This is a genomic window from Acinetobacter sp. NyZ410 (assembly GCF_022828975.1).
GTDB classification, from domain to species: Bacteria; Pseudomonadota; Gammaproteobacteria; order Pseudomonadales; family Moraxellaceae; genus Acinetobacter; species Acinetobacter guillouiae.
In genome coordinates this window covers 2883576-2998918 of record NZ_CP094620.1, presented here as the reverse complement: position 1 = coordinate 2998918, position 115343 = coordinate 2883576, and the positions used below count along the sequence as shown (strand labels likewise).

Below are 115343 nucleotides of genomic sequence, written 5' to 3'. Positions count from 1 at the left end.
AATGTTTAAGTAGTTTGCATCGAATTGCAGATAATTCTCATCTGCTTGGTAAGTAATATTTTCACAGAATCGAACGCGATAATCGCTGTCATCTTCAGGAGGCGTGCATTTTAATTGTAATTGATTGAGTAAAATTCTTTGATCTGCTAACCAACAGATCAAACTGTGAATCAACATAATATAAGTGGCATAGCAGAACATACGCTTAGTTTGTAATTTATCTGTAATGACAATGTATGCATAATTTTCATCAATAATCAGTTTGCTGGTGAAGTCATCCAAGACAAAATTAAAATATTGCAAAATTTGTTCAATCGCTGTCTGTAGGGTATCCGCTTGCATGACCATTTTAGACAATAATTTATAACAACCGCGTCGCATCTGATGCGAGTCCATGCCAAAGAACTCATCATTCATATGGTCTGCTATTTTAGTCCAAAGTTTTGCATAAGCTGAAACAGCAATACTTGATTTGGTTGCATGAAATATTTCCAGCGGTATCTCTGCATCATGCAAAATCTGCTGTATATCATAGCCCTTGTCTTGGGCACTGCTCAGCGCCTCATGTACCAGTGCAATTGAAATTGTGCCTTTGCTTTCACTGAATTGTTGATTGTTCACAGTGTATTCCATTATCTTGTGAGACGTGTTTTGTGACTAAAGTTTTCCAAAAAGATGTTTAAATTGTCCAAATACATCATACAGGATGCAACTTTTGGAAATTGTACTCAAGCTTGACTATGTTTACTCTGCATCTTAAGTCGAAAGTGGGTTTAATTCATCATTTAAACTGCTCAATTCAAACAATGAACTAGGAAAATAAAATGAAAATTGAAGGAAAAGTTTTTGTTGTGACTGGTGGTGCATCTGGATTAGGTGCAGCGACAGCCACACATTTGATTGGTCAAGGTGCGAAAGTGATCATGGTGGATATGAATCACCAGCTTGGCGAAGAAATGCAGAAGCGCTTAGGTGAAAAGTCCAAATTTGTTCAACTTGATGTGACCGATGAAGTTGCTGTTGAACAATTCTTTAAAAATGTGGAGCAGGATTATGCTCAATTAAATGGCTTAATTAATTGTGCAGGGATTGGCCCATCTGCCAAAGTACTAGGTAAAAATGGCATCCATGCTTTAGACGCATTTCAAAAAGTATTGAATATTAATGTCGCAGGAACATTTAACATGCTGCGTTTTGCCGCAGATGTCATTTCTCGTTATGCGTTACCAGCAGGTGAAGAAGATCGTGGTGTGATTATTAACACTGCTTCAGTGGCTGCGTTTGATGGCCAAATTGGTCAATCCGCTTATGCTGCATCTAAAGGTGCTGTTGTTGCAATGACATTACCTTTGGCGCGAGAACTTGCGCAACATGCCATCCGTGTGATGACCATTGCACCAGGGATTATGGAAACCCCGATGTTGAAATCATTACCACAAAATGTTCAAGATGCGTTGGGTGAAATGGTGCCTTTTCCTAAACGCCTTGCGAAGCCTGAAGAGTTTGCACAGCTTGTTGGTCATATTTGTGAAAATAGCTATTTAAATGGTGAAACAATTCGATTAGACGGCGCAATCCGTATGCAGCCAAAGTAATCTGGTCTAATCCGCCTGCTTATTTCTAACTTTGCTTTAACGTAAGCAATAGCAAACTTTTAAAAAATTGAATATTGCCTGACATGATCTAAACCATCATGTTAGGCAGACTTTAGCCTAAATTTATACAAACAACGAGATTTTGATTGGTCGCTGATCATGATTGCAGTGATTTAAAATTTAAAAGTGCTGAGAGGGATGCTCAAATGATTCTCAATGATGAACAAAAAATGGTTCAGGAAATGATGCGAAATTATTCGCAGAATAAACTTAAACCCACAGCTGCTGAACGTGATAAAACTGCAAAATTTCCTCATCAAGAACTCAAAGAGTTGGGTGAACTGGGTGCATTAGGCATGACCGTGTCTGATCAATGGGGTGGCGCAGATTTGGACTATATTTCCTTGGTGACGGCAATTGAAGAAATTGCCGCAGGAGATGGTGCAATTTCAACCATTGTCAGCGTACAAAATTCTTTGCCTTGTGGAATTATCCAAAAATATGGGACAGACCAACAAAAACAAGATTACTTAATGCCATTGGCAACAGGTCAATGGCTTGGCTGTTTCTGTTTAACGGAACCACAGGCGGGTTCAGACGCAGGTGCTTTGCTATGTAAAGCAGAACGTGATGGCGATTCGTGGGTAATTAATGGAACCAAACAATTCATTACTTCTGGACAGCATGCGCAAGTGGCGATTGTATTTGCAATTACGGATAAATCCGCAGCAAAGAAAGGCATTTCTTGTTTTATCGTTCCAACCAATACAGAAGGTTATATCGTTTCTCGAATTGAAGATAAAATGGGACAACATTGCTCAGATACCGCAACAATTGTTTTTGAGAATTGTCGGATTCCTGCTGAGAACATATTAGGAAATGAGGGTGAAGGATATAAAATCGCCTTGTCGAATTTAGAGTCAGGTCGCATTGGTATTGCCGCTCAATGTGTGGGAATGGCACGAGCAGCATTGGATGCTGCGGTTGAATATGCCAATCAGCGTAAAGCTTTTGGAGTGGAGTTGGTACAACATCAGGCTGTGGCATTTCGCTTAGCCGATATGGCCACTCAAATCGAAGCAGCACGGCAGTTGATTTACCATGCCGCAAGTTTAAAAGATGCAGGTTTAGCTTGTCTAAAAGAAGCATCAATGGCGAAGTTATTTGCATCTGAAATTGCTGAAAAAGTCTGTTCAGATGCGATACAAATTCATGGTGGTTATGGCTATGTCGCTGATTTTCCAGTAGAGCGAATCTATCGAGATGTTCGAGTCAGCCAGATTTATGAAGGCGCTTCCGATATTCAACGTTTAGTTATCGCAAGAGCGGTGATTCAGTAAGTTCAATTGTAGATTAGCGCATCAAAATTCTATCTCAAGACCAGCTTCGCACTGGTCTTTTTTATTTTAAAGCCTTCCACCATGACAGCAAAAGCAGATGTTCAAAAACCGCAATACAATTGAGGTATTTGGAAATTGTGTGTGATTTCTAATCATGGTTATCTATAAGTATAGGAACACATGTTGAATGATTCAACATTTTTAGAAAAGCTAGAAAGCAAAATATGGAACCGCACATCGAGATGATTTGTGCTGAAAATACAAGGATATTGCCATGAAAACATTGGAACAAGCCTACCAAGAATTCGATTATGAAAAACTAATCAATGAGCAACTGGTTGGCAACCCACAGTCAATCAATGCCTATATCGAGTGCTGCGAGCGTTTTGTCGGTTTAAACAAAGTGGCTTTGATCTGGGAAGGCAAAAACGGTGAGTCTTCACAATGGACCTTTGAGCAACTGGCACAAGCATCAGGAAAATTAGCCAATTATTTACACTCGCTAGGCTTAAAAACAGGCGATTGTATTGCTGGCTTATTACCACGGACTCCAGAATTATTGATCACTATATTGGCAACTTGGCGTATCGGAGCAATTTATCAGCCCTTATTTACCGCCTTTGAATCAAAAGCGATTGAGCATCGCGTAGCAACAGCCAATACCCAACTGATCATCACCAACACTGAACAACGTCCAAAATTAAACGGGATTGAACTTCCACATATTCTGACTGTTCATCCACAAGATTTTGCAGTAACAAAGGATGCAGATTTTTGGCAAGAGCTAGCAGGTCAATCAGCTGAATGTGCACCGGTCATGTTGAGTTTTACTGATGATTTTTTAATGATGTTTACCTCTGGAACAACAGGTTTGGCAAAATCGGTTCCAGTACCATTAAAAGCGATTTTGGCCTTTAAAGAATATATGCGTCACGCCGTTGATTTACGTGAAGATGATTCATTTTGGAACCTTGCGGATCCAGGTTGGGCATATGGTCTATATTATGGTATTGCTGGCCCATTGGGATTGGGACACAGTATTATCATGGATGAATGTGCATTTAGTGTCGACCATGCTTTGGAAATTATTCAAAAATACCAAGTCAGTAATCTTACTGGTTCACCAACAGCATTTCGTATGTTCTTTGGCTTTAAAGAAAAATTTAATGCTTCAATCAAAGCGCATTTACGTGCAGTCAGCAGTGCGGGTGAACCTTTAACACCTGAAGTAATTCATTGGTTTAATCATGACTTAAATGTCAATATTTATGACCAATATGGACAAACAGAATTAGGTATGGTGATTGGTAACCATCATGCTTTAGCACATGCAATAAAAGTCGGCTCAGCAGGTTTTGCTAATCCTGGTCATCGTTTTGCAGTGTTAAATCAAGACAACCAAGAAGTTGAACGAGGTGAGATTGGAACGCTAGCAATTGACTTCTCTCAATCGCCACTCACATGGTTTAAAGGTTATGGTGGAAATAATCGTAAATCCTTCGTTGGTCATTATTACTTAACTGGGGATACGGTTCGTTTGAATGAATTAGGTGGGGTTGATTTTATTGGTCGTGCAGACGATGTCATTACAACTTCAGGTTATCGTGTTGGGCCATTTGATGTAGAAAGTACACTTTTGGAATGTGTTGAAGTTTTAGAATCGGCCGTTATTGGTAAACCTGATCCAGAAAGAACAGAGATCGTAAAAGCTTTTGTTGTGCTCAAGCCCCAGTTCACGGGTTGTCACCAATTGAATACTAAATTACAAGAGTATGTACGTTCTCGATTATCTAAGCATTCTTACCCACGTGAAATTGAGTTTGTTGAAAGCTTACCCAAAACATCTAGTGGCAAAATTCAACGTAATTTATTGAAGCAACAAGAAGTGGCTAAATTACAGCAAATGCAATTGCAGGCTTAATATCTTTTAAAGTTCCATGCTTTGCACCCGAAAGGGTGCTTTTTTATGATCAGCATAAGATCTCGTATTTCTAAGGTCTTTATAACAATTTTAGTCCACTTTACCTGTGATTTTTTTTGTCTAAATAATAAATGGATCAAATAGAATGATTCAAATTCACGATATTGTCATTAATAAAAATTAATCTGCTTTAAATTTCAACAAACGTTAAAAATTATGCAAAATTTAAAACCACATACACTTTGTTTAAGCCTTGCACTATTGGGCTGTTCATTTCCAAGCTATGCACAATTGATGTTTAGCCAATATATCGATGGTACAGGAAGTAGAAAAGGATTAGAAATTTATAATCCAGATGCATCAACCGTCAACCTTGCTGATTATCAAATTCAGCTATATAGCAATGGTAAAACAACTCCTACAACTGTTGATTTACAAGGAACACTTGCGACCAAAGCCAAATTTATTGTGGGCAGTACTGAATTGCAGGTAGAAATTGGTAATAAATTAAATCAAGTTGCAAATGCTTTGTCATTTAATGGCGATGATGCTTTGGTCCTTGTGTATAAAGGAACAGCTGTAGATCGTTTTGGGCGGATTGGGGAAAGACCTGCAAGTGGCGGTTGGGGGACCACAATCACCAGTGCTGGAAATAGCCTAAGCAGAATAAAAAATAAAAATGATGTCAGCGCTGTAGATCCAAATAGTGCCTTTGATTTGGACAGTGAGTGGAGCAAATGGTCAGATCGTAATGCATTCAGTAGCTATTTAGGTACTGGTACAACGACTCCGCCAATCACTGCAATCAGTTGTAGTACTGCTGATACTGCAATTGCAGATTTACAATCTGCGGCACAAAACCAACAATATGTGGTTCGAGGTGTCATTACTGCGGATTATCGCTATCAAAATGGTTTTTCAGGTTTTTATATTCAAACTCCTGACAGTAAAGCTAAAGCAAATTTAAGCAATGCGATCTTTGTCTATCTCCCTGCTGCAAGCACAATCACTGGCGGTAAAGTGGGTGAAGAAGTGATTCTGAAAGGGCGTTTAACCAATTATGAAAATCAATTGCAAATTGATCAATTGAGCAGCAATATTCAAACCTGTAATAATCAAGCCGCAAGTCTGGTAAGTTCTACTCCGATTCAACTGCCATTTTCAAGTTTAACCGATGCTACAGGCAATGCACCTAAGCGCTATCAAGGCATGTTGGTGAAAATTCCTCAAACCTTAACGGTTAGCGAGAATTATGATTATGGTCGATATGGTCAATTGTCTTTAAGTTTGGGACGTTTATATATCCCAACCAATTTATATCCTGCGAAATCCAATGAAGCGGTTGCTTTAGCAAAACAAAATCTATTGTCTAAGATTATCTTGGATGATGGTTATAACAATCAAAACAGAACACCATGGTTGCCACAAACATTTAATGCGGCAAACACTTTACGTACAGGCTATCAGCTTAAAAATGTTGAAGGGATTTTGGAATACCGTTTTAATGCTTGGCGTATTCAACCGATTCAAAACAAAGCTTTGCCTGAGGTTGTCAAAGACAGCAATTTGCGGAATTCAACCGTCTTGGCAAAAGAGACTAAACAGGTTCGTGTTGCCGCATTTAACGTCCTAAATTATGACAATTCGCCGCTGATTGGTGTTAAACCAGATCGTGGTGCAAACACCGAGACAGAATTTAATCGTCAACATGCCAAAATAGTCAGTGCGATTAAAACCATTGATGCAGATGTTTATGGCTTAATGGAAATTGCCAACAATGGTTATGGCGAAAAAAGTGCTGTGAATTACTTAACCAAAGCTTTAGGTGCAGATTGGAAATATGTCATCCCACCGAATATGGATAAGTTAGGTACTGATGTGATTGCAGTTGCGATTATTTATAATAGCAAACGTGTAAAACCTGTTGGTAATCCTGTGGTATATGATGATTTGACACAGAAAAACCGAGTCACGATGGCACAAAGCTTCCAAGCGGTAACGGGAGGAAAAACCTTTACTGTTGTACCAAATCATTTAAAGTCTAAAGGTAGTTGTCCTGACGATAAAACTTCACCAGAAGCAAACCAAGGTGATGGTCAAGGCTGTTGGAATCCGACTCGTGTTACTGCAGTACAAAAATTGATTCAGTGGATTGCAACCAACCCGACCAAAGCTGAAAAACCAAATTATTTATTGGTCGGGGATATGAACAGTTATGCCAAAGAAGATCCAATCTTGGCATTTGAAAAAGCCAACTACAAAATATTGCTAAATGATGAAAAAGTAGGGCAAGGTAAATCTGCATATAGCTATGTCTTTGGTGTGGCCAGTGATGCAACCGGGAATGGTGGTGCGGGTAATTTAGATCACGCAATTGCAGATGCAAACTTATACCCAATGGTTAAACGTACTTTTGCATGGCATATCAATGCTGATGAACCAACAGCATTAGACTACAATGAAGAATATAAGACTGAAGAACAAATTGCTTCTTTCTATGCGCCAGATGCTTTCCGTTCTTCTGATCACGATCCGGTTATTGTTGATTTAGATTTAAATGAATCAAGTGGTACTACAGGTGGGCATAAGAGCAGTGGGGGCAGTACGGGACTGTGGTCTTTATTTGGACTGATGTTGCTTACAGCGAGCTCAGTATTAGCGCGTTCTAAAAAGAAATCCTAATACGCTGATATCTTTTTAAAGAGAAACTAGATCACTAGTTTCTCTTTTTTTATGCTTTTATAAAACTATAGAACATAAAAAATTGCACCAACTGATTTAAGACTGAATCTCTTCATAGATCAAGCGAATGAGTGGTCGAAATTCTATTTCATCCATCCAAATCATTCAGTTTTATCTTTCAACGGTACTATGGCTCGGATCACGGTAAAACCCTGCTGAGAATGGATTTCAAAACTACCTCCAATTCTTTTTACTCGCACTTGCATACTCTGCAAACCCACATGCAAACCAGCTTGAACCTGATCAACTTCAAAGCCAATGCCATTGTCTTGAATGGTTAAAACGAGTTGTTGTCGTTCATCTTCAACCAACGAAACTTCGACATCAGTTGCATGGCTATGTTTTACAATATTGGTTAAGGCTTCTTCTGCGACACGAGAAAAGGTTAAACAAATCAATGCAAGCGGTTTATGTTTCCATTTTTCTGCAAAAATCCAAGTCGATTCAATCTCCATTTCTTCGAAAATTTGTATAAAACGATGACGCAATGGCGCAACCCACATCACTGGGCTTTCTGGTATTTTTGCCCCAGCACTGCTTCCTGAGTCAATCACTTGGCGTAAGTCATTTCTTAACAGTTTAAACATAGAGATCACTTGCTGTTTTTCAATATGTTCACTGTGATCCAGTATAATCATCGAGCGAACAATTGAACCACCTAGTCCATCATGTAATTCATGAGACAGATTTAGACGCTCTTGCAACCGCATATTATCAATTTCGAGTTGGTACTTTTTATCTAAAGATTGTTCTAAGTCAAACGTGACTTTTTCAATAGTTTCTTCAAGGGTCTGATTAAATTTTTCAATACGTCCAACATTTTGTGAAATACGATAAGCCAAGATAAACGAAATTGCTAAGCTGGTAATTGGTGCGGCCAATGGCGTCCAATAGAGCGTCTGATCCAGATGATGGATCATGCTATAAAAATCATGAACAATAATAAGTAAATAAATGAGGAAAATAAACGCAAGCAGGAGAATGTCCATCTTTCTACGTTTAAAAGCAATCCACTGGAAAAACAAGCAGTTAAAAATAAATACCATGCCAGAATAGAAAAAGACAGAGGATAAGCTACGTTCTAGATAATTGATCGGTGTCAACAGCAATGCCGCAATCGCGATTGTAGAGGTCAATAAAAGTAAACGTTCTAAATACGGATAATGGCGATTGGCAAAACGCCAAGCAAATAAACAGAGGCAATAGGTATATCCAACTAAAAACACCAGATTTAGACGTGCTGTTAAGATACTGTCGGTAAAAGGAATAGGAATGGTCGAAATAATATTATAGGCAAACAATACCCATAAAAATGAAGTTAAACCAAACCACCCAAAGGCTTTTTCTTGGCGTCGAAATAGCCAAATGGTAAAACCTGTAGTTCCCACCACAAAGGTAATAATAATATTGATAAAAAATAAAGTTCGCCGTTCAAAAACCAACTGATCCTGTTGATTGGCGATATCTTCGGCCTGACCAAATTTAATTTTTCCTAGGCCTGAATGTTGTGATGCAACCCCTACAACACGGACTAAAATTTCATTTTGTTGGTTTTGAATAGATGTAGCAGGAAGTACCCAATACCTTGGCATATTCCAACTTCTTGACAATGGCTCTACTAAGGATTTGTCTTTCCATAACAGTTCATTATTGCTATAGACAGCTCCTGCAATATTGATCCGTTCAATCAGTAAGGCGACAGGTTGATTTTCCTGATCACACTGATATTGCCATTTGATTTTATACCAAGCAGTGCCTGTGTAGTTTTTCCAGCGCGTTTCCCAGTCATCTGGCAAGGTGACTGTTTTCCATCCCTGTTGGGGAACCTGTTCAAGATTTGCAAGCGCTTGAGCAACTTGTATGCTTTGGATTTGAAAGTGGCAGGCTGCATCTGTTGTATTGGACTGACCTGTTAAGGCTGCACCAGCAAAAGCAAAATGCTGGGTCAAACTTAGCATAAGACCGAACAACCCGATTAATTTTAGAATTAGTCGAGTAATCCTAAGTTGCGTGCTGTATCGATGGCTTTGGCTCTGTTGCATACCGCAAGTTTCCGATAAATATGTTTAATATGAGATTCAACGGTATAACGGGATAAATTGAGTTGATCTGCAATTTCCTTATTGCTTAAGCCTTGAGAAACCAGTTCTAAAATTCCCAATTCTCTTTTGGATAATACACTGTCCTGATCAGTGACTTTCTGACAGGGTGCAGTTTTATTTGAATTATTTTTTTCATTAAAGTGTAGTTGTTTTAAAATTTTTTGAGCAATAAATGGATCAATCGGCGCTCCACCACGTAAGACACTTTTGATCGAAAGAGAAACTTCTAAGTCATCTCTTTCTTTGAGCACATAGCCTGTTGCACCTGCACTTAGTGCATTGAGGATCGCATCTTCAGTGCTCCATGCAGAGATCACTAAAATCATGATGGTTGGATCATAGTTTTTTAAAATTTCAATAAACTCAATTCCATTACCATCAGGCAAGCCCAAATCAACCAATGCAAAAGAGGCTGAGTGTATACTGAGTTGTTCTTTGGCTTGAGCTAAACTTTGGGCAAAACGTAAATCTGAAATTGAGTATCCTAGATTAATTAATATGTCAGTCAGTCTTTTTTGTATAAGCGGCTCATCTTCTACGATGATAACTGGAACAGGTAAACTTAACTCATTGTTCATGATGTAAAAAACTCGCCCATGTCTATTGGACTTAGTTTTTCAGATATTGATGGCTTTATCTATACCTGATAATAGGTATTTTTAGTATTTAATTCAGTGATTAGGAATGAATATTCAGTTTATTACAATCGCGTTTTAACGCACTTACTGAGTATCAAAAGATGCCTAAAGTCAATTTATTGAGACCAAGTTAACTTTTTGAGATAAGGTTATTGAGACAAGTTAAGTAAATATTCAAATTTTAGTAGATAAAAATCACAATTTAACAGCAAAATATCGGTTATATTCGCTGAATAATGGATTATTTTTATAATGGATGTAGCTTACGATGATTAAATTCCTTAGAAATTTGGCAGTGATACAATGCATTGCGATTACCATTTTGGCTATTGTTCTTTACCTGTATTAAACGCTGATCATCACTGCCTTAAGAAAAATAAAGCTGTTTATTTTACCGCACTAAATTGAGCAACCAAGCTACGACTTGCTTCATTCATCCCTATAATTTCAACCTGAATGTTATTTTGCAGAAACTTGTTTTGTACCTGATTGAGCATACTGACAGAGGTAATATCCCAAATATGGGCATGGGTTAAATCGATAATGACATGATCAACAGATTCATTAAAATCAAAAAACTGAAAGAATTTTTCTGAACTGCTAAAGAAAATTTGCCCAAAAATTTCATATTTACGGGTCGTGCTGTTCAATAGATGAGATTGGACACGGACTGCATTTTCTAATTTATTGACCAAGAAAAGTGCAGATAAAAGTACACCAATCAACACGCCTAAAGCTAAGTTATGTGTCATCAGTACAATGACCACCACCGCAAGCATCACGCTATTGCTTTGTTTGGGATGTTTTGAAAAATTTTTGACTGAGTCCCAGTTGAATGTAGTAAAAGCCACCATAATCATAATTGCTACCAGTGCAGCTATTGGAATATAAGACAGCCATTCTTTTAAAAAGACCACTAAACACAGTAAAAAAACACCTGCAACCAAGGTTGATAAGCGAGTTCGTGCACCAGAAGACACATTGATAATCGATTGCCCAATCATGGCACAACCTGCCATACCCCCCATAAACCCACTGACCATATTGGCGATGCCTTGCCCACGGCATTCTTTATGACGATCGCCTTCCGTTTGGGTCACTTCATTAACAATCGTGGTGGTCATCATGGTTTCGAGTAAACCTACGGTGGCCAAGGTGATGGCATAAGGAAAAATAATTTTTAAGGTATCCAAGTTAAGTGGAATGTCTGGAATTAAAAACAGTGGTAAAGTGTCTGGAAATTTTCCTAAATCACTGACTGTACGCATATCCGCACCCAAAAATAAGGCTGCTAAACTCAATACAATAATGCACACCAAAGGTGAGGGAATGAGTTGACCAATTTTGGGAATGTAGGGGAAAAGATAAACCACCCCTAAGCCAAAGGCGACAAATAGATAAGCCGTCAAATCCATACGTTGTAATTCAGGAATCTGTGCCACAAAGATGAGAATAGCCAACGCATTAACAAAACCATAGACGACAGACTGTGAAACAAAGCGCATCAGTTTTGCAACTTTAAAATAGCCAGCAAGAATCTGAAGAATTCCAGTCAAAATTGTGGTGGCAAATAAATACTGTAAACCATGATCTTTGACGAGAGTAACCATCAGCAACGCCATTGCGCCTGTGGCTGCGGAAATCATTGCGGTACGTCCACCGAAGAAAGCAATGCTCACAGCAATACAAAATGATGCATACAGACCGACTTGTGGATCTACGCCTGCAATTGCAGAAAAAGCGATTGATTCAGGAATAAGTGCCAAGCCTACGACCATTCCAGCAAGTACATCTGTACGAATATTGGAAAACCATTCCGCTTTTTTTAGACTAATCACTATAAACCTTTCATCATTCTTTAAAGATGCGTATGTTAAAACATCTCTTAGTGAAAAAGCAGTTAACTTTGACTTGAAAAAGTCTTCATTTTGTTGAATATTCAAGTTATAGCTGATTTTATAAATTTATGCTTTTTGCAATTTTATGTTTTACGACTTGAAATTGTGATCTGAGCCATTTACAACTTAAACAGTCATATAACAAGGATTAGATATGAAATTATATTATTCACCAGGTGCATGTTCTTTAGCTGCCCATATTTTACTCAACGAAATTAATGTTGATTTTGATCTAGAACGTGTTGATTTAAAAACGCATAAAACAGAAAAGGGCGCAGATTATTACGAAATCAATCCAAAAGGCTATGTACCCGCATTAGAAATCAATCCAGGTTTACTTTTGACTGAAAATGTTGCAGTACTGCCTTTTATTGCACAACATGATCCTAAACAGGATTTGATCCCACCATCAGGTTTGGGACGTGCTAAAGTTTTAGAATGGTTGGGTTATTTAAACTCAGAGTTGCATGATGAATATGCCGTCTTCTTTGACCCAGCAATCACTGAAGATGAAAAAGTACGTGGCTATGCAACCATAGATAAAATGTTGAAATATATAGATGACTATCTTGCAGAGTCTGAATACGATTATTTGGTCAATGACCGCTTTGGTCCTGCTGATGCGTATTTGTTTGTACTGACAAATTGGTCGAATTCAATTCATCATGATCTAACGCCATTTACCAATATTGTGGCATTACGCAATAAAGTCGCTGAACGTCAATCTGTACAGATTGCAATGCGTGATGAAGGTTTAATTCCTTAAGTATGCTTGAATCGATATACAAAGCACCTACGGGTGCTTTTTTATTGAATTGATTAACGTGAAATGGGCAGAAACAGGGAAAGGTGTTTATTGTTGATTTTTAGTCAATAATGTTTTGCTTATTTTTGCGTTTTTTGCGATAAAAATAAGTTCTATAGTTGCGCCATAAATCAAGCGTATTGGCAAAATATAGGTAAACAATGAGTAATATCTTAATCGTAAATGGTGCGAAACAGTTTGCACATTCAAATGGTGAATTAAACGATACCCTAACTGCTTTGGGTGAAGAGGTGCTTAGCGATTTGGGACACCGTGTAAAAGTGACACGTACCGATGCAAATTACGATGCTCAAGAAGAAGTAGAGAAATATCTCTGGGCGGATGTTGTGATCTATCAAATGCCAGGTTGGTGGATGGGTGCACCGTGGACCATGAAAAAATATATTGATGATGTTTTTACCACTGGTCATGGCAGTTTATATGCCAACGATGGTCGTAGCCGTTCTGATGCCGCCAAGAAATATGGCTCAGGTGGGTTGATTCAGGGGAAAAAGTATATGTTGTCGTTAACTTGGAATGCACCCTTGCAAGCTTTTGATGATCCTGAGCAATTTTTCCATGGTGTTGGTGTAGATGGTGTGTATTTACCTTTTCATAAAGCCAATCAATTCTTAGGAATGCAAAGTTTAGAAACATTTATTGTCAATGATGTGATTAAGGCACCACAAATTGCGCAATATGAACAGGCATATCGCCAACATTTACAGCAGCTTTTTGCTTAAGCAAATTGGAATTTTGAGTATCTCATTTAAAAAATTTAAGGAGTCTAAAATGTTGACCATTGTCGCTGAAATCCGTGCATATCCAAATGGATTACACAAAGATAAAATTATCCAAGCATTTAAGAAAATTACCCCGACAGTATTACAAGAGCAAGGCTGTCATGGTTATCAGCTATTGGTTGATGCTGGTGTTGATGTAAGTTATCAAAGCAAGGATTCTGATTTGATCGTGATGCTTGAAAAATGGGAAAATATTGAGCATCTCAATGCACACTTACAAACTGAGCATATGCAAGCGTATCAACTTGAAGTAAAAGAGCATGTTGCTGATGTTAAAATCCGTATTTTAGAACATGGATTTTAAAGTTAATTCACTATTATGAGGTTCATTCTCGCTTTGGGAGAAGGCTAAGGGGGGGGGATTCTTTTATGTTGAATTATTGTTTTTAAAAAATAATTTATAAAGACATCTATCATTGAACATAACGCCCAAAGTTGATTTGCTCAAGTTTGAGCAAAGGTGCTTTCTTTAATTTTGACCAGGATATTTTTGGTGTATTTTTGCGATCAAGTTCTTGCGTACTTGTGACATTTTTGATTTTCCCTGTTAAAAAATTAGTACTTTCAGTTCGACTGTCACCTGATGGTATATCGAAATAATGTAAATCATAGCCGATCAGATCGAATGATGGGCTTTGATAGCGGAAAGTATAAATATTATTAAAGACCTCCCATGAATTACAACGAAACGAGTAATTTAATGTGATCTTAAGTTGTCCATTCTGGATGATTGGTGAATTGTCTACAATCAATGGATCGATAAGGCAAGGGCGTTCATTGTTGCTTTCTCTAGGGAGTGAAGAATTACTGGTGATAAGGCGGTAAGTTTGAGCGTCTTTAAATAGAACTAATAATTTTCGCTCATTTTGGTTAAGTAGAAGATTTGCTGGCTTTTTATGATTGAATTTATTTTTAACAATATTTACGGGATCCGTATTTTCAATAATCAGCACCATATCTGCTTGTTGATCACCATTTAAGTCACCTTGAACTTTACTTAGTATTTTCCAATCTTTAGGCATGAAAGCTTGAACATCAGCTCCAGTATCGGTTTCTGCCCAAACTAAGCTTGAGCAGACTGTTAATGTAAAAAATAGAAGTAATAGATTGTTATTTTTTATGGTTTTCTTCCAATTCACTGAATCGTAAATTTGTTGTTAAATTTACGCCTATTTTTAGGCATCTCTCCAAGCGATCACTTTTGATTACCTTGTCTTAGCTAATTTTTTATGGCAAATATCGAGTCCTCTTCGATACCTTTATTCTCAGAATAATATGGCATATTTATGAATCGTTGGTAGATACGAAACGTGTTTTATTCAAACTCGCCGTAGTCTTTAAAATTGATCTGCTCAAGTTTAAGTGAATAACTGTTCTTTAATTTGGACCAAGAAACTTGCTTAGCTTGATCCTGATTTTCAAACTCACCACCACCTGTAGTGTTTTTAATTTTACCTGTTAGAAAATTGATACTTTTCGCACTGGTTTCACCAGATGCACGATGGAAGTAATCTGTATCGTAACCAATCAGCTTAAAAGACTGGTTTTGATAACGGAAAGTAAAAGCATTGTTATAGACAGACCATGAACCACAACTGAGCCAATAATGTAAATTAATTTTAACTAATCCATTTTTGATGGTGAGTGGATCGCCTTCACTTAGAGGGTCAGCAAGACAAGGTGATTCTTTATCTCCCTCAGTAGGAAGCGAGTAATTACTTGCAACAAGACGATAGCCTTGAGGGGCTTTAAATAAAATTAATAACTTTCGATTGTTTAAATTCAGCTGAGGATTACCTAATCCCTCATTTGTCACAATATTTTTTGGATCCGTATTTTTAATAATTAAAGCAAGATCTGTAAGCTTATCACCATTTAAGTCACCTTGTACTTTACTCAACACTTTCCAGTTTTTAGGGATAAATGATTGATAGTCAGCTTTGGGGTTGGTGTCTGCCCAAATCAAAGTTGAGCATGTTGTTAATGCACAAAATAAAATTAATTCAGTTTTGTTTTTCATTATTTTTCTCCAATAAATTGAACGCTAAAGTTATGAATCAATTCTTCACTATCCCAAGGAATATTCTCCAAAGTATAGCTTGTCGAAGTTCTCAGTGTTTTCCAAACAATTTTGGATGGCGTTTCAACTTGTGCAAAGATATTTGGCGTTGTGGTCACTTTGGCTTTGTTGCTTAGAAAGTTAAGGCTGGTTTCTTTTAGTTTGCCACTAATTTTATCTAAATCATAAACATCAAATCCAATGAGATGGAATTGATTGTTCTTTAGTTTAAACCCATAGGTATATATCAAGCCATACGTATTGCTACAGGATGACATGGTATTGAATAACACATCTAAGCGTTGATTTTTTATCGTCAATGAGGAGTCATCTAGAGCATCTTCGATACAGAGTTCTTCTGAACGATAGGTCCAGTTAGGAATTTGTCGACTTAGCTTAAGTTGTAATTGTTGACCTTTTTGAAAAAGCACTAAAAGCTTTCGATTGTGCTGATTTTCATTTTTAGGTTGGATGATGAGGGCAATATGCTTTTTACCATCTTGATTCAAATCACCTTCTGCTTGAGCAAGAATTTCCCAATTGTTTGGGACAAATTTTTGTAATGAGGTAGAAGGCTGATTTGCAAAGCTTAGCGATGAATAAGCGCTCAGGAGCAGGGCGGTATTTATTATTTTATTCATGATCTTTCTCAATGAATTTATCAAGATATTTTGAGCCTAAAAGGACTTCGGAAAATCCTTTTAGGCAATTCAAACGATTATTTAAAGAAATAACCTGTTTCTGGTGAACTCGCATTTGCCATTCGTTTACGTGGCATACGACCCGCCAAATAGGCTTCACGTCCAGCTTCAACCGCTTTTTTCATTGCTGACGCCATTAAAATTGGATGATGTGCAGCGGCAATCGCGGTATTCATCAATACGCCATCGCAACCTAATTCCATTGCAATTGCGGCATCGCTTGCAGTACCTACACCAGCATCAACCAAAACTGGCACTTTGGCATTTTCTTTAATAATTGAAATAGTATGCGGATTTAAAATGCCTAGGCCAGAACCAATTAAGCTACCTAAAGGCATGATCGCAACACAACCCATGCTTTCAAGTTCTTGAGCCACAATAGGGTCATCCGATGTATACACCATCACTTCAAAACCATCTTCAATCAATGTGCGAGCAGCATCAAGTGTCGCTGTTACATTTGGATAAAGGGTTTTCTCATCACCTAATACTTCCAATTTGACCAGGTTATGGCCATCTAAAAGTTCACGTGCAAGCATACAGGTACGTACTGCGCTATTGGCGTCAAAACAACCCGCTGTGTTCGGTAAGATGGTGTATTTTTCAGGTGGAAGGATTGACAGTAAGTTGGGCTGATCTGGATTTTGCCCAATGTTTACTCGGCGAATCGCTACTGTCACAATTTCAGCGCCACTGGCTTGAATTGCTAAATCAGTTTCTTGCATGTCTTTGTATTTACCCGTACCCACGAGAAGACGAGATTGAAAAGTACGAGAACCGATAATAAGAGGGGAGTTTTCAGTAGGAAAATCTAGCATGGGAGAGCTCCAAATTAGCCGCCACCGACAGCGTGAATGATTTCAATACGGTCTTTTTCAGCAATAGGGGTAAGTTCAAGTTTACTTTTGGAAATGATCATTTCATTCATTTCTACGGCAAAGCGTTTACCTTCGAGTGAAAGTTCCTGAACCAGTTGTAAAAGATTTTGGCAAGCGGTTTCTTGAGGCTCACCATTTAAGAAAATTTGCATATACATTCCATTCGATTGCGCAAATTGTGATGTCTAAAATCAAAATAATTTTATTTAGCGTATTTCAATGCATTCCATGCAAGGGCCAGCCAACCTGCAATCATCAGTGCTCCACCAATGGGTGTAATTGCACCTAAACCTCGTGGTAAACCCAGTGCCATGACATAAAGCGAACCGCAGAAAAATAAAATACCAATTTGGATGAGTAAGAAGCTGGCTTTGATTGGAAGTTGTGGGATGACTTTACTGAGAATAGCCAGTGCCAATAGGCCCAGTGCATGGTAGAAAAAATAATCAGTTGCTGTTTGCCACCATGCCAACTGAGCTTCAGTTGCGTGAGCTTTTAAACCATGTGCGCCAAATGCACCTAAGATTACTGCAAGCGCTAAATTCAGTGCTGAAATTGCAATCCACATAAGCCAGTCATCTGCATAAATTTGCGCATAACATTAACACAATTTCGAAGCGGGATTAAAGGCAAAATCTATTAAGAATAAAGATTTGACAAAAATATCATGCAAAATAAAAGGGCATGTCGCCCTTTTATTGAAAATATAAATTATTGGTCTGGTATGCAGACAGTTTTGGAGATTTAGTTGGATGACATGGCAACTTTAATTTTGTCCATGGCATTTTTTTCTAACTGACGAATACGCTCAGCAGATACATTGTACTCTGCAGCCAGTTCATGCAAGGTCGATTTATCATCATCTAACCAACGGCGCTGTAAGATGTTGCGTGAGCGATCATCTAACTGTTCCATGGCATTATGCAAAGCTGAAGTACTTTGTTCTTCGTAATCTTCTTCTTCGACTAAACGAGCAGGATCATAGCGGTTATCTTCGAGATAAAGCGCTGGTGCAACATGAGTTGAACCTTCGTCATCGTCATCACCTTGAGCTTCAAAAGCAGCATCATAAGCGGTTAAACGACCTTCCATTTCCAAGACTTGTTCTGCTGTTACATTTAAGTCGTTGGCAATTGATTGTGCTTCTTCAAGTGTAAGTTTTTTACTTGATTTTTTTAGGCTACGTAAATTAAAAAACAATTTACGTTGCGCTTTAGTGGTCGCAATTTTGACAATACGCCAATTGCGAATCACATATTCATGAATTTCAGCCTTAATCCAGTGCACAGCAAAAGACACCAAACGCACGCCCATATTGGGGTCAAAGCGTTTAACTGCTTTCATTAAACCGAGATTACCTTCTTGAATTAAATCACCTTGTGGCAAACCATAGCCCGCATAACTGCGCGCAATATGCACCACAAAACGTAAGTGAGACATCACTAACATTTTCGCAGCATCTAAATCTTGATCGTAAAAATAGCGATCAGCTAACTCTTTTTCTTGTTCAGCTGTCAAGATTGGAATCTGATTTACGGTGCTGATATAAGCACCTAAGTTAACACCTGGTGCAGATAAGGACAGGGGCATCAACTGATTGCTGCTGTCACTCATGGGTTCTCCTTATAGGAATTTCGTTGTATAGCTAATGCATTCATCTTAATTCGAATATTGTACATAAGTAAGGAAATTTGGGTATCGAAATGTAAAAATATATGCAAATTTGCAAAAAATAATTTGAATTGAAAATAATTAAGATTCAATTAAGTAATGAAATTCATGCTCTGATCTTTTAGTCAATTGGCAAGAAATCTTGTTGATCTCGCAATAACGCGTAATATCAATTTCACTGTGCGGATCAGAGGACATTAAAAGAAATATTTGATGAGGCAATGCTCTTTTTAATTCACGCTTTAACATTAATAGAGGCATTGGACAGGGTTTACCCATACAATTTATTTCAATTGCTGTCTGACCTAAAGGTTCATTCATTTTTTGGCAAGGTAACAACAGGGTTATGGAACGCATATTTTACCAAGTTTATTGAAACACCCCAACAAAAATTGGAAGATTCTTCAACAAATAAAAAATAATCGTGAAGCTGTTTAAAAAACACGCTTGATATCGAAAATAATTATCAAAAAAAATTCTATTAATTGTCATAAACCCATGTTAAGCTCGTTGCGTATTTAGGATTTATCAGAAACAATTCTTGTTTTGAAACCCTATTACAAGATGGATGTAACCGGGATTTTGTTAATAGTTTTACAGAATGATTACAAGCTTTGAAATTAGAAAATATTTTAAAACTTTGTTTGCTCTGCTGTTTGCAACACCGGGTGGTCCCTTTTTCTTAATAACTGAGGATTAACTTATGACAGCTCGTGAACAAGGCGTAGTTAAATGGTTCAACGACACTAAAGGCTTCGGCTTTATCCAACGCGCAGGCGGTGATGACGTATTCGTTCATTTCCGTGCTATTCAAGGTGACGGTCATCGTTCACTTCGTGACGGTCAACGCGTTGAATTCAGTGTTGTGCAAGGTCAAAAAGGTTTTCAAGCTGAAGAAGTTCAGCCTTTAGACTAATCTTAAATTTTTAAAATTTAAGTGGCGCTCCAATTTCTTATAAATTGGGGCGTTTTTTGTTTATAATGGGCGCAATTAAAAGTGTCTACAGTTAGAGCTCGTATTTATGTCATCAGGTTTCGAAACCCTTAATTTACATCCGCAACTTAAACAAGCGATTGATGCTTTAGGGTTTAAAGAAATGACCCCAATTCAGCAAAAAGTATTGAAATATACTTTAGCAGGTCATGATGCAATTGGTCGTGCTCAAACCGGCACAGGTAAAACAGCGGCATTTTTAGTCAGTATTATTAATGATTTGCTCACAAACCCAATTAAAGAACAACGTTTCCGTGGTGAACCACGTGCATTGATTCTTGCGCCAACACGTGAACTTGCAATTCAAATTGAAAATGATGCAAAAGATTTAGTCAAATATACCAATCTAAATGTCGTGACTTTGGTTGGCGGCGTTGATTTTGATAAGCAAAGAAAACAACTGGATCAAGGTTTTGTTGATATTTTAGTGGCAACTCCTGGTCGTTTAATTGATTTCACAGAACAAAAAGAAGTTTGGTTAGATCAAATTGAATTTTTGGTGATTGATGAAGCTGACCGTTTATTAGACATGGGCTTTATCCCATCAGTTAAACGGATTGTGCGTTTTTCGCCACGTAAAGAGCAACGTCAAACCTTAATGTTCTCGGCAACATTTAGCTATGATGTTCTCAATCTTGCCCAACAATGGTTATGTGAGCCAGTTACAGTAGAAATCGAACCAGAAAAGAAAACCAACGCTGATGTTGAACAACGTGTATATGTGGTCGAAAAGAAAGATAAATATCGCTTATTGCGCGAAATTTTGGCAGATGAACCCATTGAAAAAGTGATGATCTTTGCCAATCGCCGTGATCAAGTACGTAAACTTTATGATCATTTAAAAGCAGATGGTTATAAGGTGGTGATGCTATCAGGTGAAATAGCGCAAGATAAACGTTTGAAAATGTTAGATCAATTTAAAAATGGTCAGCATAATATTATGATCGCAACGGATGTTGCTGGCCGTGGTATTCATGTAGATGGCGTATCTCATGTGGTGAATTTCACTTTGCCTGAACAGTCAGATGATTATGTACATCGTATTGGTCGTACAGGTCGTGCAGGTACACAGGGTGTAAGTATTAGTTTCTTGTCTGAAGATGATGCATTTAATTTACCAACTATTGAGAAAGCGATTGGGCAAAAATTGCCTTTAACGCGACTAGATGGTTATTGTTAAGTTTTTTGTTTCTTTATCGAATTGTGTTTAAAAAAACCCACTTATTTAAAGTGGGTTTTTTATTGGCTATTTTAGTTTAGACGGCTAAACGGATTAACTTGCTTTACAGCTAAAGGTCAGTGTAGTTTGATAGTCAGTATCTTTTTCAATACCGTAGTTTTTGCCCATTACTGAACCTAATACGCCTGCTGCTGCAGTGATCATTTTTCCAGTCTGTTCATCGACGACACCTTTTAAACTGCCATGGTATTCAGTTTTTTCATCCACTAAGACTGGTGCACCTTTTTTACCGCAAGCCTTGTTTGCTGCAGTAATGGCATTATTTTTTGCGGTAATTTGGTCTTTACCTAAGCCAGTGACTTCATACTGGTTATCTGCTTTTTGAATCGCTAAAGTTTGTGTTGGATTTGATGCACACGCAGTGAAGAGTAACGCTGAACTAGCAAGTAAAGTGATCGTTGTTAATTTATTCATATTGATTCTCAAATTCCTGTACTAAAAATTAAAAAGATACTGCTTTTAAATTAGTTATAATTTGAGCATAGAATGTGGGCTAAATATTGAGAAACATGTATAAATTTTGCAGTTTTTTTTAAGTTTATTGATGATTTGGCTTTATTTTCGAAGCCAAAGGGTATTGAAGGCATTTTTTGCGAGCAATCATGCTCATTGATAACCTAACAATAAGTTGTATGCAATATTGACAGATGCCAAGTAAATTTTGTCGGAGATAGCTTAATGATTTTAGATTATGCTAATCTTGAAACAAGTGAAATTAACCAGATAATAGATAGGTCAATGTCAGATTTAAACTTCAAAGCAGTACATGACAATATTCATCAACGTCAATCGATTGGTCATTTGGTTGAACCTGCACCTTCACACGCACAACTGAATATTGCATTTAAAGCCGCTTTAACAGCACCTGATCATCATCGTTTAAAACCCACACAATTTATTGTCGTGGATGTTGAGCAACGTGAAGCATTTGGTGCATTACTGGCACAATCTATTGCTGACTTAGGTGAATTAGATCCAGCCCAAGTTGAACGGGTAAAACTTCATCCTTTTAGAGCGCCTATTTTGGTGCTTGCCGTGACTAAATTTCAGGATCACCCTAAAGTGCCTTTTTTTGAACAAACGCTGAGTTCAGGGGCTGCAATTGAAAACTTTTTATTGTCGATGCAGGCACAAGGTTTCGCAACTATGTGGCGGAGTGGGGCTGTGGTCGAATCTAAATTATTAAAATCAGCACTGGGTTTAGCTGAACGAGATTTAATTTCTGGCATTATTTATGTTGGTACAGCGGCAAAAACGATTGCCCCGCGTGCAGAGATTGAAACAACACAATATGTTCATTTTTGGCAAGCTTGAGTCAAAAAGTTATTGATATTTTCAGATTGAAAAAATCATTGGGTTATTAGGATAAGCATTTTAGGATAACAATAAATGTCGGATTTACAATTTAAAGATTTAGTTGAACCTATTGTATTGGGCCAGAAAACAGCGTTGCGTTTGACTGTACTGGGTGGTGGTAGTTTTGGTACAGCAATGGCAAATACAGCAGTACGTAATGGTTGTGACACCATGATTTGGATTCGCGATGAAAGTATCGCAGCTGAAATTAATGCGACTCATGTCAATAAACGCTATTTACCTGATTTTCAATTGGAGGCGGGTTTACGTGCTGAGTCAAATTTAGAAGATGCAGTGCGTGATCGCGATATTATTCTGGTGGCAATTCCAAGCCATTCTTTTCGTGATGTTCTACGTCAAATTAAACCTTTTATTAGCGCACAAGCCGTTGTTTCATTAACCAAAGGGATTGAAGCAAAAACCTTTAGCTTTATGAGTGACATCATTCGGGAAGAGCTTCCTGAAGTTCCTTATGGTGTTCTTTCAGGACCTAATTTAGCCAAAGAAATTGTTGCAGGACAACCTGCAGGTACCGTAATTGCCAGTGATAGTGAATTAGTACGTTATGCCGTACAACAAGCACTGCACAGTGCCTTGTTTCGAGTATTTGGCAGTGACGATGTACATGGTGTCGAGCTGGGTGGCGCACTTAAAAATATTTATGCTGTTGCAATGGGAATGGCCGCTGCTTATAAAGTTGGGGAAAATACCAAGAGTATGATTTTAACCCGTGCCTTGGCTGAAATGAGTCGCTTTGCAGTTAAGTTGGGGGCAAATCCTTTAACGTTCTTAGGTTTGTCTGGTGTGGGTGATCTTTTCGCAACCTGTAACAGCCCGTTGAGCCGAAATTATCAAGTTGGTTTTGCCTTGGGTTCTGGAAAGACACTGGAACAAGCAACCTCTGAATTGGGACAAACCGCTGAAGGGATCAACACCATTGTACAAGTCAATGCACGTGCAAAGGAGTTGGATGTCTATATGCCAATTACCACTGCATTGTATGAAGTTATTTTTGAAGGTGCGCCACCACTGAATAGTGCCGTTTCTTTGATGAAGAATGGGCATCGTAGTGATGTAGAGTTTGTGCTTCCGCATAACGAAGTTTAATCGTGTGTTGTTGGCACAATATTCAAAACTTTAGAGATGGATTTGTAACAAAGCCTCGTTATAATCAGTGCAGTATTAAAAAGGAAATCTTATGCAACTGACTTTGGTGCGTCATGGTGAAGCAGCTCCACCCGTCAATGGGGTGGACAGTAAACGGCCTTTAACACAACGTGGGCATTTACAAGCACAACAAACGGCTAATTTTTTAAAAGAAATCGTGCAGCCGGATGTATTTGTTGTCAGCACTTTATTAAGAGCACAAGAAACATTGGCGCACATACAAACGTACTTCCCGAATATATCTGTATTGGTCTGTGACAAAATAAAGCCAGATGATGATGCAAAATTAGCAATCGAATGGTTGTCACAATTGCCATTTGAACGTATTGTGGTGGTATGTCATATGAATGTTGTGGCACATATTGCAGAACAACTGACACATGAGCATTTTAATCCTTTTGCCTTGGCAGAGGCTCGTATTTATGAGCAAACTGTGATTGCAAATGGTCTATCTACACAAGATAAAGCCTTTATTCCAACTGTATAAAAGCATTGTTAAAAGAACTTAACGGCAGAAAACGATAAATGTTGTACTTATGGATGCCTGAAGCCAATGGGGTTTGGCAGTGGTCTCGAGGAAGTGATTGGACTAAATCTTCGAGCCTAGAACAATTAATACAAGATATTAAACTTTACCAAGGTGAAGAAGCTGTGGTTTTCTTCCCAAGTCGTGAAGTGCAAATTCTTCAACAGAAATTCAGTAAAACTCAATATAAACAATTGGGTGTAGATGGTGTCAAATATTTATTAGAAGAATATGTGATTTTGCCGATTGATCAGATGAAAGTGTTTTCACACTTTCAACAACCCGATCAGGTTTCAATATTGGGGATTCATCAATATGCTGTCACCACAATGCAGCATTCCTTGTCATTGATTCCGTTAAAAATTGTCTCTTTATTACCTGACTTTTTGATGCTGCCTGTACCAGAAGTCGGACAGACGATTTTGGCCAATGTCAACGGACAGTTATTGGTTCGAGAAGGCGAGTTCCTTGGTAATTCGATTGATGATCTGAATGTATATTTGGATTTCGCTGATCGAGAGAAAAGCTATTTATATAGCGGATTGACAGATGAGCAAGCGGTTAGCTTATTTGTGATTGCTACAGCGGATCAGCGTGAGCCTTTTGATTATCAATTTAGTGAAATCAAAAAACCGAAACTACATCCTTATAATGTATTGCCAAAAGCCAAGCAAGCCAATCAAGGCGTTTCTCGTTATTGGCAAGCCTGTGCAGTTTTGGTGGTTGTTTTGATCATTGCGCAATTGAGTTACGATGCTTTGCGTTGGATTAAACTGAAGAAAGTTGCGGATCAAACTGCTTTGATTGCAGTGGATCAGTACAAAAAATGGTTTCCAAATGAGCAACGGATTACAGAAGAGTCTGTAGAACGTCAGTTTAAAAATAAATTGGCTTTAAGTCAGAGTGCAAATACCCAAGCTTTACAATTACTCAGTCGTGTTGGGCCAATTTTAATGCAGCATCAGATTATTGCCAGTCGTGTAAATTATGATACAGCAGTGTTAAATATGGATCTGGTGGCGAAAAATGCTGAAGGCTTACAAACCTTGGTGACACAACTGAATCAACAAGGCTTTAAAGCAGAATTAGGCAATGTTCAGACGCAAGGTGCATCTGTCGTTGGTTTGGTGAAGATACAATAATGAAAACAATGGAAAATGTGCAAAATCGACTGGATGTATGGTCTGAGAAAATCGCAGAGAATTTAGAAAAAATATCTCCACGTGAACGTGTCATGGTTATTTTCACCACGATTTTTGTCATTGTGGCAATTGTGGGTGCGGCGTTGTGGTACACCCATAAAGCTGCCGAAAAACAGCAAGCACGTTTAAATCAGATGAAAGATCTTGTGGTGTGGATGCAGAGTAATGTAGTGACCATGAAGCCTGCAGATGATTTGGCCTTAACCACTGCAGATAAAATTCAGCGTGTGGCACAACAACAAGGGCTTTCGGTTGCCTCGCAGCAAGTGGGTGAGCAATTTCAGATTATTGCACAACATCAAAACTATGCCGTTTTAGCTAACTTTTTAACCCAAATTGCCCAAATGGGTGTGAGTTTGGAAAAGATGGAGTTAGCCAAAGAAGGTGGGCAGATTAAATTAACAGCGACGGTACAGTAGTAGTGAAAATAAACACAGTTCAAGCATAGCCTTTTCAACATACTGTGCCTATAATATGGCAACTTAAAAAGCAGTAGACTTTTGTAGCTATGATGTATTCACTTGCTCGCCCTTTGTTGTTTTCTTTAGCACCAGAGCGTGCACATGAACTCACATTATCCATGCTTAAATCTGCCCATAAAATGGGGGCGATTCGTCAAACTGTTGCTGCCAAACCAGTCACTTGCATGGGAATTGAGTTTCCAAATCCAGTTGGTTTAGCAGCAGGACTGGATAAAAATGGCGCTTATATCGATGCCTTAGCGGGTTTAGGATTTGGTTTTATTGAAATCGGAACCATTACTCCTAAGCCACAAGAGGGCAATCCCAAGCCACGCCTTTTCCGTATTCCTCAAGCCAAAGCAATTATTAACCGTATGGGGTTTAATAATGATGGTGTGGATCAATTGGTTGAGAATGTTAAAGCCGCAAAATTTAAAGGCATTCTTGGTATCAATATTGGTAAAAATGCCACCACACCAGTTGAAGATGCAGTTTCCGATTATTTAGTTTGTCTTGAAAAAGTTTATAACTACGCATCTTATATTACTGTTAATATCTCATCTCCAAACACCAAGAATTTACGTTCTTTACAAAGTGGCCATGCGCTCACTGAACTTTTGGAAACACTCAAAAAAACGTCAGTTAGAGTTGGCAGAAGAATTGCAACACTATGTTCCTTTAGTGTTGAAAGTTGCACCAGATCTAGAAGCTTCAGATATTGAATTTATTGCATCACAATTGTTGCAGTTTAAAATTGATGGATTGATCGTGACCAATACAACATTATCCCGTGAGGGGGTTGAAGGTTTGCCATTTGGTGATGAAGCGGGTGGTTTATCAGGTGCGCCCGTATTTGAAAAGAGCACGGCATGTTTGGCGGCTTTTTCAAAAATTTTACAAGGTAAAATTCCTTTGATTGGTGTTGGTGGAATTTTATCTGGTGAACAAGCTGTTGCAAAACAACAAGCTGGTGCAAGCTTAGTCCAAATTTATAGTGGTATGATCTATACAGGTCCTACACTCATTAAAGACTGTGTTGACGCTATGATTTAAAATATGAATACCTTAGACATTATTATTCTGATTCTATTGCTCATTGGAGGGCTAAACGGTTTGCGACAAGGATTCGTGAAAGCCTTTGCGAACTTGATAGGATGGATTTTTGCACTGATTGTCGGTGCTAAATATGCCAATATCATCGCACCTTCAATGTCTGCACTCAGTCAGGATCCTGTGGTGCAGAAAATTGCTGCATTTGCTTTTATTGTCTTGGTGATTATTGTTTTAACATGGATTGTCACAGCCTTACTCAATCAGATTTTAAAAACTTTAAAACTCGGTCCGTTAAATCGTTTAGCTGGAAGTGCTTTAGGGACCTTGAAAGGTCTGTTCATCGTCCTCATTACTATGCAAGGTTTAGGGCCGTGGGTTGAAAGTTCTCCAACGTGGAAACAATCCAAATTCATTCAGACGCTGTTACCATTTGCACCTTTGGCATCTGAAATCTCTAAAGATGCTGCAAATGAAGCATTACATCATATACATTCAGAAGATCGTTCCGATGATACTTCTGTAACTAAGGCTGATCGATCATCGGATACTCAAAGCGATGAAAAATCAGCACATTCGACAAAGAATCCGTTTTATTAGTCCTAGCTGGTCTGCGAGGTAGTTATGTGTGGAGTCGTTGGTATAGCAGGTAAAGCACCTGTAAACCAAATGTTATTTGATGCGTTGACGATGTTACAACATCGTGGGCAAGATGCGGCTGGGATTGTGACTTGTCATAATGGACGTCTTTTTCTAAGAAAAGATAATGGTATGGTACGTGATGTATTTCATACTCGCCACATGCGCGCATTACTCGGTAACTATGGTATTGGTCACGTACGTTATCCAACTGCTGGTTCTTCAAGTAGTGCAGAAGCGCAGCCTTTCTATGTAAACTCACCTTATGGGATTACATTGGCGCATAATGGTAACTTAACCAATGCGGCTGATATTCACGATGACTTATTCAAAACTGACTTACGTCATATGAATACGGACTCAGACTCAGAAGTATTGCTAAACGTTTTTGCTCATGAATTGCAAAAATGTGCATCATTAACGCCAATGCCTGAAGATATTTTTCATACAGTTAAACGTGTGCATGAGCGTTGTAAAGGTGCTTATGGCGTCGTTGCAATGATCACAGGGCATGGTATCGTAGGTTTTCGTGATCCGAATGGTATTCGTCCACTGATCTATGGTTCGCGTTTAACTGAAAATGGTGAAACAGAATATATTATCGCTTCTGAATCTGTTGCGATAACCGCGTTAGGTTTTAAAGTAGAACGTGATATTGAGCCTGGTGAAGCGATCTTTATCAATTCAAAAGGTGAGTTCTTTTCACAACAGTGTGCGGCAAATTCGCGTTACCGCCCATGTATTTTTGAATATGTCTATTTTGCGCGTCCAGATGCAACCATCGATGGTATTTCGGTATATAAAGCACGCTTGAAAATGGGTGAAACCCTTGCGAAGAAAATTCTTCGTGAATGGGGGGATATGCATGACATCGACGTGGTGATTCCAATTCCAGATACGAGCCGTACTTCTGCTTTAGAATTGGCGAATATGTTGGGTGTGAAATTCCGTGAAGGTTTCATGAAAAACCGTTATATCGGTCGTACCTTTATTATGCCGGGTCAGCAACAACGTACCAAATCTGTTCGTCAAAAACTCAACCCTGTAGAGCTTGAGTTTAAAGGCAAGAACGTTTTGTTGGTTGATGATTCGATTGTACGTGGTACCACTTGTAATGAAATCATTCAAATGGCACGTGATGCGGGTGCGAAAAAAGTCTATTTTGCCTCTGCTGCACCGATGGTGAAATATCCAAATGTGTATGGTATTGATATGCCAGCAAAAGCAGAGTTGATTGCTTCACATCGTAGTGTTGAAGAAATTCAGGAGATTATTGGCGCTGATCGTTTAATCTTCCAAGACTTGGATGATTTAAAAGCGGCAGTAAGAACCAGTAAAGTACCTGTTATTCAAGATTTTGATTGTTCAGTATTCGACGGTGTTTATGTCACAGGCGATATTGATGAGCAATATTTAACTGATCTTGAGCAAAGTCGTAGTGATACTGCGAAAAAAGAAAAAGATGGTTATATTGATGTCAATATCGATGCAGCATCTGTGGATTTAAGCGGTATCAAAGAAGAAATGTAAGCAACTTTGATTTACATTGAGAAAAAGCGGGAAGTTCCCGCTTTTTTCATTTATAGTATTTTGCAATGTAATGAGGAATTTTACATTGAAAGATGTCAGTCATTATTTGATAAAAAACAAGAATATGTTGTGGTCTGCAAGTATTTGCTTACTTGCGGTCATTTTGACCATTTTTATTCTAAATACTGTTTTAGGGTTGCTGGTTCACTATGTGGACCCAGATCAAGAGATCTGGTGGAATATTCTCAGTCCTTACTGTGTTGGTTTGATCATCGTCATCATTGGTTGGTCAATCGCATATGAATTTTATGTGTTCCGTACAGGTGGTCACTCACTTGCAAAGCAATTAAAAGCCCGCCGTTTAAGTCAAATTGAAAGTACTCCAGAAGAAAGTGTAGCATTAAAGCTTGCAGATAAATTTGCAGAGACTTTTGAGATTGATGCACCTACATTGTATGTATTGCCAGATGAAGTCGGAGTCAATGCTTTAACTGCTGGGTTTCATCCAAGAGATACGGTGATTATTCTGACCTGGGGTGCATTACAGAATCTGGATGAATTAGAGCTTTATGGTTTATTGGGGCATGAGTTCAATCAAATTCTATCCGGTGAAGCACGCGAAAATACCCGACTTAAAATTTTATATAGTGGTTTAATTACCTTTAGCCAGTTGGGAAGTAAAATTGCGAAACAGGGTTTTAATCGTTATAACGCCAAGGGAAATCAGCATAAATTTGAAACCAGTTTTGTCGCAGTTGGTGGGGTGATTTGGCTGCTCGGCAGTATGGGGATTTTAATTAATCGTTTGATTAAATATTTTACTTTGGGTGGTCGTACTTTTTATAACGATTATAAAACTAAAAAATTGTTGCTTAACAATGCCAATGTACAAACCTTATTGCGTATCTATGTGCATCATGCAGGTTCTCAAATTTATAGTGAGTTTTCCGAAGCCATTGCGCATATGTGTTTTGCCAATTCCTTAAGTCCGCAAAGTTGGTTAAATATCCATCCAAGTATTGAAGACCGTATTTATGAGTTAAATCCAACACTGTTACAGGATCTACAGCTGGAAAATTTAAAAAAATTACGTAGTCAGCCTTTATTTAGTTTGTTGCGTCCTTTGGAAGAATCAACAGGGGATGTTTATAACCCGTGGGTATCTCCACAGCCTTTACCTTTATTACGCTTATCTCCAATTAGTTTTGCTTTAAACGATGCGATTAAACCTTTAAATCCAGAAGTACGCCGTCAAATTGAACGTTCTGACTTGATTCAGCGTGCTATGCAAACTGCAACGGGTTCTCGTGAGGTGATGGTCGCAATCTTAATGATTCGACAGTATCGCGAGTTTATTCCGTCTGATGCGGAGGTAAGTCGTGCCATTATTGACTCACTTTTAAATTTAGATGGTCGGGTACATATTCAAATTTTCCATGATGCCTGTGAAAACCTTGGTAATATGCCTGCGACCAGTGCACGTCAATTCGTCACCAAGTTAGCGAAAATTATTCAAGAAGATGGCGAGATTGGTTTGTTGGATGCATTGCTGATTGAGCGTGTAAAGGCTGAATTGCATTTGCTGCCGATGCACACACCGTCATCCTTGGAAACGGTGAAGCCGCAAATTGTGCGCTTGATTGATGCCTTGCTGCATGTACAGCAAATTAACAGTGCCAATCAGCTTGATGTACGGTATGAGATTTTAGAACGGGTTTTGTCTAAGGATGAGTTAGAGCTGTTTGAAGAAATCTCAGATGAACCTATTGATTTGGGTGAAATCTTAAATGATATTGCAGGGTTGTTATTACGTGATCGCCTCAGCATTTTAGGTGTGGCTGAAATTTGTTTGTGGAATGATCGAATTATTACCCAAGATGAATTAGATGTACTGCAATTGCTGTATTGGCGACTAGGCTTTGCCACAGATGATATCGTAGATCAAATGCAGAAAAAGAACAGTGTGATGATTATTTAATAAGGGTAAAATGAGTTGTGGAAAAAGTAATCTTAGTAATGATAATAAAAGAATTAGCAGGGAAATACTAACACCACTTGATCTTAAGCGGTGTTAGAAAAAACGCTGAATTAACTCGCCATCGCATCGACAGAAAGCTCAGCCACTGTTGGCTTGGCTTTTTCTGCTTTTAGACCTAGCTTATTAAACAATTGTTTGTCTTTGCCTTCACCAGCATTTGGTGTGGTTAATAATTTTTCACCACTAAATAGCGAGTTTGCACCTGCCATAAAGGCTAAAGCTTGGTCTGAGTCAGTGAGCGATTCACGGCCAGCAGAGAGGCGGATATAGCTGTGTGGCATGATAATACGCGCAACCGCAATCGTGCGAATCCATTCTGTGACATCAAGTTTTTCAACATCAGCAAGTGGTGTGCCTTCAATTGGAACAAGCATATTAATTGGTACAGATTCAGGATGAACAGGCAGGGTTGCTAATTCATGTAATAAACCAATACGATCATTACGATTTTCACCCAATCCAACAATACCGCCACTACAGACTTTCATCCCAGCATTACGGACATGATCCAAGGTGTCTAAGCGATCATCAAAAGTACGGGTGCTGATGATATGTGAATAGTATTCACGAGATGTATCTAAGTTATGATTATAATAATCTAGGCCTGCTGCATGTAAACGTTCAGCTTGTGATTGGTTGAGCATACCCAGTGTCATACAGGTTTCTAAACCTAATGCTTTAACTTCGCGCACCATTTCGAGGACATAAGGCATATCACGCTCATGTGGGTTTCGCCATGCTGCACCCATACAAAAACGCGAAGAACCTGATTCAATGGCTTCTTTTGCTTCACTGATTACTTTATCAACTGCAATACGTTTTTCAGCTTCTAATTTTGAATCATAGCGTGCAGATTGCGAACAATATTTGCAATCTTCAGGGCACTTACCAGTTTTAATTGAAAGTAAAGTACTGACTTGAATGGTATTGGCATCAAAGTGTTCACGATGAGTTTGCTGTGCTTTGAAAACTAAGTCTAAAAAAGGCTGTTCATATAAAGCTTGAATTTCTTCACGAGCCCAGTCATTACGTACTGTCATTAATTAAATCCATGATAATCATTATCTATCCCTGTATATAATACATAATTCATACCAATTCCATAGGGCAAAAAAGTCCAAATACGATGGTATCTTACGATTAAAAAGATCAAGAGTATAGAAAACTAAAATTATAAATATAGTTGCAAAGTTAACCACATTCCTTGTGATTTACTCACAAAATTTCAACTTTAATTTTTATTAACTTCGGTGTATTGGTGATTAAAATATTCAAAAATTACGAACTTTGCAACGATCTGAAAATTATCACTCGGCACAATTTAAGGGCATCAATGGGCTGAAATTTGGTGTTGTTTAGCATTTTGCTCGGTAATAGCCCAATCAATATGGACTTGCACAACTTCATCATGTAAGGCTCTATTTTGGGTCAATGCTGCAATAATTTGGGCTGAATACGGTGCATTACCTAAGCCAATTGCAATATTGCGCATAAAGCTTTGAAAGCCTGTACGTCGGATGGGGCTACCCTCAGTACAATTGAGGAAGGTTTGTTCATCCCATTGCCATAAATCCAATAAGTTAATATCGTCTAGGCCATGACGTGGGTTAAAGTCTTCAATCGAAGCTTTTTTGGCAAAACTGTTCCAAGGACAAATCAGTTGACAGTCATCACAGCCAAAAACACGGTTACCAATACCACGTCTTAACTCTTCAGGAATGATTCCCTTATATTCGATGGTTAAATAGGCGATACATCTGCGCGCATCCAGCATATACGGCTCAACAATCGCTTGAGTTGGGCAAATGTCGATACAGGCTGAGCATGAACCACAATGATGCGTTGCTGGTTCATCAAAGGGCAAATCAAGCGAAGTAAATAATTCACCTAAAACAAAAAAAGAACCCGATTTTTTATGAATCAATAAAGTATGTTTACCAGTCCATCCCATACCCGCACTTTCTGCCAATGATTTTTCAAACACCGGCGCTGAGTCGGCAAAGGGGCGGGATTCAAACGGACCAACTTTTTCTTTAATGAGGGTTGCCAAGGTTTTTAGCCGACCACGCATGATTTTATGATAGTCACGTCCACGTGCATAACGGGCAATAATTGCTGCATTGGGCTCATCTGGTACATAACGCGGTTTTGGTGTTTCCACCAAATAATTCATTCGCACACAGATGATACTTTTTGTGCCTGGAACCAGTAGTGTTGGATCCGCTCTTTTTTCTAAATTTTCTTCTAAAAACTTCATATCGCCATGGTATCCGCGTTTTAAATATTCTTTAAATCGTGGTAATTCAGCTTGAGCATCAGGACGAGCAATGACACAATCAGCAAAGCCCAGTTGCAAAGCCTGTTGTTTGATCCAAGATTTTAGTTCTTGAAGATCAAGCTGTTGCAAGGGAATGGATTGCGAAGTTAAAGTTGCCGACATAATGAATCAATGCGCTATAAAATAGTGAGAAGAAAAGGACAGAATGATGCATCAGCAAGTTTATCACAGCCGTGAAATACAAGCATGGGAAGCGCGTTGGTTTGCTCAGCAAAATAGCGTTTTTGGTTTAATGCAACAGGTGGCTTGGTCGATTGCGCAACGCTTAAATATTTTGTTTCAACAAGCTTCTCCCTCAATTACCACTGTTGCACTGTGGTGCGGTGCAGGAAATAATGCTGGTGATGGCTATTGTGTTGCTCATTATTTGCATCAATACGGTTATCAAGTCGAAATATTTGCAACTGACGCAGGGCATTCTCAGCAGTTAAAGGCGGCAATTGAATTAGTACAGACAGATAAAATAAAAATGCATCCATATTTTAATATCCAAAAGCGCTTTGATTGTCATATTGATGCACTGTTTGGTATTGGTTTAAACCGTGATTTGGACGATCCATTGCAAGCGATTATTCAACACTATAATGCCCAATCAGGTTTAAAAGTAGCCATCGATATTCCAAGTGGTTTAAATGCCAATACTGGACAGCCATTACCTGTTGCGGTAAAAGCAGATCAAACATTGACTGTTTTAGGCCTGAAAGCGGGCTTGTTTACGGGGCAGGGTCGAGAATATGCGGGTCAAATTGAGCTCATTTCAATTGTTCCAATAGACCCAGAATTAAAAGCGGTCGCACAGTTGTCGCCCACCCAGATTCAATTGCCACAACGCCAAGCGTTCGGCCATAAAGGCAGTTATGGGCATGTTTTGGTGGTCGGTGGGCATGCAGAGATGGGCGGTGCAGTCATGTTAGCTGCTGAATCTGCATTTAGTGCGGGCGCAGGAAAAGTCACGATTGTATGTCATGCCAAACATCACACAGCAATTCTGGCACGCTCTCCTAACATCATGCTAAGAGATATCAATGCTTTAACTGATGTGGATATTCAAAATTTATTAAGCCATGTGGATGCTGTCAGTTTTGGAATGGGTTTAGGGCGTGATGCTTGGGCGAAACAACAATTTTCAAAATGGTTTTCACCCATTCATTTAACCCCACAGCTACAAGTGGTTTTAGATGCTGATGCTTTATGGTTTTTAGCTGAACAAGCTGTTCAACTCAATCAACGAACTTACCTGACGCCTCATCCAGGTGAGGCTGCTAAATTATTAAATTGCTCAGTGGCAGAGATTGAAAATGATCGTATTGCTGCGATTCAAAAACTTCAGCAAAAATATTCAGGACAATGGGTACTTAAAGGTTCTGGAAGTTTGATTTTAGAAAAGCATCTATGGATCTGTACTGCGGGGAATGCAGGCATGGGCACTGGTGGGATGGGAGATGTTCTTGCAGGAATGATTGCCAGTTTAAAAGCACAATTTGATGAAAATATTCACTTACATGAAATTGTCACCTTACATGCTTTGGCAGGTGATAGGCTCGCAAAAAACGGTATGCGTGGTTTACAGGCCCAGCAAATGCGTGATGCTGTGTATTATGTGGTCAATCATTCATTGTCAGGAGTGAGTATATGATGAAAGCGGTTAAATTGTTAATTCGTGGTAAAGTTCAAGCTGTAGGCTATCGTCGTTGGTTTGAAAAAGAAGCCTTACAATTGGATTTAAAAGGCTATGTGAAAAATCTAACTACAGGCGAGGTTAAAGCTGTTGTGGTCGGAGATGAACAAGCGATTTTAAGTTTGATTCGTCATTGCTATGTTGGGCCTTTACGTGCTGATGTGAGCAGTATTGAACAACAAAACCTGAATCATGATTTCGACTATACTGATTTTAAGATGATTCGTTAAAGAGATCATTTAAAATAGCAACCACATACTGATATAAATCAATATTACCTATGATAATCAACAAAATTTTATTCAGCTGTATTTTGATGTGCGGTATTCATACTGAGCTTGTCGCACAACCAGTAGACGCTGTGATGAATAAGAATAAGATTGTTTTAAAAGATTTGGACTTTAAAACTGTGATGAAATCTTTTTATCAACAGCAGATCCAATATGTCAAAATCCCTCAATTAGATCAGAGCAATATACAGTATGTCGGGATTAAAAATGCCGAATATACCCATGTCTTCGATCGTGATGATGCTGTGATTGTATTTAGTCCTGCGAGTGCTTATCAAAATGCTCAAAATGAGTTGCGCTATCTTATAAGTACAACAGAAGTTTCAATAGATAAAAATAATCAATTACTAAACTTTTGTGGTGTATGCGCAACATTTACTAAAGTCTACCTGTTTAAGAAAAATGCTTTAGGTCAATTTGAGTTAGTGAGCCAGAGTCAGAATGAAAATAGTTGGATGAATGCAGATTTTAATTATTTGCCTTATCCGACTGAAAATATAGTTAAAAATATTCGAAAAATTGGTCCTCGAATAAAAGGCTATGTCGAAGAACAAGCGTATAGTCGACAAGGCTATTCAACGAGCACGCTCTATATCATCCCATTTGATGAAAACCCTGTAATGGTCAAATTGGAAGTTGCAGAAATTGGGAATGACAATGAAGTGACAGGAAGTGATAAAATCTACAATACACAAGCTGATTATCGCTTTTTAAGCACTGAGCATGATGGTTTGTACGATATTGAAATTCACTATTCTGGTACGCAACAAATCTATGTTGGTGATATCGCTAAAATTGTGCCTATAAATGAAACCCATGTTTATCAGTATAATGAAAAACAGCAGAAGTATATTCGAGTGAAATTACATGATTGATAAATATTTAGTTGTTGGAATTGTATTTGCTGCGTGTTTGGTATTGATCATTTATACCCAACTCGATAGTGGAAAAAAAGAAGATAAGTCTTTGTCATTCAAAGCAAAGTTACAAAAGGAATTTCCAAATTATACCATTCTTGAACGGAATCAAAACTTTATAATTTGTCGAGAAGGGAGTAATCCACGTATCCCTGAAGAGTTGGTATTGATTCGTGTTGATTCAGAACAGAAGAAAAATCTAAGAACTTCTGGAAAAATGTTAATTGCAACCTATACGAAGCAACCCAGCATTCGTGAGATTCGAAAAGATACTTTGCCTTATTTAACTTGAGATGGGCTCTACCATCTCAATAAATAAAAAACCTTTCAGATCATCTTGGTGATAGCGATAACTTGTTGATGATTGCAATAGCTTGGACTTTGACATGGGTAGAGTGAGGCGTTTTGGTAGTGTATATAAATTAACGTCGACGACTACTATTACGACTCCGCCCACGAGCCATACCGCCTAAAGCATTCAGTACAGCTAATTTGCTCATACTGCCAGAAGCATGGGCATGGCAAATTGCTGCAGCGAGTGCATCGGCAGCATCTTGTTGGGGTTGAATTGATAAGTTAAGTAACTTCATTACCATCATCTGAACTTGTTCTTTGTCTGCAGCACCATAGCCCACAACAGATTGTTTAATTTGACGGGCCGTATATTCTGCAACTTGTAAGTCTAAATTGACCAATGCTGCAATTGCCGCGCCACGTGCTTGTCCAAGTTTTAAAGCGGAATCAGGGTTTTGTGCCATAAATACTTGCTCTACAGCAGCTTCTGTAGGACCATGAAACTGAACAATACGTTCAACTCCAGCAAAAATTCGTTTGAGTCGCTCAGGCATTTCTGTTGTTTCAGTGCGAATTGTACCAGCATCAACAAAAGTAAGTTTTTGACCATCTTTTTCAATGATGCCATAACCTGTTAAGCGTGAACCGGGGTCAATTCCAATAATTAAGGGCATAATACTGCTTATCGTAAGTCTTGCTTCAATTATATGATTCTAAAAATGAATTGTAAGTAAAATTTTAACTTAGTTGTATAATCAAAGTACACAACAGTATTATGTCCCTTAAGCACAACGCTAGGGTGCTCATTATTTATAAAATCTTTGTCAATAAATCGCACAAATACATAAAATCGCTGTCAGAACACAAAATTACCCTTTAAAAATTTTTAACTGCCCATATAAATGATAGAAGCAACGAAATTCATTGTTTTTATATGTGAATTTTCAAGCTCACCTTTAATTTATCTTTGAGATGCCTTGTTTCGATGAAACTTTTTCCTATTATTTTAATTGGTACGATTCTTGAAATTGCTGTATGGATTGGTGTGGCTCAATTCATTAGCGGTTGGTACGTATTTTTCTGGTTTATCATTGCTTTTGTAATTGGTTTAAACTTGTTGCGTTCAAGTACCGCAACAATTATGCCGCAATTACAACAAATGCAAATGACAGGAATGATGGGAAATGATCCTGCAATTGCCAAAAAAATGGCGACAGCATTTGCGGGCATTTTGTTGATGATTCCAGGTTTAATCACCGATGTCTTGGCGTTACTGGTTATTCTTCCACCTGTACAGAATGCAATTAAAAATGCAGGTATGAAATATATGGCGAAAAAGCAACAAGCCATGATGAACAATATGATGGGTGGAATGGGGGACATGGGTGGTGCTCAAGGTCAAAACCCATTTGCAGATTTGATGCGTCAAATGCAGGATATGCAAAACCAGCAATCTGGTGGGCAATATCGTGATTCAACCATTATTGATGGTGAGGCGCATGAAGTTGAACCGCAGCATAAACAAATTGAATTGAAAGATGTAAATAAAAAATAAAATATAGTCTACGATATTGAATAGAACGCCGAATCAATGATTCGGCTTTTTTATGTCTGAAATCAACGGAAGCAAGCATAATTTCTTAAACATATTTTTGATCAAACGATATAATCACTGAGTCACAATTTCTAAGATTCTATTATGTCGATGTTATTGACCATTTGTGCACTACACTTTGTTGCACAGTTGAGTCCTGGTCCAGATGTATTACTTGTCGCTAAAAGCTCAGCATCGACAACACGTGCCAATACTGTAAAAATCATTTTAGGCATCTCTGCTGGTGTGGTGGTATGGGTTACATTAACCTTGCTTGGTTTTACGGTTTTATTGGAACAATGGCCATGGATTCAACAAGTCTTGATGCTGATCGGGGGCTTATTCCTTGCTAAAATGGGCTATGCAATGTTGAAAGGAGGCATTGCAACACTTAAACAAAATACCAATTTAGATGGCGTGATAGAGCAGCCCCCTAAAAACTATTTTCTATTGGGCCTTTATACCAATTTAGCTAATCCTAAGATTGTGATTTATTTTAGTAGTGTTTTTTCATTGGCATTGAGTTCAACAGCAGGTGCAAATTTAAAACCGCAGTTGGCAGTGATTATTCCAATACAAACATTTTTAGTTTTCAGCCTGTTGATGATGATCATGTCAATTCCTAAAATTAAACGCGTTTATCAAAAATCGGGAAGTTATATCGATATTGTTTCAGGAAGCTTTTTCTTATTATTTGCCATTTTCCTTTGGGTCGATGTCTTGAAAATGTTTTAGTGGTCGGGATGTTGTTGAGGATTTACGGGTTGTTGTTGTGACTGTTGATCATTGCGACTATCGTTTTGATCTTGAGTGGCATAGCGATGTGGATCTAAGGTTTTAATATTATTTTCAGATTGCGTGTATTTACGACTGCGATTTGCACGCTCTCTTAAACCGCCTTTTTTAATCAGCTGTACCAAAATAATCTCCAAAACAATATCTTTAACTTTACAGATTATAGCTTGAATCAATGTAATACAGAATATTGAATGAATGATCCACAATTTGATAGCTGTTGATTTATAATCACTTATTTTTAGTATTTAAATTTAAATTATTGAATTTATGTAAGAATATATTGAAACAAATTTGTCTTGTCAAAAGATACGAATCATGTACACTAAAAAAAGAAACAGATTTTTTACATTACATATATGGATATAATTGTAGTGTAATAATTAAAAACAATAATAGCGCCATAAAAGGAGATCTGAATATGATTCTACAATATCATTGTGCTTGTTGTGATGAAGCGGTCAGTTCAACACAAAAAGTTTGTCCAAAATGTGGCTCTCAACATATTAAAAGCCCATATGGATTATGGACGTTTTGTCTGGTTGCTTGTTTGATTGCAGCAGTAACGTTTAAAGTGGGACATATTTATTTGCAAAATCACAATACAGAAACCCCAGCACAAGTTTCTTTATTGAGTGTGTTACAGCCAGATGCTAAATCAGATGGTCAATAATTCATGTACGTGTAGATGGTAGATTTAATTCTATAAAGGTTTGATTTTTTTAAAGAACAATAAAATTAGATCATGCTAATGATTAAAATAAACAAACCATTAGAGCTATTTTAAGTTATAAATATCGATAAGATATTTAACATATAGATATTCAGTGGAGTAGAGGAGGAAAAATTTTGAGGTATTCATCCCGATAACATTAATTCAATAAAAAAGCTCGCATTTGCGAGCTTTTTTCAGATTTAGATCTTAGGCTAGCATTACAAATTTGCAGAAGCTTTAAGTGCTTCAACTTTATCTGTTTTTTCCCAAGTAAATGCAGTATCTGAACCTTCACGACCAAAATGACCATAAGCAGCGGTTTGCTTATACATTGGTTGAATCAGGTCAAGCATACGGGTGATACCGTATGGACGTAAGTCAAAATGCTCACGAACCAATTGGATAATCAATTCATCAGATACTTTGCCGGTATTAAATGTGTTGATCGAAATCGAAGTTGGCTCAGCAACACCAATTGCATAAGACACTTGAATTTCACATTTATCCGCCAAACCTGCAGCAACAATATTTTTTGCAACATAACGGCCTGCATAAGCAGCAGAACGGTCAACTTTTGATGGGTCTTTACCCGAGAAAGCACCACCACCATGACGCGCCATACCACCGTAAGTATCTACAATGATTTTACGACCAGTTAAACCACAGTCACCCACTGGACCACCAATCACAAATAACCCTGTTGGGTTGATGTGAAATTTAGTACCTGCATGGAACATTTCAGCAGGGATAATTTTTTTCACGATTTCTTCAATCACAGCTTCTTTAAGATTGGCTTGTGAAATTTCAGGATCGTGCTGAGTTGAAAGAACAACTGCATCTAAACGAACAGGTTTGCCATTTTCATAGGCAAAGGTTACTTGGCTTTTTGCATCTGGACGTAACCACGGTAGTGCGCCGTTACGACGTAATTCAGCTTGTTTTTCCATTAAGCGATGCGCATATGAAATCGGTGCTGGCATCAACACATCAGTTTCACGGCTTGCATAACCAAACATTAAACCTTGGTCACCTGCACCTTGGTCTTCTGGTTTCTGACGGTCTACACCTTGTGCAATTTCAGGTGATTGTTTACCCACCATGTTAATCACAGCACAAGTTGAACCATCAAAACCTAAATCGGTATGGTGATAGCCAATTCCATTTACGGTATTGCGGACAATAGTTTCAAAATCGACATTTGCAGTCGTTGTAATTTCACCTGCAAGAACGACTGCACCAGTTTTTACTAATGTTTCGCATGCAACCCTAGCGTATGGGTCTTCTTTTAAGATTGCATCCAAGATAGCGTCACTGATTTGGTCAGCCATTTTATCTGGATGGCCTTCGCTCACAGATTCCGAAGTAAAAACAGCATACTCGCGCATGAAAGTCCTATCACAGTAATTTATAAAGACGCAATATGTTACATCGACTTCAGCCTGAGGACTAGCATTACCTGACTAAAATGCATGAATTAAATTCATTTTCATGTGTTTTTAATTGATATGCTCATTAGAAAAATTGATAAAAGATTATGATTGAGTCCTGTTTTCTGGAAAATTTGCAAAAGCAGGGCGATTTTCATTCAAGTTATCATGACTTTTTATCGTGTGAAACGCTTTAGCAATATCTTGTTCTATTGAATATTGATCAGCATGAAATTTTCAAAATTTAGACTGAATTGGATGGTGAAAGAGTATCCGAATGTAACTGCATCGCTTAAATATAATCAAATTTGTTTTGCTGATGTTGAGATGTTCGATGTGAATAAGAAAAAAGACCGTTTTTAACGTTGATTTAAGACTATTCGGTATATTTTTTAATTAATTTGCAACCTAAGCGGATAAATATAGACTTAAGTCTTTACCCTGATCGCTTTTTTTAAGACAATACATCCCAGTTTTTGAATTTTCTATTCATCTTCCTATATTTTAATTTATTGGACTCTGATTTATGACAACCCCGCTGAATGAACGTCGTATAGCTAACGCAATTCGTGTATTGGCTATGGATGCTGTGCAAAAAGCTAATTCTGGACATCCAGGTGCTCCAATGGGGATGGCAGATATCGCTGATGTCGTATGGCGTGAATTTTTAAACCATAATCCAAGCAACCCACAATGGGCAAACCGCGACCGTTTTGTATTGTCAAATGGTCATGGTTCAATGTTGCAATATGCTTTGCTTCATTTAACTGGTTATGATCTTTCTATTGAAGATATTAAACAATTCCGCCAATTACATTCTAAAACTCCTGGTCACCCAGAATTAGGTTATGCGCCAGGGATTGAAACGACAACAGGTCCACTTGGTCAAGGTGTTGCCAATGCTGTAGGTTTTGCACTTGCTGAGAAAACTTTAGCGGCACAATTTAATAAACAAGATATTCAAGTTGTAGATCACTTCACTTACTGCTTCTTGGGTGATGGTTGCTTAATGGAAGGTATTTCCCATGAAGCATGTTCACTTGCTGGAACATTAGGTCTTGGAAAACTCGTTGTTTATTATGATGACAACGGTATTTCTATTGATGGTGAAGTAGAAGGCTGGTTCTCTGACGATACAGAAGAACGCTTTAAAGCTTATGGTTGGCAAGTACTTCGTGCAGACGGTCATGATGCAGATGCAATTCGTGCTGCAACAGTTGCTGCGCGTGCAGAAAGCTCGAAACCAACTTTGATTATCTGTAAAACGATTATTGGTTTAGGTTCGCCAAACAAACAAGGTAAAGAAGATTGCCACGGTGCGCCACTAGGTAATGATGAAATTACATTAACTCGTGAAGCATTGGGTTGGAAAGAAGAGCCGTTTGTTATTCCTGCTGATGTTTATACAGCTTGGGATGCAAAAGCAAAAGGTTCAGCTTCAGAAGCTGCTTGGAATGACGTTTTTGCAAGCTATGCTGCAAAATACCCAACAGAAGCGGCTGAGTTAAAACGCCGTGTGAATGGTGACTTGCCTGCAGAATTTTTGGCACAAGCGGATGCTTATATTGCTGAAGTGAATGCTAAAGGTGAAACCATTGCAACACGTAAAGCAAGCCAAAATGCGATTCAAGCATTTGCACCTTTACTACCTGAAATTTTAGGTGGTTCTGCTGACTTGGCGGGTTCAAACCTTACACTTTGGAAAGGCGCGAAAGGGGTTGAGTCTGATCCTGCGGGTAACTACGTACATTATGGTGTGCGTGAGTTTGGTATGACTGCAATTGCCAATGGTGTAGCATTGCATGGTGGTTTCATTCCTTATGTAGCAACCTTCCTTATGTTTATGGAATATGCTCGTAATGCAGTTCGTATGTCTGCATTGATGAAACAACGTGTGATCCATGTTTATACTCATGACTCAATTGGTCTAGGTGAAGATGGCCCAACCCATCAACCTGTTGAGCAAATTGCCTCTTTACGCGGTACACCAAATTTAAATACATGGCGCCCATGTGACACAGTTGAAGCGTCTATTTCTTGGAAATCTGCTTTAACACGTAACGAAGGTCCTACAGCGTTAATTTTCTCTCGTCAAAACTTACCATTCCAAACACGTACTCAAGCTCAGATTGAGAATGTTGTGAAAGGTGGTTATGTATTGGCTGAAGAAAAAGGCGAATTAAAAGCGATCATCATTGCGACTGGTTCAGAAGTTTCATTGGCGATGGAAGCATATGCACAACTTGACGGTGTTCGTGTAGTGTCTATGCCATGTGCGGAAGAATTTGTGAAGCAAGATGCTGCATATCGTGAAGCAGTATTACCATCAAATATCCGTGCACGTGTTGCAGTTGAAGCTGGACATGTAGATTACTGGTGGAAATTTGTAGGTTTAGACGGCAAAGTTATTGGTATGTCAACTTATGGTGAGTCTGCACCAGCCAAAGATTTGTTCCAATTCTTTGGTATTACCTCTGAAGCTGTTGTTGGCGCTGTAAAAGAATTAACTGCTTAATTTTTGCATCGTTTTAAATATGGAAACGCCCCGAGAGGGGCGTTTTTTATTTGCATGTGTTAAAGCGAAATTTATTAAACTCATTAAAAACAGAGGTTTATAAATTGTTTTTCATTCTATTAAAATTAAATTACAATTAATTATGAATTCTAGTGCAACAAGAGTGCAACAAGATGGCGACTTTTCAAAAGAGAAATGGAAGGGTAACAGCAACAGTTAGAATCAAACCCCATCCACCTAAATCTAAAACTTTTGATACTGCAAGAGATGCGAAAGCTTGGGCAAAAGAACTTGAAGTCACCTTGAAAAATGAAAAGGTGCAAAATTTTGAACATATAGTTTTTAAAGATGCATTGATTGAATATCGAGAAAATGTATCTATAAATAAAAAAGGTGCATCCCAAGAAATCACTAGAATAAATTACATCCTTAAAAATATGGACTGCTCAAAGGCCTTAATAAATGTCGATAAAGAAATGCTTGTTAAATGGAGGGAGTTGCGTTTAAGAACTGTTAAGGGAGCAACTGTCCGCCGTGATCTAATCATGCTTCAAGGATTCTTTGCATGGTGTATAGAGACTAAATTATGGTTAAGTGATAACCCACTGAAGGAAGTGTTACTACCAAAAGAGTCAGAGCATAGAGAGCGTGTTATCGCTCAAGAAGAAATGGAAACCTTAATACCGCACTTAAATGACGAATTAAAAGCCTTGTTTATTCTTGCGCTTGAAACAGGTATGCGTCTTTCGGAAATTTGTGGTCTTGAATGGAATCGTATTTTCTTAGATCAAAAATATTTAAGATTAACAGCAACAAAGAACGGTAGACAAAGAGAAGTCCCATTGAGTGCTATTGCATTAACAATATTTGAAAATATTAGTGATAATAAAACAGGGAAAGTTTTTAAATATTCACCGAATGAGGCAAGTCTAGCGTTTCATAATGCTCGATCAAAAGCTGGGTTAGAGGGTTTTACTTTTCATGATGCAAGACATACTGCGGCAACCCGAATTGCTCTAAAGTTGCCGCTGTTGGATCTATGTAAGATGTTTGGTTGGTCAAACCCTAAAAGAGCTATGGTTTATTACAATCCAACTGCTACCGAGATTGCATCGCGTCTTTAACCGCTTTAAGGGAATATTTTCCTCTAACGCATTTCAATTTTGATTCTTCGGAAAGCTTCTTAAATAGATGCCTGGTCAATCCGGGTATCTTTTTACAAAGCTGATCAATATTCAGTAGTTCGTCATCTTTCTCTGCAAAAGCCTCAAGCACAGCTTTTCTGCAAACTCTGTCAAGCAAGGATTCAAGTTCGGATTCTTGCATGATTACCACCTTAGTTTCACTCATTCCACACCTTCCAAGATTTCCATAAGTTCAACTAAGCTTTGTTTAATGTCTTCCTTTGATTTAACGTTCACGCTTTCAAGTAGATCTAAAGTCGCATCACGTGCACTGTTGATAATGAAAAAACCGTTAAATTCATCTTCCTCAAGTTTTCGCGCATTCTCTCCGATCTTTCTCAGTTTCAGAGCAAGTTTGTAACGAGATTTTGGCTCAAATTCAGGGTTTTCTTTATCCAGTCCGCGAGATAATGATCCAAGTTGACACATAAGTTTAGATGGTTGAGTCATGTTGATCTCCCTTAATAATAGGATTGGTTGAGTTTTTATCTTTTAAAACTTTAAAATGTCTTTGTGTTGCATCGATAACAGTTGACCATTTAATTCCACGTTGGAAAGTTAAACTACCAACACGGGCAGGGGCATCTAGCACTGGATCTTTGCGCTCAATTGTTGCTATCTCTTTCAAGTGTCGGATTTGTTCACGATGTAAAAGAACAATAGAACAACGAGCATGATCTCTAAGCTCTTCAATGCTCATGCTGTTAATGTCGTATGAAACCATCTGATCAGCACTTTCAATTTCAGCTCTTAGTTCAGGATCGTTTGGATCGAAAAATAGAGTGATGACTTGCATCGATTTTTCAAAATTTATCAAATCACCCATCACGCTTCACTCCGTCCATTAATCGGCATAATTAAACCCTTGGCACCTGAATAATCATTGCCATAAAAATAAATATGGGCAGGGGTGTCTATACCTGTTGGTTTTAGATATGTGTCATCTGGATTAATTGCACCCAAAAGCTTGTTTATCTTCTGAAAGTCAACCATGTGCTTCCATTGAAAATGTGGTGAAGCGCCTTTGTATTGCATTCCATCATCTTGAGGAATCATGTAGTGCCACTCTGCAGGGAATATCGATTCCACAGGGGTAAATATCTCTGGATCAATGTCATTTACATTCAATGCCAAACCATCGACATGATGAACAACTTCAACAAAACAATTTGAGTGTGTTTTATCTAGTTTTTTCTCGAGGTTTTTAATCGCTTTTAGCGGAATTGTTAAAGGCTTTTTCAGTTTTGGTAATTCATCATATTTGCAGTAAAAAACACGTTCTGCATCTGTAGCCACAACATGGCCATCAATTAAAGTGACACCATTTAAGTATTTACGTGGGTCATTTTTAGCTGAACAAATTGAAGCTGATTGCAGTAAGATCCACGGCAAAATTAATCTTTTCATTCTGGTGCTCCTAGATGTTCTAAAAATTCTGCGTAAAGTTGTTGTGCTGGTTTATTGAATTTCCAGTTAGGAGCGATTTTCACGTTCCTAGGGAATCTTTTATTTATAACGTAGCATTGAAACTCGAAAGTTCCACATGGGCGAATAACGCCTTTATAGCCAATCTTGTGAAGCCAGAGGACAAAGGCGAGTTGTTTAGTTTTGATTGGCAAGTTAGAAAGGTCAGTCATTGGCATCACCATTCTTTTCAAGCGTAGCAACTCGCTCTAAATGCTTTTTAATCCAAGCATTCCAGTATTTATTTTCATTTTTGTTTTTTACAGCCATACTTGCACAAATTGCACCTTCAACTCGCATAAAAGTCTTATCTGGAAATTGTTTTTGCAATTCCTCTTTGAGTTGAAAAGCTTCTTCTGCGGAGTAAAAAGGAGCATCCCATTTACCCATTGGATGAACGTCGCCCTCAAAGGTGACAGCGAAATAATGAAAATATCCTTTACATTTGAGTGCGTAATCTAACCAAGCTTGTGATTGTGGAGGTAAGGAGAAATGTTTAGTCATTTGATTTATCCTCACTTTTAGAACCTTTTGCTATTTCCCATTCGTTTTTAAATTGTTCAGCCATTTGCTCATAATGACGATGACGTTCTTCTGACAAATAATCATACATTTCAGCGTGTTTTATTAATGACATAAAATGATGTTCTGAAAGCAATTCACCTGAATTGACTCTAGATTGAAGATCATTAATACCTCTGCGGAGAAACTCAATTGAGGTATTCATCCAAGCCATATCACACTCTGCCAAGGAATAAATATCCAATAAGTCACCAGCATCATAGGTTTTGGCTGGTAGTTTTTGTGAGTGCGCTTGACTAATATTTGTCTTTTGGTTCATAATGAATCACCAGTTATAGCAATGCGTCTCTGAAATTTTGGTAGAGGACAGAGAAAAGCATTCGGTTTTAAAAATAGCTCCACAGTGTGGGGCTTTTTGTGTTTGTGTAAAAAGGTTAACTTTTATTAACTAAATCGTCAATAGTTATTTTAAGGTAATTTTTGTAGACATAAAAAAACCTGCATAAGCAGGTTTCTAAAAGTTAAATATTTTTCTATTTTTTTATAATTTGATAATATTCTATTTACCAGTGTTCTATTTTATCAATCTTCCAAACCCATCCAAGAATCTTAAAACCTTGATTGTTTATATCTTCTTCTGAAAGGATTTCTTCAGGGTATTCTTCTTTATTATCGCTAACAATTCTTACTCCTCCATTTGGAAGCCTGTAAAGTCTTTTACATCTATAAATATCCCCATGCTCAATTGCAAAAATTCGCCCATCCTTTATTTGTGTTCTATTTTCATCAACATAAATCAAGTCACCATCATTAATAGTAGGTTTCATTGAGTCATCCTCAGCAGGTGCTGAAAAAGCCTTATCTCTATAGATACCTAGCCTATCAAGCAACTCCCTTGGAACTCTCATAGCCCCTCGATCACAAGAATTCACTTCAACAAGTGAACCAGAACCACAAGCCAGACGCATTGTTTTATAAAATGCAATTTCAACTTCATCTGCTGAAAGAGGCGTGGATTCATCCCAAACCACAACATTGTGATGATTTAAATGTGATGATGCTTCTTCCCCATTTAGTAACCATTCCTGAGTAGTTCCTAAAGCCTTAGCAATTTCAATTAATGCTTGAGCCTTTGGTATAGCCTCACCACGCATCCATTTAGAAACGGATACTTTCGAGTTTCCAGTGATATTTGCCAAGTCAACTTGCCTGATATTTTTTTCAAGCATGAGCTTTTGCATCCTTTCATGAAGAGACATTTTGTGCACCAGAAGAATTAATAGTTAACTAATATTAACACAAATACTTGAAAATAAAATCCCTGTGAGTTACCTTAAGTTAACCAGATTGAGCAATTAAAGTTAACTATGAATATTGGCGATTTAATGACTTTCTATAAATGTAAGTCTAAAAAAATGCTTTCAGATGAGATGGGTGTATCTAGAGTTACTTTGTGGAAATGGGAAAAGCAGGGCATCCCATACAACACTCAAGCAGCATTGCAGTTAGAAACTAACGGGAAATTATTAGCAGATCATAATAGTAAATCAAAAAATTAAACCGCCATCTGCTGACACAGAGGCGGTTTTACATTTGGAACAAACCAAAATGAATAAAACGATATTAGCACAAGATTTAGACAATGCAAATGATGACCAATGGTGGATTGATCATGATGCTTATGCAGATGCACTTGAGGAATTTCTCTCAATCGAAGTTGAGTTGCAGGATGCTTTGGGCGTGGTGAGAAAATGCAAACCAGGTGAGGGCGCTTTCATTAGTGACATCCTTGAGGATCTGGAAAGAAACAGGGCTGAGTTTGGATTGCTTAACCGATTCAAATCAGCACATAAGAATATGATTGAAGCGAAGGCGAAACTTTAAGAGGGTTATCATGCACTATTACGAAAGAAATATTGGTGATTACCATCGCAAAGCTGGGCGTCTTAATATTCTTCAACATGGCGTTTACAACTTGCTCATTGATTCATGCTATGACCGTGAGCGCTTTCCAACACTGGAAGAAGCTATTGATTGGGTGTGGGCTGAATCTGAAGAAGAGATTGAAGCTGTAAAATTTGTGCTTAAAAAATTCTTTCAACTTAATGAGGGTGGGCAGTATGTGCAAACACATATTGAAGAGGATCTTAATCATTATAAAGGATTTCTAAGTAAGCAATCTGAAAATGGTAAAAAGGGTGGACGCCCTAAAGGTTCTGGTCGTAGAAACACACCAAACAATGGCAATATATTGGATAATCGTAGCTTAAATAATGAAAGCCAAGATAACCCAACAGAAACCCAAAATAACCCAGAAAAACCCAAAGAAAGCCACTTAAAGCCTAAACCAATAAACCATAGAACCAATAAACCAAAGAACCAAGAGAGCGCTCAAAAAAGCGAAAATCAGGAAAATTCTCTTGATCAAGTTTTAAAAGTTTGGACACCTGATGTAAAACAACTCAATGACTGGTTAAAACAATCTGGTTTGATGCCAATGACACCTGAATTGATTAATCAAATCTTGCCTGAGATAAACGCTTACTATCAAACCAAACTTGAATCTGGATCAATTAGATCAAATCAGATGTACTCAAACTTTGTGAAATGGGTCAAGCGTGATCCACGATTGTATATCCAGACTCCAGATGATCAACCTGCTGAAGAACAAGATTTAATACCACCACCTGAAATCAAACCAATACCTGTGAAGTATGGCCAAGGTCTGGGAGGTGGTAAGTGAATACCCAATTTAATATTTCAGGAATGGTTGAGGACCAGTTGTCCGATCCAGCTTGTGAATTGGCTTTCTTGGTTTCGATGTTCACCTACCAGGAATGCTGCGAATTAATCCCTCTGGCAAACGAGTCAATTTTTACAATCCAAACCCATGTTGTTTTATTTCGTGCTATGAAAAAACTTCATGAAAAGGGTGAACCGATTGATGAAGTCACCATCATGAGTTCCTTGAAAACATTAGGCTCTGAAAAACAGGGAGTAAACGAAAAATACATTTTGGATTTATTCCAGAATGCACCTGTCACACTGAGCAACAATGTTTCAGCCTATTTGAAAACATTGCAAAATTTAGTAACTCGTAGACAGCTCAGAGAGGCGGCTATTCGAATTCAGAAGATCGCCAATGATTTGAGCAATGGTGAGGCTGATGACGCAATAGCAAGGGCAAATAGCGTATTGAGTGATATTGGTACCGGCATCAGTGACGATGATCCAGAGCCTTTAATTAACTCATTGGTTGATCTCTATGACGAGGTTAATAAGATCCAGATTGAGAAGATGGATGGAAGTTATGCAGTACGTGGTGTGAATACTGGTTTTATTGCACTTGATAATAAAATCGGTGAAATCCAAAACGGTGATTTAGTCATTGTTGCTGCACGTCCAAGTATGGGCAAAACGGCATTTGCACAAAACATCTCAACTCACATTGCGACCAATCTTGTTAAGCCTGTCTTATTTGAATCGATTGAGATGAAAAAGAAAAAAATCTCAAGACGTATTACCGCAGCGATGGGTAGTGTTGAATTAAAAAGAATGCAAAATGGAGCCATGGAGCCAGATGATTGGACTGGTTTTGCTGATGCTGTAAAGCTTATGCAACAAGCACCATTTGAGATTAAAGATGGCGTTGTGACTCTTGCTGATGTACGACGACATGCTAGGAAAACCAAAGCGAAATTTGGCACATTAGGGGCTATTTTCATTGATTATCTACAATTGATAGCAACACCTCACTTAAACCCAAACATATCCGAACATGAGCGTTTAACCGCAATTTCCAAAGGTTTAAAAAATATCGCCATGGAATTTGATTGCCCTGTATTTGCCCTAAGTCAATTAAGCCGTGATGTTGATAAGCGACCAAACAAAAGACCTGTTATGTCCGATTTACGTGGATCTGGTGCCATAGAGCAAGATGCTGATGTAATCCTATTTCTTTATCGTGATGAGTATTACAACAAGGATAAATCTCAGTTTAAAGGGATGCTTGAGGTTATTGCCTCAAAGGTACGTGATGGCGAAACAGGCGAAACATTCTTGTTCTCAGAACTGCAATATAGTCGCTTCTCAAATGTTTCAAATGAAAACTTGGAGTATTTCCAAAAGCAATTGGCAAACGTTGATCAGAATCAGAAATTTAAATCCAAGGTGGCTGGGATATGAACATGACAAACAATGACCAAATTTTAAATGCTGACTCAAAGGTGGCCTAATGAACTCAAAAATTGAAATTATGGACTGGTCTAAGCTTACCCTTGAAGATTGGTTTAAGCAGTATGGCGCATGGATCTCGATTAACCGAATGCGTGGAGGGCATGAGCCTGATCAACTTGAGATAAATCAGATATATTGGTTAGCTCGTGAAAAAGAAGCAAAGATAAGACCTAACTCAAAACAGGTAATTATTGAGATCAGTGATTTTGAAGCGCTGCAGGTTGAGAAAATGATCTATGATTTAAAGCAATCAAAAACAATATGTAAATTTGCAAAACCTGCAGTTAATCTATTTATTGAAAAATGGGTTTGTGGTTTAAGTTTGGATCAGATGGCAGAAAGATTTAAATTGAGTCGCAGCTCAATCAATAGCATGCTGTATGCGGGCGAGTTTTATTTGGCAGGTCATGACAAAAGGTTAAAATTAAATAAAAAGTTTGCGTTTAAATGAAAAGTATGAAATATTGGTTATAGTTGAAAACTATGCGTTAAAGACACATAGAAAATTAAAGCTCATTATTAACTTAATGAGCTTTTTTTATGCCTAACATTTAAACCAATCTTAACTCTTTTGCATGAGCTAAAAGGGCTTGTTTTACCGCTTTAGAGCGATTGTCACCGTAATGCGCCTGTAGCGCAGTTAAGGCATCAAAAACATCTTGTTCTTTCTTAGAGATAATAATCGGTGAGATTTTATCTAGTGCTTTATTACGGTAGTTATCAGCTGCTTTGAGTTGAGCATTTGAAGTCTTTATTTCTGACATATTGATTATCCTTATGGTTAAGCTATAATCAGGAGAGCAACCCCTTTCGAGGTTGCCGTTATCTTAGTAGGCTGACCGTGAAATCATTACCAAGATAACTAGAAGAATGATTATTAAGTATTTCATCTTCTAAGCTCCTGAGAGTTATTGTTTTGGTAACTTAGTTACCGCCTCCAAGTCTTGAACTGCCATTCTTGACTTGTTATAAATATTATATGCTAGCATATATGTATATGCAAGCATATAATTGAGAAAAGCTCACTTTCAGTGGGCTTTTCTTACATTTATATTATAGAATTATCCTTATTAAACTGGGGGTAGTTATGTTTGAAAATCATAAGAAAAATCAACATTTCATTTCTGTAGCAGAACAGAGATTAAATGCCAGTAATACAGGCGTAGCAGGAAGAGATAAAGCAAAAATATTTTCTTTTGAGGTTGTGGATAGGGCAAAACACATAATTAAGCTAACTGCGCAGGGAGAAATTAAGGCTGTTAAAAATCTATATTTTATAGATTTATACACATTCGAATTAATCAGTTTAAGAGACAGAGCCAATTTAGAAGATTTATTTACCAGAATTGAACAACATGCTTCAATATCCACTAATGAGATTTTAGATAATTCCTCTTTTAAGTTTGAACATTTTATGAATGTTTTTAAATTAAAATTATTAAATGTATTCAGAAATCCATATTGTATAAGTTTTACTTTACTTTGTTTTGACAACCTTATTAATATGGAACCTGTAGATAATAATTTAAACAAATATTTCTCCAAAATAGATACCCATAACTATCCAGTAGATATGATGCAGAGTTTTGGAGTATCAGAGCATGATTATAAAAAATGGTTAAAGGTTATATTTCTTCTGACTGTTCCAATTAAAAAGGATTGGTATCTACTCGATGAAATAGCAAATAACTTTTTTACATCTAAAGAGAGCTATCATCAAATTAATTTATTTACATATACAAATCAAAACTGTTTGTTGTCTGACCGAAGTTTTATAAACCTAACACCGTTAAGCAACTTTAAAAATGACTTATTTTTAGGCTTTAATTTACGTAAAGATGCATTTATGTATATTCACTTTATCAGAGAAGATTTGGGTAACCTTATAAAAGAAATGTATGGCGCTGATGGTGATAATATAGTCAAAAGGCTCAATGAAGCTGGTATTAAAAAACTACAAAAAGGAATGCAGATAAACAAGACGGTGGATAATTACGAAGCATTAAAAGCCTATAATAGGCATGTCATTTTTCAGTGTCATAAAAATATATTTTCAGCAAATAGTAGTGTGTTAGTCTGAAATTATAATTGTAATTTAGAACCCCACACTGTTGGGGTTTTTTAATGCCTAGAGGAAACTATGACAGACACAGTACAGGCTAGAAAAGACTTAAAGCTTTGCAGTGCTGAGCTGTCTAAGTATCAGAACCTTAGCAGAACAGGATTAAGACACAGTGAATTAATCGTAATAGACAATGTGATGATTCGATTAAAAGAACAGATTAAGAATTTGAGAGTTGTGTTGAGTGATTGATCTTACTTGGATAAGTTGATAATTTATTGTTTCTAAATTAATTATAGAGAAAGAAATAATGACTGATCTTGAAGCAATAACACTTAAAGAAATTGAACTACTTAAAGCAAAGGCGGCAATTGCTGTTGCAGTTATAAATCATGTTCAAGCAAGTACTTTAGTTGCTTATCCTAATGAAGGATTCAAATTAAATATGATCGACACAATTAAGCAGGTACAGGCAACCTTAGAATAATGTAGCAAAGAATCCAAACCTCCTTCGGGAGGTTTTTTATTGGAGATTCCTCTATGGAAGATATTGAGCTTCCGAAAGGGAGTGAGCCCTTAAAAAACAATCAACATGAATTGTTCTGCAATGAGTATCTATTTGATTTAAACATTACTAAAGCCGCAATTAGAGCTAAATATAGTGAAAAATCAGCAAAACAGCATGGCTTTGTTGTATTTAGTAGACCAGAAGTAAAACAAAGAATTGAGTTCCTTAAATCAGAGCGAGCAAAGCAATTACACATTGAGCAGATAGATGTTCTTCAAAGGCTTTGGGCTATTGGTACAGCTGATCCACGCGAACTAGTAAAACACAAATTAGTAAATTGTCGTTTCTGTTGGGGTGAAGATCATCAATACCAGTGGCGTGATGAAGCAGAATTTGAAAATGCTTTACAACAAACGATAGTTGAAGAAAAAGAAATTCAAAAAGAAGATCCAGATTACCGTTGTAATTATCCAACCGATGTTGGTGGGTATGGATTCCGTAGAACTAAACCACCTCATCCTGAATGCCCATCATGTGATGGCGAGGGCAAGGGCTATTTGCATCTTGAAGATACTTCAACTTTAAGTGAATCAGCTCAATTATTGTATGCAGGTGCAAAGCAAACAAAAGAAGGCATTGAAATCAAAATGCATGATCAAATGGCTGCTTTGAAGTTAGTAGGTCAACATATGGGCCTATTTAAAGAAAAAATTGAGCATGATATTTCTGATCCACTTAAAGAACTATTGAACAGAGCAAGTGGTAATACATTAAAACCGAAAGGATAAAACCATGACACCAGACGAGCTAGAAAAACTCTTGTCTGACCCGTGGCAACGTCTTACAAGCGGTTTTTTATATCAGATACTTATTAAGGGTGATGAAGATACAGAAGGTCTTAAAGCTCCATTCATGCCAAATGAGCATCAATTGGATTTTATGAATAACCTTTGGTATCGCAACATTATTCTCAAGGCGAGGCAGTTAGGTTTCACAACACTGATAGCAATCTATTATTTGGATTGCTGCTTGTTTGGTGAAGGTAATATTCGTGCTGGTATGGTTGCTCAAGACCGTGATTCAGCCGAAAAGCTATTTCGTGACAAAGTTAAATTTGCCTATGACAATTTACCACCTGAAATTAAAGAAAGATTTCCTTTAGCTCGTGATAGTGCGAGCGAGCTTTTATTTGCTCATAATAACAGCTCAATTAAAGTCGGCACATCAATGCGCTCAGGAACTTTGCAATATTTGCATGTTTCAGAGTATGGCAAGATTTGCGCTCAATACCCTAAGAAAGCCAAAGAGGTTAAAACGGGCTCTATACCTGCAGTTTCTCCAAATGGGATTGTAATTATTGAATCTACTGCTGAGGGTGATCATGGAGATTTCTTTGATATGACCGAAATTGCTAGAAATAAAAAAGACAGTGGTAAGGAGTTATCGAAAAAAGACTACAAATTCAATTTCTATCCTTGGCATGGTGCAAAAGAGTATCAGCTTGATCATCAAAATATCCATATCACAGATAAAGAACATGAGTATTTTGACGGCATTGAGCAAGAATGTAATGTAAAAATTACTTTAGATCAAAGGGCTTGGTATGTAGCTACACGTGATAGCGATTTCAGTGGATCGTCTGAGTTGATGTGGCAAGAATATCCATCAACCCCAGATGAAGCATTTAAGAAATCAAAAGAGGGGTGTTGGTATACAGAGCAATTCCTCAAAGTGCGTAAAGAAGGACGTATTTGCACTTTACCGATTAGGACAGACGTTCCTGTTAATACCTTTTGGGATATTGGTAATTCAGACGGTACAGCTATTTGGTTTCATCAAAGAGTGGGTATGCAAGATTTGTTTATTGATTTTGCTGAGGGATGGGGCGAACCATATGAGTATTTTGTCAAAATAATGCAATCCAAAGGCTATTTATGGGGCAAACACTATTTACCTCATGATGGTGCTCACGCAAGACAAGGCGAAAGTAAAAATTTATCTCCTCAACAAATGTTGAAAAACTTGGGGCTAACCAATGTTGAAATTGTGCCGCGGGTTTCTGAGTTACTTCATGGTATTAACCAGACTCGTAATGCCCTAATGAATGATGTTTGGTTTGATGTTGACCGTTGTAAAAACGGCTTAACACATATCGAGAATTACACACGTAAATTTAATGCTCATGCTCAAACATATACAAGTGAGCCAGTCAAATCAGACGGGCATTCTGAAGCATCTGACGCATTTAGACAGTTTGCTCAAGTACGAGATCAAATAGGGCGTGTCGCTAAAAAATCCCCACCTCCACCACTTGCAAAACGGACAACATTGTCATGACAGATGAAAAGAAAAAAGACACTGATATTCTTGGACGTGTGCGCAAGCTTTGTGATGAAGCCGAGGATTATTGGGCTGATAATTACAAACTGGGCAAAGATGATCGACAGTTTGTGACAATTGATAAAGCGCAGTGGAGTGAAAAAGACCGTAAAGAGCGAGAAAATGACGGCATTCCAACACTTACTTTTAACGTGCTTAGAACCTATTGCAAACAACAAATCAATTCAGCTCGGTTGAATCGTCAGCAAATCAAAGCTGAACCTGTTGATGATATTGCTGATCCAGCAATTGCGAAAGTTTTTAATGGATTGTTGCGTGACACCGAGATAACCAGTGGCGCTGATAATGCCTATGATGCAGCAGTTGAGGGCGTGGTTTACGGTGGCATGGGCTTTGTGCGTATTCACGTTGATTACGTTTCACCTGATAGCTTCCAACAAGAACCTAAAATTCTCACAATCCATAATCCAGAGTCAGTTTATCTTGATCCGATGAGTAAAGAACTAGATGGCTCAGATGCTCGCTATGTTGTGATTAAAACATGGTTGCCAAGGGCTGACATTATCGACCAATACGGTGAAGATGCCGCAAGCGATTTTGATGATTCAATTCAAAATAGTGAATGGCTCAATCACGATGATAAAACGGTATGTGTTGCTGAAATGTTTGAGATTCAGCGAAAATCAAAGACTTTGTATTTATTGATTGATGGCACAACCACATACAATAAACCAGATGATGTATCGCTAATTGAAAAAGAGCGCGACAGTTATGAAGAGAAATGTTGGTGGTATAAGCTTACTGGTACAAAAGTTTTAGAAGATCGCGAATTTATTGTACCAATGTTGCCGATTATCCCGGTATATGGAGATGTGACTTGGGATGGTGAAAAGCGTTATGTGTATTCAATGGTGCATTTTGCGCGTGATCCTCAAAAGCTCTATAACTTTTGGAAATCGTCAGAAGCTCAACAAATTTTAGAGGGATTGCGTAAGCAATATATGGTATCTGTTGAGGCATCACGTGATTTGCCTGAATGGGCGAATCCTAACGGTTATCAAGTTTTACGCTATAACCATGTTACTGATGAAAATGATGTGCCGTTACCTCCACCTCAACAAATGCCTTCATTAACTGCTTTAAACGGCATTTTAAATGCAGCAGATGGAGCCAAGCAAAGTATTGAGCAGATTCTCAATATGCAACCTGCAGCAATGGGGAGTGATGAGCGTGGTCTTTCAGGTAAAGCCATTGGTATGCTGCAACAACGTGCCGATGTGAGCCATTTTCATATCACTGACAATTTGAATAAATCACTTGCTCAGGTTGGCCGTGTGTTGATTGGCGTTTATCAAAAAGCCTATTCAGTGCAAATGGTGAAACGTATAACAGGTGAAGACAATAAAACTGAGCGTGTTCAACTAAATGCACCTGCGCCAATGCAACAGCAAGGGCAAAAAGTTGATGGTGTAATTGATGGAATTTTAAATAATTTAACAGTTGGTCGTTATGATATTCGTATGTCTACAGGGCCAAGCTTTATCAGTCAACGTCAAGAGAATAAGCAAGCACTTACAGAATTATTGCAGTTTGTTCCACAGATCGGTCAAGTCGCACCTGACTTATTGCTCAAAGCTTTTGATGACGGCAATATGCTTGAAGATATTGTTGAACGTATCAAAAAATCTCTTAATCCTGCCCTGACACAAGATGGTGAAGATCCGCAGCTACAAGCATTAATGCAACAATATCAGCAGCAAATGCAGCAGCTTCAACAAGCATTGCAACAAGCTCAAGCACAAGTTGAGGATAAGAACGCAGAACGTCAAGCTAAGTTTGAGATTGAGAAACTCAAAGCAGAAACAACGCTTGCTGTAGCCCAAATTAATAATGTAGCCAAAGCTGAATTGGAAGAGCTCAAAGGTGCAATCAATCTGATTTTGCAACATATGCAACCGCCTGAAGAATGGCTTGATACCAATTCACACAATCAGCCACCACCCGAACAACAGACTTATCAAGAACCGCCACAAGATGGCGGTTTTTTAATGCCTCAAGATCAACAAATGCTTGAACAGCAGATGTTAGAGCAGCAGGCACAGCAACAAGAATTCGCACCTGATGACGGTCAAATTGGGATAAATGCGCAAAACCTGACTGTAGATGAACAAAACCCCGAACTTGACGGTTTTCAAGGCATAAGTGAGCAGTAGTATGGAAGATTTAGAGCAAACAACAGACAACACTGAACAAACCACAACACCAGTAGAGACAGAGCAATCTGAACAGACTCAAGGTGATGGCAGTGAAGTCGAATTAACAGAGGAACAGCAAGCCGAAGCTGCCCAAAAAGCAGAAGAGGAAAAAGCTACTCAACGGCAAAGTGCGATTGATAAGCGTATTGCAAAACTAACTTGGGAGAAAAACGACGCAATTCGTAAAGCTCAAGAGTTAGAGCAAAAGTATGCAAGTCAAGCTCAGTCTGCTTCTAAAGAGCCACAATTGCATGAATACGATTCAATCGAAGATTATGCAAATGCAATCTCTAAGTTCCAAGCAGATAAAGCACGGCAGGAGTACGCAAGCCAACATGAGCAACAACGTAATGATCAATTACATCAAGCTCAAGCGTACAAACTTGAAGTAGCTGAAGCAGAGTTTTTAAAAACTCATCCTGATTATCAGCGTGTTGTTGGTGCACTTGTTCATATTAGTGGTGGGGAATTACCAGTACAACTAAGCCGAGCAGTGCTTGAGTTGGGTGATGCTGCGCCTGCTGTGCTTTATGAACTAGGTAAAGATCCTGTTGATGTTGTTGAATTGCTCGATATGAGTCCAACACAGCAATTAATGAAGCTTGGGGAAATCCGAGCAACACTTAAAAATAGTCCAAAAACTCCAAAAATCCCTAATGCCCCTGCGCCAGTGACTCCACCAAAGGGTGTGGCAAACTCAAAAAAAGATCCATACAAAGGATCTGATGAAGAGTTTTTGCGCAGCCGTGGTATCAAATAAGGTAATTGAAATATGTCAAATAATGTTTTAACGCATGATGTTGTAGCAAAAGAAGCAGCAGCAATGCTAATTGAAGAATCTGTCTTTATTAAATCGATCAACCGTGGTCGTGAGACAGAATTCAATAAAGATAAAGCGGGTTATAAAGTCGGTTCGCAAGTTCGAATCAAAATCCCACCAGTGCCAATTGTTACTGATGGCAAAGAATATAACGGGGATGATGCGGACCTAAACGCCAAAGAATCAACACGCGTTTTAAAAGTTGATACTCAAAAACACGTGTCTTTGGAATTTGGTGCAGCCGAACAAACATTAACCTTAACCGACTTCAAAGATCGTTTTTTAAAGCCAGCTATCCAGTCTTTAGCAACTACTGTAGATGCTGATCTACTTAAACGTGCAATTGTGACTGTAAACAACAGCACATTGATTGGTGCAAACGAAATCTCACCGCTTGCACCTTTTGGCCGTGCACGTGAAATGTTGGCACGCTCCTTAACGCCTGCAGCTGGTCGTATTGCCTTACTGTCATCTGAATTTACCAACGGCATCGTTGATACGTCAGGTACATTATTTAATCCAAATGCTGAAATTGCCAAGCAATATAAAGAAGGTTATGTAGGCCGTGCACGTGGTTTTGACTTTGTTGAGTCTGAGCATATTTACCGTCAAGTAAATGGTAAAACATCTGAGATTACTGTTAATGGCGCTGGTCAAACTGGTGGCTTATTGACAGTTGGTGGTTTGGCTAATGGCGATGTGATCAAAGCAGGTCAGGTTTTTAGTTTACCTGGTGTTGAAATGCTACATCCGTTAACTCGCTTATCTTATGGCAAGCTTATGCAGTTTGTAGTGCTTGAAGATGTAACGGCAGGTGGTGCAACAGCGACATTAAAAATCTATCCTGAAATCACACCTGATTTAGTTGGCGGGACCAAACAAGCAAATGCCAATGTTTCAGCATCTCCTGCAAATGCTGCTGGCTTAACTTTCGTTGGTGCTGATAACGATGTTATTGATCAGGCGCTTTGCTACACAAAGGACGCTTTTAGTGCTGCTTTTGCTCCATTGAAAGTGCTTGCAGGTTGCGAGGGTTACTCCTTTAACACCGAAACAATGGCATTGCGTGTGCAAACAGGTGGTAACTGGGTAAGTGACTATGAGGGAACACGTATTGATGTTCTTTATGGCTTTACCATGGTCCGTGGTAATCATGCCGCGCGTGTAGGCCGTATCGATTAATCAACAATATAAATGACAACACATGCCCCTTAATTGGGGCGTTGTCATTTTTGGAGTATGTAAAATGCGTGAATTCCCAAAAATGCTATATGTAGGTTCGACTCAATCACATAAGCATCAACTTGCACAAAATGAAGATCATGAAGCTGAATTACGTGAATTAGGTTTTGTTGATTTTACTGATTTAGAAAGTGAAGTTGAGCAAATGTCGAGTGGCGGCATGCTAGGTGGTGCATCAAGCGAAGATTTTAAAAATGCTTTTGTACCCATTGAGCAATTTGATGCAGTTAGTGAAGAGCTTGTTCAAAAAGAATTACAGCTCAATGTTGCCCAAACTGAGCGTGATGATTTCAAAGTTGAAAATGATGATCTCAAAGCTCAATTGAGCAAAGCACTTGAAGAAAACCAACAATTAAAACTGGTCATTGATTTATTCAAAGCTGAAACAGTGAACGCTACAGATGCAGTCGATTACAACTCAATGACTTCTGAGCAATTGCGAACAATCCTTGATGCTAAGGGTATTAAGTATTTAGCACGTGACAATAAAGATACTTTGGTAGGCTTATTAAGTGTTTAATAGTATTTAGAATTAAAATCGACCTGTTTAGTTCACAGGTCGATGGCTTAGATTGATTTATTTATAATTTTGTGTTACAATGCGGACCTAAAATAAAAAAGATGTTATATAAAAACAATAAATGTAAGGAGATAATAAAATGTTAATAATTAATGAGTTAAATTTAAACTCAAATGACAACAAGGATTTAATTACTTTAAAAGCAATGATTATACATGATAAGATTTATTTTGATGCTTATCATGCAAGTGACTTTGCTATTATTAATTTAGGTAGTTTAAAAGATGATAGGATTGATAATCAAATTTTTTTAAACTGTTTAAATAATTCAGAAGATATAAAAAACACATTGATTAAAATTTTAATATTTTTAATCGATACCTTTAAGATTAAACAACTTAAAGTAACTGGTATAGATGATGCTACTGATATTTTAAAAATGGATATTGTATTAAGTTCACTTTTAAATACAACATTAGCATCGTTTGAATTAATTAAAGACTAAGATTTAAATTAACATCTTTTTTAACCACTCTCCGGAGTGGATTTTTTTGCCTAAGGAAAAGCTGATGAAAGTTCGTGATTTAGTCCATGCCTCAGCGCGTGTTATTGGCATCATTGCGTCAGGCGAAAATATGACAGATGCTGAGTTGAGTGATGCAGTATCCTCTTTAAATATGCTACTGGGGCAATGGTCTACATCACGAGATTATGTGTATTCAACTCAAGATATTGAGATCAACCTAAATGGTAATTCGTTGTATCAAGTCGAAGCAAAACTGATTACAGATGATGCCAAGCTCAATGACGAAGAAATCAAAATCTATCGTGATATTGCTCAAAACAAGCCTAAAAATTGCATTGAGTATACCAAGGTGCTGAATGGCTATGAGTTGCTTGTTCCCCAAAAAATCACAGGAAAATTAACGATTCAATCTTTGATTAGTCCTCAATTTCCACTCAAAGCGCTTGATGATATTAAAGTACCAAATGGGTATTTTCGCGCAATTAAATACGCTTTAGCAATTGAGCTTGCACCAGAATATCAATTACCGATTACTCCTGATGTTCAGCAGCAATATCAGCAAGCTATGCGTATTATGCATCGTGCACAATCTACACCAACACCAGTAAAACCAGATCGAGTATTGATGGGTATTAGCCGTGGTAGACATTGGGGGCATTATGATTAAATTGCTTTTGGTTGGTCCAGCCTACAAAATGCAATCTCAAAGTATTAGTTGTCAAAATTGCATTAACTGGTATCCGCAAACTATTGAATATCCAAACGGCTCACGTGTAGCAGCATTGATGCCTACACCAGGTCTAAAAAAATTATTTACTGGTGAAGTTGCCGCTACCCGTTGTCTATTTGTTTTATCAAATGGTGCATTGATTGCGGTAATTGGTAAAAAGCTATACCACAGCAAATCAAATAAATTAGAACTCACTGAGATTGGTTTAATCAGTGCCCTTGGTACAGTGCGAATTGCAGACAACGGCCAAGTTGCGCTTATTGTAAATGGCACATATACCTATGCGCTTGATCTAAAGAAATTAACCTTAACGCGTTTATCTGGCTCAACGATTCCACGCTCAACACATGTTTTATTTTTAGATGGTCGTTTTGTGGTGAATAAAGCAAATACAGGTCAATTCTACTGGTCTGATTTGTATAGCACTAAAGTAAATGCGTTATCGTACGCAACCGCAGAATCTACACCCGACAACATCACTGCAATTGTGACATTTAACCGTGAATTATGGTTGTTTGGTGCGCAAAGTGTAGAGCGTTATTACGGTACTGGTTCGAGTAATTCTCCGTTTTCTCGTTTGTCAGGCGGTGCAATGGCTTTTGGTTGTCTTGCTCCTGATAGTATTGTTTCTCTCGCTACTGGTGTGATTTGGCTAGGTGTCAGCGAGTTTGGTGGCAATCAAATTGTGATGAGTGGCGGTGGTATTCCTGATCGTATCTCGACTCATGCGCTTGAAGAGGAGATATCCTCATTTACCAAGACTTCTGATGCTTCTGCTTATGCTTATCAGATCGAGGGGCATGTTTTCTATGTGATTTCGTTCCCATCGGCAAATGTGACGTATTGCTTTGATGTTTCAACAGGTCTTTGGCATCAACGCTCTTTTACCAATGCTCAGGGCTTACATGAGCGTCATCGTTCTCAGCATCATGCTTATTTCAACAATACCCATATTGTCGGGGACTATCGAAACGGTAAATTATACCAACTCGATAACAATACATTCACTGATGATGGTGAGTTGATTTTACGTGAAAGAACAGCTCAAGCTGTGATTACTGACAAAAAATTGACTCGTTTTAGTAAGTTGGAAATTGTGTGCGAAACTGGGTTTAATTTAGAGAATGTGCAGAGGATTGATCCTGAACCGCCTTTGATTATTATGTGTAATGATGAATCAAATAGCGTTCGAGTTGCTATGGCAGCTAAGCAATCTGAGGTTCCTTCAATCGCTGCTAGAACTTTATCAAATACAAATAATCCAATGGATTATTTTGAGTTAAGAATTGATGGTGAAGTATATCCATTTGATCGACCTATACCAGAGCATATACAGCTAGAGCCTTCATTTTATCCACTCGTTTTTTTACCAGAAGGGTATGATTGGCTTAACGCATTTCAATTTATAAATCTTAATAAGGATTCGACCGCTAAAATTGAATTTCTGTCAAAAAATCCAGAATTATTTATTTTTGCGTGGGATAACTCGACTGTTGTAAATAATTTTTCAGGAACACATTTTGGAGCGTGTTTAGCAACAAACAAAGAAGTGGATCCTGAGCCGGGATTTGATGGTCCAGATTGGTTTGTATTAAACAATGTGACAAATCAAGATTTATATATTGATGATGTTCTAGTTGCAACCGCAAAAGATTGGGATACTCAATGGGATTATTTAACTCGCTTACAAAGAGTATTTTCTAGTAAAAATATTGATTTACTCTTTGTTGGTGAAATTAATAATAATATTCCTGCGATATATTTACGCAATGAAAAGATTGCATCCACAAAGATTTCATTCAAAAAAAATGGCTATGTTAAAGGCACTATTACATCACCAGATGAAAATGTTAACACTTCATTTGTTGAAAGTGATGATGGGGTGACTATCCAACTTGGTAAACAATTTACTGAGGATTTAATTTACAAGCCGAGTGAAAGCAATAATTTCTTTGCATATCAGTATTATAGTGTGAGTGACTTTAGTAAAGCTCAAGCGATGATGCAGATTTATATCAACGATCAGCTTTTTGTAACTAACGCGAATGATCCTTTTTACCACTCTAAAGATTTAGAGAGATGGCACGGCATTCGAGCAATGTCTAAAGAATTTTATGAAGATCCAATTCTTGAAAATATCAATACCTATGTATTTGAGAATATGACAGAAAAAGAGATCAAATTAAGATTTAGATATTTCACCCCACTAGGTTGCCAGAGTACAAAAACAGCTTTAAATGATTCTGCAAATTATTTAGAGCGGAATTTATGTATTGTTCTTGCACCTCGAAAACTTGTTGTAGATGTTAAAGACAGGCCATCTTACGCAATTAATTTAAGGTATGAATTTAGTCGTAAATATCCTGTGTATTTACAAAGCGACCTCGTCGTTGAATACAACATCAAATCAGACTTAAAACCTTATGTAAATATTGAGGATTACTTTACAGAGCAGTATCCAACTAAAATGTGTAATGCGTTGTGTAATATGGATCCTAATTACAGCCAGTTTGATCATGTTAAAGCTTCAAGTATTTTTGTTGGTGAATTCCCAAGAAAACTCATAAAAGGCCAAGAGGGATCTGGTTATGAGAATAGATGGGGAGCACCAATAGAAAGCAACAATCAGTGGATTTATGACGTTTGGGGTAGCAATGTTACTGTGAATTTAAATATTGAATCTGAGGTTTATGGATTGGGCGGCGCAGGCGGTAATATCGTTGATCGCTTAACAGGCAACTATGACTTGAATGGGCAAAATGGTTTTGCTCCAATTAGTAACTTTGATGAAGATGTAATAGTCAACTTAACAGTGAAATCAACAGGTAGGATTATTGCTGGTGGGGGTGGAGGCGCTTCATTCCCAACTGGTAAATTAAAGGTTGAGTTTAGAGAAAGACATACTTTTGAAAACTCAAATGAATGGACTGAATGGACTGATTGGCAGTTCGATAAAATCACAGGCGAGTTTTACTTATTTGGTGGTACTGGTGGTTTGCCTAACGGAATAGTGGGTAATTACAATGCGCCTAATGATGATTTCCCTTATGCATTGTCAACAATTTCAAATGAGTATGCTTTTACTGATTACTTGAAAAGCAAAATGCCAATTCCTAAGTATGCTTTTGATTTTAATAATGAGGAAATGGCAAAGTTTAATTCGGGGTTACCTGGAGGCTTTGCTAAACGATCCGTAAAATCTCCACCAGATGATAGTGATGGCCTTCCTTTTGTTATTAACAATGTTATGGAAAATAGCGGACTATACCAGAGGGAGTTTAAACGTAAATGGGAGGACTTAAGGAATGATCAAGCTATGGGTGGTTTGGCTGGTAAGCTTTGTCAAGGTGGCAAATTGGGTAAAATTATAGTCCACAATGGCGGCAAAATACTTACAGATGATGCTAATGATCTCGATATAGAATATCTTTAGGAGCGTTACATGGAACCACTTTTACAACTGAATTGGTCAGACGATAACGGTCATACATGGTCTGATACTCGCTTGATCCCATTAGGTAAAAAAGGTGAGTATCGTAAACGTGTGATTGCTCGTCGGCTTGGCTCTGGTCGTGATCGAGTCTTTCGGCTCAGATGTTCAGAGCCAATCAAGATCGTCATTATTGAGGGGATTTTGGAATGAGCCAAGGCATTCCCTCAAGGGATTTACTCGTTGATAGAAACGGCCAGATGACTACAATCTGGCTTATTTTTTTTGAGCAATTGTATTCTGTTTATTCAAACTCCAATGAGAATAATACGGAATCAATTGCACAGATTAAGAAGATTGCAGATCAAGCACTTGAACTTGCTCAACAATCAGAATCAAGTAATCAAGCGCAACAAAAGCAAATTGATGAATTGCATAAGTTGATTACTAATTCAGCTGGTAATTTTGCAACTACTCAAGATATTACAGCAGTCAATAAGCGAGTAGAACAGACCGAACATGAATTACAGCAATTACAACTCGCTATAGATAATTTAAAAAAGACTTTTGATGATATTCAAAAGGAATCAAAAGGTAAGTTTACGGATCTTCAAGATCAAATCAACAACTTGGCTAGATCCGCATTTATTGAGGCGCCAGTAGATGGAAAGACCTATGGGCGAAAAGATTTAGAGTGGGCTGAAGTCGTGGCAGTGAAATTATCATTGCCATTTTTTTTGACTGATGGAACAAGACAAAGCATCCCATTAACAAGTGATTTTCAACTTCCATTTTTCTTATCAGATGGCTCTCAGCAAAATATTCAAATGGTGACAGTATGACAATTCCCTTAAAACATAGGCCAGATGGTTTGGGAGAATTTGAGCCTAATGATGTTGTTCCCATCGAGTATGGCGGTACTGGATCTTCAACATTATTGGGTGCTCAAAATATTCTAGGCATTACAGACAAATTAGATCGTTCTGAATATATCCAACATTTCAAAGGGGTCTTTAATAGTTATGCAGCTTTGACTGCGGCATTGCCAACTGCCTTAGATGGTGATTATGCTCATATCGACTCAGGTTCTGGTTTCGATCGAATGGTCGCTATTTGGGATAGTTCAGACAATAAATGGGTAATTAGTCAGGCAAATGCAGGAGCCAATACAGATGAAGTACCTGAAGGCAGTCAAAACCTATATTTTAAAAACCAACGAGTTTTAGCAACGTTTCTTGAGGGTTTGGTTGCAGGCACAAATGCAGAGATATTACCAGCTGATAATGTGATTACTGCATTTCAAAAGTTACAAGCGCAGATTAAGGCTTTAAATACTGTTTGGGTTAGGGCTGATACTATTGGCACTTTCAACACATCAACAGGTTACGGTAATGGGCAAATTAATGGAGCACCAGCATATTTAGAGTTTGCAAAAATCAACGGTAATTTATGGGTACGCGGTTTTATAAAAATACCGTACGGCAATGGTCTGGCATATACACTTACTGATAAAACTTATAATGTTTTAACTCAAAACGATTCAACGTCAGTAATTTTGAGTTTTTTTATGTATCTCTCTCCATCTCCTACGCGAATTTGGCTCAGATCAAACACGAAAGTAAGTGATCAACAGACTGCTTCAAATGCAACACAAACTTTTGTTATACCTGATAACTCTACTGAAGGTGTCTATCACATCACAGCTCAATGCTTAGGTAAATTGGGAATATAAAGAAGGAGTCAATCATGGATCTACTCAATGCTTTAATTCATCAAAATGAAGTGAACTCAAAAGAAAATGAACCACTCGATTATTATAAGAAAGCGTTTGATTTACAGAAAAGTTTGTTTGAACTTGAGCAATTAGACATACCTGTTGAACACCATTTTGCACCTGGTAATTATGCGCGTGAATGTTTTTTACCAGCAGGCTCAGTAGTGATTGGAAAAGTACACCGTCATGCTCATGTGAACATTATCTCAAAGGGCAAAGTAACAGTTGCAACTTCTGAAGGGCTTCATGAATACGAGGCGCCATTAACCTTTATCAGTGAACCTGGAGCGAAACGAGCTTTGATTGTTCATGAGGATACGGTATGGACCACAGTACATCCAAACCCATCAGATACACAGGATCTTGCATTGATTGAATCCGATGTGATTGTTCCTGAGAGTGAAGTTGAAGCATTTATTCTAAGTTTGAATCAGGAGAAAATCACATGTCATGGGTAGCAGCAGGTACCGCAGCAGTATCAATCGGGAGTAGTCTTTATGGAAGTAGTAAAGCAAAAAAGGCTGCAAAACAAGCCGCAGCACAACGAGCTCAAGCAGCGAATCAAGCTGCAGGTCTTCAAAGTGAGGCTTATACAAATGCTGGAAAATTACAGTCTGATGCATCTTTAAAAGGTTCAGGGTTATTAAGTCAAGGCTATCTTGATTCAAATAGCAACCTCACTGAAGGATATGACAAAGCTAATGCGACCTTAACCAATGGTTTAAATTCTGCATTAGGATATCAACAACCTTATGCAAATTTAGGTTCACAGGCGAGTGGTTTACTTTCAAAAGGTTTAGCTGATGGCAGTTTGACACGTGGATTTAACATGGCTGATTTTAATGCTGATCCCGGTTATGCATTTCGCAAACAACAAGGTATGGATGGAATTCAATCTAGTGCAGCCGCAAGTGGTGGATTGCTTAGTGGTGCAACTCTCAAAGCATTAAATGGTTACAACAGTGATCTTGCAAGTCAAGAGTATCAAAACGCTTACAACCGCTTTGGTAATGATCAGGCTAACGCATTTAATCGTTTAGCAACGACCACAGGAATAGGTCAAAGTGCAGCAAACAATATGAGCAATATGACGTATAACAATGCTTCTAATATTGCTGGCAATCAAACCTCACTTTCTCAATTAATTTCTCAAGGATTACTTGGATCTGCAAATGCTAATGCAGCTGGATTAACTTCATCTGCGGGCTTTAATGCTGATGCGCTTGTAAATTCTGCAAATGCAAAAGCAACAGGAATTTATAACGCTGCTGGTGTCAATGCTAATAGCACAATTCAACAAAGTAATATTAACAACCAAATGCTGAATGATGTTATTAAAAATGGTTCGGCAGGTATTGGTGCTTTAGTTGGACGCTATGGTGGTGGTGGTAAAACTTCGTAAGGTGTAAATATTATGGCGACTCAAAATCCAATCCCTGTTTATTTCAATCCTGAAATTGGCCCAAAATATCAAGGCCTTTCATTTGAAGACATAGCAAACTCTTTTAACAATGGCCAACAGTTCAGTAATCAGATTCAACAACAGCAGCAAAAGGGCATTTTAGCTCGATTGATCGCTCAAAATACTGGTGCAGATGGTCAAGTTGATTTAAATAAGTCTTTACAGTCAGTACAAACAAATCCCAATCAGAGATATCAACCTGAAATGGTTAATACGTTGTCAGGGATGATTCAGCAACAAAATGCAGCGAAATTGAAATCTCAGAATGATGCTTTAACACTTGATGCAGATTTAAATAAAAAATATGCTGAAACTGGAAAACTGAAACAAGAAGGTTTGGGTAAGGGCCTTGAGAATAGTGAAAAGAAGCTAGGGGCTATAAATCAAATCTTTCAAGCTGCTGCTTTAACTGGGAGCAAAAACAATGTTTTATTGGGTTTGAATGGTGCACTTAAAAGCGGTGTTATTGATCCTGATACCTTTAATCAGCAAAAGCAAATCGTTGATTTAATGTCTCCTGAAGATATTAAATCTTATGCTTCAGGGATTAGCTTTGGAAATGCCAAGGATCCAGCAAGCATTCTCTATCAAACAGCTAATAATCGTGAAGATAATCAAACTAGTCGAGAAAATAATGCTGCAACAGTTGGCGCATCGATATACTCAACAAAAGTTGGGGCAGAAACTGCTGATAAAAACCGTGTTCAACAAGCAACACAGTTCACAAAAGAACAGCAGTTGCAAAAATGGCTAGCAGTAAATAAGCCTATAGGCACTGAAACAGGTAGTGATGGTTATTTATATGCAATTTATCCTGGTGGTAAAGGATTTAGAGTTCCTGATCAAAATGGTCAGCCCATAAAAGCAATTGCTAAAGGTAATGGAGCCATGTCTACTACGGCTCAAAAAGAGTTATTTTCGACTGCTGATGCAATCACCGCAGGCACTAATGCAATTGCGAATTTACAGGACGCTTTGAAATATAGCGCAAAAGCTTACGATGGTTTAGGAGCTAAACAGCGTGCTTCAGCAAGAGGATTGGTAGGCGGAGGAAGTGAAGAAGCAACAGCAACAGCAATGCTCGACAATATTGTAACGGGTAATGCGCTGGAAATGCTTAAAGCTACTTTTGGAGGTGCGCCAACTGAGGGTGAAAGGGCTATTCTGCTTCAGCTTCAAGGTTCGGCAAATATGCCTAGATCACAACGCGAAGCAATTTACACTCGAGCTTTGCAAATGGCTGATACAAGAGTTAAGTCTAACCAAGCTAAAGCCGAAAGTTTGCGCAATGGTAGTTTCTTTAGCCCAACTACGTCAGAGAATAAACAATCACAAATGTTATTCAGTCTTTTTGATTAATTTGTGTGCTATATTTTCTTCATAATATGAGGGGAAACTATGAAACATAAAATTCTAAAAATTGTCATATTCTTAGTTGTGTGGGCTATCATCTATTGGATTGTGGAAAGTAACTTTTGGTTTATTTCTTTTCTTTTTGCCTATTTATTTGTTTACTCAATTGGAAAAGATTCTCTTATATTTTTAGCTAATGAATTTGACAAAAATCACAATGCATTAGCTGATAATGTTAGAGATCTATATGAAGAAGTTCAAAATCTCAAGCAAGATAAAGAAGCTTTGGAAATTGAAGTTTATGAACTAAAAAATCAAATATCTGAAATCAATCAATCAAGGCACTAATCTAAAAATGGATTTCGTAACTCAGATAAAATGTGAAATAAAAGCATTGTTAGATTAATTGTTTCATATATACATGTGATTTACTATTCATTTTAAACCGACCTACTAAAGGTCGGTTTTTTAATGGTCGGAGAAAAGTATGAATCGACAACAATACGAAAATCTGCTCAACAATTCCAATGTTCGGAAAATGCTTGATTTGATCGCTCAAACAGAGGGTGTTAAGTGGGGGTATAACACTTTATTTGGGAATCAAAAAATTGACAATCTTTCTGTGCACCCAAATTTAAAAAAACAGTTCACACAAACTAATGGTAAGACTAATTACACCACGGCAGCAGGGCGATACCAATTTATTAAACCTACTTGGGATGGCTTAGTGAGTCAGCTAGGTTTGAAAGATTTCTCACCTCGATCACAAGACATTGGAGCGATTGCGCTACTAGCGGAAAATGGCGCACTTCCGTATGTATTGAAAGGTGACTATAAGACGGCTGTACGTAAATCAGGTGGAACTTGGGCATCTCTGCCGAGTTCTAATTATGCACAACCAAAGCGCGGTTGGGATTTTGTGAATAAGCAATTAGGTGGTCAAGTTGGTAATTTTGAAAACCAAACAGCACAACAACAAAAATTTAAACCTGATTTTATAGATTTAAAAAGTGTTGGAATTGGTCATCAAGAGCAAACCTTTCAGCCCAAAATGATTGATTTGTCTACAGTAGGAATTGGCAATCCTAAGCAAAGCAATTCATTCCAACCTGAATTTATAGACTTGAAAACAGTCGGGATTGGTTAATATGTCAAGTGAATCACTTAAAGCATTTATTGCTAAAGAAAGAACTTTGGGAACTAAAGATCAAGATATTTTTTTAAAGATGCTTGATACGCCAGCGTTTCGTGCAGGTATTGAAAAAGGAAACCATCAGGGCCTAACAAATAGGCAAATTGCTGAGGGTATTGGTCTTAAGTTGCCAGAACGTAAGGCTGTTGATGTTGAACAGAACAAAAGGGAAGCGTTGCTTACAGAAGGTAAAAAGGCAGGGAAAACGCAAGCGTGGGAGTCTGCATTACTTGGTGTTTCTGATCTAGGTGCAGGGGTTAAGCAAGGTATTAACTATGCTGCTGATACCATCAGTAATGGTCTAAATAAAATTGCTGGCACAAATTTAGATGCTCAATCTTATGACCGATTTACTCAAGAACGTAAAGATATTGAGGATTGGCATAATATACGTCGTGAGGCCAATGAACAAGGTTTTGATTTGGCTCGTCTTGGGGGGCAAGTTGCAGGCACCGCACCCTTGGCTGCATTAGGGCGAGGGTATCAAGGCGCTAAGATTCTATCAACGGCAGGTGCTAAAGTTGCAGGTCAAAATGCATTAGTTGGCGCAGGAATTGGTGGGGCAAGTTTTGCTGGGGATTCAGATTCTCGATTAGCTCATACAGGCTTTGGTGCAGTTGGTGGCGCAGCTGGTGGAGCTATTGGGGAGAAAATCGGGCAAGGTTTGGGGAAGGTGATTCAGACAACTAAAAATGTAAGTTCTCGCTTTTCAACAACGCAAACGAACCAATTGCTATCCCAAATCAATCAAAAACTTGATGATGCTCTGCGACAAAACGGTTTATCTTTAGGTGAATTATCTTCAGATATTGCGAATGGATTGCGCCAAGACGCGTTAAAAGCATTGCGTTCAGGTAATGATTTAAATCCGACAGCTGTAGCAAGAAAAGCCGTAATTGACCGATTGGGATTGAATGGAACAAAAGCTCAAATTTCAGGTGATGCAAAACAATGGCAACAGCAAGCAGAGCTAGCAAAAATCAATGGTGCGGGAGATCCTCTTCGAGATAAATTTATTGATGATAATGTTCAGCTTACCCGTTTGCTGAATGAGGTTGCTGATAATACTAAAGGAACATCAGTAAATAGTTATGGCCCCATGGATGACGCTCTAAAATCTATTCAAGGTCAACTTAGTCAAAACAAGGATTATATCCGAACAGCTTATAATTCAGCACGTCAAGCGCAAGGAAATGAGGTTAAACTCGGAGGCGCTGAGTTTGTCAGAGAATCAAATAAGATTTTAAAAGACAATTACGCTTCAATGAGCCTACCTTCAAGTGTTAGGGCAATTCTCAAAGATATCGAAAGAGATCCTGATCAATTTACATTGGGTAAATCTGAAGAGATTATTAAACGTCTTAATAAGGAACATAGTTCAAGTTTAAAACTTGATGGCACAGCTTCAAGTGAAACTTATGCTATCGGGTTAGTACGCGATGCATTGAATAATCGCCAAAACACAACACTTCAAAATCTTTCAAATCAAAACAACCCTGCTGCTCAACTATATCAGCTTGGACGTCAAGCGCATGGCTTTAATGCTCAACAAATTGAATCAATGCCATTGCTTCAAGATGCGATAAAGGGGGTGGAACCTGATAAATTGTTTAATAAACGTATTCTGGGTGGAAATGTAAATGAATTAAGTAAAACGATTGATTTATTAAAGAATGTCAATCCACAGGCTGTAAATGATATCAAGCAACAAGTCGTTGAATTCATTAGTCGTAAATCGATAAATAGTAATGGGCAATTTAGCCCGGCAGGCATGAAAAGAGCTCTCGACAATTTTACTGACCGTCGAATGTTGACGATGTTTACACCTAAGGAACTTGGTCAAATTAAAGATATTAGCAAGGCTGCTGATTATTTTATTACACAACCACCCCATTCTTTTGTCAACAATTCAAATACATCTGCGACTTTAGCAAATCATTTTATGAGTTTATTAAAGCTTCCTGGTGCACGTATTGCTTTGAGTGCAGTTAAAGATGTTCCTGATAGCATTGCAGTTTCAGGAGCAATGAAGCCCTCACTTGCAGGAGAGGCAATTCCAGCGCAAGCAAATCAAGACTTGATTGATCGGTTGACTCGTGCAGGCTTAATATCAGGATCTAACCTACCAAACCAATAACCGCCGAAAGGCGGTTTTTTAATGCAGGTTCAAAATGACAGCATACCCATTAACACCAGTGCGATATCGAGCTTTTGACAAAAACGGACAGCCTTTAATTGGTGGTCAGGTTTTTGCATATGAGTCAGGAAGCACAACAAATGAAAAAAATACATACTCTGATAAGGGTATGGAAAGTTTAAATACATGGCCTGTAATTCTTGATGATACAGGTAGCGCATCGATCTACATATCAGGGGATTACTTTTTTCAAGTCTTAGATGCTCAGGGCAATTTGATTGAGGAAGGTGACGGCATTGCTGATGCTGAATCAATTGCACAAGCCTTGATTGACGGCAACTCAGGCAGTGCAAGCAATATTGAGCAACGTGTGACCGATTTAGAGTCAGCGCGTGATGAGCATACAGACCAGATCAATGACCTACTTGACACAACCGCCGATCTACAAGAACAAGTTAAATCAGAAGTTGAAACAGATCGAGACGCAGCGATAAAAGCTGCTGTTGATGCCGCAAAGACTGCTTTAGCTGAAGCGTTTCAAGAAAAGCTTGATGGGTTAGCAGAACAATTTGGTTTAGACCTTGAAAAAGTCAAAATCCCAATTGACGGCATTTATATCTCACTTACTAATGTTGATCCAAAAACGATACTTGGATATGGGTCATGGCTGGCAATATCTAAAGGCCGTGCAATTGTTGGCTTATCAGATGTCGCAGGTGATCCAAACTGGACAAAGACTGTTGGCAGTACCTTTGGTGAATATGACCACATATTAACAAAAGAAGAATTGCCAAAAATCACTGCCAAGGCGGTAAAGCTTCAGTCTATGTACTGGCAATATGGTCCGCAAAAAAGACCTGATGAAGGTTTTATTCCTAATTGGGATGAGGCTAATTCGATGTCTGGTGAAGATAAAGCGCATAACAACGTACAACCAAGTATGGTTTTTGCCATTTGGAAACGAACTACATAATAAATTCGGGGGTTACATGTCTGAACAAGCGTTAGATACATCAGCTACAGCACTTGTAGCAAGTAAAGCTGTTGGTTATGGGGGATCAGTTTCAGGCGTTCTATCTGCTTGGCTTGGCTCGGTAGATATAGTTGTTTGGGTAAGTATTATTGTTGCAATTGGTGGTTTCTTAATGAACTTCTACTTTGCACGCAAGAAAGATAAACGTGATGAATTAGAGCACAAGGCCTATATCGCATCACTTCAAATCAAGGGGAAGATTGATGTTAAAGAAGACTAAAATTTCAGTGATATTACTGGCAGCTTCGGCTGCTTTTTTTGTGTCCGTAAAAAAGGAAGAAGGCTATACAGCTTACCCTGTAATCCCAGTAAAAGGGGATGTTCCAACGCAAGGGCATGGATCTACCGTAAAACCTAATGGTGTACCAGTAAAAATGTCTGATCCACCTATTTCTCGTGATACAGCAGACAAATGGCTCAAAAATGATGTTTCAAAACTTGAAGTCACATATAAAAATCTTCTGAAAGGTGTGAAATTATCTCAAACAGAATATGACTTATACCTAGATTTTTCTTATCAATACGGCATGAGGGCTTTTAGTAACTCATCAATGCTTCGTAATTTGAAAGTTGGGCAATACAAACAGGCATGTGCATCTTTACTGAAATACAAATACGTTGCAAAGCGTGATTGCTCAATTCGTTCAAATGGATGCTATGGCGTCTGGACTAGGCAACAAGATCGCTATAACAAGTGCATGGGGGTACAGTAAATGCCAATAGCCATAATTCTATGGAAGTATAAAAAATGGATCGCAATTGCGGTCTTTATTTTTTTATACCTGGTGCAAATTGCTTACATCAATCATTTGGCCACAAAGCTTAAAACTGCCAAATCTGTTTGTAATGTAAAGATTCAAAAAATTAAAGATGATCAACAAAAGGTATTGATCGAAAAACAAAACAAAATAAACAAAGTGAGCGCAGATTATGAGCAACTTAAATCAGAACAACGTGTCAAAGTCGAAACAGTTACACGTGAAGTGCAAAAGATCATTGAGCGTCCTGTGTATCACAATGTTTGTATTGATGCTGACGGCTTGCGTATCATCAACTCACTTATCCCCGACGATTCCAGCTAATCTAATGTTACCTTGCCCCAAGCTCTTAAAACTTGAGTCAGGGCAGGGCAAGGAAATCACACTTTGGATCATTGATACAGTTGCTAAATACAATGAGTGTAGTGCTTTGAATGATGCGAAGAATAAGGGATTGCTATAATTTTTTTATTCGACTTTAAGATTTTTAATTATTGGTTCAATTTCATTATTTCTAAGAGTATTTGCTAGGCCTATTGCCTCTGATTGCATTTCATACCAATCTTTAAGGTTTTCGTCTAAATAATAAATATCATCATTCAGTAAGTAGATTTCATTAAATTGTAATAAGTAATCATTATAGGTTAAATACTTTATACTTAAATTACCTGAAGCAATTGAATATGCTTGAAACTGACTATAAAGGCTATTAAATACAATCTTAATTTCACCTATTGAATTTATTATATTATTAAGATACTGCATATTATTATCAGTTTGCAGTGTTATTTTGTTTACAGGATAGTCATAATTTTCTATTATTTCATCAAGTTGCTGTAAATACTGTTGATGAATTGATAATTTTTTTTCAAATTCTGTAAAATTTTCATATACCTGAAGTCCAAAATTATTAATTATTTGCTTGTTGTGTTGATCTTTCCAGTCATTAAATAGTTTAGATGCAATGAAAGCTGCAGTAAGAGTTGCAAACCCACCAAAAAAACTAGCTGTTATTGATAATGCTTCTTTTAAGGGATAGTTGCTCGAATCAGGATCAATAAGTACAAAATAGTAAGATGCCCCAAATACAAAAAGTGAAAACATACCTACTACCAAAATAGCTGTCTGAACAGAGTCTTTTAAAGTCATAATTAAGTGTTTAAAAATATTTGATATAATTATATGTCAATTATTAACTGTCAATAACCCATCACAACCAAAATAATTCTGAGTCAATTTCCCTCGACTCATGCTCCATTTACGATCTTTAAGAAGGCACTGCCCAATCGCTAGTTTCTTATTAAATTTTTCATAAGTTAGTACTAAAGTAGCCCAAAGATTGATTTTTTTTAATTGCTTGAACGAATGTTTTGGTTTTTAATTAATTTTTAGATTGACCTAAAACGAATGTATTCGATTTAAGAAAGATTATTCACCTTTGAGAAAATAATATGCAGCAAATAAAAGTCCCTAAAATTTTTATTTCTTATAGTTGGTCAAGCCCTGAACATGAAGAATGGGTATTAGAATTAGCTGAAAGTTTAATGGCGGATGGAGTAGATATAGCACTAGATAAATGGGCGTTACGAGAAGGTGATGATCCGATTATTTTTATGGAAAGTATGGTTAACGATCCTACAATTACTAAGATAATAATGATTATTGATGGAAAATACACAGATCGTGCAAATCAACGCCATGGGGGAGTTGGAACAGAATCTACAATTTTATCGCAGGAACTATATAGTAAAAGAGATAAAAATAAAATTGTTGCTGTCATAGCAGAACCTGATGCTCCGAAACCAACGTTTTATGCGGGAAGACTTCATGTAGACTTATCAAATGATGAGCGATATGCAGAGGAATATGAAAAATTAGTACGTTGGGCTTACGATAAATATAAGTATGAAAAACCTAAAATTCTTGGTAGTGCTCCAAGTTTTATTGTGGCTGAAGATGATCAAGTAGCTCTATTCACAAATACTCAATACAAAATGGCTATTGATGCCTTAGAAAAAGGTAAAAATAATGCAAGTAGCTTGGTAAGACAGTACCTTGATAAGCTTCATTCTGAGCTACCAAAATTCTCTGTTTCAGTGGAAGATAAAAATATTGAAGCGACATTCATTCAAAAACTTGAGCATTTTAAACCTCACTTGCAAGAGTTTAAAATGATTGTTAACACCGTTTGTACACATTCAAGTGATTCTAAAATTTTTAAACATTTTCGTAGTTTTTTAGAGAATCTATTAAATTTACTAATATTACCACCAAATCAACCAGGTCGATTAACAGCAGATTTAGAGTTATTTAGCTTTATTAATTATCAAATATTTCTTTCATTAGTCACGATTTTAATAAAAAATGAAGAATTTGATGAACTTAAAGAAATTCTTGAAGAACTCTATATGTTGCCAGAAGATTTTCATGATAGATATATATTACAAAAAAAATATAAAAACTTCAGTATTTTTAATCCACAAAATTATGATTTTATAGAAAAAAACATAAGACCAAGATTTTATTCGCCTTTAGGTGAACTTGTAAAAGATTTTTCAGATAATTCAATTATCACCTTTGAAGAAATTTGTGAGGCGGATGCATTTTTATATATAAAAACATTGGCAAACGGTATGCAAGACAATGAGTTTTACTTAAAAAGATGGTGGCCTCATGTGTCTTTTTATATTTCAAGACATAGAACCCAAGCTTTAAAGGTTTTTGTTAAATCAGAAAGATCAACTTATTTTGATGATATTAAGAAAGTATTAAATGTCACAAATTTACAATTCATCGAAGATGCATTAAAAAATCAAGGGGATTTGTATGGCTCAAATCCATTCATTCCAACATGGCATGGCTCATTTGTTAAATTTGACATGAAAACATTAACCAATTTGGAAAAATTACATAAGCTATAAATTTTACTATTCTTTAGTTGTTATCAACTATTAGTACAGTACATAGAATGTGATTAATATATTATCACATACCATGCTCATTATTTATGTTGAAAAGTGATTCAGGCAGTGCAACGATGCGCAATTATTGTTAAAATATGATTACTTTTTAAATCCTTTAAAGTTTAAATTTAATATCTTAAAATATTTAGTGCAACAAAAATGCAACCATCTATTCTAAGTTGTTGATTTATATGGTGTGAAATCGCCCCGAGAGGGGCGTTTTTTATTGCTCTGCATTCACTTTTTTAAAATAAAAAATAGAAACCATGTATTTAAAATTAATTTTTCCTGAGAAATATGAAGGATAACCTTAAGCTATCTAAAATAGATCAGCATTATTTAGTTGAAAGAAGCGGGAATTGACTAAAAACACCATCATTGATAACGGTTAGGCGGTGTTTATTTCCCTACTGGTTTTTTTACGTGGTGTGCTGAAACTAAATTATGATGATCATCACGAATAGTAAAAGATATAGAGTTTCCTAGTGAGAGTGATCATAGGGAAAGCGTGATAAGTTAGTTTGAGCTTGATAAACTAACCCTTCAATTGAGTGATGAATTAAAAAAATTGAATGTTTTTATAAATGATATTAATCAAAAATTAGAAACAGTGTGTCATTCATTTTAGTTTTGTTGACATGTGTCAACATGTGGTCATATAATTTATTTAAAATAGGTGTAACTATGGATAAGCATCCTAATAAGCATATTCGTGAAGCAATCGAATATGCAATTGAAAATGGGTGGGATGTCGTGGAGTCGGGTAAATCATCACATGCATTTTGTAGACTACGTTGTATAGTAGGGCATACGGAGCATCAAATGAGTGTATGGAGTACGCCTAGAAATCCAGAGAATCATGCAAAGCAAATTATTCGTAATGTTAACCAATGCAATGGAGAGTGAACAATGAATACTTATCACTTTACAATTGTGATTCGTGATGCACGTCCAAATATAGAAAATTTAGAAGATAAATTATTTGAAGCTGGTTGTGATGATGCTTTGATCTGTAGTTCAAATAGTACTGTTTATTTGGAATTTGATCGCGAAGCGAGCAGTGCTGCTGAGGCGATTAATTCTGCATTTGAAAACATTCAATCAGCAGGGTTTAACCAATTAGTTTTGGAAGAGAATGGGGTTGCCTCATTATCTGAAATGGCTGAGCGTGCAGGATTAAGTCGCCAAGCTCTATCACTATATGCATTAAATAAACGAGGTGATGGTTTGTTTCCTACACCAATATATGGCGTATCTACTAAATCTCCTTTGTGGTCATGGCCAGAAGTAGCAACTTGGCTTTTTAAACAAGGCAAGCTTGCTAAAGATCAATATGATGTTGCCCAAGTAAAAGCTTTTTCATCTTGATCAAGGCATAGGCATATTCTTTTAGAGTGGACAAGGTTATGGTAATCCACTAGATATTAAGTTGACTTTTTAGTGGGCTTTTTGCTTTTTTTATCGTATAAAAATATTTTCAATAATAAGGTACTAAAGTGTTTATAGATTTAAAAATAGTGTAAGTCTTGGCAATCAGTTTTATTTTAGCCGAATATATTGGGGTACAAAACCCCACTCAACTCTAGATGTTGGTGGGGGGTATTATTTTATAAATTTAATATGGATTAAAATAACATTGAGCTATTAATTGTGCTCGATATGGACCAGCTAAATGTCCTGAATGAGAACCTGTTAATGGTAATGTTTCATATGCAATTTGATTTAACTGACTTGGATTTAAATTAAGGTTTTTAAGTTGTTTTATTGCTTTACAGTCAGCATCAATTTCAGGATTCATACCAGGTGGTTGAAAGTTGGTTGCATGGACGCATTCATGTGCGAGCCAAAACACTTGCATTAATGGAGAAAAATTATTCATTACATTTGGGTTTAGAACAATTTGTGGTGGATAATTTTTTGCCATGCCGACATCAGGTAGATTTGGATTTAAATAGATAGGTACGAGTTGCCCATTGTTTAGTGAACAAGTCCAAGGTTGTCCAAGAAGGTTTAGTGAATAATAAGGGTTGCTACGTGCGGATGTGGTGAGCAAGAAGATTAAACTAATAAAGATAGAGATTATTGACACAATTTTAATTTTATTCATGATTATAATCCTTTAAGTATTATGGTTAAATATTACTCCATTTTTATTTAAAGTCATTAATAATTATAGAATTTAAGTAAGTGTTTTTATGGGAAATAACATGCCAAATTGTCCCTAGCTCACTTAAAACGAAATCAAGAACAAGGTGTAGAAGCTGTTTATAAAAGCTCGCATTTGGATCGACAAACTGCAAGTTGGTTAATGAACAAAAAAAAGTCTATCAACTATGCAGATCCATGTTTTTTTAATTCTTTAGAATTATGGTTGGATTCATGGGGGGATATTAAGTGCTATATTTAAATATAAGTTTCTGAATTATAAAGTATAAAAACTCCCAAATTAACACATTTTTATTTTATGAAATTTGTTTGTAAATTAAGTAAATTTTAGTGGCAGTTTTTTGCAATAGGTATATAGTTGTGCCATTCATTGGGTATTCATGAAACATAGTGATACATATCCCAGAAGTGAGGAAAATATGAGCCTTTATGAACAAATTAGTGATGAAATTACCTTGATGGACGCAGGTGAGCAAAAATGGATTGGGCAAGATTTGCCACTTGAATCTATGGTTGCCGTTGAGTTGCTGTTACAAGATTTTCAAGAAGACAAGTTGATTAAGATCCGCCGTAAAAACCATGAAAAACAATCTGGTTTAAAGCAAGTCGATCGTGTCTTGGTTGAGAAGTTATAAGTTTAAAAGCCCCGAAAGGGGCTTTGATTTTTATCGTTTGTAATTTTAAGAATTAATCTTCATCTAAATTAACAGCTGAAAAAAATTATAATAATACAATCTATGATCAAGGAAATGCTAACTGGGTCAGAAAATGGATAGAGGGCATTGAACGGGGTATTTATTAATAAGAATACCTGATCCTCTTGTTAAAAAATGAGGGAATTCTTATTCAATACCCAACTCTGTCTGAATTTGGATATTTGAAGTCAATAATTTATGAACAGGGCAGCTTTCTGCAACTTTTAGCAGTCGTTTATGTTGCTCCTCGGTAAAATCACCTTTAAGAATAATTTTCCTTGAAATATTATTTTGACCTGCTTCAGGATCGCCCTCAGGATTTAAAGCTAAATCTAATTGAACATGTTCAATTTTAAGCCCTTTATGATTTGCATACATTTCTAGGGTGACCACAGTACAAGCGCCTAGTGCTGATAATAAAATTTGAATTGGATTCGGTGCAGTATCTTGACCACCTTTATCGCTAGGTTCATCGGCATACCATGTATGTCCTTGTGGATTGGTGAGTGTTACACGATAAGCTGTTTGTGTACTTTGTGCTTGAGCAATATTTGCCATAAAACATTCATCAGATAAAAAAGACCAGTACTATAAATATAAAATTTCCGTAAAATGGTCTAGTGTAATTTATTGAACTTTAAATTTTAGTTTTGAATTTAGTTTCTGATATATACATGGTTTAATTGAGTTTAATAAATTAAAATTTTATAAAACAACATTTTATATTGATTTTTAAGGACTTGATTAAGTTTTAAAAACGCTCATTATAGAATCGTTGCATATATGCAACATATCGTATTATCAATAACAATGAATTTATACGGGAAGTGTATAAACTAATATCCATTCGATAGCGAGAATATAAAGATGAACTTCAAAGCATTAACATTGGGTTTAGCCGTAGCATCAGTAGCAACTTTTAGCATGGCAAAACCTGTAGATTACAAAATTGATCCAACACATACTGCAACAGTATTTACTTGGAATCATTTCGGTTTTTCAACACCTTCAGCAAACTTCAGTGACATCCAAGGTACGATCTCTGTTGATAATGCAAAACCAGCAGACTCATCTGTCAATGTAACTATTCCATTGTCTAGTTTAAATACCAATGTTGCAGCATTAGATGAGCATTTAAAAAATGCAGATTTCTTTGATGCTGCAAAATATCCAAACATCACTTTTAAAAGTACTAAAGTTCAAGCTTTAGGTAAAAACAAATACAAAATCACAGGTAACTTAACCGTGAAAGATGTGACTAAACCTGTTGTTTTAGATGCTGTTTTAAACAAACAAGGTGAGCATCCAATGACTAAAGCACAGTCAATTGGTTTCAATGCAACGACATCATTTAATCGTTCAGCATTTGGTGTTGGAGCATATGTGCCAAATGTAGGTGATAAAATCACTGTAAATATTACAACAGAAGCTTCTGTAGCGAAGTAATATTTAAATAGATTAAAGGCCTGTAAAGTTAGTTTAACATGCTTTATAGGCCTTTTTTATCGTCAATTATTTTTAAATGGTGATATTTTATTCTTCCAATACACATTTAAATCTAATTTCTGTCTTAGGGAAATTACCTAAAATATACGGAGACTTAGCATCAATTGTTTCTAATACCTTAACTGCTTTGCCCGTTTTTTTACATTCAGAGTAAGCTTCTTTCATTGCTTCTGCTTTTAATGTTCCCATGCCGGTGAATCCTGATGCAGCCTGACGCGATACCATATAAGTATTGCTTCCCATAGGTACAATACCTGAGTTCGCAGCACAACCACTAAGTACTGTTACTCCAAACATGTAAAGTATAGTTTTAAATTTGAATTTTTTAATCATTTAATTAAGCCAGTATTTGTAAGTGGTTAAATAATACTGCATAAGATTGAATTCAATAAAGAAAAATTAGATGAAGTGTGGTCTTCTCACTAGAGAGGGCTTTAGTTGTTAACTAAATTTTTTGAAAAAATTAAATTTAATTATCATTAATGTGTAGATTTTTACGGTTTCTTATTTGAACATTTAAGTTTGGAGCCCAATCTAGCTTAACTAATAAATCCAATTGATTGTTAATAGTATTATTATGTTTAATATCACTATAGATTTTTAATTGGGTGTTAGTATTATTATTTAAAAAATTGGCTAAATATTTTATGATCTGAAAAAAGATCAGGAATATAGTTTGATTTCTGAACGTAGGTGATAAAATCACTGTAAATATTACAACAGAAGCTTCTGTAGCGAAGTAATATTCAAATAGATCAAAGGCTTATAAGGTTGATTTTACTTGCTTTATAGGCCTTTTTTATCGTCTATTCCTTATTCAATTTAAGATATTTAAATAATCATTACTCACTATGATTTGCTCTAGAGGCAAAATCAGCTATTTTTCAGTCGTTGCAATTCTTTTATATTTTTAAATTTTTTCTAACATTAGCATGATACTGCTTATATAAAATGCTAGACAATTTCCTGCTGGGAAACTAACGACTATTTCGAACTGCTCTAGAAAAACTACGGTCGTCTGTGTAGTTAATGGTCGGTGCAAAAAAACCAGTCTTAAAGTCGACATTCCATGCCTTATATTTGTAGCCTATAGGTTTCCATGGGGATAATGAACTTGACCAATATTTACCATTAGATGGGGTATTAGGAAAAATATGAGTATCTAATGTAGGGCTAGTTGAATCATCAGCACAGTTAGCTGGAGCTTTTTGCCCATAAGGTAATTTTTTCATTTCAAGTTCATGATCTTGTCCATATTGTCTCCTCTCTTGTTCTGGTAATTGTATTTGTCCTATTTTTCTCCAGCCAGTACTACATTTACGAATTGTTATTAATTCTTTTATTTGGGGAACACGCCAGTTATTTTTACCTTCAAATCCACCATTTTTATTCATTTGATTAAGATAATCTTGTGCATCTTCCCAGTTTTTAAATTCCAAAGGATCACCCTTACAAGTTGAGCCTGTCCATGATTGCCCAATTGAACAACGCATCCAGATTAGACCTGTTGCAGGGTCACGCCATTGCCCAGATTTGCTTAATTGCTCATCCGTTTCTGCGTAAACACTCATGGTGCTTGTTGACAATATTAATAGCAAGGATGCTGGAATTAAGCTTTTACGCTGCTCAATACAAAATTTAAATTGGTTAAAAATATTCATTTTGTCTTAGTGCTTAAGGAATAGTTCTCTTTAATTTACTTTTACTTTCCTCCAAAGTAAATGTAGAAAAGACCGAATACCGTATTATCGTTGCCTTGATATATTTCATAACTACATTGATGAATATCGAGCGATGGTAAAGCAGCTGATATATCTGTTTTAACTAGGCTTTTTATCACCTAGTTAAAAGTTGAATCGATCTAATCAGTACGGATATCTAAATATTCAATATAACCAGTACCTTCAACTGCACGATCCTTGAATGTACCTTTATATTTATAGCTCCCTGCATAGCCTCCCGCCATACCATATTGAAAATCAGCATTTGTTCGACCATCAATATGGATTAACGGGTTTCCATTATCATCATTCACGCTCCATGAGAAAGTACGAACTAAACGCATTGATAAACCATTCGGGGTTATAACGCGCTGAGCTTCAAATGCATGGACATTAAAATTAAATCCATTTGAATGAATACTGCCATGATCATCTGTAGAACGAATATATACTCGACGTTGCAATACCAGATTTAATGGACCAAGGATTTCTACAAGTAGGACTTGAGTTTTCTCATCGATATTTAAAATATGATAGGTAAAATAATTGATATATAAATTTACATCTACTGCACGAGCATATTCATAAGTACAAAGTCCTTGAACTGTGGTTTTCTTACCTTGATATTCAAGAAATCCTTCATATTTACATAATAATGCCCAGTGATCATATAAACCCAATGACATTTGTACAAATTGGGCAATTTTATCAGTCGCATGAATCTTTAAATCAAAATTGAAATCATGACCTTCACGCTGCGCATGAAAATTTGGATATGTACCTTCAAGTAACACGTCATGACCAAAACTTAAAGATGAACCATTGCTTTCTAATACACAGTCATTTTCTACACTATAGCCATTAAAATGTTCTTTTGTACCTACTGCGGTACCGATTAATACGTTTGCAGTATCAAGCGCAGTAGTTTGGATCAAATGTTGATTCCGAAAAATTTTTACACGAGGTTGGCCAACCACAATTAATAGATTCAAAAAATTAAATGGTGCTTCAAGATTCGGAATCATAACCCCATAATGAACGCAAGAATACTTTCCTTTTGGTGTATGCGTTGGCGTATTCACATCAAAAGGTCTTCCGTTGATTGTCTCTGAACGATCGATAAAATGATGTAAAAACTTTGGCGCAGCAATGTGTTTGGGGAATAATCGTTTCATCAAAATGATCCTTAATACTTTATTTGTTAAAATTTACAGTTCTATTGAGATGCCCTGACGAGTACTTTTTATATCCAATGCACTCTTAGAGGTAATTTTAAGATATGATTTTGCAAATATTTTCTGTGATGTCTTGTTTAGGATTATTTCAAGATTTTGAGGTAGTTTTATTCCTAGGGGATTGCTTTCTTTAATCGAAAGCTCAGTAAAAACACGTGTTCCCATAATATAATCAAACCACGGACGTGTAACACACCAATTGGCATTTTGATTACTTGCCATATGATGATCATAGTGCCAAGGAATCCGTTTACGCGCGTATTCTGGGTCTAGGTGAGATTTTGCATGTACACGCCAATAATTCCAAATCCCATAATATAAGCCGGCAGTAAAAAATGGTGCAATGGGTAAAAATACAGTTGAAACCGCGGCTAAACCTAACAATGCGGTTTTTTCATTATAAATTTCTGCATTTTTAAACATAGATCCACGATATCCTTCATCATGAAACAGATCTGTTCTGGCACGTTTATGATGTGCTATATGTGTGAAGAAAGGGCTATTACGGTGTTTACTTGGAAACTCATGCAACCATACCTTATGTGCATACCATTCAAATCCATTCGCAACTAAAAGGCCAATTGGAAAACCTAACATCTCTGATCCTTTTCAATTAAGAAATAACCATCAGTGTAGAAAAAAACAGCTCATTTCTTTTGACCGAAAAGCTAACTCGTTAAATGTCATTAGAATCAAGTTATAGTGAAAACTTATTTTTGCTTGCGCTGGCGATAATGGGATGGCGTTTCATTTGTCCAACGTTTAAAGGCACGTGAAAAGGCGGAAGGCTCAGAAAAACCAAGTAAATATACAACTTGATCTATGCTTATATTGGGATTCATCAACAGCTTTTTTGCCATTTTTTCACGATAAGTTGCCAAAACTTTTTCAAAAGTCGTGTTAATTTCTTTAAGATCTGCACGAAGTTTTCGGGGCTGTAGCCCTAAATGTTGGGCAATTAATTTTAGATCTAATTGCCCTGATTCTAATAAACCAGAGCTGAGTAAGTTTTCTATATCATTAATCAAATAATATTTATCGACAACTTTTACCTGCTGTTTAGCTACCTGCTCATGTATTTTTAATAGCATTGGTTCAGCCGATGCTGAAGCTAAACTCAATATTTCCGCATCAAAAATTATACAGCCGTATTGCATACCTAAACGAGTCGGGCATTTCCAGATACGTTGATATTCATCTAAACTCGCGCCTTCTTGGTAAGGCAACCATATTTCTTTGGGATAAAAATGATTGTTACTGATATAGTTTAAAAAATTAAGCATAACGCATATGGCACATTCTAGATAATGACGAACTGGGTGCTGAAGATTCGTGATCATTGCATTTTGATTTTCAATGTGTAAATGAGCCACAAAAGCATCGGTAAAAATTTTCTGATAACGTAACGCTCTTTGTAAGCCGTCCCCAAATGTAGGACTACTCATAAAAATGTATTCTAATATTTCGCCTCTAAAAATCGGAAAATGTTCACCTACATGAAGTCCGATATCCTGATCAGCACTGATTTCTTCAGCTATTTCCCAAAAGCGTTGTTGGGTCGAATTATCTCGCCGAATGGTTTTGTCAGGTGGTTGTTCAGATAATCTTATTTGTGAAAATATCCGATTTGCGTCCAAATTCATTTTATTTAGAGTGTGATATGTTAACCAGAGGAAAACACCAGAATCACTAGATTTGCTTTGATCCATAAATCAAAAATACCGATTTCAACAGATACAATTTATAGTCGTAGATCAGGCTACAAGCGTATAAAAGTCATCAAAATTTAAGCTTGTTTTATCATCTTAGAGAAAGCCATTTGACTGTTCAATGTCATTGCGTGCTAATTTTAATTATTGTTCTACAATCTAATTTAGCTATTCAGCAAATACGCCTAACAACCTTTTTAAAAAGTCTTTTATTTATGAGCAGCCTTTTCAACTAGTCGCTTAAAACTAGGGCATTGCAAATGCGATGGTGCAGGGCAGTCACCTACGTGACGAAGTATGTCACGGAGTGCGATCAATTTATGAATTTGAAGATCAATCTCATCGGCTTTTTGGTGAATAACATTTGTGGAAAGATCAAGTGCACCACGACTATCGAACATTGCTGCGATTTCTTTAAGTGAAAAGCCTGCTGATTTTCCCATTGAAATCAAAGTGAGTCGTAACAGAACTTCAGAAGAGAATTGTCTACGTAATCCATGCCGAGAAATTGAGAAAATCAGACCGATTTCTTCGTAATAGCGTAGTGCTGAAGGTTTAATTCCACTTTTTGCTGAAACTTCACCAATATCAAGAAATTTCATACTTGACCTCAAGTCAACTTGAATTAGTAGTATGTGCTTAAACACCACTGCTGACAAGAGCGCAACATGACAGAGCAGACAGAATCATTAACATTGACAAACAAGACCCAAACTGGAATCACTATCACTTTGGGGTTATCCATGCTATTGGCATCGCTGGGAACAAGCATTGCTAATATCGCATTACCCACACTAGCTGAGGTCTTTTTACTGCCATTTATTCAAGTACAGGCTGTTGTAATTGGATATCTGATCTCGTTGACGATCACGGTTGTGATTGCTGGACGCTTAGGTGATCGATATGGATGTAAGTCTATGCTGATCGTTGGACTGATTATATTCAGTTTGGCTTCACTGCTATGTAGTATTGCACCCAGCTTATGGATATTGGTTGCTGCACGATCATTTCAAGGAATAGGTGCGGCATTCTTAATGACACTTGCAATGGCACTTACACGTCAGACCGTCAGTAAATCACAGTTGGGAAGAGCAATGGGAATGCTTGGAACAATATCTGCTTTAGGTACAGCACTTGGACCAGTGTTGGGCGGGTTTCTGATTGTCGTGAGCGGTTGGCAAAGCATTTTTGGATTACAGTTTATACTTGCCGGTATCGCGATTATTCTGGCTAGGGTACTGCTGCCTAATGATTACATTAAAAAACAAATTCCTGCACTAACTTCTTTGCAAACAGACCAGAACATAACACCAAACCTTATGGTTAATTTGTTGGTTGCTGCTGTTATGATGACCACACTTGTCATTGGACCTTTTTATCTCAGTCTTGGTCTAAACTTGGATCAAATACAAGTGGGTTTGATTATGGGGATTGGGCCAGTGGTTGCTATCTTAAGTGGGATTCCATCGGGTCGACTTGTCGACCGTTGGGGCAGTCGCTATATCGTCACTATAGGATTGATTTTTCTGATTATCGGTAGCTCGATGCTCGCTATCTTACCGAAATTGATGGGTATAAGTGGCTATATCATGCCGATCATTATTTTGACTTCGGGTTATCAGCTGTTTCAGGCAGCCAACAATACCATGACCTTGGCAGATGTTCCCAAAGCTCGACAAGGGATGGTATCAGGACTTCTTAGCTTATCTCGTAATATGGGCTTAATTATCGGGGCTTCAGTGATGGGAGCTATTTTTTCATTTGGTGTTGGCACAAATCAGCTCACTCATGCAACGGCTTTAGCAATCATTGATGGGATGCAACTTACCTTTATCTGTGCTGGAGCATTGATGGTTGTGGGCTTACTCATCAGTTGTGTCTCATTTCGTAGATAATATTGATCAGAAGGGCTTGTAGTGCAATCGTATAAAATGAGCCAAATTCAACAAGCCCTCAAAAGGAGGGCTTTTAAGTTTCTATTGTCCCGTCCTAGATAAGGTTGACACTTTCTAAACTTAAATTTGGAGAGTGTAATGAAAACAATAGTTAAAAGAACACAAAGAGATTACAGCTTAGCTTTTAAATTATCAGTCGTAGATCAAGTTGAAAAAGGTGAAATGACTTATAAACAAGCTCAGAGTAGATATGGTATTCAAGGGCGTTCAACTGTTTTAGCTTGGTTAAGAAAGCATGGTAGATTAGATTGGAGTCAAGGCACCCCATTACGTCATGGAGAAAAACAAATGTCTGATCCTTTACCACTCACACCCGAACAAAGAATCAAAGAGCTTGAACAACAGTTATATGAAACAAAAAGAAAAGCAGAGTTATTTGAATCCATTATAAATATACTCGAACGAGATTACGGAGTAAGCACTACAAAAAAGCCACAAGGCAAGCCATTAAAGAAAAACAAGCGATAGGTTTTAGTATCACTGAATGTTGCCATTATCTTGATATCACTCGACAAGCTTATTACAAACAATGCCAGCAATCGAACCTAAGATATAGATATGAACAAAATGTATTAAAGCAAGTTCGACAAGAAAGAATGTTTCAGCCTCGTATTGGAACAAGGAAACTCCATTATTTACTGAATACGATAATAGGTATCACTATTGGTAGAGATCGATTGTTTGATTTACTCAGAGATCATCGTTTATTAGTACAACCTAAACGCGCATATCATAAGACAACAAATAGCCACCATCGTTTTCACAAGCATCCTAACTTGGTTAAGTTTGGAATTGGGCAAGTGATACCACAGAAACCAGAGCAACTTTGGGTTGCAGATATAACCTATCTTCCTATAGAAACAGGAGAAGCTTATCTGAGCCTAATCACTGATGCTTGGTCTAGAAAAATAGTGGGTTATCATGTGGATGACAATTTAGGTGCGGAAGCTGTTAGCCAAGCATATATCAAGGCATTAAAGGAACGTAAAGCACCACAATATTCACTAATTCATCATTCAGATCGAGGCATACAATATTGTTCAAAGAAATATCAGGAATTACATCAGAAACATAATATTCGATGTTCTATGACCGATGGATATGATTGTTATCAGAATGCTTTAGCTGAAAGGGTCAACGGTATATTGAAGAATGAATATTTACTTCATAAACCAAAGAATCTTGAAGAAGCTAGGCGAATGGTTGCAGAGTCTATAGAAATTTATAATGTCCGTAGACCGCATATGTCGCTAAAATACAAAACGCCCGATGAAATGCATCGAGCGTTTGTATGAAATAAGTGTCAACCTATTTCAGGACTAGACATATTTTTGTTTGGTTTCAATTAAATCACTTAAATCATACCCTAAGCTTTTAGCATAATTTAAATATTCTTCAGTCGTGGCTGGATCAAGCTGTTGAGATCGACTGAGTAACCATAAATATTTCTTATTGGGTGTACCGATCAATGCAACTTGATAGTTTTCATCCAGCTTTAAAATCCAATAATCACCACGCCCTACAGGTAACCAACGAAGTGCTTTTGGTAAAAAACTCACTTTTAATTTGGAGTTTGTAGGCGCGTTTTGTACAGATGCTTCGCCAATCGATTGTTGAAGCTTGCCATTTTTATCGTAACAACGATTATCCACTTTGATTGAGCCATTTTCATTTAAGGAATAATCAGCAGTAACGTTATAATCGCATTTCTTTTGAAAATACATTGGCTTGCGTGCAATTTCATGCCAAGTACCCAGATACCTCTTTAAATCTACATTTTTAACGGTTTGAATCTTTTCATTTCCTGCATAAGCAAATGCCGCAACACTCAGTAATGCTATTCCACCGACGAGCGTTAATATTTTAAACTTGTTGTTCATGACATAGCCCTATATTTAAGTATTTAATATATATATTCATTATGTCGCGCCCGATGCGGGGATATTGTAATTTTGCTTACAAGTCATGTAGCTTTTTCATGTAAAAATCCCTTCTAAGCAGTCCAAGTTGTCTTTTTCTTGCGATAATTTCATCATGTTGGTAGGGCAGAATTTCAACCAATTGATCAACAGTTAAATGGTTGTTTTCAATCAGAAAGCAATCTTGATCTGTTGACCAAGCAGAGGATAACAATTGTTTTCTGTTTGGCTTATTTCTAGGGGACATGGATTAAATTCTTTACACCTTGATGGCTGATAATCAATAAAACTAAGAGTGATCGAATTTTAACGCTCTGCACTTTTAGTTAATCAGATTCGATATGTTTTATATCAAATCTTGATTTTGTTACTTAATCAAGATTTTAATACGTACTTTAGTAAAACTCAAATTTTAATTGTTATCGACAAATTGAGCGGGGGATAAAAATAGTTTATGCTCAGTTTAATCTAAGAACAATGAAGCAGATTTATGAAAAAAATAACAATGGTATCGTTGCTGATGCTTACAGGTTGTATTACACCAAATCCACATAGTTTGGTATTGATGCAGCAAAAAAAACAAATTGAAGTCATGCATGAGCAATTGGACAATGAAAATACCAGTAATGAGGTAAATAGAGCATTATTATGTGGTGAATATGAGCGTGTCTATAAAAAAGAATACCTGCCTGCTTTAATGAAATTAGACAAATCTATGGGACAAGAAAAACCCAAACAGTATTATTTGGACGAATTAAATAACACCATTACTCAATATTTAGAACTGAAAAAAATAACCTGTTAAGGCTTTTTAGTTGGTTCAGTATTTATGCTAAGTTTCTTCCATTTTCTGATTTGAACTCTAAAATTGGTAAAAGGGGCGACAGTGTTGATATGAATCCATTTATACAATGGCCAGTTGGCAGGTGTGGTTGCCCATTTACGTTGATTTATTTTAAATAGTTCTTCATCTGTTAGATTTTCAATCCAGTCTGTGACTTCTTTGACCCGTTTAGACAATAACTGAGTATTTTCTTTTAATGAATACTGGGCATAAGTTTGATAAAAATTTTGATATAGACTGGCTAAGTTATTCCATTTATAGCCTTCTTTTGGCATTGAAACGGGGAAACCTGCAAGTTCTTTACTTTCCCATTCTAATAATAAATTTACCCATCCCAATTGATAGGCTAAGTTTTGGGCAGGGGTTTTATCTACAGCCGCAATTTTATGATCTTTTAAGTCTTCGGATATTTCTTCAAATTCTGTTAAATATTGCTTTAATGAATTATTGATTGCAACAATCAGTTCCTGTTTAGATTGGTAGGTTTTCATCTATTCAATATTCCCAAAATAAATACAATACTGTTTATATTTAATGCATGTTTAGATCTAATTTATTTTAACGATGACAATGATGGAGCAACTCATTACCGTAGTGAATATACAGTAATGAGTCTGAAATTTATGCCAATAGAAAATCAGTCATTCCAGAAGGCGTGTCTATTGTTTATATTCTGCAGCGATTATTCAAAATTATTTAGTAGCAGCTTGCTCATCGCCTTGTGCACTTCTAAACAACTTCCATTCATCAACCACTGTTCCATTTGGAAGCTTACAATATCCTACTTCATTTCCTAAAGCATCTTTTTTAATCTGAGATTCTCCTCCCATTTTTTGACAATACACACTTGCAGGATTGGCCATGCCAAGTGGTTTAGCATTCTGATTATTTACTTCAGGAGTAGAGCAGGCAGAAAGAAGAGTTGTCATGAGCACAGAAGCGCCAATATATATTTTATTCATTGCAAACAAAGTCTTGGTTTTAAAGTATGCAGTATAAATAAATCAGCAAGCTTTAATGTATCTACTCTGTATAATCCTGTAGCTCAAACATAATGATCAGGTATGATTTAGTGTAAAATATTAAGTTTGATTAAATAATTTTGTGTGAGAATAAAGAATATCTTTTTAATGTAAATGCTATGGTCAGTTAAATATAATAATCAGTTAAATATAGGCAATGCAGTATTGATATTACATTTCGAGCAACGCCGTATTATGGGTGAAGAGTAAATACGTTATAAAAAGCACGAAACAGAAAAGTCTATTTCATGCTGATATAGATAAATAGATTATACATTTAAGTGTTTGATAAAATGCTCTAAAACCAGTGGTGATTTTAATTCAAGATTTACTGCAAATTTTTCATTTTCAGCTCGTAAATGAGGAATATTTAAGCCAGCTTTGCGTAATTCACACGTATGACCAATCAGCCATTTTTCCATATCGTCTGCCGCAACTTCGACATGGAATTGTAACGCCAAGATATTTTGCCCAACTCTAAACGCCTGATTTGTATAAATTGCTGAACTGGCAAGTAATTCAGCCTGTACAGGTAAGTCAAAGGTATCACCATGCCAATGTAAAACTTCGGTATTAACCAGCGGTAATAAGGGATTATTTTGAGCTAGATTTAGTTTTAATTGACTCCAACCAATCTCTTTTTGATGGCCTGCATACACTTTTGCACCCAAAGCATGTGCAATCAATTGTGCACCTAAGCAAATGCCAATTGTGGGTAAATTCTTGGCCAAACGTTGTTTAAGATAAGCGATTTCATCATTTAAAAAAGGATAATCTTCTGTTTCATAAACGCCAATTGGTCCACCTAGAATGATGACTAGACCTTCAAACTCAAATGCTTGCTTTAAATCATCCATACCCGCTTCAAAATAACGTATGCGATAGCCCAAATCATAAAAAGTGTCTTCAAGAATACCTAAATCTTCAAAAGCTAAATGTTGAATGGCATAGATTGTCTTCGGCAAAGCGTGTGTGGAGGAAGTCATGGTTTTATAATGATTTAACGAGAATATTGCTAATTTATACTAGATTGTATTGACTTGAAAACTAAATTTATGCTGCGATTTGCAACATAGAATAAATACAGTGTTTGCTTGATTCCAAAATGGTCAATTTAACCGAATCATCAGAGATACTTCGCGCTATGAGTATAGCACCCACCAGTTGACACAAGACGCCCCAGGCTTTTTCTTCACTTCCGAGACGTTGAGCAAATAGGGCATGACCGCGCTGTAATTCTTGTTGATAGCATTGTTTAATCTCCTGATCAGCGCGCGCGACTTCAGTGGCGAGCGTTGGCAATACACAACCATAATCCGGATGTTCAACATGCGAGAGGGTTAAGTAACGATTGAGTTCAAATTCAATCCATAATTCAGCCTGATCATGAGGGTTGTTTTGCCACATCTGAATGCTATTTTTGAGTTCGTTTTCAACCAATGCTTTAAACAAATCTTGCTTGGAAGAAAAATGTGAATAGAATGCACCACTGGTTACGCCAGCAGCTTTCATAAAGCCATCTACACCGGTTGCAGCAAAACCATCTTTTTTAGCAAGCTGCCCACTGATTTTTAACAGCTCTTTTCTTTTTTCTTCTTTATAGCCAGATTTGTATCGCATATTTTCCTCGATCAAATTTTTTCTTGACGCTCTAGTTAAACTATAACATAGTAATCGTTATAATAACGATCGTTATGCAAAAAGGGAAGCATGATATGCAAGATGAAATAACAACATCAAATCAGAAAGTTGCATTGATTATTGGAGCTGGTGATGCAACAGGTGGTGCGATTGCGAAACGTTTTGCCAAAGGGGGATATATTAGTTGTATGACTCGTCGCAATGCTGACAAGTTACAACCGCTGATTGATGAAATTGAACAGGCAGGTGGGACAGCATATGGTTTTGCATCAGATGCTCGAAAAGAACAGCAAGTTATACAATTGATCGAAGAAATTGAAAGCAACATTGGTGAAATAGAGGTATTGGTTTTTAATATCGGTGCCAATGTTCCATGCAGCATCCTTGAAGAAACCGCGCGTAAATATTTTAAAATATGGGAAATGGCGTGTTTCTCCGCCTTTTTAACTGGTCGTGAAGTGGCGAAACGAATGGTAAGCCGACAACGCGGGACATTGATCTTTACTGGCGCGACTGCTGGTCTACGTGGTGCTGCTTATTTTTCAGCATTTGCAGGGGCAAAGCATGCACTTAGAGCTTTGGCACAGAGTATGGCGCGAGAACTTGGTCCACAGAATATTCATGTGGCTCATGTGGTAGTTGATGGTGCAATTGATACAGATTTTATTAAAAATAGTTTTCCTGATCTTTATGAGAAAAAAGACCAAGATGGTATTTTAAATCCTGAACATATTGCTGAAAATTATTGGCATCTTGCCCAGCAACCACGTGATGCATGGACACATGAGCTAGATTTACGTCCTTGGATGGAAAAATGGTAAGTCACTTTATATTAGTAAGTTAATTAATGGTTGCGAGTTGCTATAAGTCATGTTGTATAAGCAGGTGGCTTTATCTTTGTATAGCGAGAGTACATCTGGATGATTTAAGTTTCTTCTAGAATCATTTTTACAGTAGTACGATAAAAACATGATCAGTACAGTTAAGGAATAACACTGAATGAAACAGGTAGAATTTTATTTTGATTTGGGTAGTCCATATAGTTATTTAGGCTTTTATCAGATTCAAAAAATTGCAAAACAAAATCAAGCGCAAGTGATTTGGAAGCCAGTCTTGCTTGGTGGTATTTTTAAAGCCACAGGGAACAGTAGTCCAATGGCTGTACCAGCAAAAGCCAGCTATTCGATGATTGATATGGGACGCTGGTCAAAACTCTGGAATATTCCAATACAAATGAATCCCTATTTTCCTATCAATACTTTAAATCTGATGCGGGTGATTACAGCGGTTCAGCTTTATCAAGCTGAAAAATTCTTAACAGTGTTAAACGCTTTATTTGATGCAATGTTTGGACATCCACGTAATTTAAATGATATCAATGAACTTATTAGCTTACTTCAATCATTGGGTTTTAGTACAGAGCAGGTTCAAACTTGGCTTTCAGATGAACAGGTTAAAGCCCAACTAAAAAATATCACAGAAGAAGCCATTGGGCGTGGTGTTTTTGGTGCACCGACATGGTTTATTGGCGATGAAATGTTTTGGGGCGTTGATCATCTTCACTTTGTTGAGATGGAGTTGGCTAAATCTTGATCAATAAGCTTTTAAATTCTGATTCTATGATTTAGATACTAGCATGAGAGAATTGCGTTGCATTGTGCTGCAGCTAGCCATGCAGCACAGCTATTCTACAGAAAGCCAAACTACATCGAATCATCAAAATATTTGATGAAGAAACGCTAATCGTAAATATAGAGGATTAAACATAATAATGCTGTAATAGCGCAAGGATCAGTGCCAAAGTGAATACGGATAAAAGTGTTTGCATGCTGATGCTTGCTGCCATTAATTGATGATCGCCGTTTAACAGTTTGGTTAAGATATATGCGGAAGATGCGGTTGGGATAGAAAAGAAAATCATGATAGCAATCACGGCGGCATGACTTAGCTCAAAAAACTGCAAACAGATAAAGGCAATAAGTGGGATCAGCAATAATCTGAGTAGGCTAATGAGCAAAGACTTTTTCAGATAAACTCTGAGGGTCGAAAACTGAATTGCTGTTCCTACACATAATAAGCCCAACATCAGGCTACTACTTGAAAAAGCATTTAACAGATTTGCAAAGCCAGACCAAATAGGGATGTTTAAAACATTAAATGTAATTCCCAATATACAAGAGCTGATCAGTGGGTTTTTGATTAAAGACCAGAAAATATTTTTAATGTTCAGTTGATCTTTATCTGTCAGAGAAAGGATCGAAATAACATTAACCAAGGGAATTGCTATAGCAAGGATATTTACCAAGATACTTTTGATTTCAGCATGATTGAGTGTTGTGGCAATCGAGAGTCCGAGATAGGTATTAAAACGAATCAAGCTTTGGACATATACACCGATTTGGGCAATAGGTAGCGGTTTAACTTTGCAAACAGATAAACACCAGCAATGATCATAGCCATAATGAAAAAAATGACCGTAAGAATGCTGTTGAGATGCCCCATATTCATATCTGCATTTGCAAGAGAACTAAACAATAAGGCTGGAAATAAAATATAGTAATTGAGCTTTTCTGCGCCATTCCAGAATTTTTCATCCAGTATACGTGACTGGAACAGATAAAAACCTAAACCAATCAGGGCAATGGATGGGAAAAGAATAGTAATCATTTGTAGCATGCTGAACGCTCTATGCAGAACCTAATTCGACCAAGTCCTACCCACTGATTTTTTCATCTGTAAGCTAAACCCAAGTAAACTTTAATCAAGAATATGACTTATACCTATTCATGGTAAAATGAGTTTTTACTCATGGATAGAGTGGCGATGACATTTACTCAACTGACTATTTTTGCCATGTTGGCTGAACAGAAAAGCTTTACTGTCACAGCGCAGCGTTTGCAAATTTCTCAATCTGCGATTTCTCATGCAATTAAAGGTTTAGAACAAGATTGGTCAGTCACATTGTTTTATCGCAATCATAATGAAGTTGAGCTAACTGAATCGGGTATACGGCTTTTAGTGCATGTGAAAGAAATTTTGAATATTTCTAATGTGCTAAAACAAGAAATCTCCGATATACAAGGATTTCATTCTGGAACTTTAAGAATTGGATCTTTTGGTGCTTCATCTTCTAATGTATTGATTCCCTTAATTCTAGAAAAATTTAGTTTAAAATATCCAAATATTGAAGTGTTTATTAAAGAAGGAACGGACAAAGATATTGCTCAATGGATTCATGACCGTACTATTGATGTTGGATTTGTGGTTTTACCTGAAGAACGTTTTGATACTTTTCCTGTGATTGAGGATATTTTTGTAGCACTTATTCCCAAATCCTATGCACGATCACAACAAAGTGCAGTTCGATTGGATGAATTGGTAGAACATCCTTTTTTAATGACCTCAGCAGGCAGCCAAAACCATGTGACAGAGATGTTTAAAAAAGCCAATCTGAGTCCAAAAATTAAATGTTATTTTTCTCAAATTTTGACCATTATTAATATGGTGAACAATGGTGCTGGTGTTTCAATTGTCGCAGATATGGCCTTGAATAAAGAGTTGATGACGCTGTTTCCCAATGTTCAAAAATTACCTTTATCACCCAATATCAAGCGGTCTATTAGTCTGGCAGTGAAGAATAAAAAACAGATGAGTCCAATTACACAGGCATTTATTGATATTGCACAAATGGTTTAGCATTTTATCGTGAGCCTTTGGTAAAAGAACAAAAGAAGAGTATAAGCACAGAGAATGAATGATTTGATTTATAAATTCATAGAACGTCCTAAAACAGCATTTATACTATGTGGCTGTGTTGCTAACCTATCCTTATGGGCAATCAGCCATATCAAAAGCTTTAGCATTTTATGGGTACTCGGCTTTTTCGTTTTTACTGCATTTTCTGCATTGGCTTTGTCTGTATATTTGATGGAAATTGTTGAGAAAAAGCCAAGATACAAAATCTACTTTCAACTGTTGTTTTACACACTTTTGATCATTTTATATTTAGCATTGAATACTTATAAATCTGTTTTAGATCAGAAATTTTTTCCACGAAGTTTAGTGATGTTTGTGGTTGTGTTTTTCACAATGTCATTGATGGTGAATTTAAGAGTTGTGGTGGGATATAGTTTCGAAAATATTAAAATGCTATGGAAAAGGCGTAAGTAATTTTGCTGCTGATCTCAATATATCTGATTTGAACGTATTGGTTTATGCAACTAAACAAACAATACTAAACAGGCAATAAAGGAATGTGTTGATGGATTTAGAAACATTACAACGGCAAATCTGCAAAAAATATGAGTCAAAATATATCGAATTTAATTTGTCGGATAGGGTTGCAATTGCATTACAGAGTCTAGGTCAACAACCGATTTATGCAGTTCGAGTTGCGCTTAAAAAACCAGACAATGTTTCTTGGTTTATTCACTGTGGAGAATATTCTTCCGCTGATGATTTTTATCAACCGCTGCATGCCTCGCATTTACAGCAACATTTACCTGAAATTTTACCTTATTTGGCGCTTGAGCACGGTTATCATGTCATTATTGATGAGCATGGCTATGAAGATGTTTGGATGAATCCAACAACCGACTAAATTTAGCGAATCATCGCAATCTGTATAAAATAATGAATGAATTGATAGTGATAAGAATTAAAAAGCATCTTCATCATGACCAAAAAAAGCGAACCGAAGTTCGCTTTTTTAAAGTGTAAATCAACTATTAAACTTAGAAGAAGCCCATTGCTTTGGTTGAATAGCTAACCAATAAATTCTTGGTTTGTTGATAATGATCGAGCATCATCTTGTGGTTTTCACGGCCAATGCCTGATTTCTTATAACCACCGAATGCAGCATGTGCAGGGTAGATATGGTAGCAGTTGGTCCATACACGACCAGCTTCAATCGCACGACCCGCACGATAAGAGGTATGCGCAGAACGCGACCATACACCAGCGCCTAAGCCATACATCGTATCATTGGCAATTCGGATTGCATCGTCATAATCTTTAAATGTTGCGACAGAGAGCACGGGTCCAAAAATTTCTTCTTGGAAAATCTTCATACTGTTGTCGCCTTTGAAAATGGTAGGCTCAATATAGAAACCTTGACCGACTTCCTGACGATCGCCGCCACCTGTAAGCAATTGAGCACCTTCAGCACGGCCTGTTGCGATACAGCCCAAGATTTTGTCTTGTTGCTCTTGAGATGCTTGAGCACCAATCATGGTGTCTGTATCTAGAGGATGTCCAGTTTTGATGCGTTTTACACGTTCAACTGCCATTTCTAGGAATTTATCGGCAATACTTTCTTGAACCAAGGCACGTGATGGGCAAGTACATACTTCACCTTGGTTTAAAGCGAACATAGCAAAGCCTTCAAGCGCTTTGTCTAAATAATCATCATCTTTATCCATGACATCTTCAAAGAAGATGTTTGGTGATTTTCCACCAAGCTCAAGTGTCACAGGAATAATATTTTCAGTTGCGTATTGCATGATCATTTGACCAACAGCAGTTGAACCTGTAAAAGCAATTTTAGCAATACGTGGATTGGTTGCCAGTGGGCGACCCACTTCAACGCCGTAACCATTGACAATATTTAAAACGCCTGGCGGTAAAATATCTTGAATGAGTTCAGCAACAACTAAAATACTTGATGGTGTTTGTTCAGCAGGTTTCAGTACAATACAGTTACCCGCTGCAAGTGCTGGTGCAAGTTTCCATGCTGCCATAAGAATAGGGAAGTTCCATGGAATGATCTGACCAACTACACCTAAAGGCTCATGGAAGTGGTAAGCAATGGTATCTTCATCAATTTCTGAGATACCACCTTCTTGTGCACGTAAACAACCTGCAAAATAACGGAAATGGTCAATTGCTAAAGGAATATCAGCTGCCAATGTTTCACGAATTGGCTTACCGTTTTCCCATGTTTCTGCAACCGCTAGTAATTCTAAATTTTCTTCTAAACGATCTGCAATTTTCAGCAGTACATTTGAACGTGTTGTTGGAGATGCTTTGTTCCATGAAGCTTTGGCTTTATGTGCTGCATCTAATGCAAGTTCGATATCTTCCGCAGAAGAACGTGGAATTTTGGTAAAGGCTTTACCATCTACAGGAGAGACATTATCAAAATATTGCCCTTTAACAGGTGCTACCCATTTGCCATCAATAAAGTTTTCATATTGGGCTTTGAACTGTACTTTTGAACCAGGCTGATTTGGATCTACATAACGCATAAGAGTATCCCTTTACTTATATTCATGATCATTCATGATGTGTTTAATATGGCATGTATGAACAATGATTGTTTACATGATGGTTTGAGCATAGAGAGTCAAAGGTAGGGAAAAGGTTGGATGAAATCCAAGACACATTTGCGCTATGCTTTAATCTTTGGCAATATTTTCTTGTTTATTGAAAAATTGCTAAATATTGGAAAAAATTGGTTTTATTCTAACGCTTTGGTATGAGTTGTGTTGACTGAGGTTAAGCTCACTGTGTTAATGTGCTAGAGTAATTTATAAGCAGGTCCGCTGGATAAAAACAACAGAGAAAGGATAGGATATTTTTTAACGAATTACAGAGGAAGTAGCGTATGTTAAGCCAACAAGAGTTATCAAATAAACGGAGTTTAATTGAGCAATTACGCCAAAGCAGTAGTTTGTCTTTAAAACATGCTGATCAACTCGGTCAGAGTATTGCAAGTTCATGGCAACGTTCCAACTCAGCTGCGATTCCCAAAGATCGTGATGCAGCACCCTTGATGAATGTAAAACAAGAAAGAAAAACACTGTTAGAAAAAGCAATCGAACATTGTCGTGATGAATTAACCCATATCGCAGAACAGTCGGCAATGGTTGCTGCGGTAGGGGATATTGGCAGTACCATTATCTGGTCAGCCGCAAGTGGGCAAATGCGCAATGCCGCAGAACGTGTTCATTTTATTGCTGGTGGGCAATGGCGAGAAGATTTGGTGGGAACCAATGCTTTGGCACTGTCATTAAAAACCCAACAATCCAGTTGTGTGTTTTCTAACGAACATTTTATGTCTTCTGTGCATGACTGGGTTTGTTATGCCTCTCCCATTATAGATCCTTATTCCAAACAAGTTTTAGGGGTGATTGATCTGTCAACCACATGGAATCATCACAATAGTTTGGGATTACTGGCAGCTGAACGCTGTGCCTCAATTATTCAATCGGCATTGCTAGAGTTTCAGCAACAACATTTATTTATCCGGGCTTTTGCTGTGCCACAAGTGTTGTTCAATGGCAAGATTGTGGTACTGACACCACGACAAATTGAAATTTTGACCATTCTTGCGTTGTGTCCACAAGGGATGAATCTGGAAAATTTACATCAAGCGCTATATGGTGAACGAAAAGTAAGTGTCGGCACATTAAAAGCTGAAATGTCGCAACTGCGCGATATCTTGGGTGGCATGTTGGGTTCACGGCCTTATCGTTTATTGGCACATGTTGAGGCAGATTTCTTGCAAGCAGAGAATGCTTTAGATGCGGGTTATACCGAATCCGCTTTAAAATTATGCAAAGGTGTATTTTTAGCTAAAACTGAAAGTCCTTTTTTATCTGCATGGCGAGACTGCCTTGAATCACGCCTGAGTGAAGCGATTTTTAAAGCCAATGAAACAGATGCTTTATTAAAACACCTTGCACATTTTCCAGAGGCGATTGATGCCGTTGAGCGTCTGATTGAACTTACACCAGTCGGGCATCCTGCTCATCAAATTCTAATGAAATATAAAGATGAACATTGATTTTGCAGGATACTTTTAACTGATCATTCGCTTGTAAAGAAGAATGAATTGGCGCTTTTAAAGCTGTTTTTGGGCTAACCAAGAAAAAAGTTGATGATAAACTTCTTTTCTGACTTCTGGTGCCGATAAGACCAAGTCATGCAGTCCATTTTGAATGGTCATGACATTAACGTCGCCCTGTATTTTACCTGCATCCCTCACGATGTCTTTGACCTCTAAAATAACATCAGTGCTTTGAGCATCTCGGTTAAATTTCTTGGGATAGGTCGTTTTGTGAGAATGCATCACTAAGGTTGGTACATTGATCTGTACACCTGCATGAATTTCTTTTTGCGCTTCAAAAATTGCATGTACAAAGCTTAAATATACTTTGGGGTAAGTTGGTTTTTTCCACTCTAAGCTGAAATCCCATTCGCCTTGCAAATCTTTATGCAGACTAGTGACATACCATTTATTTAATTCACTTGGAAACTTTAAATTAGGTAAGCGTTTACCCAATGCGCTGAGTTTGGGGAGGGCTAATTTTTTCTTCCAAGCAGGCATATTAAAGTCATAAAAAGGACTATTGCACCATAAGGCTTGAATAAGGGGGTGTTGTGGATAATGTGCTGCATATAATGTTGCGATCAATCCACCTGTAGAATGTCCTGCCAGTAACACCTCAGTGTGGCCTTCCTGACCAATAATCTTTAATGCTTGTGTGATTTCTTCATCATATTCATTCAAATTTAGAACATAATAATATTTTTGATGTGGTAGGTAAGAACGACCATATTTTCTTAAATCAAGTGCATAAAAATCATAATCATGTTGATTAAATTGTTCAGCCATTTCTGTTTGAAAGAAATAATCGATAAAACCATGGATATAGAGCACCGCTTTCTTGGTCGCTTGAACTGCTTGTTTGCGTACCAAAGTCGCAATGACTTTACCATCATAGTCATCTGTTAAGTTTAAGGTTAGTTTTTCATAACCTGTACCAAGGATATCAGGTTGATATTCAGTAGATTGAGTGGTCATAGCATATTCCTGAATTTATTGAAAAATGAAATCCGAAAAATTACAGATAGTCTTTTACCAGCGCATAGGATTCATCATATAGTTTTTGTGCCAATTGCATATCTTTAGCTTTGCCTGATTTAAACGCAGGGGTTTGCAAACTCACATAATCACCATTGCGCTTTTCCCATGATGGATCAAAAGCAATTTTCTTAATTAATTCGGCAGGCTTAGATGGTGGAATAAGACCAAGTTTAATTATTGCATATTGCCATTTGGGTAATTCACGATAAATCTCAGAATCTACGCCACCTGGATGCAATGCATTGCTGGTGACATGACTTCCTTGTAGTTGTTTGGCAAGGATATTACTAAACAGCAGATTGGCTAATTTACTATTGCCATAGCTCAATACACCATTGTATTTTTTCACTTGATCCGCGTTAAAATTCTCAGGTTGGATACGACCTAAAAGATGCATCATTGAAGCCAAATGAATTACACGACCTTGTTGGGCTTTTTGAACCAATGGAAGAAGTTTCAATGTCCAAAGAAAAGGCCCCAGATAATTTATCCCAAACTGTTTTTCAAAACCATCAGCTGTGGCCTCAAGATCAGGTGTCATCATGCCAGCATTGTTGACTAATACATCAATTTTTTCATATTTGGCAATAATTTCATTGGCTGCTTGGTTAATTTGTTCAAGACTATTTAAATCAAGGTGAATCACGTCTACCTGACCTGTACCGAATGACTCTAAGTGTTGCTGTGCTGTTTTTGCTTTTTCTGGATTACGACAAGCAATGATCACATGGTGACCATCCTTAATAAATGTTTCTGCAGTTGCAAGCCCGATTCCAGTGTTTGCACCCGTGATGATGATGGTTTTACTTGTTGTTGTCATTGCTGAAATAATCCGCTGATGTTTTAAGCATCATAGTCATAGATTGTGACTTTATCAATATATCTGACAATAATGATTGTCATTTTTTAATAAGCGTATAAAAAAGGAATATTACCTAAGTAATATTCCTGAGTATCAAGCACACTTCATTGAATTTGGCCTAAAACAGTTGTCAGGCTGACATAGAACCAAAGAGTATCGTTTTACATTGCTGATTCAAAAATTTTAATGACTTGAGCATCAGTTGCTTTACGTGGATTTGTCAACATACAGGCATCTTTTTGCGCATTTGATGTCATTACTGCATGATCTTCCGCTTTGACACCCAGTTCAGCTAAGCCAGAAGGGATACCAATAGATGATGATAACTCACGGATTGCATCAATCGCAGCAAAAGCAGCCTCAGTAACGGTTAAACCCTCGGTATTGACACCCATTAATTGGGCAATTTTTGCATAACGGTCAGGACAAGCAATTAAGTTAAACTCACACACATGCGGTAATAGAATTGCATTACATACGCCGTGTGGAAGGTTATAGAAGCCACCTAATTGATGAGCCATTGCATGTACATAACCTAAAGATGCATTGTTAAATGCCATACCTGCTAAATATTGTGCATATGCCATCGCATCACGTGCTTCAAGATTTTCGCCATTGGCAACAGCAGGGCTTAACCATTCGCTAATCATTGAAATGGCTTTTTCTGCACATGCATCGGTAATTGGGTTTGCAGCAGTTGAAACATAAGCTTCTACAGCATGAGTTAAAGCATCCATACCCGTTGCAGCAGTTAAAGCAGCAGGTTTTGCAATCATGAGTTTAGGATCATCAATTGCAACAAGCGGGGTACAACGCCAGTCAACAATCGCCATTTTTACATGGGTATCTGTATTGGTGATAATACAGAAACGAGTCATTTCAGAAGCAGTTCCCGCCGTTGTATTGATTGCGACAAGCGGTGTCATTGGGACTTTACTTTGATCAATCCCTTCATAATCACGAATATGACCACCACCTGCGGTGACTAGGCCAATTCCTTTTGCACAGTCATGAGAAGATCCGCCGCCTAAAGACACAATAAAGTCACAGCCATTATTGTTATATTCATTTACGCCATTGTGTACATTAATATCTGTCGGGTTTGGTTCTGCGCCAGGAAAAACATGACTGTCTACGCCAGCTTCTTTGAGATAGTCAACAATAATGTCTGCAACACCAAATTTGAATAGGCCAGCATCAGTGACGATGAGGGCTTTTTTTGCCCCTAAATTTTGTGCTTTAGCGCCGACTTCTTTGGCACAACCTGGACCAAAAAGTGAGACGCAAGGGATGTAAAAACCGTTTGTTTGATCTGCTATATTTTTAAAAGCCATGGTGCGATTCCTTCTACCATTGTTATTTCATCATTCCAGAAAGGTGATGATCACCTTGAGGTTGAGTATCAGTTTTGAGGGCTGGATTGAATACCTACTAAACACCTACCAAATTTTAATCATGCAAATTTTAAATTAAGTATTTGATATTTATATTTAAAATAAAATGATGAAGTTTTTCTTTATAATTTTAAGCTGAAAATCAGGCTTTAACGTGAGTTTTGATTAAAAACGACAAAAACAGATTTTATTTGGTATTTTTTGCTTTGACAGATCATTTTATTTTTAAAAAGTGAATCGTTGCTTTAAATTTCGGGGATAAATTTTTAAATCCATCAAAATAGACTAAATTATCAATTTATGAGAATGTGTGTTAATAATTAAAAAGTGAAAATTATGTGAAAAATTTGATATTTCTATACTAGGTCAGTATGGGCTTAAATAGACTTTTTAAATATACCTGTACTGTTAATTTATGCTAAATGATAAAAATAACATAATGATATATATCATTAATAAGTATTATAAAAAATTTAAAAATAAAAATACCAATATTTTTTTTGGATGAGTGTAAATGCTATTGATCAGAATTTTATACATAAATATTGTTTTTTATGTATGTTTTTTAAACAGGTTGCCACGGTTCGGTAATCTCATATTTTAAGGATAAAAAATGAAAAAAATATTAACGTTAAAAAATATTGCTATAGCAACTTCATTATTCGCGATTACCAGCACGAGTTTTGCGGGGGAGTATAAACGCTTTTCAGTATCTGCAGGTTGGTTACATGTCATGCCTCAAGGAAAAGCCAATCCCTTTAATATTAATACCAGTGTTAAAAATGGTACCAATGCAACAGTCGGAAGTATCTCTACAACCAGTTTTTTAAACTCAGTTGATCCTAATGCGATGGGAGAAGACTTAGGCGGAGTGCCATTTAATCAGAAAGAGGTGTTAACTGAATTTCTCAATGATGCCTTTATGCAAACCTTATTGACTGATGGTAAGGGTAATATTTTGCCGGAGGTCGCAGGAACCGCAAATATTCATGGCTTGGAAAATTGGCAAGCAAAGGGTACAGGGCTCGAAGTCGATGACGTGGATACGCTGGGCTTGATGCTAAATTATTACATCAACGACAATGTTTCTTTGCAACTCATTGGTGGGATTCCTCCAAAAGTGGATATTAAAGGTAAAGGGGAAATCTTGGCACCGCTCACAGGATTAGCCACTTCGCCAAATGAGTTGGTTAATATCTTATTTCCAGATGGTATTGGTTTAAATCAAGCAATCCCAATCACCAATTTAGGCAATAAGTCTAAAGCAGCATCGGTACGTGCTTGGACACCAGCGCTGGAAGCGCAATATCAATTTGGTCAATCTGGTGTCAATAAATTGCGTCCATATATTGGGGTAGGGGTGATGTACTCTCATTTCACGGATATTAAGTTGAACTCACAGATCAAAAGTGATCTGGTTGCAGCGGGACACATGATTCAAAACGTTTTAGATGGAAAAGCTGGGGCTGCGTTAGATGGCAAACCTTCCAGTGCAAATCCTTATGTAAGAGTTAAAACGACTGATGCCATAGCACCTATTGTAAGTCTGGGCGCTACTTATGATATTAATGAAAACTGGTTTGGTGTGGCTTCTGTTTCTTATGCCAAGCTCAACAATCAGGCAAAGATTGATGTTGTTGATGCCAAGACTGGTAAGCGACTGATTAATTCCACGACAAAAGTCGATATAGATCCATTGATTACTTATGTTGGTGTGGGGTATCGCTTCTAAAATCAACACTATTTTCCCTAAGAATAGTGAAGATTTTAAATGGTTAGCTTCGGCTAACCATTTTTTGTGGTCTATGTAAAATCTTGTTAGCGATATGTAGATTGACGAGCAATAAAAAAGCATCCATTCAGGATGCTTTTTTGAAGGTATGGTACAAATCAGAGAACTTATTTCTCTACGATTGCAGTTACACCTTGACCACCAGCAGCACAAATCGAAATTAACACACGACCTGAACCTTTTTGGTTAATCAATTTTGCAGCAGTTGCCAAAATACGACCACCTGTTGCTGCGAATGGATGACCAGCAGCTAAAGAAGAACCTTTAACATTGAGTTTGCTACGGTCAATTGAGCCCAATGGTGCATCTAGACCTAAACGTTCTTTACAGAACTTAGGATCTTCCCATGCTTTTAAGGTCGAAAGAACTTGTGATGCAAAAGCTTCATGAATTTCATAGTAGTCGAAGTCTTGAAGTTTAATACCCGCACGAGCCAACATACGTGGAACAGCATAAGCAGGTGCCATCAATAAACCTTCTTTCTTATTGACAAAATCTACAGCAGCAGTTTCAGTGAATGTTAAGTACGCGAGTACTTCGTGACCATTTGCTTTCGCCCATTCTTCAGAGGATAAAAGCACTACTGAAGCGCCGTCTGTAAGTGGAGTAGAGTTACCTGCAGTCATTGTTGCAGTATCACCTTTACCAAATGCAGGTTTAAGCTTAGCCAATTTTTCAACTGAAGAATCAGGACGTAAGTTATTGTCTTTGTCTAGCCCCATAAATGGCGTGATCAAATCATCGAAGAAACCTTCTTCATATGCTTTGGCCATTTTTTGATGTGAAGATGCAGCAAGTTCATCTTGAGCTTCGCGAGGAATACCCCATTCTAAAGCAGTAATCGCTTGGTGATCACCCATAGATAAACCTGTACGAGGTTCACCATTTTTTGGCGCATCCATCAAGTCTTTAACATTAATTTTAGCTAAGGCTTTTAAACGGTCTTTACCTGTTTTTGCAATGTTTAATTCAAGCAATGCTTTACGTAAGCCATCACCAAACGCGATTGGTGCATCAGAAGTGGTATCTACACCACCAGCAATACCCACTTCAATTTGGCCTAATGCAATTTTGTTTGCAACAAGGAAAGCTGCTTGTAAGCCAGTAGCACATGCTTGTTGAATATCATAAGCAGGGGTTTCAGGGGCAAGTTGAGTATTTAAAACACATTCACGTGTCATGTTGAAATCACGGCTATGTTTTAGAACTGCACCAGCAACAACTTCACCTAAACGTTGACCTTGAAGGTTAAAACGTTCAATTAAACCGTTTAAAGACGCAGTAAGCATGTCAATGTTTGACGCTCGGAAATAAGGGCCATTTGAACGTGCAAAAGGAATACGGTTACCGCCAATAATTGCTACGCGACGTACAGTGTTTTGACTCATAATTTTATCCTGCTGACCAGAAGTTTGAGTTTTAGAAGATGAAGCTGTTGTAACTTTTTTTGCCGTCGATGCCGTTGCTTTGCTACGTGAAGCAGCTGCTGGTGCACGAGTCGGTTTTTTAGTCGTGTTGGCTGCATTGGCATTTGTAGAATTTGTGTTGCTACTTTTACTCGTACGAGTACGAGGTTTTGATGTATTTGACACAGTTTCTTGTACAGTGCTTTCAGCGTTTGAATTTTCTTGAGTTGTTTTGCTCATAAGGCTTTTCCAAGCATGTTCGCAATATTCTTAGTGCTTACATTAACATAATTGGCTATGACTCGAATTGACTATAATGACATTTGCATATTCTTTCAGGTCAAGTCATCATTTTGGCAACTCAAGTATGATTTAACTGAAACTTATGGGTCATAGAGATGATAGCGTTGTTGACGATTCCTCTAAGCCTTGCGCAAAGACCAACGCAAGCCATTTAAGAAAGCGCAACACAGCTAAATATCTGAGATTATACTGAAGTTAAAAGATAGCTTAAGCCCCATACAAAATTAATTTGATGAGAGATAAGAAACATGTCTGACCAATACCAAGCATTTGCTAAATCTCCAATTGGTAAATTTGTCATAAAAAATTTAGGTTTACCATCACCAATCCAGCTAGACCGCTTTGAGTCAGCCACTCCTGTCGTTAAAGGTGCTGTATTATTTGGTGCAGCTCCAAAGAGTCATTTCGCTGGTGAAGTTGCGCAGGTTCTTAGTAATATTCACGCCAACACTTATGCAGGGAATAACGCAGAGTTACAACAAGCTGCGGCAAAATCTGGTTTGAATGTCGGCGCTTTTAATGAAGGCGATAAAGAATCAAAATTTAAAGCAGTGATATTTGATGCATCAGGGATTCAAAGTTCAGAACAATTACATGAACTACACAAGTTTTTTAATCCTGTTGCCCGTCAAATTGCAACATCAGGCCGTGTAATTATTATTGGTTTAACACCTGAAACTGCACCAACGATTAAGCAGGCGATTGCACAACGTGCATTAGAAGGGTTTGTTAAATCGGTTGGTAAAGAGTTTAAGAAAGGAATTGCTGCTGATCTTATTCTGGTTGATGCAGATGCTGCACAAAACTTGGAATCAAGTTTACGTTTTGCAATTTCTCCACGTTCAGCATACGTATCGGGTCAAGTGATTCGCGTATCTAAAGGTGATGTGATTGATATCGATTGGGCAAAACCGCTTGCAGGCAAAACTGCATTAGTAACAGGTGCAAGCCGTGGTATTGGTGAAGCGATTGCACATGTATTGGCACGTGATGGTGCACATGTAATTTGTTTAGATGTTCCACCACAACAAGCAGACCTAGACCGTGTTGCAAGTGAAATCGGTGGTTCTACACTTGCAATTGATATCACTGCTGCTGATGCTGGTGAAAAAATCAAAGCTGCGGCAGCTCAACAAGGTGGTTTAGATATCATCGTACATAATGCGGGTATTACACGTGACAAAACTTTGGCAAATATGAAGCCAGAGATGTGGGATCTGGTGATTAATATCAACTTATCTGCTGCTGAACGTATTAACGATTATTTATTGTCAAATGATGGTTTAAATGCAAATGGTCGTATTGTTTGCGTATCTTCAATTTCAGGTATTGCCGGTAACTTAGGTCAAACCAACTATGCTGCATCAAAAGCAGGTGTCATTGGCTTGGTGAAATTTACTGCACCTCTGTTAAAAAATGGTATTACTATTAATGCTGTAGCGCCAGGTTTCATTGAAACTCAAATGACCGCGGCAATTCCATTTGCAATCCGTGAAGCAGGTCGTCGTATGAACTCAATGAGTCAAGGTGGCTTACCTGTTGATGTTGCTGAAACAATTGCTTTATTTGCATCTTCAGCATCTACAGGATTAAATGGTAATGTTGTGCGTGTTTGTGGTCAAAGCTTATTGGGTGCATAATCACGCATAACTGAAGTCCTGTTTCGTTTAGGGGATTATGGCGAAGAGATTATTTGTGTATTTAAATAACACTCTCGCTGGCTTTCTCTTCAACGAAATCAGGATGTTTAAGCTGTATCATCCGTTAATTTCCAACTGAAATGTTGGATTTTTTAAATGTTGAATAAGAATTAATTTTTCAAAGGTCCAGTATGAATACTCGCCATTTTAGTCAACTTCCTAAGCCATATTTAGCTTATCCAAAAGTGATTCAGGGTTTAATTTTTAAAAAGCCAAAAGGTGAAAAAGTTCTACCGCAAGTTGAATATGTGGTTGATTCATTCAAAATTGATCCAAATCATTTAAAAGCATATAACGAAGTGTGTGGTTTTAAAAATAATGGGTATATTCCCGCGATTTATTTAGCTGTTTTATCGCAAAGTTTACAAATGCATATGATGACCTTTGAAGCATTTCCTTTTGCAATCTTAGGCTTGGTGCATATTCGCAATCAAATTAAGCAAACACGTAAAATTGGGGTCAATGAACAGCTGACTTTATCTTGTCAATTTGGTGAGTTAAAGCCCCATGATAAAGGGGTTCAGTTCGATTTCATCACAACAGCCAAAGTTGGCGGTGACGTGGTCATGCAAGGATTAACCACCTATCTAGCACGTCAAAAGACCGATGGTTCAGTTACAGAAAAACCAAAAGATAAAAAAGAACCAGATTATCAAGTTCAGGCGGTTTGGGAAGTTTCTGAAAATACTGGTCGTCGTTATGCTATGACATCAGGCGACTTTAACTTGATTCATATCCATGCATTAACCGCAAAAGCATTTGGTTTTAAACAAGCGATTGCTCATGGGATGTGGAGCAAGGCTCGCGTTCTCGCTGGGCTCAACTTACCAGAAGCTTATGAAGCCGATGTATTGTTTAAATTGCCGATGTATTTACCTTCAACAGTAGAATTTTTAACTGCACAAGATGGTACAACAACTGACTTTTTGATTCGTAATCAAAAATCACAAAAACCTCATGTTTCTGGTGTGGTTAACGCTTTATAAGATAAAATATAAAGCCTGAGTCGAGATGATTCAGGCTTTTTTAATTAAAAAAGTTATGATTAAAAAAATAGGATAGGGCAATGAGCAGTTTAACGGACATTATTTTTGCGAGTACGAAAAATTATCAGGGCTATGTGGATGAGCGTTTTCAAGATCTCGCTGTTCAATTTAGTCGTTTGCAGGATGGTCGTAGCGAAAATGGTGGTGCTGCTTTAACTGTTTATTTTCAAAATGAAAAAGTTGTCGATATATATACGGGTAAAAAATCAAAAACTGAGCAATGGGATGAGCAAACTTTGTCAGTGTGTTATTCCACAGGGAAAGGTGTACTGGCAACACTCGCGCATATTTTGGTGAGTGAAGGTTTCTTAGACTACGATACGCCTATAGTCAATTTTTGGCCTGAATTTGCTCAAAATGGTAAAGAGAATATGACACTGCGTCATCTTTTAAGTCATCAAAGTGGCTTATACGATATTCGCAATATTATTGCTGGTGCCGTTGAAATGGCAGATTGGCAGCATATGCTCAAGGTCATGGAGCAGGCCACACCTCGTTTTGCTGTAGGAACTGATATTGCATATCAGGCATTAACATTTGGCTGGTTGGTGGGTGGTGTTTTAGAGAAAGCAACGCAACAATCTTTAACACAGTTAATGCAGAAGTATTTGATTGAACCCCTACAACTTGATGGTGCCTATTTTGGTGTGCCTGAATCTGAGCTAAATCGTGTGGCGCGTTTAATTCAAAAAGCAGCACCTGTACAAAAAACAGAAACAAAATCCAGTAAGAGCAAAGCCAAGAAGCATCATAAAACGTCTTTTTCCGATAAATTGGTTGAATTAACTGGACAAAATCCGCAAGATTTTTTAGATGCTATGGTACCGAAAGGGATGCGTGATTTTAGTTTCTTTAGTGACCAAGGGCTTCAAGCAATTATTCCAGCGGCCAATGGTGTATTTAGCGCCAATAGTCTTGCAAAAGTTTATGCCATGATGGCAAATAAAGGGGTTTGGGAAGGAAAAGTTTTCATTCGCCCTGAAATATTTGCAGAGTTAAGTCAAATCCAATCGATTAAACGAGATCGCGTGATGCCAATTCCTATGAAATGGCGTTTAGGCTACCACCGTGTGATTAGTATGGGTAAACGTGCCAAGCAAGGCTTTGGTCATATTGGATATAATGGTTCTGGGGCGTGGTGTGATCCACAACGAGAGCTTAGTTTTGCCTATACTCATAATTTTGCCATTGGTTCAATCACCGGTGATTATCGTCTTTGGGGGTTGACCCAAGAAACATTGCGTTGCGCCGACGGTTTACTTAAGGGAAGTAAAGGCTGGTTCTAAATATTAAGATCAAAGCGATTGAAATTTTATAGAAGATCAGATGGCTGAGTCTTATAGTGCAAAAGAATTAAAAATAAGGACTTTAAACAGCGGTATATAGATTTATCAATATTTTCTTAGGCAAATAACTCCATTTTTAGAATGGTTTCGACATGATGTTTAAATGAGTGTTGGTTTAGACCTTTTAAGCCAAGTTGATAGATTCCTTCTAAACCACAAACAAAAGCAATCAGCCGCCAAGCAATGTCTTGGCTGCTGCTGGCTGTAGCAATTTTAAATTCTTGTTGGCTGACGCCATGTTCAATCGCAGTAACCAAAGCAACATGCCATTGTTCCATCGTAATATTATAAGCTTTTTTAATTTCAGGATCTTGGTCGATTAAAATCTCAGCTTCATTCCAGAGTCGTAAATAGGGTTGAGTTAGTTCAATATTTTCAAAGCCTAGCAAGAGAGATAAACGCTCAAAACTACTGTCGGTTTTAATTTGATCTTCTACTTCATTGAGTTGATCCATTAATTCAATAAAAACTTCGGCCTTTAAATGCGAACTTGATTCAAAGTGATGATGTACTTGTCCTGTTGAAACTTGTGCTTCTGCGGCAATACGGCGCACAGTTAATCCATTCAATCCATCTTGTAATGCAACACGCTTTGCTGCATCCAAAATCATATTACGACGTTGTTCTCGGTTTAAATAGTTCATCACTTTTAATACAACAAAATTTACAAAACAAATATTAAACAAAGTTGGACGTTTGTTCAAGTCTGGTTATAATGATGAAACTTGAACAAGTGTCCAACTTTAATTAGGTGTGTTATGTACCGCAATTGGGTGATTTTGGCAATCATCGTTTTAATTTATTTACCGGTTTCAATTGATGCAACGGTTTTGCATGTTGCCATCCCAACATTGAGTGCTGCCTTATCACTATCCAGTAATGAAATGCTCTGGGTGATAGATATCTATTCACTGATCATGGCAGGTTTGATTTTACCCATGGGGGCATTGGGGGATCGTATTGGTTTTAAACGGCTGATGCTGATTGGTGCTGGTATTTTTGGAGTGGCTTCTCTCATGGCTGCTTTTGCGAGTTCAGCCTATATGTTGATTGCTGCCCGAGCATTTCTTGGTGTAGGCGCTGCCATGATTTTACCTGCAACCTTGGCAGGTGTTCGCAATACCTTTTTAGATGAAAAACAACGTAATTATGCTTTAGGTATTTGGGGAACTGTCGGTGGTGGTGGAGCCGCTTTTGGTCCACTTTTGGGTGGTTTTATTCTGGAACATTTTTCATGGGGAACCGTGTTTCTGATTAATGTGCCAATTATTATTTTGGTCTTGGTATTGACCACATGGCTGGTGCCAAAGCAAGCAGTACAAACCAAACAACCTTTAAATCTATTACAAGCGCTCATTTTGGTCACTGCAATCTTAATGCTGATTTATTCGATTAAGACCTCTATCTATGCGTTTAGCCTAGGGATGATTTTGATTTTTGTGCTTGGATTGGGATTGTTAGTGGGATTTATCCGCCATCAATTGAAAACAACCCAACCGATGATCGATTTTAGTCTGTTTAAGAATCCTGTGATCTCAACCAGTATTGTGATGGCAATGGTGGCTATGATTGCATTAGTTGGTTTTGAGCTACTGCTTTCACAAGAGTTACAGTTTGTGTATGGATATAGCCCATTGGAAGCAGGTTTGTTTATTTTACCCTTTATGATTGCAATTAGTATTGGTGGACCCTTTACCAGTATTTTAATGAATCACTATGGTTTAAGACCTGTAGCAACTGTTGGGATGCTGATGTGTGCCTTATGTTTCTTTGGTTTGGCCA

Annotated in this window: 124 protein-coding genes and 1 pseudogene (2 of these 125 cut by a window edge); 75 read left to right on the top strand and 50 right to left on the bottom strand. The window is 37.4% G+C overall.

Features of this window, described 5'->3' with window-relative positions; translation table 11 throughout:
* Positions 1-633, bottom strand: partial view of an AraC family transcriptional regulator gene (locus MTO68_RS14220; RefSeq protein WP_244013032.1) — the 5' portion only. 396 nt of this gene lie to the left of the window's left edge; only the first 633 of its 1029 coding nucleotides appear in the window; its start codon is at positions 631-633; its stop codon lies off the left edge, out of view.
* Between the two features lie 191 nt (positions 634-824).
* Between MTO68_RS14220 and MTO68_RS14215 the strand changes: the two genes are divergently transcribed.
* The 4 genes from MTO68_RS14215 (at position 825) to MTO68_RS14200 (ending at position 7538) form a co-directional block, all read left to right on the top strand.
* A complete protein-coding gene (locus tag MTO68_RS14215; RefSeq protein WP_004719394.1) occupies positions 825-1595 on the top strand; it encodes a 3-hydroxyacyl-CoA dehydrogenase in 771 nt (256 codons plus the stop codon).
* Between the two features lie 206 nt (positions 1596-1801).
* On the top strand, positions 1802-2935 hold the full coding sequence (locus MTO68_RS14210) for an acyl-CoA dehydrogenase family protein (RefSeq protein ID WP_244013030.1): 1134 nt from the start codon (positions 1802-1804) through the stop codon (positions 2933-2935).
* A 274-nt stretch (positions 2936-3209) separates the two neighbouring features.
* On the top strand, positions 3210-4856 hold the full coding sequence (locus MTO68_RS14205; protein ID WP_244013028.1) for an AMP-binding protein: 1647 nt from the start codon (positions 3210-3212) through the stop codon (positions 4854-4856).
* 216 nt (positions 4857-5072) lie between these two features.
* Positions 5073-7538 carry an ExeM/NucH family extracellular endonuclease gene (locus MTO68_RS14200; RefSeq protein WP_234624204.1) on the top strand — a complete coding sequence of 822 codons (2466 nt, stop codon included), beginning with the start codon at positions 5073-5075 and terminating at the stop codon, positions 7536-7538.
* Positions 7539-7699: 161 nt separating this feature from the next.
* Here the strand turns inward: MTO68_RS14200 and MTO68_RS14195 are convergent, their stop codons facing one another.
* The 3 genes from MTO68_RS14195 to MTO68_RS14185 all read right to left on the bottom strand — a co-directional run bounded on the left by MTO68_RS14195 (position 7700) and on the right by MTO68_RS14185 (position 12176).
* Positions 7700-9640, bottom strand: a complete 1941-nt coding sequence (locus MTO68_RS14195; RefSeq protein WP_347814805.1) for an ATP-binding protein — start codon at positions 9638-9640, stop codon at positions 7700-7702.
* Positions 9586-10278, bottom strand: coding sequence for a response regulator transcription factor (locus tag MTO68_RS14190; RefSeq protein ID WP_034613481.1), 693 nt, complete (start codon positions 10276-10278; stop codon positions 9586-9588). Before MTO68_RS14190 ends, MTO68_RS14195 begins: the two co-directional genes overlap by 55 nt.
* Before the next feature lie 446 nt (positions 10279-10724).
* On the bottom strand, positions 10725-12176 hold the full coding sequence (locus MTO68_RS14185) for a SulP family inorganic anion transporter (RefSeq protein WP_244013024.1): 1452 nt from the start codon (positions 12174-12176) through the stop codon (positions 10725-10727).
* 214 nt (positions 12177-12390) lie between these two features.
* Here MTO68_RS14185 and MTO68_RS14180 point away from each other — a divergent pair, with 214 nt between their 5' ends.
* From MTO68_RS14180 to MTO68_RS14170, 3 genes are all read left to right on the top strand, one after another.
* Entirely contained in the window at positions 12391-13002 is a 612-nt protein-coding gene (locus MTO68_RS14180; protein ID WP_004719407.1) for a glutathione binding-like protein, read from the top strand.
* A 200-nt stretch (positions 13003-13202) separates the two neighbouring features.
* On the top strand, positions 13203-13784 hold the full coding sequence (locus tag MTO68_RS14175) for an NAD(P)H-dependent oxidoreductase (RefSeq protein WP_244013022.1): 582 nt from the start codon (positions 13203-13205) through the stop codon (positions 13782-13784).
* 49 nt (positions 13785-13833) lie between these two features.
* Positions 13834-14148 carry a putative quinol monooxygenase gene (locus MTO68_RS14170; RefSeq protein WP_239045410.1) on the top strand — a complete coding sequence of 105 codons (315 nt, stop codon included), beginning with the start codon at positions 13834-13836 and terminating at the stop codon, positions 14146-14148.
* 109 nt (positions 14149-14257) lie between these two features.
* On the opposite strand, the gene MTO68_RS14165 is transcribed toward MTO68_RS14170, so the two are convergent.
* The 8 genes from MTO68_RS14165 to MTO68_RS14130 all read right to left on the bottom strand — a co-directional run bounded on the left by MTO68_RS14165 (position 14258) and on the right by MTO68_RS14130 (position 19474).
* Complete coding sequence (locus tag MTO68_RS14165) at positions 14258-14965, bottom strand: hypothetical protein (RefSeq protein ID WP_314336669.1); 708 nt, start codon at positions 14963-14965, stop codon at positions 14258-14260.
* A 194-nt stretch (positions 14966-15159) separates the two neighbouring features.
* Positions 15160-15864, bottom strand: coding sequence for a hypothetical protein (locus tag MTO68_RS14160; protein WP_244013018.1), 705 nt, complete (start codon positions 15862-15864; stop codon positions 15160-15162).
* Positions 15864-16544, bottom strand: coding sequence for a hypothetical protein (locus MTO68_RS14155; RefSeq protein ID WP_244013016.1), 681 nt, complete (start codon positions 16542-16544; stop codon positions 15864-15866). Before MTO68_RS14155 ends, MTO68_RS14160 begins: the two co-directional genes overlap by 1 nt.
* A 77-nt stretch (positions 16545-16621) precedes the next feature.
* A complete protein-coding gene (locus MTO68_RS14150; RefSeq protein WP_004719418.1) occupies positions 16622-17422 on the bottom strand; it encodes a thiazole synthase in 801 nt (266 codons plus the stop codon).
* Between the two features lie 14 nt (positions 17423-17436).
* The gene (gene thiS, locus MTO68_RS14145) at positions 17437-17634 is read right to left on the bottom strand and encodes a sulfur carrier protein ThiS (protein WP_004719420.1); all 198 of its coding nucleotides are present in this window, start codon (positions 17632-17634) and stop codon (positions 17437-17439) included.
* 50 nt (positions 17635-17684) lie between these two features.
* Positions 17685-18050, bottom strand: a complete 366-nt coding sequence (locus tag MTO68_RS14140) for a DUF423 domain-containing protein (protein WP_244013014.1) — start codon at positions 18048-18050, stop codon at positions 17685-17687.
* 176 nt (positions 18051-18226) lie between these two features.
* Positions 18227-19096: an RNA polymerase sigma factor RpoH gene (gene rpoH / locus MTO68_RS14135; RefSeq protein ID WP_004719424.1), complete on the bottom strand. Its 870-nt coding sequence runs from the start codon at positions 19094-19096 to the stop codon at positions 18227-18229.
* A gap of 138 nt (positions 19097-19234) precedes the next feature.
* Positions 19235-19474, bottom strand: coding sequence for a sulfurtransferase TusA family protein (locus MTO68_RS14130; protein ID WP_004822372.1), 240 nt, complete (start codon positions 19472-19474; stop codon positions 19235-19237).
* 382 nt (positions 19475-19856) lie between these two features.
* On the opposite strand from MTO68_RS14130, the gene MTO68_RS14125 reads away from it, so the two are divergent.
* Together MTO68_RS14125 and rhlB are read left to right on the top strand one after the other, a co-directional pair.
* Positions 19857-20069, top strand: a complete 213-nt coding sequence (locus tag MTO68_RS14125) for a cold-shock protein (RefSeq protein ID WP_004822370.1) — start codon at positions 19857-19859, stop codon at positions 20067-20069.
* Between the two features lie 106 nt (positions 20070-20175).
* Positions 20176-21327, top strand: coding sequence for an ATP-dependent RNA helicase RhlB (gene rhlB, locus MTO68_RS14120; RefSeq protein WP_004719428.1), 1152 nt, complete (start codon positions 20176-20178; stop codon positions 21325-21327).
* 93 nt (positions 21328-21420) lie between these two features.
* Here rhlB and MTO68_RS14115 read toward each other — a convergent pair whose 3' ends face one another.
* The gene (locus MTO68_RS14115) at positions 21421-21801 is read right to left on the bottom strand and encodes a hypothetical protein (protein ID WP_004719430.1); all 381 of its coding nucleotides are present in this window, start codon (positions 21799-21801) and stop codon (positions 21421-21423) included.
* Positions 21802-22125: 324 nt separating this feature from the next.
* Here MTO68_RS14115 and MTO68_RS14110 point away from each other — a divergent pair, with 324 nt between their 5' ends.
* The 9 genes and pseudogenes from MTO68_RS14110 to MTO68_RS14070 all read left to right on the top strand — a co-directional run bounded on the left by MTO68_RS14110 (position 22126) and on the right by MTO68_RS14070 (position 31296).
* Positions 22126-22701 (top strand): nitroreductase family protein, encoded by a 576-nt coding sequence (locus MTO68_RS14110; RefSeq protein WP_244013012.1) that lies wholly within the window; start codon positions 22126-22128, stop codon positions 22699-22701.
* A 75-nt stretch (positions 22702-22776) separates the two neighbouring features.
* The gene (locus MTO68_RS14105) at positions 22777-23850 is read left to right on the top strand and encodes an NAD(P)H-dependent glycerol-3-phosphate dehydrogenase (RefSeq protein WP_244013011.1); all 1074 of its coding nucleotides are present in this window, start codon (positions 22777-22779) and stop codon (positions 23848-23850) included.
* Between the two features lie 91 nt (positions 23851-23941).
* The gene (locus tag MTO68_RS14100) at positions 23942-24397 is read left to right on the top strand and encodes a phosphoglycerate mutase family protein (protein WP_004822364.1); all 456 of its coding nucleotides are present in this window, start codon (positions 23942-23944) and stop codon (positions 24395-24397) included.
* Between the two features lie 38 nt (positions 24398-24435).
* Complete coding sequence (gspL, locus tag MTO68_RS14095; RefSeq protein WP_244013009.1) at positions 24436-25578, top strand: type II secretion system protein GspL; 1143 nt, start codon at positions 24436-24438, stop codon at positions 25576-25578.
* Complete coding sequence (gene gspM / locus MTO68_RS14090; RefSeq protein ID WP_004719439.1) at positions 25578-26057, top strand: type II secretion system protein GspM; 480 nt, start codon at positions 25578-25580, stop codon at positions 26055-26057. The genes gspL and gspM overlap by 1 nt, the downstream gene beginning before the upstream one ends.
* Before the next feature lie 89 nt (positions 26058-26146).
* Positions 26147-27152 (top strand): annotated as a pseudogene (locus MTO68_RS14085) (quinone-dependent dihydroorotate dehydrogenase).
* A gap of 3 nt (positions 27153-27155) precedes the next feature.
* Positions 27156-27749, top strand: a complete 594-nt coding sequence (locus tag MTO68_RS14080; protein ID WP_004719444.1) for a CvpA family protein — start codon at positions 27156-27158, stop codon at positions 27747-27749.
* A 24-nt stretch (positions 27750-27773) separates the two neighbouring features.
* A complete protein-coding gene (gene purF, locus MTO68_RS14075; RefSeq protein ID WP_004719445.1) occupies positions 27774-29318 on the top strand; it encodes an amidophosphoribosyltransferase in 1545 nt (514 codons plus the stop codon).
* 85 nt (positions 29319-29403) lie between these two features.
* Entirely contained in the window at positions 29404-31296 is a 1893-nt protein-coding gene (locus tag MTO68_RS14070; RefSeq protein ID WP_244013007.1) for a M48 family metalloprotease, read from the top strand.
* Positions 31297-31406: 110 nt separating this feature from the next.
* On the opposite strand, the gene bioB is transcribed toward MTO68_RS14070, so the two are convergent.
* Together bioB and queG are read right to left on the bottom strand one after the other, a co-directional pair.
* Complete coding sequence (gene bioB, locus MTO68_RS14065; protein ID WP_004719449.1) at positions 31407-32396, bottom strand: biotin synthase BioB; 990 nt, start codon at positions 32394-32396, stop codon at positions 31407-31409.
* Between the two features lie 290 nt (positions 32397-32686).
* On the bottom strand, positions 32687-33796 hold the full coding sequence (gene queG / locus MTO68_RS14060) for a tRNA epoxyqueuosine(34) reductase QueG (protein WP_096734397.1): 1110 nt from the start codon (positions 33794-33796) through the stop codon (positions 32687-32689).
* A 46-nt stretch (positions 33797-33842) separates the two neighbouring features.
* Here queG and MTO68_RS14055 point away from each other — a divergent pair, with 46 nt between their 5' ends.
* The 4 genes from MTO68_RS14055 (at position 33843) to MTO68_RS14040 (ending at position 36871) form a co-directional block, all read left to right on the top strand.
* The gene (locus tag MTO68_RS14055; protein WP_244013005.1) at positions 33843-35330 is read left to right on the top strand and encodes an NAD(P)H-hydrate dehydratase; all 1488 of its coding nucleotides are present in this window, start codon (positions 33843-33845) and stop codon (positions 35328-35330) included.
* The gene (locus MTO68_RS14050) at positions 35330-35602 is read left to right on the top strand and encodes an acylphosphatase (protein ID WP_244015980.1); all 273 of its coding nucleotides are present in this window, start codon (positions 35330-35332) and stop codon (positions 35600-35602) included. Before MTO68_RS14055 ends, MTO68_RS14050 begins: the two co-directional genes overlap by 1 nt.
* 134 nt (positions 35603-35736) lie before the next feature.
* On the top strand, positions 35737-36537 hold the full coding sequence (locus tag MTO68_RS14045) for a hypothetical protein (protein ID WP_244013003.1): 801 nt from the start codon (positions 35737-35739) through the stop codon (positions 36535-36537).
* Entirely contained in the window at positions 36530-36871 is a 342-nt protein-coding gene (locus tag MTO68_RS14040) for a hypothetical protein (protein WP_004719458.1), read from the top strand. Before MTO68_RS14045 ends, MTO68_RS14040 begins: the two co-directional genes overlap by 8 nt.
* 130 nt (positions 36872-37001) lie before the next feature.
* On the opposite strand, the gene ruvC is transcribed toward MTO68_RS14040, so the two are convergent.
* Positions 37002-37547, bottom strand: coding sequence for a crossover junction endodeoxyribonuclease RuvC (ruvC, locus tag MTO68_RS14035; RefSeq protein WP_004719459.1), 546 nt, complete (start codon positions 37545-37547; stop codon positions 37002-37004).
* A gap of 311 nt (positions 37548-37858) precedes the next feature.
* On the opposite strand from ruvC, the gene MTO68_RS14030 reads away from it, so the two are divergent.
* Both MTO68_RS14030 and MTO68_RS14025 read left to right on the top strand, forming a co-directional pair.
* Positions 37859-38428 carry an FxsA family protein gene (locus MTO68_RS14030; protein ID WP_034616867.1) on the top strand — a complete coding sequence of 190 codons (570 nt, stop codon included), beginning with the start codon at positions 37859-37861 and terminating at the stop codon, positions 38426-38428.
* Between the two features lie 144 nt (positions 38429-38572).
* On the top strand, positions 38573-39202 hold the full coding sequence (locus MTO68_RS14025; protein ID WP_244013001.1) for a LysE family transporter: 630 nt from the start codon (positions 38573-38575) through the stop codon (positions 39200-39202).
* On the opposite strand, the gene MTO68_RS14020 is transcribed toward MTO68_RS14025, so the two are convergent.
* Positions 39199-39387, bottom strand: a complete 189-nt coding sequence (locus tag MTO68_RS14020) for a hypothetical protein (protein WP_244012999.1) — start codon at positions 39385-39387, stop codon at positions 39199-39201. The genes MTO68_RS14025 and MTO68_RS14020 overlap by 4 nt on opposite strands.
* Before the next feature lie 296 nt (positions 39388-39683).
* Here MTO68_RS14020 and MTO68_RS14015 point away from each other — a divergent pair, with 296 nt between their 5' ends.
* Entirely contained in the window at positions 39684-39935 is a 252-nt protein-coding gene (locus MTO68_RS14015) for a hypothetical protein (protein WP_004822342.1), read from the top strand.
* Between the two features lie 260 nt (positions 39936-40195).
* On the opposite strand, the gene metK is transcribed toward MTO68_RS14015, so the two are convergent.
* Entirely contained in the window at positions 40196-41362 is a 1167-nt protein-coding gene (gene metK, locus MTO68_RS14010; RefSeq protein WP_004719464.1) for a methionine adenosyltransferase, read from the bottom strand.
* Between the two features lie 568 nt (positions 41363-41930).
* Here metK and tkt point away from each other — a divergent pair.
* On the top strand, positions 41931-43919 hold the full coding sequence (gene tkt, locus MTO68_RS14005) for a transketolase (RefSeq protein ID WP_244012997.1): 1989 nt from the start codon (positions 41931-41933) through the stop codon (positions 43917-43919).
* Positions 43920-44092: 173 nt separating this feature from the next.
* A complete protein-coding gene (locus MTO68_RS14000; RefSeq protein WP_244012995.1) occupies positions 44093-45043 on the top strand; it encodes a site-specific integrase in 951 nt (316 codons plus the stop codon).
* Here MTO68_RS14000 and MTO68_RS13995 read toward each other — a convergent pair.
* The 8 genes from MTO68_RS13995 to MTO68_RS13960 all read right to left on the bottom strand — a co-directional run bounded on the left by MTO68_RS13995 (position 45018) and on the right by MTO68_RS13960 (position 48348).
* Positions 45018-45245 carry a hypothetical protein gene (locus tag MTO68_RS13995; RefSeq protein WP_244012993.1) on the bottom strand — a complete coding sequence of 76 codons (228 nt, stop codon included), beginning with the start codon at positions 45243-45245 and terminating at the stop codon, positions 45018-45020. The two genes, MTO68_RS14000 and MTO68_RS13995, sit on opposite strands and share 26 nt — an antisense overlap.
* A 20-nt stretch (positions 45246-45265) precedes the next feature.
* Entirely contained in the window at positions 45266-45553 is a 288-nt protein-coding gene (locus tag MTO68_RS13990) for a hypothetical protein (RefSeq protein WP_244012991.1), read from the bottom strand.
* Complete coding sequence (locus tag MTO68_RS13985) at positions 45537-45929, bottom strand: hypothetical protein (protein WP_244012989.1); 393 nt, start codon at positions 45927-45929, stop codon at positions 45537-45539. Before MTO68_RS13985 ends, MTO68_RS13990 begins: the two co-directional genes overlap by 17 nt.
* Positions 45929-46510, bottom strand: a complete 582-nt coding sequence (locus MTO68_RS13980; protein WP_244012988.1) for a hypothetical protein — start codon at positions 46508-46510, stop codon at positions 45929-45931. The genes MTO68_RS13985 and MTO68_RS13980 overlap by 1 nt, the downstream gene beginning before the upstream one ends.
* The gene (locus MTO68_RS13975) at positions 46507-46740 is read right to left on the bottom strand and encodes a hypothetical protein (RefSeq protein ID WP_244012986.1); all 234 of its coding nucleotides are present in this window, start codon (positions 46738-46740) and stop codon (positions 46507-46509) included. Before MTO68_RS13975 ends, MTO68_RS13980 begins: the two co-directional genes overlap by 4 nt.
* Positions 46733-47071, bottom strand: coding sequence for a hypothetical protein (locus MTO68_RS13970; RefSeq protein ID WP_244012984.1), 339 nt, complete (start codon positions 47069-47071; stop codon positions 46733-46735). The genes MTO68_RS13975 and MTO68_RS13970 overlap by 8 nt, the downstream gene beginning before the upstream one ends.
* Positions 47064-47408 (bottom strand): hypothetical protein, encoded by a 345-nt coding sequence (locus MTO68_RS13965; RefSeq protein ID WP_244012982.1) that lies wholly within the window; start codon positions 47406-47408, stop codon positions 47064-47066. Before MTO68_RS13965 ends, MTO68_RS13970 begins: the two co-directional genes overlap by 8 nt.
* A gap of 244 nt (positions 47409-47652) precedes the next feature.
* Positions 47653-48348 (bottom strand): helix-turn-helix transcriptional regulator, encoded by a 696-nt coding sequence (locus MTO68_RS13960; RefSeq protein ID WP_244012980.1) that lies wholly within the window; start codon positions 48346-48348, stop codon positions 47653-47655.
* 108 nt (positions 48349-48456) lie between these two features.
* Between MTO68_RS13960 and MTO68_RS13955 the strand changes: the two genes are divergently transcribed.
* From MTO68_RS13955 to MTO68_RS13935, 5 genes are read left to right on the top strand one after another with little or no spacing between them, the layout of a single operon-like run.
* Positions 48457-48648: a helix-turn-helix domain-containing protein gene (locus tag MTO68_RS13955; protein ID WP_244012978.1), complete on the top strand. Its 192-nt coding sequence runs from the start codon at positions 48457-48459 to the stop codon at positions 48646-48648.
* 49 nt (positions 48649-48697) lie between these two features.
* A complete protein-coding gene (locus MTO68_RS13950; RefSeq protein WP_244012976.1) occupies positions 48698-48973 on the top strand; it encodes a hypothetical protein in 276 nt (91 codons plus the stop codon).
* Between the two features lie 10 nt (positions 48974-48983).
* Positions 48984-49832, top strand: a complete 849-nt coding sequence (locus MTO68_RS13945) for a YdaU family protein (protein WP_244012974.1) — start codon at positions 48984-48986, stop codon at positions 49830-49832.
* Positions 49829-51274, top strand: a complete 1446-nt coding sequence (locus MTO68_RS13940; RefSeq protein WP_244012972.1) for a replicative DNA helicase — start codon at positions 49829-49831, stop codon at positions 51272-51274. The genes MTO68_RS13945 and MTO68_RS13940 overlap by 4 nt, the downstream gene beginning before the upstream one ends.
* A 49-nt stretch (positions 51275-51323) precedes the next feature.
* A complete protein-coding gene (locus tag MTO68_RS13935; RefSeq protein ID WP_244012970.1) occupies positions 51324-51776 on the top strand; it encodes a hypothetical protein in 453 nt (150 codons plus the stop codon).
* A gap of 100 nt (positions 51777-51876) precedes the next feature.
* On the opposite strand, the gene MTO68_RS13930 is transcribed toward MTO68_RS13935, so the two are convergent.
* The gene (locus MTO68_RS13930) at positions 51877-52089 is read right to left on the bottom strand and encodes a hypothetical protein (RefSeq protein ID WP_244012968.1); all 213 of its coding nucleotides are present in this window, start codon (positions 52087-52089) and stop codon (positions 51877-51879) included.
* 323 nt (positions 52090-52412) lie between these two features.
* Between MTO68_RS13930 and MTO68_RS13925 the strand changes: the two genes are divergently transcribed.
* The 24 genes from MTO68_RS13925 to MTO68_RS13810 all read left to right on the top strand — a co-directional run bounded on the left by MTO68_RS13925 (position 52413) and on the right by MTO68_RS13810 (position 75791).
* Positions 52413-53405 carry a hypothetical protein gene (locus MTO68_RS13925; RefSeq protein WP_244012966.1) on the top strand — a complete coding sequence of 331 codons (993 nt, stop codon included), beginning with the start codon at positions 52413-52415 and terminating at the stop codon, positions 53403-53405.
* A 292-nt stretch (positions 53406-53697) separates the two neighbouring features.
* Positions 53698-53874: a hypothetical protein gene (locus MTO68_RS13920; RefSeq protein ID WP_244012964.1), complete on the top strand. Its 177-nt coding sequence runs from the start codon at positions 53698-53700 to the stop codon at positions 53872-53874.
* 53 nt (positions 53875-53927) lie between these two features.
* Entirely contained in the window at positions 53928-54683 is a 756-nt protein-coding gene (locus tag MTO68_RS13915) for a terminase small subunit (RefSeq protein WP_244012963.1), read from the top strand.
* A gap of 4 nt (positions 54684-54687) precedes the next feature.
* On the top strand, positions 54688-56232 hold the full coding sequence (locus MTO68_RS13910) for a terminase (protein ID WP_244012961.1): 1545 nt from the start codon (positions 54688-54690) through the stop codon (positions 56230-56232).
* Positions 56229-58448, top strand: coding sequence for a portal protein (locus tag MTO68_RS13905; RefSeq protein WP_244012959.1), 2220 nt, complete (start codon positions 56229-56231; stop codon positions 58446-58448). Before MTO68_RS13910 ends, MTO68_RS13905 begins: the two co-directional genes overlap by 4 nt.
* Position 58449: 1 nt before the next feature.
* Complete coding sequence (locus MTO68_RS13900) at positions 58450-59250, top strand: hypothetical protein (protein ID WP_244012957.1); 801 nt, start codon at positions 58450-58452, stop codon at positions 59248-59250.
* Positions 59251-59262: 12 nt separating this feature from the next.
* The gene (locus MTO68_RS13895) at positions 59263-60492 is read left to right on the top strand and encodes a P22 phage major capsid protein family protein (protein WP_244012955.1); all 1230 of its coding nucleotides are present in this window, start codon (positions 59263-59265) and stop codon (positions 60490-60492) included.
* A 64-nt stretch (positions 60493-60556) separates the two neighbouring features.
* Complete coding sequence (locus tag MTO68_RS13890) at positions 60557-61072, top strand: hypothetical protein (RefSeq protein ID WP_244012953.1); 516 nt, start codon at positions 60557-60559, stop codon at positions 61070-61072.
* A gap of 139 nt (positions 61073-61211) precedes the next feature.
* A complete protein-coding gene (locus MTO68_RS13885; RefSeq protein ID WP_244012951.1) occupies positions 61212-61577 on the top strand; it encodes a hypothetical protein in 366 nt (121 codons plus the stop codon).
* 64 nt (positions 61578-61641) lie between these two features.
* The gene (locus tag MTO68_RS13880; protein ID WP_244012949.1) at positions 61642-62265 is read left to right on the top strand and encodes a hypothetical protein; all 624 of its coding nucleotides are present in this window, start codon (positions 61642-61644) and stop codon (positions 62263-62265) included.
* Entirely contained in the window at positions 62258-65761 is a 3504-nt protein-coding gene (locus MTO68_RS13875) for a packaged DNA stabilization protein (protein ID WP_244012948.1), read from the top strand. Before MTO68_RS13880 ends, MTO68_RS13875 begins: the two co-directional genes overlap by 8 nt.
* 9 nt (positions 65762-65770) lie before the next feature.
* Positions 65771-65971 (top strand): hypothetical protein, encoded by a 201-nt coding sequence (locus MTO68_RS13870; protein WP_004823290.1) that lies wholly within the window; start codon positions 65771-65773, stop codon positions 65969-65971.
* Positions 65968-66600, top strand: a complete 633-nt coding sequence (locus tag MTO68_RS13865) for a hypothetical protein (protein ID WP_244012946.1) — start codon at positions 65968-65970, stop codon at positions 66598-66600. Before MTO68_RS13870 ends, MTO68_RS13865 begins: the two co-directional genes overlap by 4 nt.
* On the top strand, positions 66597-67490 hold the full coding sequence (locus MTO68_RS13860; RefSeq protein WP_244012945.1) for a hypothetical protein: 894 nt from the start codon (positions 66597-66599) through the stop codon (positions 67488-67490). Before MTO68_RS13865 ends, MTO68_RS13860 begins: the two co-directional genes overlap by 4 nt.
* Before the next feature lie 14 nt (positions 67491-67504).
* Positions 67505-67990: a hypothetical protein gene (locus MTO68_RS13855; RefSeq protein WP_004823287.1), complete on the top strand. Its 486-nt coding sequence runs from the start codon at positions 67505-67507 to the stop codon at positions 67988-67990.
* Entirely contained in the window at positions 67978-68934 is a 957-nt protein-coding gene (locus MTO68_RS13850) for a hypothetical protein (protein WP_244012943.1), read from the top strand. Before MTO68_RS13855 ends, MTO68_RS13850 begins: the two co-directional genes overlap by 13 nt.
* Before the next feature lie 12 nt (positions 68935-68946).
* A complete protein-coding gene (locus MTO68_RS13845; RefSeq protein WP_244012941.1) occupies positions 68947-70353 on the top strand; it encodes a hypothetical protein in 1407 nt (468 codons plus the stop codon).
* A gap of 39 nt (positions 70354-70392) precedes the next feature.
* Positions 70393-70695 carry a hypothetical protein gene (locus MTO68_RS13840; RefSeq protein WP_244012939.1) on the top strand — a complete coding sequence of 101 codons (303 nt, stop codon included), beginning with the start codon at positions 70393-70395 and terminating at the stop codon, positions 70693-70695.
* A gap of 139 nt (positions 70696-70834) precedes the next feature.
* Entirely contained in the window at positions 70835-71494 is a 660-nt protein-coding gene (locus tag MTO68_RS13835) for a glycoside hydrolase family 104 protein (protein ID WP_244012938.1), read from the top strand.
* A 1-nt stretch (position 71495) separates the two neighbouring features.
* Positions 71496-73676 (top strand): hypothetical protein, encoded by a 2181-nt coding sequence (locus MTO68_RS13830; protein WP_244012936.1) that lies wholly within the window; start codon positions 71496-71498, stop codon positions 73674-73676.
* Between the two features lie 34 nt (positions 73677-73710).
* Positions 73711-74649: a hypothetical protein gene (locus MTO68_RS13825; RefSeq protein WP_244012934.1), complete on the top strand. Its 939-nt coding sequence runs from the start codon at positions 73711-73713 to the stop codon at positions 74647-74649.
* Between the two features lie 16 nt (positions 74650-74665).
* Positions 74666-74929, top strand: a complete 264-nt coding sequence (locus MTO68_RS13820) for a holin (RefSeq protein ID WP_244012933.1) — start codon at positions 74666-74668, stop codon at positions 74927-74929.
* A complete protein-coding gene (locus tag MTO68_RS13815; RefSeq protein WP_244012931.1) occupies positions 74913-75422 on the top strand; it encodes a glycoside hydrolase family protein in 510 nt (169 codons plus the stop codon). Before MTO68_RS13820 ends, MTO68_RS13815 begins: the two co-directional genes overlap by 17 nt.
* Positions 75423-75791 (top strand): hypothetical protein, encoded by a 369-nt coding sequence (locus MTO68_RS13810; protein ID WP_244012929.1) that lies wholly within the window; start codon positions 75423-75425, stop codon positions 75789-75791.
* A gap of 144 nt (positions 75792-75935) precedes the next feature.
* On the opposite strand, the gene MTO68_RS13800 is transcribed toward MTO68_RS13810, so the two are convergent.
* Entirely contained in the window at positions 75936-76616 is a 681-nt protein-coding gene (locus tag MTO68_RS13800; RefSeq protein ID WP_244012926.1) for a hypothetical protein, read from the bottom strand.
* A 302-nt stretch (positions 76617-76918) separates the two neighbouring features.
* On the opposite strand from MTO68_RS13800, the gene MTO68_RS13795 reads away from it, so the two are divergent.
* From MTO68_RS13795 to MTO68_RS13785, 3 genes are all read left to right on the top strand, one after another.
* Positions 76919-78388, top strand: a complete 1470-nt coding sequence (locus tag MTO68_RS13795) for a toll/interleukin-1 receptor domain-containing protein (protein WP_244012924.1) — start codon at positions 76919-76921, stop codon at positions 78386-78388.
* A 726-nt stretch (positions 78389-79114) separates the two neighbouring features.
* The gene (locus MTO68_RS13790) at positions 79115-79336 is read left to right on the top strand and encodes a hypothetical protein (protein WP_244012922.1); all 222 of its coding nucleotides are present in this window, start codon (positions 79115-79117) and stop codon (positions 79334-79336) included.
* Between the two features lie 3 nt (positions 79337-79339).
* Positions 79340-79798 (top strand): transcriptional regulator, encoded by a 459-nt coding sequence (locus tag MTO68_RS13785; protein WP_105713709.1) that lies wholly within the window; start codon positions 79340-79342, stop codon positions 79796-79798.
* Positions 79799-80045: 247 nt separating this feature from the next.
* On the opposite strand, the gene MTO68_RS13780 is transcribed toward MTO68_RS13785, so the two are convergent.
* Positions 80046-80537 (bottom strand): hypothetical protein, encoded by a 492-nt coding sequence (locus MTO68_RS13780; protein ID WP_244012920.1) that lies wholly within the window; start codon positions 80535-80537, stop codon positions 80046-80048.
* Positions 80538-81015: 478 nt separating this feature from the next.
* Between MTO68_RS13780 and MTO68_RS13775 the strand changes: the two genes are divergently transcribed.
* Positions 81016-81231 carry a hypothetical protein gene (locus MTO68_RS13775; RefSeq protein ID WP_004719469.1) on the top strand — a complete coding sequence of 72 codons (216 nt, stop codon included), beginning with the start codon at positions 81016-81018 and terminating at the stop codon, positions 81229-81231.
* Positions 81232-81438: 207 nt separating this feature from the next.
* On the opposite strand, the gene MTO68_RS13770 is transcribed toward MTO68_RS13775, so the two are convergent.
* Positions 81439-81849 (bottom strand): OsmC family protein, encoded by a 411-nt coding sequence (locus MTO68_RS13770; RefSeq protein ID WP_096734389.1) that lies wholly within the window; start codon positions 81847-81849, stop codon positions 81439-81441.
* Between the two features lie 309 nt (positions 81850-82158).
* Between MTO68_RS13770 and MTO68_RS13765 the strand changes: the two genes are divergently transcribed.
* Entirely contained in the window at positions 82159-82737 is a 579-nt protein-coding gene (locus MTO68_RS13765) for a YceI family protein (RefSeq protein ID WP_004719471.1), read from the top strand.
* An 87-nt stretch (positions 82738-82824) separates the two neighbouring features.
* On the opposite strand, the gene MTO68_RS13760 is transcribed toward MTO68_RS13765, so the two are convergent.
* The 6 genes from MTO68_RS13760 to MTO68_RS13735 form a co-directional block, all read right to left on the bottom strand.
* Complete coding sequence (locus MTO68_RS13760; RefSeq protein ID WP_244012918.1) at positions 82825-83130, bottom strand: hypothetical protein; 306 nt, start codon at positions 83128-83130, stop codon at positions 82825-82827.
* A 644-nt stretch (positions 83131-83774) separates the two neighbouring features.
* Positions 83775-84458 carry a DUF1566 domain-containing protein gene (locus tag MTO68_RS13755; protein ID WP_244012917.1) on the bottom strand — a complete coding sequence of 228 codons (684 nt, stop codon included), beginning with the start codon at positions 84456-84458 and terminating at the stop codon, positions 83775-83777.
* Positions 84459-84658: 200 nt separating this feature from the next.
* Positions 84659-85693 carry a DUF6670 family protein gene (locus MTO68_RS13750; protein WP_244012915.1) on the bottom strand — a complete coding sequence of 345 codons (1035 nt, stop codon included), beginning with the start codon at positions 85691-85693 and terminating at the stop codon, positions 84659-84661.
* Between the two features lie 33 nt (positions 85694-85726).
* Positions 85727-86350 carry a sterol desaturase family protein gene (locus MTO68_RS13745; protein WP_244012913.1) on the bottom strand — a complete coding sequence of 208 codons (624 nt, stop codon included), beginning with the start codon at positions 86348-86350 and terminating at the stop codon, positions 85727-85729.
* Between the two features lie 113 nt (positions 86351-86463).
* On the bottom strand, positions 86464-87462 hold the full coding sequence (locus tag MTO68_RS13740) for an AraC family transcriptional regulator (protein WP_244012911.1): 999 nt from the start codon (positions 87460-87462) through the stop codon (positions 86464-86466).
* Between the two features lie 209 nt (positions 87463-87671).
* On the bottom strand, positions 87672-88064 hold the full coding sequence (locus MTO68_RS13735; RefSeq protein ID WP_244012910.1) for a helix-turn-helix domain-containing protein: 393 nt from the start codon (positions 88062-88064) through the stop codon (positions 87672-87674).
* Positions 88065-88130: 66 nt separating this feature from the next.
* On the opposite strand from MTO68_RS13735, the gene MTO68_RS13730 reads away from it, so the two are divergent.
* Positions 88131-89357: an MFS transporter gene (locus MTO68_RS13730; protein WP_244012908.1), complete on the top strand. Its 1227-nt coding sequence runs from the start codon at positions 88131-88133 to the stop codon at positions 89355-89357.
* A 138-nt stretch (positions 89358-89495) separates the two neighbouring features.
* Positions 89496-90712, top strand: a protein-coding gene (locus MTO68_RS13725; protein WP_244012906.1) for an IS3 family transposase whose coding sequence is annotated in 2 segments (ribosomal slippage) — positions 89496-89841 and positions 89841-90712 — 1218 coding nt in all. Because the reading frame shifts where the segments join, the coding sequence is not laid out codon by codon here.
* 24 nt (positions 90713-90736) lie between these two features.
* Here the strand turns inward: MTO68_RS13725 and MTO68_RS13720 are convergent.
* Positions 90737-91297 carry a lipocalin family protein gene (locus tag MTO68_RS13720; RefSeq protein WP_244012904.1) on the bottom strand — a complete coding sequence of 187 codons (561 nt, stop codon included), beginning with the start codon at positions 91295-91297 and terminating at the stop codon, positions 90737-90739.
* Between the two features lie 76 nt (positions 91298-91373).
* A complete protein-coding gene (locus tag MTO68_RS13715; RefSeq protein ID WP_244012902.1) occupies positions 91374-91583 on the bottom strand; it encodes an acyl-CoA thioesterase in 210 nt (69 codons plus the stop codon).
* A gap of 243 nt (positions 91584-91826) precedes the next feature.
* Between MTO68_RS13715 and MTO68_RS13710 the strand changes: the two genes are divergently transcribed.
* Positions 91827-92141: a hypothetical protein gene (locus tag MTO68_RS13710; protein WP_244012900.1), complete on the top strand. Its 315-nt coding sequence runs from the start codon at positions 91827-91829 to the stop codon at positions 92139-92141.
* Here the strand turns inward: MTO68_RS13710 and MTO68_RS13705 are convergent.
* The 4 genes from MTO68_RS13705 to MTO68_RS13690 form a co-directional block, all read right to left on the bottom strand.
* Complete coding sequence (locus tag MTO68_RS13705; protein ID WP_244012899.1) at positions 92138-92671, bottom strand: ClbS/DfsB family four-helix bundle protein; 534 nt, start codon at positions 92669-92671, stop codon at positions 92138-92140. The genes MTO68_RS13710 and MTO68_RS13705 overlap by 4 nt on opposite strands.
* A 201-nt stretch (positions 92672-92872) precedes the next feature.
* Positions 92873-93142 (bottom strand): DUF333 domain-containing protein, encoded by a 270-nt coding sequence (locus tag MTO68_RS13700; protein WP_034615223.1) that lies wholly within the window; start codon positions 93140-93142, stop codon positions 92873-92875.
* 329 nt (positions 93143-93471) lie between these two features.
* On the bottom strand, positions 93472-94188 hold the full coding sequence (locus MTO68_RS13695; protein WP_034615219.1) for a glutamine amidotransferase: 717 nt from the start codon (positions 94186-94188) through the stop codon (positions 93472-93474).
* 67 nt (positions 94189-94255) lie between these two features.
* Positions 94256-94822 carry a TetR/AcrR family transcriptional regulator gene (locus MTO68_RS13690; protein ID WP_004822304.1) on the bottom strand — a complete coding sequence of 189 codons (567 nt, stop codon included), beginning with the start codon at positions 94820-94822 and terminating at the stop codon, positions 94256-94258.
* A 95-nt stretch (positions 94823-94917) separates the two neighbouring features.
* Between MTO68_RS13690 and MTO68_RS13685 the strand changes: the two genes are divergently transcribed.
* Complete coding sequence (locus MTO68_RS13685; protein ID WP_096734377.1) at positions 94918-95664, top strand: SDR family oxidoreductase; 747 nt, start codon at positions 94918-94920, stop codon at positions 95662-95664.
* A gap of 178 nt (positions 95665-95842) precedes the next feature.
* On the top strand, positions 95843-96436 hold the full coding sequence (locus MTO68_RS13680) for a 2-hydroxychromene-2-carboxylate isomerase (RefSeq protein ID WP_244012898.1): 594 nt from the start codon (positions 95843-95845) through the stop codon (positions 96434-96436).
* A gap of 166 nt (positions 96437-96602) precedes the next feature.
* On the opposite strand, the gene MTO68_RS13675 is transcribed toward MTO68_RS13680, so the two are convergent.
* The gene (locus tag MTO68_RS13675) at positions 96603-97220 is read right to left on the bottom strand and encodes an AEC family transporter (protein WP_244012896.1); all 618 of its coding nucleotides are present in this window, start codon (positions 97218-97220) and stop codon (positions 96603-96605) included.
* Positions 97217-97519 carry an AEC family transporter gene (locus MTO68_RS13670; RefSeq protein WP_244012894.1) on the bottom strand — a complete coding sequence of 101 codons (303 nt, stop codon included), beginning with the start codon at positions 97517-97519 and terminating at the stop codon, positions 97217-97219. The genes MTO68_RS13675 and MTO68_RS13670 overlap by 4 nt, the downstream gene beginning before the upstream one ends.
* 147 nt (positions 97520-97666) lie before the next feature.
* On the opposite strand from MTO68_RS13670, the gene MTO68_RS13665 reads away from it, so the two are divergent.
* From MTO68_RS13665 to MTO68_RS13655, 3 genes are all read left to right on the top strand, one after another.
* Complete coding sequence (locus MTO68_RS13665; RefSeq protein ID WP_239046764.1) at positions 97667-98539, top strand: LysR family transcriptional regulator; 873 nt, start codon at positions 97667-97669, stop codon at positions 98537-98539.
* A gap of 54 nt (positions 98540-98593) precedes the next feature.
* Positions 98594-99013 (top strand): hypothetical protein, encoded by a 420-nt coding sequence (locus tag MTO68_RS13660; protein WP_244012892.1) that lies wholly within the window; start codon positions 98594-98596, stop codon positions 99011-99013.
* A gap of 91 nt (positions 99014-99104) precedes the next feature.
* Positions 99105-99443: a hypothetical protein gene (locus MTO68_RS13655; RefSeq protein WP_244012890.1), complete on the top strand. Its 339-nt coding sequence runs from the start codon at positions 99105-99107 to the stop codon at positions 99441-99443.
* 133 nt (positions 99444-99576) lie between these two features.
* Here the strand turns inward: MTO68_RS13655 and MTO68_RS13650 are convergent, their stop codons facing one another.
* Positions 99577-101088 (bottom strand): aldehyde dehydrogenase family protein, encoded by a 1512-nt coding sequence (locus MTO68_RS13650; protein ID WP_004719517.1) that lies wholly within the window; start codon positions 101086-101088, stop codon positions 99577-99579.
* 359 nt (positions 101089-101447) lie between these two features.
* Between MTO68_RS13650 and MTO68_RS13645 the strand changes: the two genes are divergently transcribed.
* Positions 101448-102629 carry a hypothetical protein gene (locus tag MTO68_RS13645; protein ID WP_004719519.1) on the top strand — a complete coding sequence of 394 codons (1182 nt, stop codon included), beginning with the start codon at positions 101448-101450 and terminating at the stop codon, positions 102627-102629.
* A gap of 57 nt (positions 102630-102686) precedes the next feature.
* Here the strand turns inward: MTO68_RS13645 and MTO68_RS13640 are convergent, their stop codons facing one another.
* The 3 genes from MTO68_RS13640 to MTO68_RS13630 all read right to left on the bottom strand — a co-directional run bounded on the left by MTO68_RS13640 (position 102687) and on the right by MTO68_RS13630 (position 105908).
* Complete coding sequence (locus MTO68_RS13640) at positions 102687-103649, bottom strand: alpha/beta hydrolase (RefSeq protein WP_239045436.1); 963 nt, start codon at positions 103647-103649, stop codon at positions 102687-102689.
* Between the two features lie 40 nt (positions 103650-103689).
* Positions 103690-104532 (bottom strand): SDR family oxidoreductase, encoded by an 843-nt coding sequence (locus MTO68_RS13635; protein WP_244012888.1) that lies wholly within the window; start codon positions 104530-104532, stop codon positions 103690-103692.
* Between the two features lie 203 nt (positions 104533-104735).
* Positions 104736-105908, bottom strand: coding sequence for an iron-containing alcohol dehydrogenase (locus MTO68_RS13630; protein WP_105713693.1), 1173 nt, complete (start codon positions 105906-105908; stop codon positions 104736-104738).
* Between the two features lie 673 nt (positions 105909-106581).
* Here MTO68_RS13630 and MTO68_RS13625 point away from each other — a divergent pair.
* Positions 106582-107700, top strand: a complete 1119-nt coding sequence (locus MTO68_RS13625) for an OmpW family outer membrane protein (RefSeq protein WP_004822285.1) — start codon at positions 106582-106584, stop codon at positions 107698-107700.
* A gap of 167 nt (positions 107701-107867) precedes the next feature.
* Here the strand turns inward: MTO68_RS13625 and MTO68_RS13620 are convergent, their stop codons facing one another.
* Positions 107868-109406, bottom strand: a complete 1539-nt coding sequence (locus MTO68_RS13620) for an acetyl-CoA C-acetyltransferase (RefSeq protein WP_244012887.1) — start codon at positions 109404-109406, stop codon at positions 107868-107870.
* Between the two features lie 311 nt (positions 109407-109717).
* Between MTO68_RS13620 and MTO68_RS13615 the strand changes: the two genes are divergently transcribed.
* The 3 genes from MTO68_RS13615 (at position 109718) to MTO68_RS13605 (ending at position 113501) form a co-directional block, all read left to right on the top strand.
* The gene (locus MTO68_RS13615) at positions 109718-111109 is read left to right on the top strand and encodes a 3-oxoacyl-ACP reductase (RefSeq protein ID WP_244012885.1); all 1392 of its coding nucleotides are present in this window, start codon (positions 109718-109720) and stop codon (positions 111107-111109) included.
* Positions 111110-111300: 191 nt separating this feature from the next.
* Complete coding sequence (locus MTO68_RS13610) at positions 111301-112155, top strand: MaoC/PaaZ C-terminal domain-containing protein (protein ID WP_244012883.1); 855 nt, start codon at positions 111301-111303, stop codon at positions 112153-112155.
* 80 nt (positions 112156-112235) lie between these two features.
* Complete coding sequence (locus tag MTO68_RS13605; RefSeq protein ID WP_244012881.1) at positions 112236-113501, top strand: serine hydrolase domain-containing protein; 1266 nt, start codon at positions 112236-112238, stop codon at positions 113499-113501.
* 116 nt (positions 113502-113617) lie between these two features.
* On the opposite strand, the gene MTO68_RS13600 is transcribed toward MTO68_RS13605, so the two are convergent.
* Complete coding sequence (locus MTO68_RS13600; RefSeq protein WP_244012879.1) at positions 113618-114205, bottom strand: TetR family transcriptional regulator; 588 nt, start codon at positions 114203-114205, stop codon at positions 113618-113620.
* Positions 114206-114319: 114 nt separating this feature from the next.
* Here MTO68_RS13600 and MTO68_RS13595 point away from each other — a divergent pair, with 114 nt between their 5' ends.
* Positions 114320-115343, top strand: the 5' portion of a protein-coding gene (locus tag MTO68_RS13595; protein ID WP_244012877.1) for an MFS transporter. It continues 464 nt past the right edge of the window; only the first 1024 of its 1488 coding nucleotides appear in the window; the start codon lies at positions 114320-114322; the stop codon falls past the right edge of the window.

Coding starts and splice junctions, on each gene's coding strand:
- MTO68_RS14215 (WP_004719394.1), top strand. CDS start 825: ATGAAAATTGAAGGAAAAGTTTTTGTTGTGACTGGTGGTGCATCTGGA.
- MTO68_RS14210 (WP_244013030.1), top strand. CDS start 1,802: ATGATTCTCAATGATGAACAAAAAATGGTTCAGGAAATGATGCGAAAT.
- MTO68_RS14205 (WP_244013028.1), top strand. CDS start 3,210: ATGAAAACATTGGAACAAGCCTACCAAGAATTCGATTATGAAAAACTA.
- MTO68_RS14200 (WP_234624204.1), top strand. CDS start 5,073: ATGCAAAATTTAAAACCACATACACTTTGTTTAAGCCTTGCACTATTG.
- MTO68_RS14195 (WP_347814805.1), bottom strand. CDS start 9,640: ATGCAACAGAGCCAAAGCCATCGATACAGCACGCAACTTAGGATTACT.
- MTO68_RS14190 (WP_034613481.1), bottom strand. CDS start 10,278: ATGAACAATGAGTTAAGTTTACCTGTTCCAGTTATCATCGTAGAAGAT.
- MTO68_RS14180 (WP_004719407.1), top strand. CDS start 12,391: ATGAAATTATATTATTCACCAGGTGCATGTTCTTTAGCTGCCCATATT.
- MTO68_RS14175 (WP_244013022.1), top strand. CDS start 13,203: ATGAGTAATATCTTAATCGTAAATGGTGCGAAACAGTTTGCACATTCA.
- MTO68_RS14170 (WP_239045410.1), top strand. CDS start 13,834: ATGTTGACCATTGTCGCTGAAATCCGTGCATATCCAAATGGATTACAC.
- MTO68_RS14160 (WP_244013018.1), bottom strand. CDS start 15,864: ATGAAAAACAAAACTGAATTAATTTTATTTTGTGCATTAACAACATGC.
- MTO68_RS14155 (WP_244013016.1), bottom strand. CDS start 16,544: ATGAATAAAATAATAAATACCGCCCTGCTCCTGAGCGCTTATTCATCG.
- MTO68_RS14150 (WP_004719418.1), bottom strand. CDS start 17,422: ATGCTAGATTTTCCTACTGAAAACTCCCCTCTTATTATCGGTTCTCGT.
- thiS (WP_004719420.1), bottom strand. CDS start 17,634: ATGCAAATTTTCTTAAATGGTGAGCCTCAAGAAACCGCTTGCCAAAAT.
- MTO68_RS14140 (WP_244013014.1), bottom strand. CDS start 18,050: ATGTGGATTGCAATTTCAGCACTGAATTTAGCGCTTGCAGTAATCTTA.
- rpoH (WP_004719424.1), bottom strand. CDS start 19,096: ATGAGTGACAGCAGCAATCAGTTGATGCCCCTGTCCTTATCTGCACCA.
- MTO68_RS14130 (WP_004822372.1), bottom strand. CDS start 19,474: ATGAATGAACCTTTAGGTCAGACAGCAATTGAAATAAATTGTATGGGT.
- MTO68_RS14125 (WP_004822370.1), top strand. CDS start 19,857: ATGACAGCTCGTGAACAAGGCGTAGTTAAATGGTTCAACGACACTAAA.
- rhlB (WP_004719428.1), top strand. CDS start 20,176: ATGTCATCAGGTTTCGAAACCCTTAATTTACATCCGCAACTTAAACAA.
- MTO68_RS14115 (WP_004719430.1), bottom strand. CDS start 21,801: ATGAATAAATTAACAACGATCACTTTACTTGCTAGTTCAGCGTTACTC.
- MTO68_RS14110 (WP_244013012.1), top strand. CDS start 22,126: ATGTCAGATTTAAACTTCAAAGCAGTACATGACAATATTCATCAACGT.
- MTO68_RS14105 (WP_244013011.1), top strand. CDS start 22,777: ATGTCGGATTTACAATTTAAAGATTTAGTTGAACCTATTGTATTGGGC.
- MTO68_RS14100 (WP_004822364.1), top strand. CDS start 23,942: ATGCAACTGACTTTGGTGCGTCATGGTGAAGCAGCTCCACCCGTCAAT.
- gspL (WP_244013009.1), top strand. CDS start 24,436: ATGTTGTACTTATGGATGCCTGAAGCCAATGGGGTTTGGCAGTGGTCT.
- gspM (WP_004719439.1), top strand. CDS start 25,578: ATGAAAACAATGGAAAATGTGCAAAATCGACTGGATGTATGGTCTGAG.
- MTO68_RS14080 (WP_004719444.1), top strand. CDS start 27,156: ATGAATACCTTAGACATTATTATTCTGATTCTATTGCTCATTGGAGGG.
- purF (WP_004719445.1), top strand. CDS start 27,774: ATGTGTGGAGTCGTTGGTATAGCAGGTAAAGCACCTGTAAACCAAATG.
- bioB (WP_004719449.1), bottom strand. CDS start 32,396: ATGACAGTACGTAATGACTGGGCTCGTGAAGAAATTCAAGCTTTATAT.
- queG (WP_096734397.1), bottom strand. CDS start 33,796: ATGTCGGCAACTTTAACTTCGCAATCCATTCCCTTGCAACAGCTTGAT.
- MTO68_RS14055 (WP_244013005.1), top strand. CDS start 33,843: ATGCATCAGCAAGTTTATCACAGCCGTGAAATACAAGCATGGGAAGCG.
- MTO68_RS14050 (WP_244015980.1), top strand. CDS start 35,330: ATGAAAGCGGTTAAATTGTTAATTCGTGGTAAAGTTCAAGCTGTAGGC.
- MTO68_RS14045 (WP_244013003.1), top strand. CDS start 35,737: ATGAATAAGAATAAGATTGTTTTAAAAGATTTGGACTTTAAAACTGTG.
- MTO68_RS14040 (WP_004719458.1), top strand. CDS start 36,530: ATGATTGATAAATATTTAGTTGTTGGAATTGTATTTGCTGCGTGTTTG.
- ruvC (WP_004719459.1), bottom strand. CDS start 37,547: ATGCCCTTAATTATTGGAATTGACCCCGGTTCACGCTTAACAGGTTAT.
- MTO68_RS14030 (WP_034616867.1), top strand. CDS start 37,859: ATGAAACTTTTTCCTATTATTTTAATTGGTACGATTCTTGAAATTGCT.
- MTO68_RS14025 (WP_244013001.1), top strand. CDS start 38,573: ATGTCGATGTTATTGACCATTTGTGCACTACACTTTGTTGCACAGTTG.
- MTO68_RS14015 (WP_004822342.1), top strand. CDS start 39,684: ATGATTCTACAATATCATTGTGCTTGTTGTGATGAAGCGGTCAGTTCA.
- metK (WP_004719464.1), bottom strand. CDS start 41,362: ATGCGCGAGTATGCTGTTTTTACTTCGGAATCTGTGAGCGAAGGCCAT.
- tkt (WP_244012997.1), top strand. CDS start 41,931: ATGACAACCCCGCTGAATGAACGTCGTATAGCTAACGCAATTCGTGTA.
- MTO68_RS14000 (WP_244012995.1), top strand. CDS start 44,093: ATGGCGACTTTTCAAAAGAGAAATGGAAGGGTAACAGCAACAGTTAGA.
- MTO68_RS13995 (WP_244012993.1), bottom strand. CDS start 45,245: ATGCAAGAATCCGAACTTGAATCCTTGCTTGACAGAGTTTGCAGAAAA.
- MTO68_RS13990 (WP_244012991.1), bottom strand. CDS start 45,553: ATGACTCAACCATCTAAACTTATGTGTCAACTTGGATCATTATCTCGC.
- MTO68_RS13985 (WP_244012989.1), bottom strand. CDS start 45,929: ATGGGTGATTTGATAAATTTTGAAAAATCGATGCAAGTCATCACTCTA.
- MTO68_RS13980 (WP_244012988.1), bottom strand. CDS start 46,510: ATGAAAAGATTAATTTTGCCGTGGATCTTACTGCAATCAGCTTCAATT.
- MTO68_RS13975 (WP_244012986.1), bottom strand. CDS start 46,740: ATGACTGACCTTTCTAACTTGCCAATCAAAACTAAACAACTCGCCTTT.
- MTO68_RS13970 (WP_244012984.1), bottom strand. CDS start 47,071: ATGACTAAACATTTCTCCTTACCTCCACAATCACAAGCTTGGTTAGAT.
- MTO68_RS13965 (WP_244012982.1), bottom strand. CDS start 47,408: ATGAACCAAAAGACAAATATTAGTCAAGCGCACTCACAAAAACTACCA.
- MTO68_RS13960 (WP_244012980.1), bottom strand. CDS start 48,348: ATGTCTCTTCATGAAAGGATGCAAAAGCTCATGCTTGAAAAAAATATC.
- MTO68_RS13955 (WP_244012978.1), top strand. CDS start 48,457: ATGAATATTGGCGATTTAATGACTTTCTATAAATGTAAGTCTAAAAAA.
- MTO68_RS13950 (WP_244012976.1), top strand. CDS start 48,698: ATGAATAAAACGATATTAGCACAAGATTTAGACAATGCAAATGATGAC.
- MTO68_RS13945 (WP_244012974.1), top strand. CDS start 48,984: ATGCACTATTACGAAAGAAATATTGGTGATTACCATCGCAAAGCTGGG.
- MTO68_RS13935 (WP_244012970.1), top strand. CDS start 51,324: ATGAACTCAAAAATTGAAATTATGGACTGGTCTAAGCTTACCCTTGAA.
- MTO68_RS13930 (WP_244012968.1), bottom strand. CDS start 52,089: ATGTCAGAAATAAAGACTTCAAATGCTCAACTCAAAGCAGCTGATAAC.
- MTO68_RS13925 (WP_244012966.1), top strand. CDS start 52,413: ATGTTTGAAAATCATAAGAAAAATCAACATTTCATTTCTGTAGCAGAA.
- MTO68_RS13920 (WP_244012964.1), top strand. CDS start 53,698: ATGACTGATCTTGAAGCAATAACACTTAAAGAAATTGAACTACTTAAA.
- MTO68_RS13915 (WP_244012963.1), top strand. CDS start 53,928: ATGGAAGATATTGAGCTTCCGAAAGGGAGTGAGCCCTTAAAAAACAAT.
- MTO68_RS13910 (WP_244012961.1), top strand. CDS start 54,688: ATGACACCAGACGAGCTAGAAAAACTCTTGTCTGACCCGTGGCAACGT.
- MTO68_RS13905 (WP_244012959.1), top strand. CDS start 56,229: ATGACAGATGAAAAGAAAAAAGACACTGATATTCTTGGACGTGTGCGC.
- MTO68_RS13900 (WP_244012957.1), top strand. CDS start 58,450: ATGGAAGATTTAGAGCAAACAACAGACAACACTGAACAAACCACAACA.
- MTO68_RS13895 (WP_244012955.1), top strand. CDS start 59,263: ATGTCAAATAATGTTTTAACGCATGATGTTGTAGCAAAAGAAGCAGCA.
- MTO68_RS13890 (WP_244012953.1), top strand. CDS start 60,557: ATGCGTGAATTCCCAAAAATGCTATATGTAGGTTCGACTCAATCACAT.
- MTO68_RS13885 (WP_244012951.1), top strand. CDS start 61,212: ATGTTAATAATTAATGAGTTAAATTTAAACTCAAATGACAACAAGGAT.
- MTO68_RS13880 (WP_244012949.1), top strand. CDS start 61,642: ATGAAAGTTCGTGATTTAGTCCATGCCTCAGCGCGTGTTATTGGCATC.
- MTO68_RS13875 (WP_244012948.1), top strand. CDS start 62,258: ATGATTAAATTGCTTTTGGTTGGTCCAGCCTACAAAATGCAATCTCAA.
- MTO68_RS13870 (WP_004823290.1), top strand. CDS start 65,771: ATGGAACCACTTTTACAACTGAATTGGTCAGACGATAACGGTCATACA.
- MTO68_RS13865 (WP_244012946.1), top strand. CDS start 65,968: ATGAGCCAAGGCATTCCCTCAAGGGATTTACTCGTTGATAGAAACGGC.
- MTO68_RS13860 (WP_244012945.1), top strand. CDS start 66,597: ATGACAATTCCCTTAAAACATAGGCCAGATGGTTTGGGAGAATTTGAG.
- MTO68_RS13855 (WP_004823287.1), top strand. CDS start 67,505: ATGGATCTACTCAATGCTTTAATTCATCAAAATGAAGTGAACTCAAAA.
- MTO68_RS13850 (WP_244012943.1), top strand. CDS start 67,978: ATGTCATGGGTAGCAGCAGGTACCGCAGCAGTATCAATCGGGAGTAGT.
- MTO68_RS13845 (WP_244012941.1), top strand. CDS start 68,947: ATGGCGACTCAAAATCCAATCCCTGTTTATTTCAATCCTGAAATTGGC.
- MTO68_RS13840 (WP_244012939.1), top strand. CDS start 70,393: ATGAAACATAAAATTCTAAAAATTGTCATATTCTTAGTTGTGTGGGCT.
- MTO68_RS13835 (WP_244012938.1), top strand. CDS start 70,835: ATGAATCGACAACAATACGAAAATCTGCTCAACAATTCCAATGTTCGG.
- MTO68_RS13830 (WP_244012936.1), top strand. CDS start 71,496: ATGTCAAGTGAATCACTTAAAGCATTTATTGCTAAAGAAAGAACTTTG.
- MTO68_RS13825 (WP_244012934.1), top strand. CDS start 73,711: ATGACAGCATACCCATTAACACCAGTGCGATATCGAGCTTTTGACAAA.
- MTO68_RS13820 (WP_244012933.1), top strand. CDS start 74,666: ATGTCTGAACAAGCGTTAGATACATCAGCTACAGCACTTGTAGCAAGT.
- MTO68_RS13815 (WP_244012931.1), top strand. CDS start 74,913: ATGTTAAAGAAGACTAAAATTTCAGTGATATTACTGGCAGCTTCGGCT.
- MTO68_RS13810 (WP_244012929.1), top strand. CDS start 75,423: ATGCCAATAGCCATAATTCTATGGAAGTATAAAAAATGGATCGCAATT.
- MTO68_RS13800 (WP_244012926.1), bottom strand. CDS start 76,616: ATGACTTTAAAAGACTCTGTTCAGACAGCTATTTTGGTAGTAGGTATG.
- MTO68_RS13795 (WP_244012924.1), top strand. CDS start 76,919: ATGCAGCAAATAAAAGTCCCTAAAATTTTTATTTCTTATAGTTGGTCA.
- MTO68_RS13790 (WP_244012922.1), top strand. CDS start 79,115: ATGGATAAGCATCCTAATAAGCATATTCGTGAAGCAATCGAATATGCA.
- MTO68_RS13785 (WP_105713709.1), top strand. CDS start 79,340: ATGAATACTTATCACTTTACAATTGTGATTCGTGATGCACGTCCAAAT.
- MTO68_RS13780 (WP_244012920.1), bottom strand. CDS start 80,537: ATGAATAAAATTAAAATTGTGTCAATAATCTCTATCTTTATTAGTTTA.
- MTO68_RS13775 (WP_004719469.1), top strand. CDS start 81,016: ATGAGCCTTTATGAACAAATTAGTGATGAAATTACCTTGATGGACGCA.
- MTO68_RS13770 (WP_096734389.1), bottom strand. CDS start 81,849: ATGGCAAATATTGCTCAAGCACAAAGTACACAAACAGCTTATCGTGTA.
- MTO68_RS13765 (WP_004719471.1), top strand. CDS start 82,159: ATGAACTTCAAAGCATTAACATTGGGTTTAGCCGTAGCATCAGTAGCA.
- MTO68_RS13760 (WP_244012918.1), bottom strand. CDS start 83,130: ATGATTAAAAAATTCAAATTTAAAACTATACTTTACATGTTTGGAGTA.
- MTO68_RS13755 (WP_244012917.1), bottom strand. CDS start 84,458: ATGAATATTTTTAACCAATTTAAATTTTGTATTGAGCAGCGTAAAAGC.
- MTO68_RS13750 (WP_244012915.1), bottom strand. CDS start 85,693: ATGAAACGATTATTCCCCAAACACATTGCTGCGCCAAAGTTTTTACAT.
- MTO68_RS13745 (WP_244012913.1), bottom strand. CDS start 86,350: ATGTTAGGTTTTCCAATTGGCCTTTTAGTTGCGAATGGATTTGAATGG.
- MTO68_RS13740 (WP_244012911.1), bottom strand. CDS start 87,462: ATGGATCAAAGCAAATCTAGTGATTCTGGTGTTTTCCTCTGGTTAACA.
- MTO68_RS13735 (WP_244012910.1), bottom strand. CDS start 88,064: ATGAAATTTCTTGATATTGGTGAAGTTTCAGCAAAAAGTGGAATTAAA.
- MTO68_RS13730 (WP_244012908.1), top strand. CDS start 88,131: ATGACAGAGCAGACAGAATCATTAACATTGACAAACAAGACCCAAACT.
- MTO68_RS13720 (WP_244012904.1), bottom strand. CDS start 91,297: ATGAACAACAAGTTTAAAATATTAACGCTCGTCGGTGGAATAGCATTA.
- MTO68_RS13715 (WP_244012902.1), bottom strand. CDS start 91,583: ATGTCCCCTAGAAATAAGCCAAACAGAAAACAATTGTTATCCTCTGCT.
- MTO68_RS13710 (WP_244012900.1), top strand. CDS start 91,827: ATGAAAAAAATAACAATGGTATCGTTGCTGATGCTTACAGGTTGTATT.
- MTO68_RS13705 (WP_244012899.1), bottom strand. CDS start 92,671: ATGAAAACCTACCAATCTAAACAGGAACTGATTGTTGCAATCAATAAT.
- MTO68_RS13700 (WP_034615223.1), bottom strand. CDS start 93,142: ATGAATAAAATATATATTGGCGCTTCTGTGCTCATGACAACTCTTCTT.
- MTO68_RS13695 (WP_034615219.1), bottom strand. CDS start 94,188: ATGACTTCCTCCACACACGCTTTGCCGAAGACAATCTATGCCATTCAA.
- MTO68_RS13690 (WP_004822304.1), bottom strand. CDS start 94,822: ATGCGATACAAATCTGGCTATAAAGAAGAAAAAAGAAAAGAGCTGTTA.
- MTO68_RS13685 (WP_096734377.1), top strand. CDS start 94,918: ATGCAAGATGAAATAACAACATCAAATCAGAAAGTTGCATTGATTATT.
- MTO68_RS13680 (WP_244012898.1), top strand. CDS start 95,843: ATGAAACAGGTAGAATTTTATTTTGATTTGGGTAGTCCATATAGTTAT.
- MTO68_RS13670 (WP_244012894.1), bottom strand. CDS start 97,519: ATGCTACAAATGATTACTATTCTTTTCCCATCCATTGCCCTGATTGGT.
- MTO68_RS13665 (WP_239046764.1), top strand. CDS start 97,667: ATGACATTTACTCAACTGACTATTTTTGCCATGTTGGCTGAACAGAAA.
- MTO68_RS13660 (WP_244012892.1), top strand. CDS start 98,594: ATGAATGATTTGATTTATAAATTCATAGAACGTCCTAAAACAGCATTT.
- MTO68_RS13655 (WP_244012890.1), top strand. CDS start 99,105: ATGGATTTAGAAACATTACAACGGCAAATCTGCAAAAAATATGAGTCA.
- MTO68_RS13650 (WP_004719517.1), bottom strand. CDS start 101,088: ATGCGTTATGTAGATCCAAATCAGCCTGGTTCAAAAGTACAGTTCAAA.
- MTO68_RS13645 (WP_004719519.1), top strand. CDS start 101,448: ATGTTAAGCCAACAAGAGTTATCAAATAAACGGAGTTTAATTGAGCAA.
- MTO68_RS13640 (WP_239045436.1), bottom strand. CDS start 103,649: ATGACCACTCAATCTACTGAATATCAACCTGATATCCTTGGTACAGGT.
- MTO68_RS13635 (WP_244012888.1), bottom strand. CDS start 104,532: ATGACAACAACAAGTAAAACCATCATCATCACGGGTGCAAACACTGGA.
- MTO68_RS13630 (WP_105713693.1), bottom strand. CDS start 105,908: ATGGCTTTTAAAAATATAGCAGATCAAACAAACGGTTTTTACATCCCT.
- MTO68_RS13625 (WP_004822285.1), top strand. CDS start 106,582: ATGAAAAAAATATTAACGTTAAAAAATATTGCTATAGCAACTTCATTA.
- MTO68_RS13620 (WP_244012887.1), bottom strand. CDS start 109,406: ATGAGCAAAACAACTCAAGAAAATTCAAACGCTGAAAGCACTGTACAA.
- MTO68_RS13615 (WP_244012885.1), top strand. CDS start 109,718: ATGTCTGACCAATACCAAGCATTTGCTAAATCTCCAATTGGTAAATTT.
- MTO68_RS13610 (WP_244012883.1), top strand. CDS start 111,301: ATGAATACTCGCCATTTTAGTCAACTTCCTAAGCCATATTTAGCTTAT.
- MTO68_RS13605 (WP_244012881.1), top strand. CDS start 112,236: ATGAGCAGTTTAACGGACATTATTTTTGCGAGTACGAAAAATTATCAG.
- MTO68_RS13600 (WP_244012879.1), bottom strand. CDS start 114,205: ATGAACTATTTAAACCGAGAACAACGTCGTAATATGATTTTGGATGCA.